Annotated in this window: 100 protein-coding genes (2 of these 100 cut by a window edge); 53 read left to right on the top strand and 47 right to left on the bottom strand. The window is 42.9% G+C overall.

Going from position 1 to position 115,343, the window contains the following annotated elements; genetic code table 11:
* On the bottom strand, positions 1 to 313 hold the 5' end (the start) of the coding sequence (gene menA, locus T499_RS0105175) for a 1,4-dihydroxy-2-naphthoate octaprenyltransferase (RefSeq protein ID WP_033149979.1). It extends 602 nt beyond the left edge of the window; 313 of the gene's 915 nt are visible here — the first part of the coding sequence; the start codon lies at positions 311 to 313; its stop codon lies beyond the left edge, outside the window.
* A gap of 69 nt (positions 314 to 382) precedes the next feature.
* Between menA and T499_RS0105170 the strand changes: the two genes are divergently transcribed.
* Positions 383 to 1,039 carry an HD domain-containing protein gene (locus tag T499_RS0105170; protein ID WP_033149978.1) on the top strand — a complete coding sequence of 219 codons (657 nt, stop codon included), beginning with the start codon at positions 383 to 385 and terminating at the stop codon, positions 1,037 to 1,039.
* On the opposite strand, the gene T499_RS14820 is transcribed toward T499_RS0105170, so the two are convergent.
* Genes T499_RS14820 through uxaC form a run of 3 tightly spaced genes read right to left on the bottom strand, consistent with a single transcriptional unit; the run spans position 1,014 to position 3,529 of the window.
* Positions 1,014 to 1,166 carry a hypothetical protein gene (locus tag T499_RS14820; protein ID WP_170857807.1) on the bottom strand — a complete coding sequence of 51 codons (153 nt, stop codon included), beginning with the start codon at positions 1,164 to 1,166 and terminating at the stop codon, positions 1,014 to 1,016. The two genes, T499_RS0105170 and T499_RS14820, sit on opposite strands and share 26 nt — an antisense overlap.
* Before the next feature lies 1 nt (position 1,167).
* Entirely contained in the window at positions 1,168 to 2,064 is an 897-nt protein-coding gene (locus tag T499_RS0105165; RefSeq protein WP_033149977.1) for an RluA family pseudouridine synthase, read from the bottom strand.
* A gap of 58 nt (positions 2,065 to 2,122) precedes the next feature.
* Positions 2,123 to 3,529, bottom strand: coding sequence for a glucuronate isomerase (gene uxaC, locus T499_RS0105160; protein WP_013065670.1), 1,407 nt, complete (start codon positions 3,527 to 3,529; stop codon positions 2,123 to 2,125).
* Positions 3,530 to 3,628: 99 nt separating this feature from the next.
* Between uxaC and T499_RS0105155 the strand changes: the two genes are divergently transcribed.
* Positions 3,629 to 4,666, top strand: a complete 1,038-nt coding sequence (locus T499_RS0105155; protein ID WP_033149976.1) for an asparaginase — start codon at positions 3,629 to 3,631, stop codon at positions 4,664 to 4,666.
* Between the two features lie 14 nt (positions 4,667 to 4,680).
* Here T499_RS0105155 and nrdG read toward each other — a convergent pair whose 3' ends face one another.
* Positions 4,681 to 5,148 carry an anaerobic ribonucleoside-triphosphate reductase activating protein gene (gene nrdG / locus T499_RS0105150; RefSeq protein WP_013064511.1) on the bottom strand — a complete coding sequence of 156 codons (468 nt, stop codon included), beginning with the start codon at positions 5,146 to 5,148 and terminating at the stop codon, positions 4,681 to 4,683.
* Complete coding sequence (gene nrdD, locus T499_RS0105145) at positions 5,142 to 7,247, bottom strand: anaerobic ribonucleoside-triphosphate reductase (protein ID WP_013063280.1); 2,106 nt, start codon at positions 7,245 to 7,247, stop codon at positions 5,142 to 5,144. Before nrdD ends, nrdG begins: the two co-directional genes overlap by 7 nt.
* 567 nt (positions 7,248 to 7,814) lie before the next feature.
* Between nrdD and rbr the strand changes: the two genes are divergently transcribed.
* Complete coding sequence (gene rbr / locus T499_RS0105140; RefSeq protein WP_013063889.1) at positions 7,815 to 8,357, top strand: rubrerythrin; 543 nt, start codon at positions 7,815 to 7,817, stop codon at positions 8,355 to 8,357.
* A gap of 82 nt (positions 8,358 to 8,439) precedes the next feature.
* On the opposite strand, the gene T499_RS0105135 is transcribed toward rbr, so the two are convergent.
* Complete coding sequence (locus T499_RS0105135) at positions 8,440 to 9,501, bottom strand: UDP-N-acetyl glucosamine 2-epimerase (RefSeq protein WP_033149975.1); 1,062 nt, start codon at positions 9,499 to 9,501, stop codon at positions 8,440 to 8,442.
* 348 nt (positions 9,502 to 9,849) lie between these two features.
* Between T499_RS0105135 and T499_RS0105130 the strand changes: the two genes are divergently transcribed.
* Positions 9,850 to 10,449: a riboflavin synthase gene (locus tag T499_RS0105130; RefSeq protein WP_033149974.1), complete on the top strand. Its 600-nt coding sequence runs from the start codon at positions 9,850 to 9,852 to the stop codon at positions 10,447 to 10,449.
* Positions 10,450 to 10,456: 7 nt separating this feature from the next.
* Here T499_RS0105130 and T499_RS0105125 read toward each other — a convergent pair whose 3' ends face one another.
* Both T499_RS0105125 and T499_RS0105120 read right to left on the bottom strand, forming a co-directional pair.
* Positions 10,457 to 11,098, bottom strand: a complete 642-nt coding sequence (locus T499_RS0105125) for an HAD family hydrolase (RefSeq protein ID WP_033149973.1) — start codon at positions 11,096 to 11,098, stop codon at positions 10,457 to 10,459.
* Between the two features lie 27 nt (positions 11,099 to 11,125).
* Positions 11,126 to 13,735 carry a 4-alpha-glucanotransferase gene (locus tag T499_RS0105120; RefSeq protein WP_033149972.1) on the bottom strand — a complete coding sequence of 870 codons (2,610 nt, stop codon included), beginning with the start codon at positions 13,733 to 13,735 and terminating at the stop codon, positions 11,126 to 11,128.
* A gap of 98 nt (positions 13,736 to 13,833) precedes the next feature.
* Here T499_RS0105120 and mltG point away from each other — a divergent pair, with 98 nt between their 5' ends.
* The 7 genes from mltG (at position 13,834) to T499_RS0105085 (ending at position 22,165) form a co-directional block, all read left to right on the top strand.
* Complete coding sequence (gene mltG / locus T499_RS0105115) at positions 13,834 to 14,859, top strand: endolytic transglycosylase MltG (RefSeq protein ID WP_033150232.1); 1,026 nt, start codon at positions 13,834 to 13,836, stop codon at positions 14,857 to 14,859.
* A gap of 98 nt (positions 14,860 to 14,957) precedes the next feature.
* A complete protein-coding gene (locus T499_RS0105110; RefSeq protein WP_033150231.1) occupies positions 14,958 to 16,685 on the top strand; it encodes a glutamine--tRNA ligase/YqeY domain fusion protein in 1,728 nt (575 codons plus the stop codon).
* An 11-nt stretch (positions 16,686 to 16,696) separates the two neighbouring features.
* Positions 16,697 to 18,115 carry a tetratricopeptide repeat protein gene (locus tag T499_RS0105105; RefSeq protein WP_157054516.1) on the top strand — a complete coding sequence of 473 codons (1,419 nt, stop codon included), beginning with the start codon at positions 16,697 to 16,699 and terminating at the stop codon, positions 18,113 to 18,115.
* Position 18,116: 1 nt separating this feature from the next.
* The gene (locus tag T499_RS0105100; RefSeq protein WP_033149970.1) at positions 18,117 to 18,755 is read left to right on the top strand and encodes a DedA family protein; all 639 of its coding nucleotides are present in this window, start codon (positions 18,117 to 18,119) and stop codon (positions 18,753 to 18,755) included.
* A gap of 80 nt (positions 18,756 to 18,835) precedes the next feature.
* Positions 18,836 to 19,903, top strand: coding sequence for a mannose-1-phosphate guanylyltransferase (locus T499_RS0105095; protein WP_033149969.1), 1,068 nt, complete (start codon positions 18,836 to 18,838; stop codon positions 19,901 to 19,903).
* 11 nt (positions 19,904 to 19,914) lie between these two features.
* Positions 19,915 to 21,006, top strand: a complete 1,092-nt coding sequence (gene gmd / locus T499_RS0105090; RefSeq protein WP_033149968.1) for a GDP-mannose 4,6-dehydratase — start codon at positions 19,915 to 19,917, stop codon at positions 21,004 to 21,006.
* On the top strand, positions 20,996 to 22,165 hold the full coding sequence (locus T499_RS0105085; RefSeq protein ID WP_033149967.1) for a GDP-L-fucose synthase family protein: 1,170 nt from the start codon (positions 20,996 to 20,998) through the stop codon (positions 22,163 to 22,165). Before gmd ends, T499_RS0105085 begins: the two co-directional genes overlap by 11 nt.
* A 39-nt stretch (positions 22,166 to 22,204) precedes the next feature.
* Here the strand turns inward: T499_RS0105085 and T499_RS0105080 are convergent, their stop codons facing one another.
* Entirely contained in the window at positions 22,205 to 23,695 is a 1,491-nt protein-coding gene (locus tag T499_RS0105080) for a xylulokinase (RefSeq protein WP_033149966.1), read from the bottom strand.
* Positions 23,696 to 23,880: 185 nt separating this feature from the next.
* Here T499_RS0105080 and T499_RS0105075 point away from each other — a divergent pair, with 185 nt between their 5' ends.
* The 16 genes from T499_RS0105075 to T499_RS14435 all read left to right on the top strand — a co-directional run bounded on the left by T499_RS0105075 (position 23,881) and on the right by T499_RS14435 (position 41,542).
* A complete protein-coding gene (locus T499_RS0105075; RefSeq protein WP_013063705.1) occupies positions 23,881 to 24,246 on the top strand; it encodes a response regulator transcription factor in 366 nt (121 codons plus the stop codon).
* Positions 24,247 to 24,255: 9 nt separating this feature from the next.
* A complete protein-coding gene (locus T499_RS0105070; protein ID WP_033149965.1) occupies positions 24,256 to 25,455 on the top strand; it encodes a sugar transferase in 1,200 nt (399 codons plus the stop codon).
* Positions 25,456 to 25,471: 16 nt separating this feature from the next.
* On the top strand, positions 25,472 to 26,479 hold the full coding sequence (locus T499_RS14100; RefSeq protein ID WP_052173429.1) for a TolC family protein: 1,008 nt from the start codon (positions 25,472 to 25,474) through the stop codon (positions 26,477 to 26,479).
* 165 nt (positions 26,480 to 26,644) lie between these two features.
* Positions 26,645 to 28,675, top strand: coding sequence for a GumC domain-containing protein (locus T499_RS0105060; protein WP_232221050.1), 2,031 nt, complete (start codon positions 26,645 to 26,647; stop codon positions 28,673 to 28,675).
* Between the two features lie 3 nt (positions 28,676 to 28,678).
* Entirely contained in the window at positions 28,679 to 30,220 is a 1,542-nt protein-coding gene (locus T499_RS0105055; protein ID WP_084162902.1) for an O-antigen ligase family protein, read from the top strand.
* On the top strand, positions 30,204 to 31,094 hold the full coding sequence (locus T499_RS0105050; RefSeq protein ID WP_033149962.1) for a glycosyltransferase family 2 protein: 891 nt from the start codon (positions 30,204 to 30,206) through the stop codon (positions 31,092 to 31,094). Before T499_RS0105055 ends, T499_RS0105050 begins: the two co-directional genes overlap by 17 nt.
* Before the next feature lie 6 nt (positions 31,095 to 31,100).
* Positions 31,101 to 32,252, top strand: a complete 1,152-nt coding sequence (locus T499_RS0105045) for a glycosyltransferase family 2 protein (protein ID WP_033149961.1) — start codon at positions 31,101 to 31,103, stop codon at positions 32,250 to 32,252.
* 14 nt (positions 32,253 to 32,266) lie between these two features.
* Positions 32,267 to 33,439: a glycosyltransferase family 2 protein gene (locus T499_RS0105040; protein WP_033149960.1), complete on the top strand. Its 1,173-nt coding sequence runs from the start codon at positions 32,267 to 32,269 to the stop codon at positions 33,437 to 33,439.
* Positions 33,440 to 33,443: 4 nt separating this feature from the next.
* On the top strand, positions 33,444 to 34,271 hold the full coding sequence (locus tag T499_RS0105035; RefSeq protein ID WP_033149959.1) for a DUF4422 domain-containing protein: 828 nt from the start codon (positions 33,444 to 33,446) through the stop codon (positions 34,269 to 34,271).
* 47 nt (positions 34,272 to 34,318) lie between these two features.
* Complete coding sequence (locus T499_RS0105030) at positions 34,319 to 35,170, top strand: ABC transporter permease (RefSeq protein WP_033149958.1); 852 nt, start codon at positions 34,319 to 34,321, stop codon at positions 35,168 to 35,170.
* A gap of 9 nt (positions 35,171 to 35,179) precedes the next feature.
* Positions 35,180 to 36,172 carry an acyltransferase family protein gene (locus tag T499_RS15135; RefSeq protein WP_033149957.1) on the top strand — a complete coding sequence of 331 codons (993 nt, stop codon included), beginning with the start codon at positions 35,180 to 35,182 and terminating at the stop codon, positions 36,170 to 36,172.
* Complete coding sequence (locus T499_RS0105020) at positions 36,169 to 37,440, top strand: ABC transporter ATP-binding protein (RefSeq protein ID WP_033149956.1); 1,272 nt, start codon at positions 36,169 to 36,171, stop codon at positions 37,438 to 37,440. The genes T499_RS15135 and T499_RS0105020 overlap by 4 nt, the downstream gene beginning before the upstream one ends.
* Before the next feature lie 3 nt (positions 37,441 to 37,443).
* Positions 37,444 to 38,556: a DegT/DnrJ/EryC1/StrS family aminotransferase gene (locus T499_RS0105015; protein ID WP_033149955.1), complete on the top strand. Its 1,113-nt coding sequence runs from the start codon at positions 37,444 to 37,446 to the stop codon at positions 38,554 to 38,556.
* 18 nt (positions 38,557 to 38,574) lie between these two features.
* Positions 38,575 to 39,513: an ATP-grasp domain-containing protein gene (locus tag T499_RS0105010; protein ID WP_052173427.1), complete on the top strand. Its 939-nt coding sequence runs from the start codon at positions 38,575 to 38,577 to the stop codon at positions 39,511 to 39,513.
* A gap of 105 nt (positions 39,514 to 39,618) precedes the next feature.
* A complete protein-coding gene (locus T499_RS0105005; protein ID WP_052173425.1) occupies positions 39,619 to 40,581 on the top strand; it encodes a glycosyltransferase family 2 protein in 963 nt (320 codons plus the stop codon).
* Positions 40,565 to 41,542: an acyltransferase family protein gene (locus tag T499_RS14435; protein ID WP_084162901.1), complete on the top strand. Its 978-nt coding sequence runs from the start codon at positions 40,565 to 40,567 to the stop codon at positions 41,540 to 41,542. The genes T499_RS0105005 and T499_RS14435 overlap by 17 nt, the downstream gene beginning before the upstream one ends.
* On the opposite strand, the gene T499_RS0105000 is transcribed toward T499_RS14435, so the two are convergent.
* The 9 genes from T499_RS0105000 to T499_RS0104960 all read right to left on the bottom strand — a co-directional run bounded on the left by T499_RS0105000 (position 41,525) and on the right by T499_RS0104960 (position 53,251).
* Positions 41,525 to 42,451: a glycosyltransferase family 2 protein gene (locus tag T499_RS0105000; RefSeq protein WP_052173422.1), complete on the bottom strand. Its 927-nt coding sequence runs from the start codon at positions 42,449 to 42,451 to the stop codon at positions 41,525 to 41,527. The genes T499_RS14435 and T499_RS0105000 overlap by 18 nt on opposite strands.
* Complete coding sequence (locus T499_RS14095) at positions 42,433 to 43,401, bottom strand: glycosyltransferase family 2 protein (RefSeq protein ID WP_052173420.1); 969 nt, start codon at positions 43,399 to 43,401, stop codon at positions 42,433 to 42,435. The genes T499_RS0105000 and T499_RS14095 overlap by 19 nt, the downstream gene beginning before the upstream one ends.
* A 6-nt stretch (positions 43,402 to 43,407) precedes the next feature.
* Entirely contained in the window at positions 43,408 to 44,199 is a 792-nt protein-coding gene (locus T499_RS0104990) for a glycosyltransferase family 2 protein (protein ID WP_033149954.1), read from the bottom strand.
* 119 nt (positions 44,200 to 44,318) lie between these two features.
* A complete protein-coding gene (locus T499_RS0104985; protein WP_033149953.1) occupies positions 44,319 to 45,458 on the bottom strand; it encodes an AAA family ATPase in 1,140 nt (379 codons plus the stop codon).
* A 146-nt stretch (positions 45,459 to 45,604) separates the two neighbouring features.
* The gene (locus T499_RS0104980) at positions 45,605 to 47,494 is read right to left on the bottom strand and encodes a DUF4842 domain-containing protein (protein ID WP_084162900.1); all 1,890 of its coding nucleotides are present in this window, start codon (positions 47,492 to 47,494) and stop codon (positions 45,605 to 45,607) included.
* Positions 47,495 to 47,533: 39 nt separating this feature from the next.
* Entirely contained in the window at positions 47,534 to 49,588 is a 2,055-nt protein-coding gene (locus tag T499_RS0104975) for a DUF4842 domain-containing protein (RefSeq protein WP_198021242.1), read from the bottom strand.
* A 9-nt stretch (positions 49,589 to 49,597) separates the two neighbouring features.
* A complete protein-coding gene (locus tag T499_RS0104970) occupies positions 49,598 to 51,682 on the bottom strand; it encodes an LruC domain-containing protein (protein ID WP_198021241.1) in 2,085 nt (694 codons plus the stop codon).
* Positions 51,683 to 51,967: 285 nt separating this feature from the next.
* Entirely contained in the window at positions 51,968 to 52,399 is a 432-nt protein-coding gene (locus tag T499_RS0104965; RefSeq protein ID WP_033149949.1) for a DUF6078 family protein, read from the bottom strand.
* A 9-nt stretch (positions 52,400 to 52,408) separates the two neighbouring features.
* Positions 52,409 to 53,251 carry a hypothetical protein gene (locus T499_RS0104960; protein ID WP_033149948.1) on the bottom strand — a complete coding sequence of 281 codons (843 nt, stop codon included), beginning with the start codon at positions 53,249 to 53,251 and terminating at the stop codon, positions 52,409 to 52,411.
* 188 nt (positions 53,252 to 53,439) lie between these two features.
* Between T499_RS0104960 and T499_RS0104955 the strand changes: the two genes are divergently transcribed.
* Together T499_RS0104955 and nth are read left to right on the top strand one after the other, a co-directional pair.
* On the top strand, positions 53,440 to 54,318 hold the full coding sequence (locus T499_RS0104955; RefSeq protein ID WP_033149947.1) for a UbiA prenyltransferase family protein: 879 nt from the start codon (positions 53,440 to 53,442) through the stop codon (positions 54,316 to 54,318).
* A gap of 1 nt (position 54,319) precedes the next feature.
* Complete coding sequence (nth, locus tag T499_RS0104950; RefSeq protein WP_033149946.1) at positions 54,320 to 54,955, top strand: endonuclease III; 636 nt, start codon at positions 54,320 to 54,322, stop codon at positions 54,953 to 54,955.
* Here nth and T499_RS0104945 read toward each other — a convergent pair.
* The 8 genes from T499_RS0104945 to mazG form a co-directional block, all read right to left on the bottom strand.
* Positions 54,945 to 55,385 carry a hypothetical protein gene (locus T499_RS0104945; protein WP_033149945.1) on the bottom strand — a complete coding sequence of 147 codons (441 nt, stop codon included), beginning with the start codon at positions 55,383 to 55,385 and terminating at the stop codon, positions 54,945 to 54,947. The genes nth and T499_RS0104945 overlap by 11 nt on opposite strands.
* A 13-nt stretch (positions 55,386 to 55,398) precedes the next feature.
* Entirely contained in the window at positions 55,399 to 55,761 is a 363-nt protein-coding gene (locus tag T499_RS0104940) for a hypothetical protein (protein WP_033149944.1), read from the bottom strand.
* Positions 55,762 to 55,792: 31 nt separating this feature from the next.
* Positions 55,793 to 56,290 carry an RNA polymerase sigma factor gene (locus tag T499_RS0104935; protein WP_052173416.1) on the bottom strand — a complete coding sequence of 166 codons (498 nt, stop codon included), beginning with the start codon at positions 56,288 to 56,290 and terminating at the stop codon, positions 55,793 to 55,795.
* A complete protein-coding gene (locus T499_RS0104930; protein ID WP_157054513.1) occupies positions 56,260 to 57,687 on the bottom strand; it encodes a L,D-transpeptidase family protein in 1,428 nt (475 codons plus the stop codon). Before T499_RS0104930 ends, T499_RS0104935 begins: the two co-directional genes overlap by 31 nt.
* Before the next feature lie 11 nt (positions 57,688 to 57,698).
* Positions 57,699 to 57,869, bottom strand: coding sequence for a T9SS type A sorting domain-containing protein (locus T499_RS0104925; RefSeq protein WP_232221049.1), 171 nt, complete (start codon positions 57,867 to 57,869; stop codon positions 57,699 to 57,701).
* A 219-nt stretch (positions 57,870 to 58,088) separates the two neighbouring features.
* Positions 58,089 to 59,003: a ribonuclease Z gene (locus T499_RS0104920; RefSeq protein ID WP_033149941.1), complete on the bottom strand. Its 915-nt coding sequence runs from the start codon at positions 59,001 to 59,003 to the stop codon at positions 58,089 to 58,091.
* Between the two features lie 16 nt (positions 59,004 to 59,019).
* Positions 59,020 to 59,706, bottom strand: a complete 687-nt coding sequence (locus tag T499_RS0104915) for a lipocalin-like domain-containing protein (protein ID WP_084162897.1) — start codon at positions 59,704 to 59,706, stop codon at positions 59,020 to 59,022.
* Positions 59,703 to 60,575 carry a nucleoside triphosphate pyrophosphohydrolase gene (gene mazG, locus T499_RS0104910; protein ID WP_033149939.1) on the bottom strand — a complete coding sequence of 291 codons (873 nt, stop codon included), beginning with the start codon at positions 60,573 to 60,575 and terminating at the stop codon, positions 59,703 to 59,705. The genes T499_RS0104915 and mazG overlap by 4 nt, the downstream gene beginning before the upstream one ends.
* A gap of 90 nt (positions 60,576 to 60,665) precedes the next feature.
* Between mazG and T499_RS0104905 the strand changes: the two genes are divergently transcribed.
* Positions 60,666 to 63,392 (top strand): valine--tRNA ligase, encoded by a 2,727-nt coding sequence (locus T499_RS0104905; RefSeq protein ID WP_033149938.1) that lies wholly within the window; start codon positions 60,666 to 60,668, stop codon positions 63,390 to 63,392.
* Between the two features lie 30 nt (positions 63,393 to 63,422).
* Here T499_RS0104905 and T499_RS0104900 read toward each other — a convergent pair whose 3' ends face one another.
* The 4 genes from T499_RS0104900 to T499_RS0104885 are packed head-to-tail and all read right to left on the bottom strand — an operon-like array spanning position 63,423 to position 69,530.
* Complete coding sequence (locus T499_RS0104900; protein WP_033149937.1) at positions 63,423 to 65,396, bottom strand: protein-disulfide reductase DsbD family protein; 1,974 nt, start codon at positions 65,394 to 65,396, stop codon at positions 63,423 to 63,425.
* 15 nt (positions 65,397 to 65,411) lie between these two features.
* Positions 65,412 to 67,604 (bottom strand): glutamine synthetase III family protein, encoded by a 2,193-nt coding sequence (locus T499_RS0104895; protein ID WP_033149936.1) that lies wholly within the window; start codon positions 67,602 to 67,604, stop codon positions 65,412 to 65,414.
* Between the two features lie 42 nt (positions 67,605 to 67,646).
* Positions 67,647 to 68,531 carry a carbon-nitrogen hydrolase gene (locus T499_RS0104890; protein ID WP_033149935.1) on the bottom strand — a complete coding sequence of 295 codons (885 nt, stop codon included), beginning with the start codon at positions 68,529 to 68,531 and terminating at the stop codon, positions 67,647 to 67,649.
* A 9-nt stretch (positions 68,532 to 68,540) separates the two neighbouring features.
* On the bottom strand, positions 68,541 to 69,530 hold the full coding sequence (locus tag T499_RS0104885; protein WP_033149934.1) for an agmatine deiminase family protein: 990 nt from the start codon (positions 69,528 to 69,530) through the stop codon (positions 68,541 to 68,543).
* A gap of 84 nt (positions 69,531 to 69,614) precedes the next feature.
* On the opposite strand from T499_RS0104885, the gene T499_RS14090 reads away from it, so the two are divergent.
* Genes T499_RS14090 through T499_RS0104870 form a run of 3 tightly spaced genes read left to right on the top strand, consistent with a single transcriptional unit; the run spans position 69,615 to position 71,874 of the window.
* Positions 69,615 to 70,217: an ABC transporter ATP-binding protein gene (locus T499_RS14090; RefSeq protein WP_052173411.1), complete on the top strand. Its 603-nt coding sequence runs from the start codon at positions 69,615 to 69,617 to the stop codon at positions 70,215 to 70,217.
* On the top strand, positions 70,214 to 70,960 hold the full coding sequence (locus T499_RS0104875; RefSeq protein WP_084162896.1) for an ABC transporter permease: 747 nt from the start codon (positions 70,214 to 70,216) through the stop codon (positions 70,958 to 70,960). The genes T499_RS14090 and T499_RS0104875 overlap by 4 nt, the downstream gene beginning before the upstream one ends.
* Positions 70,957 to 71,874 carry a nucleotidyltransferase family protein gene (locus T499_RS0104870; protein WP_084162895.1) on the top strand — a complete coding sequence of 306 codons (918 nt, stop codon included), beginning with the start codon at positions 70,957 to 70,959 and terminating at the stop codon, positions 71,872 to 71,874. The genes T499_RS0104875 and T499_RS0104870 overlap by 4 nt, the downstream gene beginning before the upstream one ends.
* Here T499_RS0104870 and T499_RS0104865 read toward each other — a convergent pair.
* Complete coding sequence (locus T499_RS0104865) at positions 71,871 to 72,884, bottom strand: acyltransferase family protein (protein ID WP_157054512.1); 1,014 nt, start codon at positions 72,882 to 72,884, stop codon at positions 71,871 to 71,873. The two genes, T499_RS0104870 and T499_RS0104865, sit on opposite strands and share 4 nt — an antisense overlap.
* A gap of 71 nt (positions 72,885 to 72,955) precedes the next feature.
* Here T499_RS0104865 and T499_RS0104860 point away from each other — a divergent pair, with 71 nt between their 5' ends.
* Complete coding sequence (locus tag T499_RS0104860) at positions 72,956 to 73,978, top strand: acyltransferase family protein (RefSeq protein WP_033149930.1); 1,023 nt, start codon at positions 72,956 to 72,958, stop codon at positions 73,976 to 73,978.
* Here T499_RS0104860 and T499_RS0104855 read toward each other — a convergent pair.
* Genes T499_RS0104855 through T499_RS0104840 form a run of 4 tightly spaced genes read right to left on the bottom strand, consistent with a single transcriptional unit; the run spans position 73,929 to position 78,145 of the window.
* The gene (locus T499_RS0104855; RefSeq protein WP_033149929.1) at positions 73,929 to 75,056 is read right to left on the bottom strand and encodes a glycosyltransferase family 4 protein; all 1,128 of its coding nucleotides are present in this window, start codon (positions 75,054 to 75,056) and stop codon (positions 73,929 to 73,931) included. The two genes, T499_RS0104860 and T499_RS0104855, sit on opposite strands and share 50 nt — an antisense overlap.
* On the bottom strand, positions 75,053 to 75,910 hold the full coding sequence (locus T499_RS0104850; protein ID WP_033149928.1) for a glycosyltransferase family 2 protein: 858 nt from the start codon (positions 75,908 to 75,910) through the stop codon (positions 75,053 to 75,055). The genes T499_RS0104855 and T499_RS0104850 overlap by 4 nt, the downstream gene beginning before the upstream one ends.
* Before the next feature lie 52 nt (positions 75,911 to 75,962).
* Positions 75,963 to 76,991, bottom strand: coding sequence for a glycosyltransferase family 2 protein (locus tag T499_RS0104845; RefSeq protein ID WP_033149927.1), 1,029 nt, complete (start codon positions 76,989 to 76,991; stop codon positions 75,963 to 75,965).
* Positions 76,988 to 78,145 (bottom strand): glycosyltransferase family 4 protein, encoded by a 1,158-nt coding sequence (locus T499_RS0104840; RefSeq protein WP_033150223.1) that lies wholly within the window; start codon positions 78,143 to 78,145, stop codon positions 76,988 to 76,990. Before T499_RS0104840 ends, T499_RS0104845 begins: the two co-directional genes overlap by 4 nt.
* A gap of 142 nt (positions 78,146 to 78,287) precedes the next feature.
* On the opposite strand from T499_RS0104840, the gene T499_RS0104835 reads away from it, so the two are divergent.
* From T499_RS0104835 to T499_RS15130, 5 genes are read left to right on the top strand one after another with little or no spacing between them, the layout of a single operon-like run.
* A complete protein-coding gene (locus tag T499_RS0104835; RefSeq protein WP_033149926.1) occupies positions 78,288 to 79,133 on the top strand; it encodes a BCCT family transporter in 846 nt (281 codons plus the stop codon).
* Positions 79,134 to 79,189: 56 nt separating this feature from the next.
* Positions 79,190 to 79,993: a LicD family protein gene (locus T499_RS0104830; protein WP_052173409.1), complete on the top strand. Its 804-nt coding sequence runs from the start codon at positions 79,190 to 79,192 to the stop codon at positions 79,991 to 79,993.
* A 12-nt stretch (positions 79,994 to 80,005) separates the two neighbouring features.
* The gene (locus T499_RS0104825; RefSeq protein ID WP_084162894.1) at positions 80,006 to 80,941 is read left to right on the top strand and encodes a glycosyltransferase; all 936 of its coding nucleotides are present in this window, start codon (positions 80,006 to 80,008) and stop codon (positions 80,939 to 80,941) included.
* Positions 80,938 to 82,014, top strand: coding sequence for a glycosyltransferase family 2 protein (locus tag T499_RS14085; RefSeq protein WP_052173406.1), 1,077 nt, complete (start codon positions 80,938 to 80,940; stop codon positions 82,012 to 82,014). Before T499_RS0104825 ends, T499_RS14085 begins: the two co-directional genes overlap by 4 nt.
* Before the next feature lie 2 nt (positions 82,015 to 82,016).
* Positions 82,017 to 84,305, top strand: coding sequence for a glycosyltransferase (locus T499_RS15130; RefSeq protein WP_084162893.1), 2,289 nt, complete (start codon positions 82,017 to 82,019; stop codon positions 84,303 to 84,305).
* On the opposite strand, the gene T499_RS14080 is transcribed toward T499_RS15130, so the two are convergent.
* Both T499_RS14080 and glf read right to left on the bottom strand, forming a co-directional pair.
* On the bottom strand, positions 84,244 to 85,392 hold the full coding sequence (locus T499_RS14080) for a glycosyltransferase (RefSeq protein ID WP_052173404.1): 1,149 nt from the start codon (positions 85,390 to 85,392) through the stop codon (positions 84,244 to 84,246). The two genes, T499_RS15130 and T499_RS14080, sit on opposite strands and share 62 nt — an antisense overlap.
* A gap of 43 nt (positions 85,393 to 85,435) precedes the next feature.
* Positions 85,436 to 86,572: a UDP-galactopyranose mutase gene (gene glf, locus T499_RS0104805; protein ID WP_033149925.1), complete on the bottom strand. Its 1,137-nt coding sequence runs from the start codon at positions 86,570 to 86,572 to the stop codon at positions 85,436 to 85,438.
* 96 nt (positions 86,573 to 86,668) lie between these two features.
* Here glf and T499_RS0104800 point away from each other — a divergent pair, with 96 nt between their 5' ends.
* From T499_RS0104800 to T499_RS0104785, 4 genes are all read left to right on the top strand, one after another.
* Positions 86,669 to 87,841, top strand: a complete 1,173-nt coding sequence (locus T499_RS0104800) for a glycosyltransferase (RefSeq protein WP_033149924.1) — start codon at positions 86,669 to 86,671, stop codon at positions 87,839 to 87,841.
* A 90-nt stretch (positions 87,842 to 87,931) separates the two neighbouring features.
* Positions 87,932 to 89,125 (top strand): glycosyltransferase, encoded by a 1,194-nt coding sequence (locus tag T499_RS0104795; protein ID WP_033149923.1) that lies wholly within the window; start codon positions 87,932 to 87,934, stop codon positions 89,123 to 89,125.
* On the top strand, positions 89,100 to 89,690 hold the full coding sequence (locus tag T499_RS0104790; protein WP_033149922.1) for an acyltransferase: 591 nt from the start codon (positions 89,100 to 89,102) through the stop codon (positions 89,688 to 89,690). Before T499_RS0104795 ends, T499_RS0104790 begins: the two co-directional genes overlap by 26 nt.
* Positions 89,687 to 90,829 carry a glycosyltransferase family 4 protein gene (locus T499_RS0104785; RefSeq protein ID WP_033149921.1) on the top strand — a complete coding sequence of 381 codons (1,143 nt, stop codon included), beginning with the start codon at positions 89,687 to 89,689 and terminating at the stop codon, positions 90,827 to 90,829. Before T499_RS0104790 ends, T499_RS0104785 begins: the two co-directional genes overlap by 4 nt.
* On the opposite strand, the gene T499_RS0104780 is transcribed toward T499_RS0104785, so the two are convergent.
* From T499_RS0104780 to aspS, 3 genes are all read right to left on the bottom strand, one after another.
* The gene (locus T499_RS0104780) at positions 90,796 to 91,077 is read right to left on the bottom strand and encodes a hypothetical protein (protein ID WP_052173400.1); all 282 of its coding nucleotides are present in this window, start codon (positions 91,075 to 91,077) and stop codon (positions 90,796 to 90,798) included. The genes T499_RS0104785 and T499_RS0104780 overlap by 34 nt on opposite strands.
* A 65-nt stretch (positions 91,078 to 91,142) precedes the next feature.
* Positions 91,143 to 91,451, bottom strand: coding sequence for a winged helix-turn-helix domain-containing protein (locus T499_RS0104775; protein ID WP_033149920.1), 309 nt, complete (start codon positions 91,449 to 91,451; stop codon positions 91,143 to 91,145).
* Between the two features lie 168 nt (positions 91,452 to 91,619).
* Entirely contained in the window at positions 91,620 to 93,401 is a 1,782-nt protein-coding gene (aspS, locus tag T499_RS0104770) for an aspartate--tRNA ligase (protein ID WP_033149919.1), read from the bottom strand.
* Positions 93,402 to 93,541: 140 nt separating this feature from the next.
* Here aspS and T499_RS0104765 point away from each other — a divergent pair, with 140 nt between their 5' ends.
* Positions 93,542 to 93,928 carry a DUF1573 domain-containing protein gene (locus tag T499_RS0104765; protein ID WP_013064564.1) on the top strand — a complete coding sequence of 129 codons (387 nt, stop codon included), beginning with the start codon at positions 93,542 to 93,544 and terminating at the stop codon, positions 93,926 to 93,928.
* On the opposite strand, the gene T499_RS0104760 is transcribed toward T499_RS0104765, so the two are convergent.
* Positions 93,925 to 95,103: a DUF3078 domain-containing protein gene (locus T499_RS0104760; protein ID WP_033149918.1), complete on the bottom strand. Its 1,179-nt coding sequence runs from the start codon at positions 95,101 to 95,103 to the stop codon at positions 93,925 to 93,927. The genes T499_RS0104765 and T499_RS0104760 overlap by 4 nt on opposite strands.
* 109 nt (positions 95,104 to 95,212) lie before the next feature.
* On the opposite strand from T499_RS0104760, the gene yidC reads away from it, so the two are divergent.
* The 5 genes from yidC (at position 95,213) to T499_RS0104735 (ending at position 103,801) form a co-directional block, all read left to right on the top strand.
* Positions 95,213 to 97,102 (top strand): membrane protein insertase YidC, encoded by a 1,890-nt coding sequence (gene yidC, locus T499_RS0104755; RefSeq protein ID WP_033149917.1) that lies wholly within the window; start codon positions 95,213 to 95,215, stop codon positions 97,100 to 97,102.
* A 5-nt stretch (positions 97,103 to 97,107) separates the two neighbouring features.
* Positions 97,108 to 99,276: a dipeptidyl-peptidase Dpp5 gene (locus T499_RS0104750; RefSeq protein ID WP_013065720.1), complete on the top strand. Its 2,169-nt coding sequence runs from the start codon at positions 97,108 to 97,110 to the stop codon at positions 99,274 to 99,276.
* A gap of 105 nt (positions 99,277 to 99,381) precedes the next feature.
* Positions 99,382 to 101,004, top strand: a complete 1,623-nt coding sequence (locus T499_RS0104745; protein WP_028907624.1) for an MFS transporter — start codon at positions 99,382 to 99,384, stop codon at positions 101,002 to 101,004.
* 2 nt (positions 101,005 to 101,006) lie between these two features.
* Complete coding sequence (locus tag T499_RS0104740) at positions 101,007 to 102,470, top strand: DUF1846 domain-containing protein (protein ID WP_033149916.1); 1,464 nt, start codon at positions 101,007 to 101,009, stop codon at positions 102,468 to 102,470.
* Positions 102,446 to 103,801: an MFS transporter gene (locus T499_RS0104735; RefSeq protein ID WP_033149915.1), complete on the top strand. Its 1,356-nt coding sequence runs from the start codon at positions 102,446 to 102,448 to the stop codon at positions 103,799 to 103,801. Before T499_RS0104740 ends, T499_RS0104735 begins: the two co-directional genes overlap by 25 nt.
* On the opposite strand, the gene T499_RS0104730 is transcribed toward T499_RS0104735, so the two are convergent.
* From T499_RS0104730 to T499_RS0104710, 5 genes are read right to left on the bottom strand one after another with little or no spacing between them, the layout of a single operon-like run.
* Positions 103,791 to 104,726: an endonuclease/exonuclease/phosphatase family protein gene (locus T499_RS0104730; protein ID WP_033149914.1), complete on the bottom strand. Its 936-nt coding sequence runs from the start codon at positions 104,724 to 104,726 to the stop codon at positions 103,791 to 103,793. The two genes, T499_RS0104735 and T499_RS0104730, sit on opposite strands and share 11 nt — an antisense overlap.
* Positions 104,723 to 106,120: a Na+/H+ antiporter NhaC family protein gene (locus T499_RS0104725; protein ID WP_033149913.1), complete on the bottom strand. Its 1,398-nt coding sequence runs from the start codon at positions 106,118 to 106,120 to the stop codon at positions 104,723 to 104,725. Before T499_RS0104725 ends, T499_RS0104730 begins: the two co-directional genes overlap by 4 nt.
* A complete protein-coding gene (locus T499_RS0104720; protein ID WP_033149912.1) occupies positions 106,121 to 107,653 on the bottom strand; it encodes a peptide MFS transporter in 1,533 nt (510 codons plus the stop codon).
* A 10-nt stretch (positions 107,654 to 107,663) separates the two neighbouring features.
* Complete coding sequence (locus T499_RS0104715) at positions 107,664 to 108,473, bottom strand: porin family protein (protein ID WP_028907630.1); 810 nt, start codon at positions 108,471 to 108,473, stop codon at positions 107,664 to 107,666.
* An 18-nt stretch (positions 108,474 to 108,491) separates the two neighbouring features.
* Positions 108,492 to 109,844 (bottom strand): PBP1 and LysM peptidoglycan-binding domain-containing protein, encoded by a 1,353-nt coding sequence (locus T499_RS0104710; RefSeq protein ID WP_033149910.1) that lies wholly within the window; start codon positions 109,842 to 109,844, stop codon positions 108,492 to 108,494.
* 139 nt (positions 109,845 to 109,983) lie between these two features.
* Between T499_RS0104710 and T499_RS0104705 the strand changes: the two genes are divergently transcribed.
* The 4 genes from T499_RS0104705 to T499_RS0104690 all read left to right on the top strand — a co-directional run.
* Entirely contained in the window at positions 109,984 to 110,385 is a 402-nt protein-coding gene (locus T499_RS0104705; RefSeq protein ID WP_369793355.1) for a gliding motility-associated C-terminal domain-containing protein, read from the top strand.
* Positions 110,369 to 113,209 (top strand): excinuclease ABC subunit UvrA, encoded by a 2,841-nt coding sequence (gene uvrA, locus T499_RS0104700; RefSeq protein ID WP_033149908.1) that lies wholly within the window; start codon positions 110,369 to 110,371, stop codon positions 113,207 to 113,209. The genes T499_RS0104705 and uvrA overlap by 17 nt, the downstream gene beginning before the upstream one ends.
* Positions 113,210 to 113,576: 367 nt before the next feature.
* Complete coding sequence (gene trpB / locus T499_RS0104695; RefSeq protein ID WP_033149907.1) at positions 113,577 to 114,782, top strand: tryptophan synthase subunit beta; 1,206 nt, start codon at positions 113,577 to 113,579, stop codon at positions 114,780 to 114,782.
* A 16-nt stretch (positions 114,783 to 114,798) separates the two neighbouring features.
* Positions 114,799 to 115,343, top strand: the start of a protein-coding gene (locus T499_RS0104690) for an anthranilate synthase component I family protein (protein WP_033149906.1). The gene runs 847 nt beyond the window's last position; only the first 545 of its 1,392 coding nucleotides appear in the window; it begins with the start codon at positions 114,799 to 114,801; the stop codon falls past the right edge of the window.

Here is a 115,343-nt window from a genome sequence, read left to right as displayed (position 1 = left end):
TCGAATCGAGTTTTACCCAGCCTTGGGCACAGGCTCTACGCGGACCTAAGCGTGTTTCAGCATCGTCGGTACCATTCACAAAATCAAAAAAATCGTTGATAAAGTTGGCATCAATCTGCATGGCAAAGGCGAACAGCAAGCACAGCAATGCCGCTACCCAGCTAAACGTTCCTTCACCATACTGCGCTGCGTCAGAATATGCCAAAGCCATACCTATCATCACAGGAACCGCAGCTCCTGATAATGTTTTTGGACGGGCGGCCAACAACCATGCTTTAGCCGAATCCGTCACTATTTTTTGTTCTTCTGCCATAATTTTCTTAAAATTTCTTGCAAAAGTAACTACTTTTTTGTAAATTTGCAAAGAAAATCAAAACTTTTTATGACAAGCAATACCCCGAGTCTGGATTTAGTGGAGTTTATCGAGACACAGATTCTCCCAAAATACGCTGAGTTTGACCGTGCACATAACATGGAGCACGTCACAAGAGTTATACGCAATTCTCTCGAGCTGGTTAGGGCTACGGGAGCTGACGTCAACATGGTTTATACCATTGCTGCCTACCACGATCTGGGCATGTGCGGCCATCGCGCCGATCACCATATGCGTGGCGGTAAGATTCTGGCAGCCGATGCCCGCCTGAAAAAATGGTTCTCGATCGAACAGATCAAGATTATGAAAGAGGCAGTGGAGGATCATCGTGCATCAGCCAGTCGCAGTCCCCGTTCTATATACGGCAAGATTGTGGCCGAAGCTGATAGAGACATCGATGCCGACCGTATTATTCGTCGCTGCATCCAGTTCGGCTTGGCTAACTATCCCGAGAAATCAGTTGAGGAGCATTGGGCCCGCTTCAAAGAGCACATGGCCAGCAAGTACTCAAAAGACGGTTACATAAAACTATGGATTCCCAATTCGCCGAACGCTAAACGACTCAACGAATTGAGAACCATTATCGAACAGCCACAACAACTTCGTGAGGCTTTCGACCGAATTTTCCCTGAAGAGACAGCTATCTCAGATACAGAAAGTAAATAGCTGCAAGAGCTACAACCATCGCTATCAGAATGGCCGACTTGATGAGACAAGAAGCAACTTTCTTAATCACCAAGAAGGCTACCACGATGGCTACCAGCACAAATATGTAATAACTTACGTTTCCCATTTTACTTAAACAGTTTTTTGAATGCAGTTGGAACAGGTGTTTCGAACTCCATAGGCTCACCGGTTACTGGGTGATGGAAGCACAGCAGCCAGGCATGCAGACAAAGGCGGTGGATAGGATCATCGCCATTACCGTACTTGGTGTCGCCACAAACAGGGTGTCCCATATCGGCTGAATGCACACGAATCTGATTCTTACGACCTGTTTCGAGCTTAAACTCTACCAAAGAGTGATCGGTAGTGCGGTCTAACACATGATAATGCGTAACGGCATATTTACCACCATTATCGGTTGGCGACGAATAAGTTACATACGCCTTATTATCCTTCAGCCAGTTGGCAATAGTACCCTCATCGTTCTCCATTTCGCCTGAACAAACAGCTACATATCGGCGATCGTACACGATATCATGCCAGTTATGCTCCAGAATCTGTTCGGTTTCTATATCCTTGGCATAAACCATCAGTCCACTGGTATCACGATCCAGTCGGTGTACCACATGTGCCGTACATTTCTGACGCGATTTCTTGAAATAATCATCCAGCACTGTTTTTACGTTCAGTGATGAGTGACCAGCCGCCATCGAGAGAATGCCCTCAGCCTTCTCAATCACAATCAGCCATTTATCCTCGTAAACGATTTTCACGTAACGACTCTTGAACGACTGCTGATTGCGTTTGGTTTTGCTAACAGCCACCTTCATACCTGGCTCCAACTGAAAATCAAACTGACTCACAGTCTTGCCATTTACTTTGATACCTCTACCCTGCAGAGTCGCCTTTATCTTTGAACGACTTTGCTGAACATTAGCCAACAACCATTCCAACAATGGCATCGACTCGTTGACCACCAGGTGCTCATAGTCACCCTCTCGGTTATAGCCTGCGTTATATCTCATATTGGGTGCAAAGATACAAAAAAAACCGCAGATTCGAAAACCTGCGGTCTTTTTTTTATTAGTAGAATTTAAAGTAGCGTCGGGCGTTGTTATAACTGATGTCCTCAACCATGCGACTGAGAATCTCCATATCGCAGGGCAGAAGGCCCTTCTCAACGTCGTTTCCGAGCATATTACACAGAATGCGACGGAAATACTCATGACGTGGATAGCTCAGGAACGAGCGGCTATCAGTAAGCATACCAACAAAGCGACTCAGCAAGCCAAGTACCGAAAGAGCGTTCATCTGACGAACCATACCGTCCATCTGGTCGTTGAACCACCAACCAGAACCGAACTGAATCTTGCCAGGCTCGCCACCCTGGAAATTACCCAGCATAGTAGCAATCACCTCGTTGGCACAAGGATTAAGAGTATATAAGATGGTACGTGTCAACTTGTCTTTCATATTCAGCTTATTCAGGAACGTTGACATAGCCTTAGCGGTATTGAACTCGCCAATAGAATCGAAACCTGTATCAGGGCCGAGCTGATTAAACATCTTAGTATTGTTGTCGCGGATAGCGCCATAGTGGAACTGCTGAGTCCAGTCGGCATCGGCATCCATCTCAGCCATTACTGTCAGGAAGCAGTTCTTGAACTGACGAACTTCGAGCTTAGAAAGCGACTGTCCACGCATAGCCTTCTCGAAGATGGTTTCGATTTCAGAATCGGTGTATTCCTCGTCGTAGAACTCCTCGATACCATGGTCAGAAAGCTTACAACCATTCTCGGCAAAGAAATCGTGGCGCTTCTGCAGAGCATCAACCATATCTGCAAACTTCACGATGTTCACATCGCTAACCTCACCCAGCTGTTCTACATACTTAGAGAACTCAGCCTTCTCAATGTTCATAGCCTTGTCAGGACGCCATGCAGGAATCATCATAGGATCGTCCTTAGCCTTGGTCTTGGCGTACTCAATGTGGTTATGCAAATCATCAACAGGATCATCGGTAGTACATACACACTCCACGTTGTAATGCTTCATCAGGCCACGAGCAGAGAACTCTGGCTGCTGAAGTTTCTCATTACACTCATCAAAAATCTCGCGTGCTGTCTTTGGCGAGAGCTGCTTCGTAATACCAAAAGCAGTCTTCAACTCCAGATGAGTCCAATGATAAAGAGGGTTACGGAATGTATAAGGAACGGTCTCAGCCCACTTCTCGAATTTCTCCCAATCAGAGGTATCCTTACCGGTGCAATACTTCTCGTCGATACCATTGGTACGCATAGCACGCCACTTATAGTGGTCGCCACCCAACCATAACTCAGTAATACTCTTAAACTTGTGGTCTTTGGCCACCATCTCAGGAATCAAATGACAATGATAGTCGATAATGGGCATCTTAGCCGCATGATTGTGATACAAGTCCTGAGCCACCTGGGTCTCCAGAACAAAGTTCTCATCATTGAATTGCTTCATAAAACTGTTTATTTATAGGTCCTTCTTAAAATTTTACTGCAAAGATAATTAAAATCTCGGAGAAAAGCACTATCTTTGCAGAAAAATAAAACGTAAACGATGACGTACCGCAGTAAAGTCCTTCTCATATACACCGGAGGCACCATTGGCATGAACCGGAACCCTCGCACTGGGGCTCTGGAGCCGTTTGATTTTGAACACCTATTATATAATGTACCCGAACTGAAGCAGTTTGATATCACCATCGAAACATACCAGTTCGATCCACCTATTGATTCGAGTGACATGTCGCCTGCCATGTGGACAGATCTGTCGCATTGTATCGCCGACCACTACAATCAGTACGATGGATTTGTAGTACTACATGGCACCGACACGATGGCCTTTACCGCCTCAGCCCTGTCGTATATGCTTGAGAACCTCACCAAACCCGTGATTTTCACTGGTTCGCAGTTACCTATCGGACAGCTGAGAACAGATGGTAAGGAAAATCTTATCACAGCCATAGAGATTGCTGCAGCCAAAGATAGAGAAGGACATGCTTTGGTACCCGAGGTGGGCATTTATTTCGGTGGTCATCTGCTTCGTGGTAATCGTACTACCAAACAGAGCGCCGAGGAGTTTAATGCCTTCGAATCATTCAACTACCCCCATCTGGTTGAAGCTGGTGTAAACATCACCTATTACCACGATCGCATGCTGAAGCCTGATTGGAGCAAGCCGATGGCTCCCCACTTTCGCATGGACAACAATGTAATTATCTTCTCGCTCTTCCCAGGCATCCGCGAGGATCTGATCCGTCACATTATTCATACCCCCAATCTGAAAGCCATTGTGATGCGTACCTTTGGTAGTGGCAACGCGCCCCAACGCCCATGGTTGCTGAATGCTTTACGTGAGGGAACCCGCAACGGTAAGGTAATCGTGAACATCAGTCAATGTATGCAGGGTGCCGTTGAGATGGGCCGCTACGACAACGGATACCATCTGCAAGAGGCTGGTGTTATCAGTGGTCGCGATTCTACCGTTGAAGCTGCAGTTACCAAACTGATGTTCCTGCAGGCACACTACCCCGACGATCCAGAAACGGTTCGCAAATACATGCAACAAAGTATAAGAGGAGAGATATCGTTTTAGTGATATCTCTCCTCTTATTTTTTCCAGAACCACGAGGTCACATCCTCCATCTCGCCGTCTTCTTTGATCTTATACAACCTTTGATTCGTCTTCGGATCCTTCAAAGGACCTAAGTGCTTGATAAACGGTCCTATCTTGATATAGTCGAAATCGCGCTTGTTGATAGCCGATGATATGACCGTTTTACCACTATACCAAGCTACTTTGAACTCAGGGTGTACCTCTCGGATATATAATGCCAGCTGGTTAACGGCCTTGGGTTCGGCATCACCACCCATAAACGAGATACAGGTAATATCAGTACCGAACTTCTCTACAAACGCATCAATAGCTTCAGTATCAAGGGGCAATCCAATATCTTCCCAAAGGTAATAGCTATGACACCCAGGACAGCGACACGGGCAATTACTAATGTTAATTGCCAGTGTCACTTCGTCGGGTATCTCTTGAAAAACTATGCCGGTATTTACGTATTTTAGCATAATTGTTTCTGTCCTGCATAGTAGCGACGTGAAGCCTCTTCCTGACGAGCCTGTGAGAAGTTGCTAACACGCTTCAAGTAGCCGATAATACGGGTCATGTAGTCAACATTCTTAGAATGACAATGCGGGCACTCCTTCAGATAGCGCTTGTCGATATGACCACAATCATTACATACAGTATTAGGAATATTGAATGTAAAGTAGTTACATCCTTCCTTAGCAGCCACCTTCAGCAGGTGCAGATACTGCTCTTTCGACAGATGCTCGTCGAGATTCATATGCAGAGCCGAACCACCAGTAAGATGTTCAATATAAGGTGCACCATGCAGCTTGAACTTATCGATAATGGTCAGCGAGTCATCCTCTACTACATAGAAGTAGCTGTTATAGCAATCGCGTGGCACAAAGTAACCATCCTCACGATCCCATTTAGCATGCTTTACACCTACGTTCTCTGCAGGAATCATCTCACAGTTGAACATCACCTCCTTAGAGCGGTACTGCTTATTGTACTTCTCAATCAGTCCAAGAATACCCTGAACAAAGTGCAGATACTCGTCGTTAGGAGTAATCTTCAGACCCATGAATTCAGCAGCCTCAACCAAACCATTGATACCGATTGTGAGGTACTGACGGGCAATATTGATATAACCAGCATCGAACAGTGGTAACATACCCTGCTGCTGCAGATCCTTCAAATTCTCGTTGTAAGCCAACTGTACTTTATGGCACAGATCAATCACACCACTCAGATACTCCAGATAATCCAACTTGTGGTTGACGGCATACTGGATACAACGGTTCAGGTTGATAGTGAGCACACTCTTAGAACCAGTACTTACACCGCCTGCACCAAGCGTATAGCTGAAACCATTATCAGTAATCTCGTTACGCAAACGGCAGCAACTCGACAATGAGTCGGCATTATCGCTCATATAGGTAAAGAACGAGTGTCCCTCAGCATACATTTCGGCTGTAAACTCGCCCCACTCCTTATCCTTGCAGTTACCATTCTCATCTACCAAAAGAGCCATAGTCTCAACAGGGAAAGTCAGCAAAGTCTTGGTACGCTCATGGTTAAACCACTTCATGAAGCGCTTCTGCAACCATGAAAGTCCCTCCCAATCGGGCTTAGAGCCATCGGGGAAGTAAAACTCACCAAAGATACTCTCGAAATAGTAACGATCGTAGTAGGCAATATTCCAGAATACTGCCTGATAGTTACGAGCACCTGTTGGCTGGTTCAAGGTATAAACAATCTGCTCAAAGTAATCAGTTATAATCTTATCAATGGTACGCTTCTTCAAACTCAGGTCAGCCTGGTCCTGTGAGCGCTTATAGTAATCCAGTCCGTATTCCTTACCAAGGAAATAGTTCATATACATCAGAAACTCAGGTGTAGCACAGGCACCACTCAGCATTGAACTTACCATAAACACCATATTCACAAAGCCACCAGCAAACGACTTCATGTTGGTAGGAGCAGTAGAGTTACCACCAATAGCCACAGTACCACCAATCAACCAAGGATACATGGTGATAGAAGCACAATAGTTGGCCAACGAAGTCTCGTCGTTCTTATATATAAAGTGGTGTGTCAGCTTGTCGATATATTCATCGGCCAACTGCTTACCATACATTTTCTTAATACGATCAGTGAGGAGTCGACGGTTCAGACGGATAAAGTTCGACTTTGGCAGCTCACCAATCAGTGTAGCAATATTCTTATGCTCTACATTGGCATTTGCATCGTACTTTGATCCTGTAGCAGCATTCACCGATTCGCAGTATTCTGAAAGGAACACCATTTTCTCGAGTGTCTCACGATCCTCAGAGTGCAACTGACGATAGAGAATAAACGATTTGGCAACCTTATAATAGCCTTCACGCATAAGTGCTTCTTCCACCTGGTTCTGAATATCCTCCACAGTAATGTTGTCATGCATGTCAAGGTGATTCAAGATTTTAGATACGATGGCTAGGTCAGCAGGTTCCTGAACGCTCTCGAAAGCCTTTACGATAGCATTCATAATTTTGTCGAGTGAGAACAAATCCTTCGATCCGTCTCGCTTGGTGATGGTAAAGTTTTTAATTTCCATGTTATTGTCTCTGTTTTTATTTATGTTTTGTTATTTAATTCTCTCCCAAAGTTTTCTTTTTTGGAAACTTTTTTGTTTTTGAATTCGGAAAAGTTTTCCAAAAAGTAAAACCGAATACGGTTGCAAAGATACAAAATATGCCAGAAAAAGCATTCTCGACAAGCTAAAAATTTCTCTAAAATAAAGTTAATATTGAAATAATACGCTACAATAACAATGTATAACATACTGATTCATAGACACTTCTGCATTTTCACGACAGCATCGTCTTTTAAATTAAAGCTTTCACAACAGAAAATCTCCAATTTGCAGTCAGTATTCTTTTTGGAACACCACCACATACACCAAGATTTTCTTTTTGGAAAACTTTTCGTTTTTAAAAATCAGAAAAGTTTCCCGTTTTAACATTTTACAACAATCCATTTTTCTTCCCACGCGTACCTTATTATATATAATAGAGAATACTAAAATAACACAAAAAGAAAGCCTAAAACTTGCAGATATCAATTTATTATTGTATCTTTGCCAAAAATATCATTTAAACAATTAAATTAAACAAGTACAATTATGAAGGATCTTAAAGGAACAAAAACCGAGAAGAATCTGCAGGAAGCATTTGCAGGTGAGTCGATGGCACGCAACAAGTACAGTTACTGGGCATCAAAGGCCAAGAAGGACGGCTTTGTACAGATAGCCGCCATTTTCGAGGAGACTGCTAACAACGAGAAGGAGCACGCCAAGATGTGGTTCAAGCTTTTGGAAGGTGGTGCAATCAAGAGCACACCAGAGAATCTGGAAGCAGCTGCTGCAGGCGAGAACTACGAGTGGACCGACATGTATGCACGTATGGCCCAGGAAGCACGCGAGGAAGGATTCAACGAGATTGCCGCCAAATTCGAACTCGTAGCCAAAGTAGAGGCTGAGCACGAGGCACGCTACCGCAAACTGCTCGACAACGTTAAGAAGGAGCGTGTATTCTCTAAGGACAATGATGTTATCTGGCAGTGCAGCAACTGCGGTCACATTGTTATCGGCAAGAAGGCTCCACAGGTATGTCCTGTCTGCGATCATCCACAGGCTTACTTCCAGGTAAAAGCAGAGAACTATTAAAGAATTTATTTCTAAGTACTTTGCAACAAAAAAGTACTTAGATTGCAATCGCTCTCTAAGTACTTTTCAAAAACAAGCCTGTTTAGGCAAGTATAATCTGAACAATGCGCTCTGCTGTTCGACCATCCCAACGGTCAGGCAGGGCGCATTTCTTCCATTCGCCGCTCACCATTTTCTTAACAGCTTCACTTAGTTTGTCTGCATCCTCACCAACCAGCACATTCGAACCTACATTCACCGTTTCCTGATGCTCGGTATAATTATTCAGAGTGATACAAGGTACACTATTAAAGGTAGCCTCTTCCGACACATTGCCCGAATCGGTAATAATACCAAGTGCATGAGCAGTTAACCAACCAAACTCCAAATAGCTCAAAGGATCAACAATATCAATAGCCAAGCCCATGCGCTCAACCACCTTACGGGCTTCGCCGCGCAAAGGTGCGACAATTCGCATGCCATTAGCCGAAGCCACCATAGCCTTGAGCATCTTCTCCAAATTATCAATATCAGCAATCAGCGCTTTACGGTTCAGTGTAAATACCAGATACTGTTTCTCTTCAAGTGATGGGATCGAAGCTGGCTTCTTCATACGGTCGTAGTTATATCGCAAAGTATCCATCAGGATATTACCCACCATATAGGTCTGCGAACTCTCCGACTGCTCACGAGTAGCAATGCCCGTACTCTTCACACCAGCCGTGAACAGATAGTCAGACAAGGCATCTATCACCAAACGGTTGATTTCCTTAGGCATATTGATATTAAACGAGCGTGTACCAGCTACCAGATGCGCCAAGCGAATACCACGTTTCTTGGTAACTATGGCAGCAGCCATAGTCGAGGCCAGATCATCCACCACGATCACCACATCAATCTGATGCGCATCGAGGAAAGCATCAAAACGGGCCATGACCTGACTGGTAATCTCGTTCAGACTCGTTGAATCTACACCTAAGTAATATTGTGGACGTGGCATCTGCAAATCATCAAACAGCGATGCCTCAAGCGTTGGATCATTCTCACTACCTGCATAAACCAACAAACATGTTGCTTCAGAATTTTTATTGATGGCTCTTACCAAAGGTGACACCTTAACGAAATTTGGGCGAGCACCCGCTATGATACATACAGTCTTTCCCATTTCTTTCTATTTTTGAGTGCAAAGATATAGAAAAAGTTTCTATTTACCAAGAAAAATGGCAAAAGGTTTGGATAAGTCCCAAAATAGTTGTATCTTTGCAGCAGAAACAGTGGGTCGTGCCTGATAGATCGGGATACTCTACATTAACAAAACAAATCGGGATCGTTTCCCTTGCCAATGGCGGGCCACGATTATCCTCCACGAGGAGAGCAGCAATGCCGGTGGATTACAACAGCAGGGAGCCCCCACATCGTGTGAAACAGGAGTTTTCACCAAATCATCGGCACGTACCCTTTCTTTTTTATATTAAACATTAAAGTTTAAACATTAAACATTATATATTTTGTTATGTTTTCTGGAATCATCGAAGAATTTGCTACCGTAACAGCTATCCGCAAGGATCGCGAAAATATCGATTTTACATTAAAGTGTTCGTTTGTCGACGAGTTAAAGATCGACCAGAGTGTTGCACATAATGGCGTTTGCTTGACTGTTGTTGCCATTGAGAATGGCACCTACACGGTTACTGCCATGAAGGAAACACTCGACCGCACCAATCTGGGCTTGCTCAAAGTTGGTGATAAAGTAAACGTTGAGCGCTCTATGCTGATGAACGGCCGATTAGATGGTCATATCGTTCAGGGTCATGTAGATGAGACTGCACGCTGCATTGCTGTTGAGGATGCTGACGGTTCAACCTATTTCACATTCGAATATCCAGAGAACCATGAGATGGCATTGAAAGGCTATTTCACTGTCGACAAAGGCAGTGTTACCGTTAATGGCGTAAGCCTCACGGTTTGCAATCCAACAGCTAACACCTTCCAAGTAGCCATCATCCCCTACACTTTCGAGCACACTAACTTCTGCGACATCCGTGTAGGTTCGGTAGTCAACATCGAGTTTGACATTCTTGGCAAATATATCGCCAGACTGCAGCAGATTTAATCCACCTTTACAATAACAATTCTGATGGAGCGGAGATGAATGTCTTCGCTCCATGTTGTATCAGAAAGTCACGATCACGAAATCCCCACAACACGGATATACAAGGTAGCCCAGAGTTCGCTGCTGTTTGAACATCCACATCACTATCACCAACATAAACAGCCCTGTCTTTTTCAACACCAAGCTCTCGCAAAGCAGCAAATACCGTATCTGGAGCAGGCTTCTTACGGATTCCCTCTGCTTCATGCTCACCTATAGCCACTTCGATGGTATCCGGGAAGAAATGACGACACAATTCCACGGTAGCTGCCATCATCTTATTGCTGACAACAGCCAGTCGGCAACCACGAGCTTTCAAATCAGCCAATACCTCAGGAATACCGGGATATGGTTGTGTTGTATCAAGCGAATGATGCATATAATGTTCGCGGAAAGTTGCAAACGTTGCCTCAAAATCAGGGTTTTCTGCTCCATGAGGAATAGCCCGCTCCATCAATTTCCGTACACCATTACCAACGAACCTACGAACATCATCAACCGAATGTTCTGGCATGCCATGTGTGCGGAGGGCATAGTTACACGAAGCCGCTAAATCTGTTATTGTATCAAGTAAAGTTCCGTCAAGATCAAATATATAAGTGTTATACATTGAAGATTAAACATTAAAGATTAAACATTAGCGCTTTGAACGCTGAATCATGGTTTTCACCTTATTATTATATTTATCTGCCTTCAGCAAATCCTCGATGGTAATATGCATACGATATTTCCAACGGTTATAAGGATCGCTGGGCACATTGATGCGCTCGTCACGAACATTCTTTGAGCGCAGTTCGCCATCCATAGCCAACCAGTCCTGCAACGACAACATACAGAGCATAGACGGACAATAAAGATGACGCCCGATAATCTCCTCAGCCAAATGGGCCGGTAACTGTTCGGGGGCTCGACCTTGTTTCTGTAACATCGACACATAGAAACGCTGGGTACGCTCAGGACTTTCGCTCCACCAAAGGCGCAAGGGCGACATATCGTGCGTTGAAATTGTAGCAACAGAACGGTATGGATTGCCATCAAGATGAGCAAACTCATAACCACTCTGTTTGGGCATCGACTGGATTTCGAGCGACAGGATACGCAACTGATCGAGTACCGGCGCCACACAATCTGGCAACATGCCCAGATCCTCGCCACAGCATAGCATACGGGTAGAGCCAAACACATCGATCAACTTACGGATAGCCTCAGCCCCCCAGAAAAAGTTATGACGCTGATAGTAATAATTATTGTAAAGTCGCATAAATGCGTCTTTTTCTTCAGCATTCAACGCCTCAAACACGGGCTCCCCTATCACACCGATTCGCGGATGATACATACCAGACTGTTTTGGATCCTCCAGGAAGAGCACACTACTAACCAGGCGATAAAGTCCATCCCGAATCCATAAACTATTTTCATCTGTCCGCCCCTCAAAAGCCTGTTGCACTTTTTTCTGCGTGTTGTAATCTGATTTCAAATCATACAAACCGTAACTCTTGGGCATCAGAAAATGTTCGCGAACATACGGTGCATGCATACCAAACAGCTTATCTAACACCCTATCGTTAATAAAAGGTCTGGTAAACAAGTCCTTACGGAAAGGCAAACCAAAGTATTCTATCTCACCCACTGTCATTGGCAACGAAGGCGAGAAATGCCCCAGCAATCCAAAGACAGCATCGCCTGGTATCTCCCATATCCGGAAGAAACCCAGGATATGGTCGATTCGGATAGCATCGAAATACTGTTCCATCCACTTTAAACGTCTACGGAACCACTCTACAACACCAGTACCCCAATTGTAAGTTGGGAATCCCCAATTCTGTCCGTTGGGCGAGAACATATCTGGTGGTGCACCTGTTTGTGCATCAAGATGGAAATAATCCGGATGGATAGCCGTTTCCACACTATCACCATTTATGCCGATAGGCACATCGCCTTTCAGGAAGATGCCCTTTGAACGAGCATAGTCAGCTGCGGCTTTCAACTGCAAGTGAAGATGGTATTGCGTAAAGTAAATCAAGCCCACAGACGAATCCAACCACTTGGCGTAAGGCACCAACCAATCCTGGTTCTGAGCAAACCAAGCTTTAAACTCCTTGGACTCAAGAGTCTGTTGACCTTTCTCATCAAACAGTTCCTGAACATAAGCCCGCTTCACTCGATCCACCGCCTCATAATCACTATAGCCGAGTGCGTTAAGTTCCTGGCGTTGACGATGATACGTATTCATCTTGGTTTTATTTTTCAGCACTCCAATAGCCTCTACATCCAGATAATGAGGATGCAAAGCAAAAGCCGAAACAATATTATATGGATACGAATCATTCCAGTTTTTCGAGCACGTAGTATCGTTAACCGGCAGTAATTGGATGGCCTTCATACCCGTTGTCGCACACCAATCAACCAATCGGTACAGATCACCAAAATCGCCCACACCATACGATTGTTTACTACGAAGCGAGAATACCGGTATCACCACGCCTGCAGCTCGCCAGGTATGCTCTTTTACTCTCAGGTTCTCACCATAAGCCACCAATACTGTACCATCAGGCACCATCGTCTGGTCAGCAGGCAGCAAACCCACAGTTGTGCGATTATCACCTTCCTCCCAAGCCACGAGTGCATGGGAAGTGTCATCAATAATCACATATTTATATTCTATAGGCAGCAGCACAGCATCCACATTCACCGACAGCAGCCACTCGAATCTGCCAATTGGCTCCATACGCAGATAGCGAGAAACGTTCCAACTGCCTAAAGCTGGATGGTCGCCAATAATAGCAACCGACTGTCCTTTTTGTAACTGAGGTGCCGACACCCTGAACAGGATTGTTTTACGATACAAAGGCACACGAAGCGGCTCAACCTGTTGGTCAACAGATAGTCCCATCGTTGTATGATAAGCCATGCTATAAAGATGATACTGCAGAGGCACATCGCGCCACAAATCAGCCATCACATAGTCTTTTGCCGAATCAAAATAATAGGTTCGAGGAATAGCATGCCACTCTTTTCTAAGCACATTACCATCAGTATCCTCTACCTGATAATAATAAGAAAACGAGGCTATCGGATGTTTTCGCGATTCAAGCACGGTGGTTTCCAACTGCCACTCCATGCCGTCAGAGGTAGTCATCATCAACCGTTCCGTCTTTTTGGTCTGGTCGATGCTGAGATAGGTCAGCACCACATAGAGATTTTGTCCCCATTGAGTGCCATATTGTATAGAAAACTTAAGTTTCATAAGCTATATTTTAGGGCAAAGATACAAAAAAATGATAAATTAGCGATAATAGTGGAGAGATTTTTGTAACTTTGCAGCGTTTTTTCAAGGATATGAAGATGAATTGGATAAAAAAGTCAAGCTATCTGGTTCCTATTATTGTATGCGCATTAGGAATCTTAGGCATCGCATATTACTATTTTGTGGGGAGTTTTTCTAAACTCAGCGCCACCGAATACGTGTATATTGACGACAACGACAATCTTGATTCAGTATGCGTCAAATTGGAGCCGATTGCATCCGATCATGGCCTTTCAGCTTTTAGAATGCTCGCTCGCCATGGTGGATATATGGAGCATATTCGTAGCGGTAGATACGCCATTACCCCCGACCAGAGTACGATAAAAGTATTCCGCAATCTGAAGAATGGACATCAGGAGCCTGTAAAACTCACCATTCCCGAAAGTCGTACCATGGACAGACTGGCCGGCTATCTGTCACGCAAACTGATGATGGACAGCGTTGCCGTAGCCATCCTGCTCAGCGATTCGTCGTTCTGTGCGCAGCAGGGTTACGACACTGCCACTATCGCCTGCTTGTTCGTCCCCAACACCTACGAGGTATATTGGAATATCTCTATAGAGAATCTGATGAAGCGCATGCAGAAGGAGAACGAGAATTTTTGGAATGTACAGCGTACGTTGAAGGCCGAGGCTCTGAAGCTGAGCAAAAATGAGGTTTGCACATTGGCCAGCATCATCGACGAGGAGACTGCCAACAATGCCGAGAAGCCAATGATTGCAGGTATGTATCTGAACCGACTGAAAGCAGACATGCCACTTCAGGCTGACCCTACCATCAAGTTTGCCTTGAAAGATTTCGCCATCAAGCGTATTTACCACAACATGCTGCAATTCGACAGTCCTTATAACACCTATAAGAATACCGGTCTGCCTCCCGGCCCCATCAAGATTGCATCGGTGGCAGGTATCGACGCTGTACTGAATCGCACAGCCCACGACTATCTGTACATGTGCGCCAAGGAGGACTTCTCTGGCACACATAATTTTGCCAGAACCTATCAGGAACACCTGAAGAATGCAGCAAAATATTCAAAGGCTTTAAATGAAAGAGGCATTAAATAAATCGAGAATTAACAATTGAGAATTTAGAGATATAAGATATGGAAGAGATTATTAAGAACGAAAGCGAAAGGCTACGGGTAGGCGAGTGTAGCGAGGGAATGGAGAAAAAGTCTGTCAGCTTCATTGAACAGAAAGTTATCAATGACCTGGCAGAGGGTAAGAACGGTGGCAGAATGCAGACCCGTTTCCCACCAGAGCCAAACGGCTACCTGCATATCGGACACGCCAAAGCCATTGCCATCGACTTCGGACTGGCCAAGAAATACGGCGGTCAGTGCAACCTGCGCTTCGACGACACCAACCCCATTAAAGAAGATACTGAATACATTGAGAGCATCGAGAACGATATTAAGTGGCTCGGTTTCAAGTGGGCTAACGTCTACTATGCCAGCGACTACTTCCAGGAGCTCTGGGACTTTGCTGTATGGCTCATCCAGCAGGGACGCGCATACGTTGATGAGCAGAGTGCCGAGGTGATTGCCCAGCAGAAGGGAACCACCACAAGCCCAGGTACAAACAGTCCCTATCGCGACCGCCCCATTGAGGAGAACCTGAAGTTGTTCGAGTTCATGAACAGCGGCAAGTGCGAGCCAGGCACACTGGTTCTGCGCGCCAAGATCGACATGGCTCATCCCAACATGTTGTTCCGCGATCCCCTTATCTATCGTGTACTCAATATTCCTCATATCCGTACAGGCAATAAGTGGAATGCATACCCTATGTACGATTTCACTCACGGCCAGAGCGACTACCTCGAGGGTGTAACCCACTCTTGGTGTACACTCGAGTTTGTAGAGCATCGACCCCTTTACGATCTGTTCGTTACATGGATGAAGGAGTGGAAGGGCGAGACCGACAACATCGAGGACAACCGTCCACGTCAGACCGAGTTCAATAAGCTGAACCTCAACTACACACTGATGTCAAAGCGTAATCTGCTGGCATTGGTACAGAATAACATGGTAAGCGGTTGGGACGACCCCCGTATGCCAACTATCTGCGGATTCCGTCGCCGTGGTTACAGCCCTGAGAGTATCATCAAGTTCATCGATAAGATTGGCTACACCAAGATTGATGCCCTTAACGACATGGCCCTCCTGGAGAGTGCAGTTCGCGACGATCTGAACAGCCGTGCTATCCGTGTCAGCGCTGTGCTCGATCCTGTTAAGGTGGTTATCACCAACTACCCAGAGGACCAGATTGAACAGCTCACCGCTATCAACAACCCAGAGAACGAGGCCGATGGCACTCACACTGTTGAGTTTACCCGCGAACTTTGGATTGAGCGCGATGACTTTATGAAGGAAGCCGAGAAGAAGTTTATGCGATTGGCCCCTGGCAAGGAGGTTCGTCTGAAGAACGCCTACATTATTAAATGTAACGAGGATCACCCCTGCGATGAGGACGAGAATGGAAACGTAACTACTATTTACTGTACCTACGATCCAGATTCACGCAGCGGTATGCCTGGTTCTAACCGCAAGATTAAGGGTAAGACCCTCCACTGGGTAAGTTGCAAGCACGCTGTCGAGGCCGAGGTTCGTCTTTACGACCGTCTGTGGAAGGTAGAGAATCCTCGCGATGACATGGCTGCCATCCGTGAAGCCAAGAACTGCGATGCTGTTACAGCGATGAAGGAGATTATCAACCCCGACTCACTGCACATCATCAAGAAGTGCTATATTGAGCCATACGCTGCCGATATGAAGCCACTCACCTATCTGCAGTTCCAGCGTATTGGTTACTTCACACCTGATACAGATTCAACAGCTGAGAAGCCAATCTTCAACAAGACTGTTGGACTCAAGGACACTTGGAAAAAGTAATTTAAGAAGAAGTGCCAGAAGATTTAGATTATTTCGAAAGCGAGGATTTTAAGGAAATCCTACGGCAATACGAGGAGTCAGTCAAGTCGGGCGAACGCATCTATATGGATGCCGACGACTTGACTGACATTGCCGATTATTACCACTACAACAACCGACTAGCCGAGGCCGAGGATGCCATTTCCTTAGCTATAGAATACAATCCTGAAGCCGTTGGTCCGATGCTCTACAGAGCCCGCGAAGCTTTGGAGAAGAAAGACTTCAAGACAGCCGAGCAATATGCCGATAAAGTAGAACCTTTAGATAGTATCGAGGGCATCTACCTACGTGCCGAGATACTTATCACGAAAGGAGAGTTGGACAGTGCCGACGAATTGCTGTCAGGATACATCAAAGACTTACCTGAGGATGAATATGCCGACTTTGTGAAAGGCGTTGTAGGTCTGTATCTTGATTACGACCAGTTTGCCAAGGCCTTCGAATGGATAGCCCGCACTACCAACAACGATTCGGTAGGATTCAAGGAACTGATGGCTCGCACGCTGTTCGGATTGGGCAAATACAAAGACAGCGAGCGACTCTTCAACGAGTTACTCGACAAAGACCCCTACTCTGCCAATTATTGGAATGCATTGGCAGGTGTACAGTATATGAAAGAGGACTATTCGGGTGCTCTTACCAGTAGCGAATATGCCATTGCCATCGATCCCAACGACGCCAATGGTCTGCTGTCGAAAGCCAATACCCTGTACGCAATGGGTAACCACAACGAAGCTCTCAAATTCTTCCAGAAATATTCCGAGAAGGTACCCGATGACGAGTTCGGTTATTTGCATCAGGCCATTTGTCTGATCAACAAAGGCTTGTTTAAGGACGGACTTGAAAAGTTGAAAAAAGCAGTCAGCGTTTCCGCCATCGACTCTATTCACCTACCAGAGATCTATCAGGAGATGGCCTTTACCTATAACACCTTAGGACAGATGGAAAAAGCCCTATGGTGCATAGACATGACCGAAAAATTGGATTGCGACCATTTCCACATGGGTGTTATCAAGGGACATATTCTCTTAGCCAACCAGAAAGAGACAGAGGCAGAAGCTGCATTCGCAAAGGTATTACAAGATTCGGGTAACAATCCCAAAGTAAGACTCAGAATCATCATCTCTTATCACGACAACAAGTTTTTACATTTTGCCTACAATGCCTATTTGGATTTCTTCAAGACTGTTGGCGAGGACTATAAGGAAGGCTATGCCTATCTGGCCTTATGTTGCAACGAGCTGATGAAGAATGATGAATTCTTATACTACCTGAAGAAAGCCTGTGATTGCAATCCGGAGGAAGCCAGAGCCATATTAGGCGAGTTCTTCCCTGCTCATATGGATCCAAAAGATTATTACCAGTACGCATTAGAACATACAGACGATTAATATGAATTTTATTACAAACATTCTCAACACGCTCGGTTGGTATCCAACCATTTTCTTTCTGATGTTATTAGAAAGCACAGTAGTGCCGGTACCGTCAGAGTTTGTAGTAACGCCTGCTGCTTACCATGCAGCCAGCGGCTCATTAAATGTATTCTTAGTCATCCTATTTGCCACACTGGGTGCCGACATAGGTGCCAGCATCAACTACTTTGTAGCCTTGTACGTTGGTCGTCCTGTCATCTACAAGTTTGCCAACAGCAAATGGGGTAAGATGTGTCTGCTTAATCAGGAGAAAGTTGAAAAAAGCGAGAAATACTTTGACGACCATGGAATTGCAGCCACACTCACCGGTCGTTTTGTCCCCGTCATCCGCCACCTGATTTCCATCCCTGCCGGCTTGGCACGTATGCATTACGGCAAATTCCTGCTGTTTACTACCATTGGTGCTGGAGGCTGGCATAGTGTACTGGCTCTTCTTGGCTGGTATCTGCATGCCATTGTACCCGAGAATCAGTTGAACGACAAAATTAGCGAATACGCCGAATATATCAAGTTCGCCATTCTGGGTCTGATTGTAGTAGCTGTCGTTTATTTCGTCATCAAACGAAAACTTAATCATAAACAAGAAAAGTCAGCGTAATAAGCATTTTTTTGCTTTTTTATGCTTTCTTTTCTATTATTTTTCGTATTTTTGCGCAATATTATCAGCAAACAACGATTATGGCAAGAACAAACAACCATTTGGTCATCATGGCAGGCGGCGTTGGTAGCCGTTTTTGGCCCATGAGTACTACCGAGAACCCTAAGCAGTTCATCGACGTTCTCGGCGTTGGCAAAACATTACTACAGTTAACGGTAGAAAGATTCGGCAATCTGGTTAAGCCCGAGAACATCTGGGTAGTAACCAACCAGAGTTATCAGGAAATTGTAAAGAAACAGTTGCCTGATATGCCAGCAGGAAACATTCTATGCGAACCTTGTCGCAGAAACACAGCACCATGTATTGCTTACGTTAGTTGGCGCATCAAGTCGAAAGACCCAAAAGCTAACATCATTGTAACACCAAGCGATCACATTGTGACAGATAAGGCTGAATTTCAGCGTGTCATCAAGGAGTGCATGCAGTTTACCAGCGAGACCGACGCTATCGTTACCCTAGGCATGAAGCCCAACCGCCCAGAAACAGGCTATGGCTACATCCAGGCCGACCTGAGTACCAGCTCGCTCCGAAACAAAGAGATTTTCAGAGTCGACTCTTTCCGCGAGAAACCCAATCTCGAAACGGCTCAGGAATATATCAAGAAGAACTATTATTTCTGGAATGCAGGTATCTTCATCTGGAATGTAAATACCATTGTAAATGCTTTCCGCATCTATCAGCCCTCAATGGCCAAGATATTCGAGTCGCTGTTACCTATTTATGGTACCGACAAGGAACAGGAAGAAATCAACCGTCTGTTCCCCGAATGCGAAAATATTTCTGTCGACTATGCCATCATGGAAAAGGCCGAAGAGATTTTCGTTTGTCCATCCGACTTCGGTTGGAGCGATCTGGGCACCTGGGGCTCACTTCACGAGCAAAGCAAGAAAGACCTCTATGGCAATGCCAGCATCGGTCCCGATGTAAACCTGATAGAGAGTCACAACTGCATTGTTCACACCATGCAAGAAAAGAAAGTAGTTATTCAGGGCCTCGATGGTTATATCGTAGCCGAAAACAACGACACACTGCTCATCTGCAAACTGTCGGAGGAACAGCGTATCAAACAATTCTCAGGAAATAATTAACATAAACTATAATGGAAAAAAAAGTTGCTCTAATCACCGGTATTACCGGTCAGGACGGCTCATATCTGGCCGAGTTCCTTATTGAAAAAGGTTATGAGGTTCACGGTCTCATGCGTCGTTCATCTTCATTCAACACAGCCCGTATCGAACATCTTTATCTCGACGAGTGGGTTCGTGATATGAAAAAGGCTCGCCTTGTTAATCTCCACTGGGCAGATATGACCGATTCATCATCTCTGATCCGTGTCATCTCAAAGATTCGCCCAACCGAGATCTATAACCTCGCAGCCCAGAGTCATGTGAAGGTATCTTTTGACGTTCCCGAATACACAGCCGATACCGATGCTAACGGTGTGCTCCGCTTGCTGGAAGCCGTACGCATTGCAGGTTTGGCTGATACCTGCCGCATTTACCAGGCCTCTACATCAGAGCTCTACGGTAAGGTACAGGAAGTTCCACAGAGCGAGACTACCCCATTCTATCCCCGCTCTCCATATGCCGTAGCTAAGCTATATGGTTTCTGGATTATGAAGAACTATCGCGAATCATATAATATGTTCTGCTGCAATGGTATCCTCTTTAACCATGAGAGTGAGCGCCGTGGTGAGACTTTCGTTACCCGTAAGATCACATTGGCAGCCGCTCGTATAGCTCAGGGTTATCAGGACAAGCTTTATCTGGGTAACCTTAACTCACTGCGCGACTGGGGATATGCCAAGGATTACATCGAGTGCATGTGGCTCATCCTGCAGCAACCCGAGCCAGACGACTTCGTAATTGCCACTGGCGAATATCATACCGTTCGTGAGTTCGCAACCCTCGCCTTCAAGGAGGTTGGCATCGAGCTCGAATGGAGTGGCGACGGTGTTGACGAGAAGGGTTACGACAAGGCAACTGGCAAAGCACTGGTTGAAGTCGATCCTAAGTACTTCCGTCCTGCCGAGGTTGATCAGCTGTTAGGTAATCCTGCCAAGGCTAAGGCCAAGTTAGGCTGGAACCCACAGAAGACCTCGTTCGAGGATCTGGTAAAGATCATGGTTCAGCACGATATGAAGTTCGTTAAGAAACTCTTCTTAAAAGCTCACATGGACGATGCTCAGTAAAGAAAGTAAAATATATGTAGCGGGACACCACGGACTTGTGGGTTCCGCTATTTGGAATAATCTGCTTCAGCGAGGCTATACCAATCTGGTGGGCCGCACTCACAAAGAGCTCGACCTTACCGACCAGGTAGCCGTTAAGCAGTTCTTTGATGAAGAACACCCTGACGCCGTTGTGCTGGCAGCAGCTTTTGTAGGTGGCATCATGGCCAACTCACTGTATCGCGCCGACTTCATCATGATGAACATGAAGATTCAGTGCAATGTCATTAGCGAAGCCTATGCTCACGGTGTCAAAAAGCTGCTCTTCTTAGGCTCTACTTGCATTTATCCAAAGAACGCACCACAACCAATGAAGGAGGATTGCCTGCTCACTTCACCATTGGAATATACCAACGAGGAGTATGCTATCGCCAAGATTGCAGGCTTGAAGATGTGTGAATCCTACAATCTGCAGTATGGCACCAACTATATCGCAGTAATGCCTACCAACCTTTATGGTCCTAACGACAACTTCCATCTGGAAAACAGTCATGTGATGCCAGCCATGATGCGTAAGGTTTACCTAGCCAAGCTTATCCACGATAATGCATGGGATAAGATTGCCATCGACCTGAACAAGCGTCCGGTTGAAGGTGTCAACGGCGATGCTTCTCAGCAAGAAATCTTGACAGTTTTGGCCAAGTATGGTATTGAGAACAACAAGGTTACACTCTGGGGTACAGGCACACCACTTCGCGAGTTCCTTTGGAGTGAGGATATGGCTGATGCATCAGTTCACGTACTGCTCAATGTAAACTTCAGTGACATTATCGGCATCGAGAAGTATTCTTCAGTTCACTATGGTGCCTCTACCGATGGTGCTGTCGATCGCAACCATTCTGCAGGTCGCGGTGGAGCTATCCCCAAGTTAGGCGAAATCCGCAATTGCCATATCAATGTGGGTACAGGTAAAGAGCTAACTATCCGCGAGCTTTCCGAATTGGTTGTAAAAGCTGTTGGTTTCGAAGGAACTGTAGAGTTCGACACAACCAAGCCCGATGGCACTATGCGTAAATTGATTGACGTTTCAAAACTTCATTCTCTCGGTTGGACACACAAGGTAGAGATTGAAGATGGTGTAAAGAAACTTTTCGAATGGTATCGTTCAAGTTTAGATTAAAATAATTAACCCTCGCCAATCGGCGAGGGTTATTATTTATTACATATTCTTTTTCAAGGTTTCTTTCCAAGCCTCGTAAGCTGCACGGTAAGCAGCACGGTTCTGAGCATCTGGCTCAATCACCTCCAACTTATCCAGCGAAGCAAAAGCCTCAGAAGCATTAGCATAGATGCCAGCACCTAAGCCAGCACCCTTGGCAGCACCTACCGAGCCATCTGTATCATACAGTTCGATGGTTGCACCGCTCACACCAGCCAATGTATTACGGAACAATGGACTCAAGAACATGTTAGCCTTACCAGCGTGAATCTTCTTAATATCCATACCCATCTGCTGCATAATCTCCATACCATAGCAGAATGAGAATACGATACCCTCCTGAGCAGCACGAACCAAGTGAGCCTTGTTATGCTTATTAAAGTTCAAACCGTTGATTGAGCAACCAATCTCCTTGTTCTCCAATACACGCTCAGCACCATTTCCGAATGGAATCACTGTCACGCCCTCGCTACCAATGGGCACGCTGGCAGCCAGATCGTTCATCTCGGCATAACCAATCTCAGGTGTGATATTACGATGAGTCCAAGCATTCAAAATACCAGTACCATTAATACAAAGCAGCACACCCAGACGAGTCTGGTCTGCGGTATGATTCACATGTGCAAAAGTATTTACACGGCTCTGTGGATCGTAGTTCACATCACCAAGTACACCATAAACCACACCCGATGTACCTGCAGTTGCAGCAATCTCACCAGGATTCAATACATTCAGAGAGAGCGCATTGTTTGGCTGGTCACCACCTCTATAGGTGATAGGAGTACCAGCTTTCAGTCCCATTTCTGTAGCAGCTTCAGCACTTACTACGCTCTGCTCAGCAAAGGTTGGAACGATATCTGCAATCAGTGAATGATCGAATCCATAGTAATCCATCAGGAAATCAGCCACCTGATTATTCTTGAAATCCCAGAACATACCCTCTGACAGACCGCTGACAGTGGTATTAGCCACACCACTCAGTCGCATAGCGATATAATCACCAGGCAGCATTACCTTATATATTTTACTATAGAGTTCTGGTTCATTTTCTTTTACCCAAGCCAACTTGGCAGCGGTAAAGTTTCCTGGTGAATTCAACAGATGACTCAAGCACTTGTCAGCACCGAGATCCTTGAAAGCCTTCTCACCATAAGGTACAGCACGTGAATCGCACCAGATGATTGCAGGACGCAATGCCTTCAGATCCTTATCTACACAAACCAAACCGTGCATCTGATACGAGATACCCACAGCCTTAATCTCCTCAGCTGTAGCACCACTCTCTTTCATAATCTTCTGCAGACTCAATTTGGCATTATTCCACCACATCTGTGGATCCTGCTCTGCCCATCCAGCCTTTACAGCCATAATAGGAGCCTCCTTTTCAGGATAAAAAGCTGTTGCCACACACTTGCCGCTATCGGCGTTAACCAACGATGCCTTCACTGACGAGCTACCGACATCAAAACCTAATAGATATCTATTTGCCATAACAATTTAATAATGAATCTTTATTTATAGTACGTTTCAAATGCAAATTTCCCTAAATAATTTAATAAAAACGACTTTTTTCCATAAAAAAATGATTTTTTTACGTATTTTTGAGTTCAATTTAATTTTTTTGTTTACCTTTGCACATAGAATGATTAAAAATTGCGTATTAATATAATTCATATATGAAGAAGAAAATACTAATACTTGACGACAAAGAGACCATTGCAAAGGTTCTCTCTATTTATCTGATGAGCGACTACGATGTACAGTGGTTGCCCGATGGTTTGCAGGGTGTAAAGTGGCTGCAGGCAGGCAACACCCCCGACCTCATCATCTCAGATATTCGTATGCCAGGAATGCGTGGCGATGACTTTTTGGAGTGGATCAAGCAGAACGAACTGTTCAAGCAGATTCCTGTCATCATGCTTTCTAGCGAAGACTCCACCAGTGAGCGTATCCGCCTACTAGAGATTGGTGCCGAGGACTATATCGTCAAGCCCTTCAACCCCATGGAGTTAAAAATACGAGTAAAAAAGATTATTCCCTAAATAAATAATATGATAGGTGTTGTATATCTTGGCAGCAATCCCAAGACCGAGGAACGATTAAGGTACATCCCCGGTCGATTGGTGCAGTACACAAGAAATTACAAGGATGCGGCATCAGCGTGTTCAACGCATGTCCGTAACGAGCATTTTATTGTGTTTTACGAACAGGGCGAGCAAGACGCAGATATTAACGCCATCAACTATTTAAAGAAAAAGAATAAGCACATCTATATTATTCTGCTCACCAAGGAGCTTACTGCAGAGAACCGTTCGGTTTACCAGAAGAGTGGTATCAACGATACCCTTGATTGTAACGCTTCTATTACAGAACTTAATAAGAAGATTCAGTTTATTTCCGACCGTGAGAATATGCTGTTCGATGATCAGCAGCCTAAATACAGGATGTTACGTTTCAAGATTCCTCTTTGGAAGAGAGTCTTCGATGTACTATTCGCTATCATCGCACTCATTCTTACCTCTCCCATCTTCATACTCACGGCTATCGCCATCCGTTTGGAGAGTAAAGGTCCGGTTATCTTCAAGTCAAAACGTGTAGGTGCCAACTATACCATCTTTAACTTCTTGAAGTTCCGCTCTATGTATCAGGATGCCGAAGAGCGTCTGAAGGAGGTTGCCAAGGAAGCTGGCAACCAATATGCAGAAATGAGCAAAAAGGCTGAAATAACGCCTATGCCAATGCCCGATTTCGGCATGGGTGGCAACATGATGATTAGCGATGATACCGACATGATGATTGCCGACGATGAGGTAATGCTGGTAGGCGACGACTTCGTGATTTCCGAGACCGACTATAGCAAGGAGAAAAAAGAGGAAATTGATAACGCATTCGTTAAAATTGAGAACGATCCCCGCGTTACCAAGGTGGGCAAGTTCATCCGTAAATTCAGCATCGACGAGCTGCCTCAGCTTTTCAATATCCTCAAGGGAGATATGTCAGTGGTTGGCAACCGTCCTCTCCCACTCTATGAAGCCGAGAAGCTCACCATCGATACTAGTATCGACCGTTTCATGGCCCCAGCAGGTCTCACCGGTCTTTGGCAGGTTGAGGAGCGCGGAAAGGGTGGCATGATGTCAGCCGAGGAGCGCAAGCAACTCGACATCAAGTACGGCCAGACATATAATTTCTGGTTGGATATGAAGATCCTGTTCCGTACTTTCTTTGCCTTCGTACAGAAGGAAAATGTATAACTAAATCCCTATTAAAATGAACAGATTCAGACGATTGATATTCATTTTTGCAGCAGCTATAACCAGCACTACAGCCCTCGCTCAATTCAACGAGAGCGGTATCAGTGCAGGTTTCTTCGATTCCAGCAACGAAAAAGACATCAACTTTTCTGAATTCCGTTTGCCTCCATTGGCTGTTTTGTTTGAGAACGCAAAATCAAGCCCACAGATATTAACGCTTGAAAAGGCACGACAGTTAGCAGAAGCAGAAGTTGCTAAACAAAAAAGGCATATTTTTTCTTACGTTACTGGTCATGCAAGCTATAGCTACGGTATGGCAGATATGTGGGGTAATAGTTCATCTGCATATACTCAAACCCTTTATCAATATCAAGGCACTCAACAAGCTTATTGGAATCTCGGTATAAATCTTGCGATTCCCGTTGAAGACATTTTGGATTTAACAGCAGCTGTAAAACGCAAGAGACTTGAAGCAGAACAAGCTAATATTCAAAAAGACATAGCCTATGACCAACTAAAGCTCCAAATTGCCACACTATTTGTCAAAATCACGAACAATTTAGTATCCCTTAAGACATTAGGTGAAGCAGCAGCTGCCTATCAAGGAGCCGGTGCATTAAACAAGGAAGATTTTGAAAATGGAAACATGGACATCGCAGCATATGCAAACACCAAGATGCATGAAAGTGGACAAGTTTCAGGTTATCAAAGCTTGCAAACAGAAATAACAACTGACATTATTACTTTGGAGATTCTGACACATACTCCTATTATAACCAATGCAACAACAGAAATTACACTTGACAAAAGTATTGTCAAATCTGCCAAAGAAATTGCAAAAGAGAATAAAGCTACGGAAAAGCGAATCAAGAAATTAGAAAGAGAAGATAAAGAAAAAGAGATAAGATTGGAAAAGAAATTAGCCAAGGCAGAAGCCCAAGCTGCAAAAGCCGATTTAAAAGCCGCCAAAGCCGAGGCAAAAGCAGCAAAAGCGGCAGCCAAGGCTGCAAAAAAAGCCAAATAAATAAACATATTTGCGACTATGGATCTATTTAGATATATTGTAAGATTTCTATTCAAAATAAGATGGTATCTCATCATCCTACCAATGATAGCATTGGTAGTGGCCTGGTTTTCCACGCGAAACTTGGAACGTGTATTCGATACAAACACAACCATATATACCGGTATGATTACCGGATATAATCTTGAAGGAGGATCAGGAACCGCTGGAGGTAATTCACAAACAAACATTACTAACCTCATTCTTTTAATTACAACCGATGCTACAATTCATGAGGTTTCTTTGCGTTTATTTGCACGCTGCATGATGTACGGAAATCCCAATAAAGACAATAACTATATCTCTGCAGAACATTTCCGTGCTTTATATAATAGTGTACCAACTGAAGTAAAAGCCCTTATCAATCATAATAGCGAAAATGCGACTTATGCCAACCTCAAGGCTTATGAACGCCCATCAGCAGATAACTATGTATTTGGTTTAACTAATTATCACCAATATTTCGGCATCAATAGTATTGTTAGCCGCATTAAAGTGGTTCAACTGCAAAGAAGTGATATCATCGACATTGGCTATTCTTGCAATGATGCTGGTATTGCATATAACACCTTAGACATATTGAATGAAGTATTTGCTCGCCAATATGCAATATTACGCTATGGAGAAACTAATAATGTTATCAAATTCTTTGAAAGAGAGGTTGCCAGATTATATAGAATTTTGTCAAATGCGGAAGACGATCTTATTCGCTATAATATTGAAAAAAGGATTATTAACTACCAAGAACAGACCAGTCAATTGACGGCACTTGACGCAAGCCAGAAAGCATCAGATAACAACTTAATTATTGATAAAACCACCACTCGTGCTCTGATGAACTATTTAGAGCGTCAGTTGGGCGATCGAGCAAAAATCATTAAAGCAAACAGAGACTTCACTGACCAGGTCACTGATATTTCTCGTATTCAATCACGTATATCAAATTTAAAACTGATGAATAGCGAAGGAGGTGGCAACGAAGTCGAGTCCCAGATTGAGCTTGCAAAAGCCGAAAAGATGCTTCAAAATGCGTCCAATAATGTCAGAAGTTTAGTAAAAGACATCGAGTCTGGCAATTACAACACCGAATCTGGTGTTAAAGCAAGTGATATGGTAAATAAATGGCTAGATCAGGTTCTGCTATTAGAAAAAGCCAAGGCCCAAGAATCAGCCCAAGACATTATGCGCGAAAAGTTAGATAATGAGATTCTGTATTACGCACCTATCGGCGCAACATTATCAAGAAAAGATCGTCATATTAGTTTCATTGAAGGCAACTACATGGAAATGCTTAGAGCGCTCAACTCGGCCAGACTTCGTCAAAAAAACCTTCAGATGTCGACAGCCACATTGCGTGTGCTCAATCCTCCCATGTTTCCCATGAATGCTCAGCCTACTAACAGAATGATGACATTGTTAGGAGCATTTGTGTTATCATTCATCTTTGTCGCATTATATTTCTTCATCATAGAGTTGTTGGATCGTACGCTTCGCGATCGTATGCGTTCTGAACGCATTACTCAGATTCCTGTTATGGGTTGCTTCCCCAAAGAAAGCAATTTGCGTTATCGTCGCTTCAACAAAACGATTGCAGATATGGCTCTTCGCCAACTCAGTAAGGCACTTCTTCCCCACTTCGAAGAAGGCAAGCAGAATGTACTTAACCTGATTTCTACCGATGCTGCCAATGGTAAGAGTTATATTGCTCAGGAATTAGAGAATTATTGGATTTCAATTGGCCTTCAGGTACGACGAATAACATATGATGAAGATTACCTGGCTGAAGATAGCCGTTTCATCATGGCTAAAGATATCAAAGATATCTGTCCTGATTTATTGCCAAATGAGATTGCCATTGTCGAATATCCAAACTTAGACGACAACTCCATTCCTCCCGCATTACTCAACATGGGAACTATCAACCTGATGGTTACTCGTGCCAATCGCACGTGGAAAGATGTAGACCAAAAAGCATTAAAGGAATTAAACGAAAGATTGGAGAACAAGAATTCTCTGTTTATGTACTTAACAGAATGCCAGCGTTATGCTGTTGAAGAGTTTGTAGGCCAGTTACCACCATACACATCATTCAACAACTTCATCTATCGTATGTCACAGATGGGTCTGACCGCAGTTGAAAATAGTCATGCAAAATAATAAATGGTAAATAAAGTTTATTCAAATAGACTATCCGAATATGCCCATGAAAACGGAGGAAGAGTAATCATTCTCTTTCTCCTATTTTTGCTTGTAATATACGAATTTCTCCATAGCGGATATACCATTTTTACCATCATTTGTTTATCACCTTTACTGATTTTCGCTGCATATACTTCTTTCAAATGGAAAATGAGTGCGTTTTGGGCATTAATAATTATCAATTACATACTCCAGATGAAAGACAGCCCACTACCTGGCGGAGTTCCAATGTCATTATGGGATGAGATCTTAGAATTGATGCTAATTTTATTAGCAATCTTAGATATAAGAAAAGAAACTCACTTTGGAAGATGTCTAAATCTAATGATGATGGGGGTTCTTTCATGGCTTGGATTTTGCATTTTACAATTATTCAACAACACCTGTGACCTTGGTATGGATGTAGCAGCATGGTTTACAAGTTTTCGTCTTATAGCCCTTCAACTTTTATGGATTCTGATTGTATTCTGTATTTATATTACGACTCCCAAAAGACTTCTCAACTATCTCAGACTTTGGGCAATATTAGCTCTTTTCTCAGCATTTTGGACATGGAAACAAAAAATAATTGGATTTACCGATACAGAGTATGCTTGGCTATATTATGGCCCAGGACAAACAACGCACCTCTTAAACGCGCGAACGCTCGTAAGGTATTTCTCAACTTTTAGTGATGCTGCTAACTACGGATGTAATGCAGCAGCTTCTTCTGTTACATTTTTCATCATAGCCATTACAAGTAAAATTAAGTGGGAAAAAATATTCTTTCTAATAGTGGGAGGGGCTGTCATCTGGGGGATGTTCCAATCAGGAACACGTACCGCAATATTTTCTTTAGGAGCAGGATTATTTGCTTATGTAATTTTATCAAAATCTATTAAAATAGCTATTCCATTCGGTATTTTTCTTGCATTTTGTATGATAATCCTTGTATTTACAAATATAGGAAACGGAAATCAACAAATAAGAAGAATGAGATCTGCCTTTGATAAGAAAGATGCATCAGCAAGCGTTAGAGATATAAACCAAGAGGCCATAAAAAAATATTTAAGTGATGCACCATGGGGATTAGGCATAAGTTCAACTCAAGCAAACATCCCTGTCAATAATAAATATCGAAAGGTATCAGATATTCCACCCGACTCAGAATATGTCTACATATGGGTTCATACAGGAATTATTGGAATAACATTCTTTTTAATATGCATGCTCATTATGTGGTTGGGAGCATGTTGGATTGTTATGTTTAAACTCCGAAGCCCTTCATTAATTGGCATAGGAGGCGCCTTATGTTGTGCTTTTCTTTCTATTCAACTAAGTGCATATGCTAACCAAGTATTATTCCAGTACCCCAACGGATTAACTTTTTTTGGAGGACTTGCAATTGTTCACATTTTACCATATATAGAGCCTGCATGGATTGAATACGAGCAACAACGCCTAAAGGAGCAAGAAGAAAAGAAAAGATTAAAAATAGAGAAGAAACTTGCAAAACGAGTGTAAATTGTCCATCATCACCATCAATTACAATGGTCTGAAAGATACCTGCGAATTGATTGAGTCCATCCCCTTCAATAGCAATATGGAGGTGATAGTGGTTGATAATGCCTCAAAAGAAGATGAAGCAAGCACAATTTCAGAGAAGTATCCGCATGTCAAAGTCATACGAAGCAACCTAAACTTAGGTTTTGCCGGTGGCAACAACTTAGGTATTAAGGAAGCTCAGGGGAAGTATATACTACTTATTAATAACGATACCTATATCAAAGAGTTCAAGATAGATCCGCTCATTGAGCGACTTGAATCATCAGACAAGATAGCTATTGCATGTCCCAAGCTTCGTTTTGCATGGGGAAACAACCCTATACAATTTGCAGGCTACACCCCATTGTCCCCAATAACAGTCAGGAATCAAGCCATTGGCTTTGGCGAAGAAGATAATGGCCAATACGATACAGCGCACCCTACTCCATATGCTCATGGAGCAGCCATGCTGATAAAACGTGAGGCCATAAGCAAGGTTGGACTTATGCCAGAGTGTTTCTTCCTCTATTACGAAGAACTCGATTGGTCAATGATGTTTACCCGAGCTGGCTATGAGATATGGTACGACCCTGCTTGCACTGTATACCACAAAGAAAGCCAAGCAACAGGCCAAAACAGCCCCCTCCGCACCTATTACATCACCCGTAACAGGTTGCTCCTCGTCAAGCGTAATTATAAAGGTATCAACAAATACCTATCATATATATACCTTATAGGTATCGTCGCCCCTCGCGACATAATCAAATATACCCTCCAAGGCAGATTAAACCTAGTCAAAGCTGTCTATAGAGGAATAAAAACTTTCAACTCTCAACTCTCAACTGTCAACTGAAGAATTATGGATTTCTGGATTATACTATATATCATCGATTGGATACTATTTATCCCTGTTGCAGGAACAGTACTCTATCTCGGAGTCTTTTCTGTAGCCTCTCTTTTCACTCGAAACACTGTTCAAAATAAAGCTAAAATCCAAAACCGCATTGCTGTTATCATTCCATCACATAAACAAGACAACGTCATTGAACAAGCAGTTGTTTCCATCTTAAGCCAGGATTACCCACAGCGTCTATTCGACGTGGTTGTTGTATCCGACCATCAAACAGAAATAACAAATATGCGATTGGCTCAATACCCAATCACATTATTGACTCCCGATTTTGCTGAAAGTACCAAAGCAAAATCCCTTCAATACGCAATTCTCAAATTACCGGAATTTAAAATTTACGATATTGCCCTTGTATTGGATGCAGATAACATTGTTGAACAAGACTTCCTCACCAAAGTAAACGATGCGTTTGAAACGGCAGCCACAAAGGCCATCCAAATGCATCGTATCTCTCGAAATAGAGATACAGCAGCTGCACGCATGGGCTCCATCTTTGAGGAAATCAACAACAACATCTTCCGTAAAGGCCATATCAACTTAGGAATTTCTGCAGCATTGGCTGGATCAGGAACGGCATACGACTTTACCTGGTTCAAGGCCAATGTGATGAAGGCCAAAACAGCTGGCGAAGACAAAGAGCTGGAAGCACTTTTATTGAAACAAGGTTATTTTATCGATTACTTCGATAATATCTTATTATATGGTGAGAAGAAGAGAACCACCAGCAAGATGAACGAGCAACATAGCCGATGGACTTTGCAACAGTTCCAGAACCTGCTTAAAAATATTCGATATTTACCTGGAGCACTCCTACGTAAGCAATATGATTGGGCCGATAAGCTTATTCAATGGATGTTGATGCCTCGTACTAGCATGATAGGCATCATGATGTTTATGAGCATCCTACTCCCGTTTATCTATTTATCAATGGCAGTCAAATGGTGGGTTGTCAGCTCTGCTGTTCTTTTCTTTTTTGCTTTAGCAACACCAGATTATCTGGTGGATGAGATGTGGGACCGCACATTCTTACGTTCTCCATTTGTAACATTATGGGGAATCATCAGTACTAATTTTTTTAATAAGAAAAAGAAAACCAACTAAATAAACAATAAATTATGATTTGGCAGATATTACACATTATCGACGTTACCCTCTGGGTTATTATCTTAGGTTCAGTTGCCTATGTAGCATTTTTTGCAATTATCTCGTTATTTTATGAGAAAGAAGATCGCGTTGCTATTCATGCTGCAGCACTAACCAATAGGATGACAAAATTCCTTATACTCTATCCGGCCTATAATGAGGATCGCGTCATCATCAATGCTGTGGAGCATTTCTTAGAGCAGGATTATCCAGATGACTTATACACTGTAGCAGTTATTTCTGACCATATGAAGCCAGAGACTAATGAGTATTTAAGCACACTCCCCATTAAGCTTCTTACCCCGACATTCGAGAAAAGTTCAAAAGCCAAGGCTATGCAGTATGCAATTGATGAGATTCAAGAAACATTCGACAATGTAGTTGTACTTGATGCCGATAATGTAGTACGTCCAGAATTTCTGTCACAACTAAACGTCTTATGTTCTGTTTATGACGCTATCCAGTGCCATCGCTGTGCCAAGAATGCAAATAACGATGTTGCTGTACTTGATGGCGCAAGCGAGGAGATTAACAACACCATCTTCCGAAAGGCCCATAACCGTCTGGGGTTGTCTTCTGCTTTAATTGGATCTGGTATGTGCTTTAATTACGAACTATTTAGAAAGAACGTTTTCCAGCTTTCAACAGCAGGTGAGGACCGTGAGATGGAGGCCTTGCTACTCCATCAGGAAGTATTTATCAAATATGCCCCAGAGATTCACGTGTTCGATGAAAAGGTTAGCAACCAGGACAACTTCCAAAAGCAGCGCATGCGCTGGATGACTGCTCAGGTTCAGAGCCTCATGAGTAACCTGCCAAAGATTCCAGGTGCTTTAATACATGGTAAAATCAACTTTGTTGACAAGACTATCCAACAGGCTTTAATACCACGTTCAATTCTGATTGTTCTATTAACTGGTATATCCATATTTGTAACGCTAACCATCCCAGAATGGTGCGAAAAATGGTGGATTACATTGGCGATATTAGGTCTGTCTTTATTTGTAGCCATCCCCAAGGAAATCCGTTTCCGTTCATTCTCTAAGGTATTTACAATTCCTGGGCTGGTACTACGCATGCTCAAAAACATCCTCCATATGGATAGGAAAAATACAGACTTTATACATACCGAACATACAACATAAAGAAATGAGTAACATAATGATTTTTATCTGTGCCCATAAGGAAGTACAATTACCACAACATCCTTATTTCCTCCCTGTTCAAGCGGGAGCGGCTTTACATGAACCTATAACTGGTTTTCAACCAGATAACGAAGGAGATAACATTTCAGATAAGAATCCACATTTTTGTGAACTCACATGCCACTATTGGGCATGGAAAAATCTAAAGGACGTAGATATTGTTGGGCTCAATCATTATCGCCGCTACTTTGATTTCGCAAGGAAGTGGCCTCAATTCTCTCCTGACAAGCATTTCATTCAGACAGAAGATTTTCTCAAACGTCCATATCAATTCCCTGATTTAGAAAAGCTTCTATCAAAATACGACATTATTCTTCCTGTTGCTCGTCACTGGCGAGTTAGCAATACCCAACAGTATGCAGACTATCATATTGCAAAAGACTGGGAAATGCTTCGTCAGATTATCAAAGAACGTTCTCCTCAATACGTACCCGCTTTTGAAAGGACAATGGATCACTGCAACAAATCTGTTGGTTACAACATGTTTATCACACATTGGAAGCACTTCGACGCATATTCAGAATGGTTATTCGATATCCTTTTCGAGGTAGAGAAACGCGTCCCACCTATAGACGATCCCATCCAGAGTCGCATATATGGCTATATGAGCGAAAGACTTATTAATGTCTTTTGCGAATACTATCATCTTAAAATCAAACACATACCACTAATTATGTCATTGGATGAATATGATAATGATCAAAACATTAGCGACATCAGAGCAACATTTCGCAGAATTAAGAACGATTATATATATAAAATACACAGATAATTTGGTAATCTCAATTAATTTTCCTATTTTTGCAAAAAATAAGCATTATGGCAAAAGACTGGGATATCATTATAACTAATAACAGTAATCTATTCAAGATTGATTTAGGTGAAGTATGGCGTTACCGCGACCTCTTGACAATGTATGTTAAGCGCGATATCGTGACGTTTTATAAACAGACCATATTGGGACCTTTATGGTTTGTAATTCAACCCCTATTCACCACCATCATGTTTATGTTTGTATTTGGTGGGATTGCGGGTATCTCTACAGATGGGATTCCTCAAGCAGTTTTCTACCTAGCAGGCCTTGTTTGTTGGAATTATTTCCAGGATTGTCTAAGCAAATGCTCTGATACATTCAATGCCAATCAGGCCATTTTTGGAAAGGTATATTTCCCCAGATTGGTAGTTCCCCTCTCTATTGTCATATCCAATCTTATCAAAATGGGTATACAATTTGTACTGTTTCTGGTTGTTTACATCTATTATTTTGCGTCAGGCATTGTCTTCCATATAAATGCAGCCATACTATTAGTACCATTGCTCATTATCATGTTAGGAGGCCTCGGGCTCGGTTTCGGTATGATTATATCATCTATGACTACCAAATACCGTGATTTGAGATTTCTCATTACTTTCGGTGTTCAGCTATGGATGTATGCAACTCCTGTCATCTATCCTCTTTCTGTAATGAAAGAGACATACCCCCAATATATATGGGTATTGGTAGTAAACCCATTGACAGCTATCTTAGAGAGTTTTAAATACGCATTTACAGGAGTTGGCGAATTCAACTGGTATTATTTAAACTATAGTTTTATATTCACTATTGTGATTCTCTTACTAGGCATAGTCATCTTCAACAGAGTACAACGAAACTTTATGGATGTAATATAGTATAATGACATGAAAGCACCACAAGATTATGTAAAAGTCTGCCAAGACCGAGTATTTGGCAAAGAAAATAGGTTCTACCTTATGGGAGTTGCTATTTTCTGGATCTTTTTTTACCATTTCTATTGCTGGTTCAAAGGAAACCTACCATGGTGGATTTATTTTTTTAGCGAAGGACAAACCGGTGTTGATATATTCTTATTCCTCAGTGCATACGGTCTTGAAGCATCATTAAGAAAAAACAGAATCATGTGCTTTTATAAAAACAGAATAAAACGGTTATTTCCTGTTTATTTTTTATTCCTTGCAGTCGTTTTTTGCTTTTATCCAAACACGCCATTATACTCGATACTAATACAATGTTTGGGTCAACTAACAGGTTTTTCACTTATACAAGTCAATTCGTTTTTCTCAACCAATTTTGAATTCGACTGGTTTACACCTGCATTAATTGTATTTTACATATCATTTCCTCTTTTATCTATCACTTTGAATAAGATATCAAAGGAATCTGAAATAATTGAATTTTTTTCACTAATTGCCGTAATCATTTTGAGCCTATTATCATTAAGAGAGATTCAACTACCAATAAAATCACTTATATATCGTTTACCCATAATTATGTTGGGGATTTTTACATATATCCACCTATCTGATCAGAAATATAACAGACTAATCTCTATTTACCTTCTGGCTTTTATTGGAGGTTTATTTAGTAACCAACATTGGTTTTTATCATCTACCTCAATACCTATTGCATTTTTGGCTTTGTCCTTAACTGACGTTGTTCGTCCCTTATATCATTTTTTTAGTCTTCTTGGACGTCACTCGTACGAGATATACTTAGCGCACATTTTCCCTGTAACAAACTTTTTTATGCTCAATATATTTAACAACATCTATATACATATATTAATTACTATAATCTGGACAATTATAGTTGCTACCATTTTCAGCTATGTTCAAAAAATCTATTATAAAACAATAAATAAAATACGAAAATGAAAAATACGGTTATAGAATTTAATCATGTTGGAAAACAATATATACTCGGGACAATTGGTACTGGTACACTCAGCCAGGATCTTAACAGATTATGGGCCCATATTAGAGGTAAGGAAGACCCATATCTTAAAATTGGTGAAATGAACGACCGAACAAAAAAAGGAAATAGCAGATTTGTATGGGCGCTAAATGACATCAATTTCAGAGTAGAACAAGGAGATGTGGTTGGTATTATTGGTAAAAATGGGGCTGGCAAATCCACACTTTTAAAAATTCTCTCCCGTGTTACCTCACCCACAACAGGAGATATCAAAATCAAAGGTCGAATTGCCTCTTTACTCGAGGTTGGTACAGGCTTCCATCCCGAAATGACAGGCCGTGAGAATATTTTTATGAATGGTTCTATCATGGGTATGACCAAAACAGAAATCAAGAGCAAATTCGACGAAATTGTTGATTTTGCTGGCGTAGCCAAATACGTAGACACTCCTGTAAAGCGCTATTCCTCAGGTATGATGGTTCGTCTAGGCTTTGCTATAGCAGCGCATTTGGAACCCGAGATTTTAGTTGTAGACGAGGTATTAGCTGTTGGTGATGCTGAGTTCCAGAAGAAAGCCATTGGCAAAATGCAAGACGTTAGTAAAGGCGAAGGACGTACAGTTCTTTTCGTAAGTCATAACATGGCTGCGGTGAAGAGTCTTTGCACTAAAGGAATTGTATTACAGGCAGGAAGAGTTGCATTTAACGACAATATTGACAAGTGTTTGAATTATTATCTTTCTTATGAAAACGATTCTGAAGATGGCTTCATTCTTGATAATATTAAATATAAGAAAGCAACTATTGAATTAAAAAAAATTACAATAAATGAATCTGAATATCGATATAGTAATATTAAAGGAAACCAGGACACTTTGTCTATTCACATAGAAGGAGCTACTAAAGAAGATATAAAAACTGATGTCATGTTGATTCTTAAGAATAAAGAAGGAACCCCCTTGGCTTCCTTTGCGGAAGGGCATTATAAAGGTCAACTTCAATGTATACCAAGTGGGAATTTCGTGATTGACAAACATATAAGATTGCCCCATTTTCTGACCAAGGGAAAAATATACTGCGATCTAATGATGCATCATCCAATGGTAGAATGGCAACTACAAATACCAAATTGTTGCATATTAGAATGCGATGGATACCAAGAAGGATTTGGTAGCGCAATTAATCAAAAACAATGGGGCTTAATGGGATTAGAAAGTAAAAATGAATGAATTATGAGAAAAGACATTATCACAGTGACATCCCCTCTTTTACCTAATCTAGAGAGTTTCAAGGACTTGTTAGAAGAGATTTGGGAAAGCAAATGGATTACGAACAATGGCTCATTCCATAAGCAATTAGAATTGGCACTATCTAAATATCTTAAGGTTCCATATGTAAGCCTATTCACGAATGGAACTCTACCGTTAATAACGGCATTGCAAGCATTAAGAATTACAGGTGAAGTCATAACAACTCCATTTAGTTTTGTTGCAACTACACATTCACTTTGGTGGAATGGTATAAAACCTGTTTTTGTTGATATTGATCCCCATAATGGATGTATTGACCCAAATAAGATAGAAGCAGCAATTACGCCCAGAACAACGGCAATTATGCCAGTTCATGTATACGGCACTCCATGCGACACCAAGGCAATTCAAAATATTGCCGACAAATATGGTCTTAAAGTTATATATGATGCAGCACATGCCTTTGGAGTTGAATTCAATGGAGAAAGTATTCTTAATGCCGGAGATTTATCTACGCTTAGTTTTCATGCCACAAAAGTTTTCAACACCATAGAAGGTGGAGCTATGATTATGCACGATGAAAAGACAAAACAAAGAATTGACTACCTTAAGAACTTTGGATTTGCAAATGAAATAGAAGTTGTAGCTCCGGGCATAAATTCCAAAATGGACGAAGTTAGAAGCGCATTTGGTTTATTGAATTTAAAAGAAGTTGATGATAGTATAAACAAACGCCAGATCGTTGCAACAAAATATCGTGAAGCACTACGTAATACGAAAGGAATCACCTACTGGAATGATATTCAAGGTGTGAGACATAATTACTCTTATTTTCCAATTTTCGTTGACACAGAAGAATATGGAATGAGTCGTGACGATTTGTATACTAAAATGAAAAGAAACAACATATATGGAAGAAGGTATTTCTATCCATTAATAAGTACATTTTCTACATATCGAGGATTACCTAGCGCAACAAAGGAGAATCTCCCCATTGCAACAAAACTTGCTAACGAAGTCATATGTCTGCCCATACATCATTTACTCGGGCAAGAAGATATAAACAGAGTCATAGATTGTATCGTTAATAAATAATTTATAACCCGAAGATATATGAACATATTAGTTACCGCCATTGGTTCGATGTCTGCAGAATGTGTGCTTTCGAAGCTAAAAGAAATGCAACATTTTGTTGTCGGAATTGATATATATCCTAAGAAGTGGCATTATGAAACAAGTATCTGCGACATTTTTTCACAAGCACCTTTTGCAAAAAACGAAAAGGATTATATCAGTTTTCTTTTAAAAACATGCCTAAAGTATAACATTGAATACATAATTCCACTTACAGACCTCGAAATTGACATCATTAACAAGAATCGCACAATTTTTGAAGAAAAAAGAATCATATTATGTATGCAACGTCCAGAAGTTCTTAACATTGTAAGGAACAAATTCCGCCTACATTCTTTTTTTCTTAATGATCCATTAATTCCATCATTAAAAACCCACCTACTAAGCGAAAATGATACCCAATTCACATTCCCTGCAATTGTAAAACCATATAACGGCAGAAGTAGCGAGGGTTTAATGTTGATAAAAAACGAACTACAAATATCATCTATCGAACACCCAGAAAACTACATCATTCAAGAGTATAAAGATGGTTATATTTATACAGTTGATTATTGTCGTTCCTCCATTTCTCAAAAAGACGTTGCTATTCCAAGACGTGAACTTTTAAGGACAAAAAATGGAGCAGGATTAACAATAGAAATAGTTTCAGACAAGAAATTAGAACAAATCGCTTCACGTATAGGAAATGAATTGAACATTAATGGATGTGTAAATATGGAGTTTATCTATAATAATAAAAAATATTATCTTATTGACATAAACCCACGATTTTCTGCCGGCATTGCCTTCTCTGTTATATCAGGTTATGATATGATTAAAAATCATCTAAATTGCTTTATCGATAAAGACATTGATTCAAAACCCCAAATAAAGAAAGGTATTATCATCAAAAAATACACTGAGGTTACAATTTGAATAAACTATCTCGTGTTTTCAAGAAACCAGACAGGACTCCACTTACATTTCTGAGTTTTTCACAATAGTTGCATCATATATATTATATTTGTATCTAAAGGAAATATGTATAACAATAACGAACATAATAAGCACCTAGTTAGTATCGTCTGTGATGTATTTAATCACGAAGACTATCTTAGGGACTGTCTTGAAGGACTTGTAAAGCAAAGAACCAACTTTGATTATATTATACTCATTCATGACGATGCCTCAACTGATAGTTCACCCAAAATCATTAACGAATATGTAAATAAGTATCCACACTTATTCATGCCTCTATTTCAGAAAGAGAACCAACATTCCAAAGGAATTGGGATATGGAAAACATATCAGTTTCCAAGAATTCATACAAAATATGTCGCATTTTGTGAAGGAGATGACTATTGGACTGACTCGATGAAACTACAAAAAGAAGTAGACTTTCTGGAATCTCACCCCGAATGTACAGCCGTATATGGCAATATAATTGTAAGGGACGAAACACTCACACCTATACAAGAAAAACGATCTTCAGAACCAGCTAGGTATGTTTCCAAAGAAGAGGTATTAGGAGGAATGTTATTCCCAATTGGATCTGTATGTGTAAGACATATAGTCATTGACAATTGGAGCGATTCTATTCAAGCAAATGGAGACATGTTATTATCATATATATCAACATCAATAGGAAAAGCCTACATCATGGATGATTGTATGTCTGTATACAGACGCACAGGCAAAGGCATAAGTACATCAAGAGACCACGTAAAACAATTAATTGCTGAGCTCAAAGAATGGTATCTATTTCACAAACAATTATGTTTTCCCGTTCCGTACACATTGATTCTATTTCAATCTAAATCGATTGCAAGATTTATAAGCAAAGAAGGATTAAAAAAATTCCCAATAAAAAAAATTATTAAATACATTAGAACATCATATTTACCTTTGTATATATATTACATGAGTACACTATTATATAAACATATTAAAAATACATTGAAATTAAAATTTCAAACCGTTCGATACAATGGAAAAAAGAATTAATTGGATAGATTGGGCAAAGACCATATGCATGTTCCTTGTTATCCTTGGCCATACTCATGTAGATAATTCCGGACTATTTGTGAAAAAGATTATTTACACATTTCATATGCCACTTTTTTTCTTTCTTTCCGGGCTTCTATGCAAAAAAATAATATCAAAGGAATCCGTCACAAAAGATTGTAAATTAATTTTAGTCCCATACATTTTCTATGGAACTATTAGCATTTTCATTCCATATCCAATTGCACCACAGATGATTTTGTCTTACCTGCATAAAATGACAATTGGATCAGATTCATCAATCGGAGCGATATGGTTCCTTCCTGCCTTATTTATATGTAAGCAAATAGGAACTGTAATCATCTGTATATCACATAGACATACTAAATTATTATTCTCACTTGTAATTATCTCATTTATACCAACGTATTATGTTAAATATGTGGATTTTCCTTTCTTTTTAAGTTCTGCACTATGCGGTTTACCCTATTATCTAATTGGGTTTATTTTTATGAAATACTTGTATATATTTCACTATTTAAATAATAGAATATTACTCTTATTGAGTACAATATTATCCATAGTAACAATACTATTATCATACACCCATGGTTTTGTCGCATTAGCCGGACATTCTTACGGAGATAACATTTATTTATACTATATAAACGCCATAACAGGAATACTTGCTGTAACATGCATATGCATGCAAATTGGGAATAAACATACGCGATTTACATATGTCTCAGCATATGGCAACATCGCAACAATATGGTCTCATGGAGTTATTCTATCATTTCTTCATTATTATTTATTCCGTATAATAAACATAAGCATCACCGATTATTCCATCTACACAGCCATAGTTTTTTCAACAATTACATCTATTTGCAGCTTCTATATAATTATTTTTCTAGATAAAAAATGTCCAACCCCTTTCGGGTTAAGAGGAGCCCTTTAATTTAAATTTAGAAACAATTGTTTTTTTCAACATTATCATAAAACGGTACTTACTATAGTTGTAAGATTTATATAAATCAATAATCATTTCTGAAATAGAATCCCTAATTAAAGCACGTTCAAAGAACACCTTTGAAATTGTATCGTCAACATAATCAGAAGATACAATCGGAAAATTTTCTTTTAGACACATAAAATGTCCTGGATTGTTCATAGTACATCGAACCAAAGCTTTTTTATTATATGTGAGTCCATCTCTCTGAATTCTATAAACAGACATTTTTTCGTGCATTCCGCGTATTTTCCCCACCATAGCACACGACAAAATTACAAAAATATCATAATTCTGGATTAGTTCAGAATGTTTTAGATCTGCATAAAATTTCATTGCTTCTCTTCTACAAAGAACTGAAGCAGTAGGGATTGTCCAATTAACAAAGATATCAGTTGGAGAATAATCTTTGTCTAGAATATTCTCACAATTTATCCACGCATTCGCATTCGTCTCATATTGTTTCTCAGCACTATGGAAACACATGGAATAATCAGAATTTCCATCCAGGAACTCCACTTGTTTTTGTAATTTATGAGGGTCTGTCCAATAATCATCCCCCTCACAGAAAGCAATATACCTACCTCTACAATAATTCTTATTCATAATATCAATTATGTGTTTCAAGCCCCCATTCTTCCATTGATTTTCGCTCTCAACAACAGGCTTTATTATATTTGGGAACTTACTCGCATACTCAAGCACAATTTCTGTTGTACCATCTGTGGAAGCATCATCATGCACGATAACTTCAAATGGGAAATTCGTCTTTTGGGAAACGAATCCATTCAATGCATCTTTAATATAGTCTCTTTGATTATATGTAAGACACCAAACAATCACAACCGGCTGTTCCATATTATTCTATATATTTTAAGAAGAAAAAACAATTTTTTTTCTGCCAACCAAAACTTTATTTTCTCTTTTTTCCCGTAATTTAAAAATCTCCATAATGTATTAACATTTGGGAAGACTTCTCTATATGCCCGAGAATCCCACGTCTGTTTTACCAGAAAGTTACTCTTGATATTAAACTTTCGAAGATTCAGTTTATTTTTTACCTCCTCATCTAAAACTTTCTTATCTTCTAAGAATTTTTCAACCTCCTTTACAATCTCTATATGATCATATAAACTTCTTCGCCTTTGGTAAGACAATTTAAGTTGATTTCCATGAACATAATGATAGAAGGCTTTATTTAATGCGACGAACGATCTTGCATAATAGAACAATTTGATAGTTATTGCATAATCTTCTCCAATGTCTATCCCAGAAGTAATAGAAAAACACTTAAATAATTGTTTCCTAATCAACAATTTCCACAGAACAGGACTTACATCATAATTAATACATCTAACCATATTCTCATAACATGTGTCCGCATAATTTTCATGATGATATAATGAGTTATCATTTCCCAACTCATCTATATAATCACATCCTATTATATCAACCAGTCCACCTTTCGTCGCATCAACCATTTTTTCTATCGCATCATTATCTATCCAATCATCCGCATCTACAAAATATATATAATCTCCTTTGGCATTTTCAATACAGTCTTTCCTTGACTTTGCAACTCCCTCATTCTCCTTATGAGTTATAATAGTATATCTATCTGAATCAATACCATATTTTTTAATAGCCCTTTTCAATATTTCAAGACTCATATCGGGAGAATTATCATTCACAAAAACATAATACAGATTTGAATACGTTTGAGTAAAAACCGTATCAAGCATCTTTTCCAGAAAATTCTCAACCTTATAAATTGGAATTAGAACAGAGACTTTTATACTATCGTTCATAATAAATCATCTAATGAATTTGACCAATAGAGTACCTATAGTATACAGAACCTTATCAAGCAAAAAATGACGACGTAGTACTGGAGTTAATGTCTGAGTTAAACATTCTGATTTTTTCATTGTCTCACAGTCTGCTAAGACACGAGGCGGAAACAATTCATGTAATACGCGTTCTTTTTCTTCCCACATCAATTCTGGATTAGTTGAACTAACCCCTCCCATATCAAATATTGTCACATAGTCGTCGACATATCTAAGTGAACAATTGTTTAAAATAATTGCTTGAACGAAAAACTTCCAATCAGAAACAATTCTGAGATTCTCGTCATAAGGAAAAAACTTAAGTAATTGCGTTCTTATAAAGGAGCCTTGATGAGGTACTGTTGCCGAATATAAATAATATAGCGAAATTTCTCTCATCGGAGGTTCAAATAGCATTTTTTTATTTTCTGAGACAACCTTACCGACAATAATGTCTTCTAAAAAGTCCAATTTACTAAAACAATATAAAACATCACCGTCATAAAAGCAATCACCAGAGTTAATAAAAACACAATAGTCACCATGAGCTTGAGCGACTCCCTTATTCATTGCATGGAAAATGCCATTATCTTGTTCCGACACCCAATAATCCACAGAAGAAGAATATTCCTTTATTACCTCTACACTGCCATCTGTAGAACCACCATCAATAATAATAAATTCATAATCATCATAGGTTTGTCCTACAATACTATCTATTGTCTGACGCAAGCCATCTTTATTGTTATAGTTTATCGTAATAACAGAATATCTCATCTTTCATTTTTTTACAAAAATACAATTTTTTTCTTATAATACAAACTAAATACGAAAAAAAATATGAAAAACATATTAATATGCCAAAAACGCCTTAGTCAAACAAGAAAATCCTCATATTAATAGACCTTGGCCAACCATTCCATAAAGAAGTAATCATAAACACGATATGTATTGTCAATTTGCGTTATAAGATCGTTCTTTAACAACAATTTCACTGCCGACTGGACAGAACTAGCAGAATTGAGATTATATTTCTTAATAAACTTCGAAGATGTAATATTACAAGCAATACCCTCTTTTGCAATTGCTTGAAGAACAGTTTTTTGCTTGGGAGGGAGTTTTGAAAGCAAATCCTTATAGCTTGCCTCCTGCAACATGACAATATTATGTTGAGCTTCCACAATAATTTCTTCACGACAAGTATCTTTATCATTTGTCAATGAAAATAATTCATTCATCATCATTTGAACGAACCATGTATAGCCATCATACAAGTTCCAGACCTTTTCAATTACAGATTGTTCTATATGTTTATCTCGCTTTTCGAAGAGCCTCATGGCAAAATCCGAATATACATTCAGAGGAATTGGTTCCAAGCCCATACTAATTGCACTCTGATAGAATGGTTTTGATGGCGAGTTAAACATATTGCTCATCACATGACGTTTACTACCAGAGAATATAAATTGAGCTTTTGTGCATTTCTGAATCTTAGTTCTAAGTAAAGCTTCAACATTTTTTTCTGCATACTCTCCTATCTGCTGAAATTCGTCAATAGCAACTATACAAGGTTTATCAGCCTCTTCAATATAGGCAAATATTTCATCAAGCGTTGTTTGTGGAGCCTGGACATCGCCCAGTCCTAAATCGAAACTGGGGGCCCCCGTCATCGCATCAAGTTTAAAGCCCATTCTAAAAGAAGATATTGTTTGAAAGAACTTTTCCTTCCATTTAGTTGGCTGTGGTTTAAGCTGCTCATATAAATCTTTACCAAGCGTATATACAAGTTCTGCCAGTGATGTAGTAGCATATATATCGACAAAGAATACATGATAGTTTTCCTTTATATCTTCTTGACAAAAGAAATGCTGTATCAAACCAGACTTACCTATACGACGAGGCGAGATCAAAGCGACATTTCTCCCGTTATGTATTTGTTTGCGAAGAAACTCCGTCTCCTCCACTCGATCGCAGAAATACTCATCTGACAGGTATTTTCCAACTACAAAAGGGTTGTTTACATATACTTCATTCATACCAATTCAAAATTTTATTGCAAATATAATAATTATAATCGTAATAAAATCAAATTAGGCTAATTATTTAGCATTATTTGGCATAAAAATCGTGTGAAGCACATAGATCATACTCCACACGATTCATATCAAATTCCTTAATTGTATTATTCAAATACTTTTCCTGATTCCGGTTTTGTATACCAGTTAGTAGAGAGAACTGGTTTGGCGCCCCAATTATTAAACTCCTTATATGCGGTGTTAATACAAGTCTTCTCTGTAGGATACTTAAACTCAAAAGGAATCATGATACCATGAGGAGACTGTCCCTTGGTCGACATTTTTATTGTTAATCCAGTCGTCTTATCATATAAATACGGCTGATTTTCTGCATCCAGGAAACTAAATGACTCACTCACAGTCTTTTGAGCGGTGATTACTGGGAGTTTCTCTGCGCCACTTTCTGTGTTAACAAACTGCTTAGGAGCCTTTCCGAATAGAGAATGGATTTCAATATCGTCTGTAATTACACCTGCATTAACATTCTTAACAAACAGTTCATCGTATGCACCACAAGCAACTAAACTATATTCAATTGTAGTTTTATTGATACGTTTTGCCTTGATAACAACATCGTTCAAATCGTAATCACCTTTCTGGGTATCCTCAAAACAGAATGTATAGGTATTATATTCAAACTCGTGAGCTGTATAAATTGGTTCAACACTTCCCTCTACCTCCAAAAGGATATCATTAAAGTCAGTGTCAGTACCAGATTCCCAGCACATTAAGACTCGGTCATTAACCCTTAGCCAAGTGGCACGAGGACTATTAAGAGGCAACTTAAATTTGTTGACAGTAGTTTTAAAATTAGTCTCACTATAACCATTAATATCCACATTCAAGCGACCATCAAAATAGAGTTCACCTTGTTTTCTTGGCTTACCATCTTCCTTAAAATCAGTTTTTGCACGAACCATGAAACCAATCTTATAGCCTTTGGGGAATTTAAACGTACCTTCTGTTCCAATAGTAGGTGTTTTGCTATCACCAAAATAAAGAACACAATATGAATAGCGTTTTTCCAGAACATCATCCTCAGATTCACCAAAATGGATATTAAATGGAATTAGCTTATATTTGGGCAGACTCTTCAGAAATGCAACTTGTTCATCTGCCGTACTTGGCATATCAGCAGGGTCAAAATAATAATAGTAGAAGTCAGAATTATATACCTCATTTCCCCAAGCTGGTGCACTATCACGCTTATAGATAGGCGAGATAATAATCGGCGCATCCTCACCAGTCGTTATACGATATGCATTATCATCAGTATAACCTGCAGCCATAACCTGAGTCAAGTTATTCAAATCCTTACTATTGGGCAGATATGCGAAAACCAAGTCTCGAACCAAAGCATTATATTCTGGAGAGTATGGGTCTGCAGCAATCTTCATACGGTCATAATCGGCATCAGAAAGCATATAAAGCCTCTCGTCAGGAATCCAGCCACGTTTAGCTGCAAACGAAGTATCAATCTTACTAATGGCGAAAGTACCATTAGGAGCCGAAACGGTGCGGGTTACTGCTCTAGTTTTAGCAGTTACCTGATCAAACGTAACACTATTTCCTTCTACCTTTTTATAATAGCAACCTTTTTCGGTATAGAACGCTACATATAATCCTTCGTTCTTTTTGGGGACATCATAATTCAAAGAAATAGAAGACTGATTATTGGTCTCGGCCTCATTCAATTTCGTCATGGAATTGAAAGCCTCGCCATCCTCATCAGTTTGTGCCACCAAAGCCATCACGGCAACTTTAGTCACCGCAGAAGTAACATTAATAGTTACAGTGCCACTTTCTGTAGAAATCCAATCCTGATTATCAGGAATTGTAAAGCCCAAAATCTCTTCTGCATGATTCTTTATTTCCTCATCAGTTACACCCTGTCCTTGCTCTGGATCAGGATTCGGCTCAGGCTCCATACCTTCAAAACCTTTTACGCAGCCAGATAACACTAACCCAAGAACTGCTAACGACAATAACTTTTTCATACTTTTACTATACTTATTCGTTTTTATATTTATTAAAATTTACTTTTCAAAAACCTTACCAGTAACAGGATTCGTGTACCAATCGGTAGATATTACTGGATTAGCGCCCCAGTTATTAAAATCGGTATAGGCATCCTTTATACAGGTCTTCTCTGTAGGATACTGGAAATCGCAAGGAATCATGATACCATGGGGATCTTCGCCCTGTTGCGCCATCTTTACCTCATAACCCTGTGTCTTATTATAGATATAAACCTGCTTAGAGAAATCGGTAAAGCTGAACGATGGATCGACTGTGATTATCTCCGAAACGGGCTCATAGTTTTTGGTCTGGGTATTGATGAATGTCGAGAGATTATCAACCCCAAACAAATTATGGATCTCGGTTGTCGTATTCAACGTCTGTCCATTGATATTACGCAGATAGAGCTCATCGTAAGCACCGCAGGCAACAACAGAGTACTCAACCTGAGTGATATTCAAACGCTTTGCCCTAATTACCACGTCGTTCATATCATAGTCGCCTAGGTCACGATCCTCGAAACAGAAAGTATATACATTGTTTTTAATCTCCTGGGCTGCATCAACCTCTTTCAGGCCACCATTAATTTCACAGATCATATCTACGAAATTCACATCACACCCTTCTTCAAACATAATGTACGCCTTTTGGTTGGCACCAAATATTGCAGCACGAGGGTCACCCAACTCCATACCTTTATCTACTGCCTGGTGAAAAAACGGGTACTGATTAATCTGTTTGTTCAAACGGCCATCAGCATAAACCTCGCCATCCTCAGCTCCTTCATAAGTCTTCTTAGAATAATTTGTTCCACCTGCATAGATATCATTATCTGCTGTGTAGGAGTCTAGGTAATTCGTTCTACTCTTTCTCAGCATAAAACCTACATAATATCCTTCAGGAATAATGAAGTCCTTTACTGTAATAACATCGCTAGTATCATCACTTGACACATCACCAAAATACGGCAACAAATATTCATGTACCTTAAAGTAATCACCTTTACCGCTCTCTGTACCGCTTTCCGTCTTAGCCAACTTGCAATCAATACATTTAAACTTAGGAAGGTTCTTAAGGAATTTTACCTGTTCATCTTCCGAAAGACCAGTCAACTTGCTTGGATTAAAATAATAATAATACAAATTATCGTAAATATAATCCTTATTAAATATCTGAACTGGCGATATTGTGATTGCACCCTTTCCATCGGCAACCAAGTAATTATTAGTCAGCTGATATACTGGAGAATTACGAATGGTCTCCAAGTTAACGTCTTTATAATGTTGATCACGTCCATTCATACCACCAACAGCCTTCAAGACAGTCGCCAGACCTTCTTTTTCTGCATCTGTTATTGATACTTTACGATAAATTGTCTGTTTTGCTACTTTCCAAGTACTGTTACCTCCTTCGTTACTAAGCATCCAAAGGCGCTCATTATCCCAATTGCTACCTTCCCAAGGATCAATAGTAGCAGAAGCGCCATCCTTACCGGCCTTTAGAGCACGGATAGCGTTAAACGAAAGATGTGAGTTCTTATACTTTATCTTCAAGCCATTTACATCAGGAAGGTCAGGAAGAGTATAAGCTGCTCTTGTGCGAGCCTGCGCAACTTTCTGGAAATTAACCTGAGCATCACCAGCCTTAAAACCTGCAACATAGTACACACCCTTACTATCCACACATGCAGCCACCAATTCTGTATACTCTGCAGGGCAGTCGTATGTCAGCGATACAGATTGTCCTTTTCTGGTAGTAGCCTCGTTCAGCACACGGGCATCCTCATTAAAATATGGCGTCTCAGTTAGTATTTGAACCTTAGCAACGTCATTTAATGGAGCGTCTGCAGTAATAGTAACAGTATACTTAGTAGTAGAACTCCAATCCTGATTGGGACTGAAGGTTGTTCCAAAAACTTTTGCAACATTGGCATCAATCTCTTCTTGAGTTGCCTTGTTATTTGTAGGGGTCGGCTCTGGAGTCGGCGTTGGCTCTGGCTCCATACCTTCTATACCCTTCACGCAGCTGGATAGAATTAATCCTAAAACTGCAATTGATAATAATTTCTTCATATGCATAAATTATTTGATATACCAATCTCGATTCTTTTCACCATTTGATGTCGACCATTCCAAGAAGCCAGGGAAGAACTCATCAATGCGTTTGCTCTCATTTTCACGCTTCAGGATAGTGTTTTCAAATACACTGATATTAACACCATGCAGATAGAATGCAAACGGATAATTACCCTCGCGAACGAAGTACAATCCCTTACTTGGATCAGAGCTGTCATCGTCTGTACCAAAATAACTGGTATTCATCTTAGCTGTAGGAGCCTCCATTGGGATATGTACTTCCCAATTCTTATCTCCCTCAGAGCGATAGATAAAAGGTTTTATCGATGCCATATCAGCAGACGAGTTTAATGGATTACCATACGTAAGTTCCAAGATATATGTTGCTCCAAGTTCACCCTTGAAGTCTGCAGTCAGATAATACACGTTACCCTCCTTGGTAAACGAAGTCTCCTCGGCCACCGTTTCGCCTTTGGCAATCTTCTTCATTACAATCGACTGAGGAGTTGTCTTCGTATTCAAGGTAAGAGCCAAACCACTTGTCAACTCAACGTAATTCTGATAAGTGGTAAGATAGAATGTTTCCTTAATGATTTTTCCACTCTCATTAAACTCTTTCTCATGCTTCGCGTTTACCAAAGCATCGTTAAGGTCATAGTCACCAGCCTTTGGCCACAGATCCTCGAAAGCATATACACCAGTGGTCGAAGATTTTCTGTTTTCTATCTCTGGCAACGCTGCAAATACATTCACAGGTTTAAGAGCAAAAATCAGGTCGTCAAAATCCTGATCATCGAGAGCATCCTCAAACGAAACGATTGTGAATTTCTGACCATCAGAGGTTATATAGCTGAACTTGGCACCACGACTCTCACAATCAGGATTTGGGTAAGTACCTGTATCGGCAGAGAATGACAATCCGTCAGTTGTAGCACACCATGTATTATACTTCCTGTTGTAATATGACTTACCATCATTATACATAATTGAGTAGTTATTGCCTTGCTTACCCCATCCCTGGGTCCTCAAGATGAAACCAATTCGCGTACCCTTTGGGAACACTTTAGTTGCACCAGTCTTATCATTGTTGGCGATATTAGGATAATACATTAACTGAACCGCATCACCTCGATTAACGCCAATATTTCCGTTATAATCTGCTTTCTTCTCTTTAGCTCTTGGCCAATGACCATCCTGAGTATTGGGGAATACCATAATGACATTAATGTCCATAGGTTTAGTTGGCTTATTACCATCTGTATAATAATAGTAACCCAATGAAGAATTCCAACATGTACCACTACCAAGAACTGTAAATGAAACCTCAGAATCCTGCTCAAGTAACAGATCTGGGGCTGAACAATACTCTTTGTTCATCGCACTTCCAGATGTAAATGCCTTACCTACAACAGAATAAAGGTCTTGCATCTCCTCGTCGCTGAAAAACAGTTTCTTATCAGCAGTAGATTTATCGATTAGGTAGTCTGGGTATCCAGAAGCCGAGTTCCAGGTACCAAGCCAACTTTTCCATTCTTGATAGATTCTCGTTTTGCCATCAGTCTTTAGTCCCATCTTAAGCGATGCAATATCATCTGTCGATTCGCCAGCTCCTGGAGCACGGGTTGCAGCACGACTTGTGGCGGCACTTGTATTTTCGGCAACTACAGATGCTGCCCCATTCTGCACATCAGCCTCCATCAAATGCATTCCGGTAAAGAAGTTACCAGTTGCGATATAAAGATGCTGGGCATAAGTGGGCAGTTCCACGGTTGCACTATATTTGCCGTTTACTTCTGTATAATCTTCGAAAATAGGACTAACACTCTCGTTCCATTGCTCATCCGGTGCATCTTCCACTGTTATGAACGGATTCTGTGTATAAACACCAAAGAAAACCGGACCATAAGTTTTTATTGCAGAATAGTCAACATTGAGCTTAACCTTCTGAACAGTTGAGAAATCAAACGAATTTGGAGTTTTTGCTGCAGGGGTAGGTTCAGTAGTTGGCTCAGGCTCCATACCATCAAAGCCCTTTACACAACTGGTTAGTAGCAACGCTCCCATAACAGTTAATGTCATCAACTTTTTCATATTTTCTTTCATTTAATCGACTAAATTGTTTATATTTTCGGCAAATATACAAAAAGTTCTCCTAAACAAAAAGAAAAAGCCTACAAATCAGTCTAACTTAACTTTTATTAAGTTAATTACAAAGATTCATTGCGCAATTTCGTTCTATAAGCAGATGCAAGAAGAATTGAATACACTAAGTACGGGTTATTGCGCACTGCAGTGCGCAAGGCGACATACTGTAGTACGGATTGTCCGCACTACATGCTGAAACAAGCCGTACTAATCGTTAAAACTATCTCTTTGTTAGTCGTTCCAATTATAAAGCTGCTCATAGGCATCGAAGCCGAGGTGCTGCATGCCGATTTCCTTCAGAACATTCTTTATGATCATTATATCCTTGGGCGAACAAAGCCTCTCCCCTCGCCTACGTTCGAAATATCCCGTACGACCGAATTTACATTGAAGTCTGCATGAGAACGTCTTATATTGCCTTGGCAACATCTCTTCCTGCATCTTTGCAAATCCACGAGCAAATGTCTGAGGCTCGTCTGAACGGTAGAATTCGCACTTTTCCGATGGTTCCGTAAATAAGGGATTCACTATTTGCACTATCTTGTATTTCTTGGTTAGCACATTCGTGGCCATTTGACGAAGACAGTGAGCGGCCATCGGACAGTCAGACTTGATACAAAGTGTATAATAGTCTGGTACTTCTTTACTACTGATTGTATTCATATTTGTTGATTATTTAAATACTTGCGGTTTACATATCGGCACCTCCATACGCCGTATTTTTAGTTCATGAGCCTCAGTTATATTTCGCTGCATAAACTTTACAGAGAAATAGTTCATAACCCATTTCAATATGGCATCACTTTCCCAGTTCTCAATACCAACTCGTCGGGCTATGTGATGCGTTACTTTTTCGTCTAGATAGAAAAGCAAATCCTCCTTGGCGACATATTCTGGCACCCTGTACTTTCTAGCATAGGCTTGGGTAAATTCACCGAAATAACGATTATAATAGGCTTCGTTTAAAAATAACGTCATAAATCCTTTATGTATGCGTTTAAGAGCCTCATCGCTTGCTTCTACATGAAACTTAGGCACGTTACCTGCCAATAACATATGCATATTGATACCATGACGATGTTGACGCTGATTCTCAGAGATCTTGTCGCGATCGTTATCGTTGGCCAATGCATTGGCCTTACAATCGAATATCTCGTATGGTATAGCCGGCTCTTCAATCTCCTGGCTTGACAAAGCCACAAAACGGTCGCCCACCAAGGGCGACATAAACGCATCCATCTGATGCGTTTCTCTGTTACGAACGATACGAAAAGCTTCAGCTTTCTCTATCAGTTCTATTAGTTCCGAATCTTGCTTGAACCCGAGCGCCTTACGCAGTTTATTAAAGTGTGTACGAGTATAGGCCAACGTTACATCATCCATATACTCATAAGCCCCATCGAAAAGATATTTAATCTTTCCGATTTCCGACCACGAAAGTTTGTGAGCGCGCCAATGTCGATTATAGCTGCGGGCGCTCGTAGCAGCTATAGCTATGTCCGTTTTACGTTTCATTGTTAAGTTTCTATTTATAGATTAGGCCCTATTTATAGTATAGGGCCTATCGTATAGGCCTTTAAAGAAAAGTTCGGTATTTTCCGAAGTTGATTATCTGGCTACAAATATACACATTTTCTATGAAACCACCAAATAATCTTCCACATTTTTTGGATAATTCAAAGAAAAAAACTACCTTTGCAGCAATGATACATTATATACGACTTATACGCCCGTTGCAGTGGCTCAAAAACGTGTTTGTATTTGCGCCGATTTTCTTCAGCACCAACCTGCTGAAGCCGGAATTCTTTTGGCCAACATTGGTGGTGTTTGCTTCGTTCTGTTTGATTTCAAGCTCTATCTATTGCTTTAATGATCTGAAGGATGTGGAGGCCGATCGTCAGCATCCAAAGAAATGTCATCGTCCCATTGCTTCAGGCAAAGTGTCGGTGATGGGAGGTTATGTAATGATGTTACTGTGCACCATTGGGGCATTGGCCATCCTGCCATTGGCACAGAGTGAAAATACGCCATACCTATACGCTATCATCATAGGCTACTGGCTGATGAATATCGGCTACTGTTTAAAGTTGAAGCAGTTTGCCATCCTCGACGTATCGATTATAGCCATAGGTTTTGTGATGCGTGTATTAGTTGGAGGTATCGCAACGGATATCTACATTTCGCACTGGCTGGTGATGATGACTTTCCTTGTCACACTGTTCCTGGCCTTTACAAAACGTAATGACGATTATCGCATCTACGAGCAGACTGGCACGAAGCCTCGCGTATCGATAACCGGCTACAACAAGACCTTTATCAATGAGGCTACAGCTATTATTGCCTCTGTTACTTTGGTGTGCTATATTATGTACACCATGTCGCCAGAGGTGATTCATCGACTCGGCACCCGCTATGTGTATCTCACATCAGGCTGGGTATTGGCAGGCTTACTACGCTATCTGCAGAATATGATTGTGTTCGGACTGAGTGGCAGTCCTACTAAATCGTTGGTGAAAGACCATTTCGTACAGTTCTGCATTTTGGGCTGGATAGCCTCGTTCTTTGTAATTATCTATCTGTAAGATGAAAAAGAAAGAAAGATACGACCTGATTCTGGAGCATTTCCGCGAGAAAATGCCATTAGTAACTACCGAGTTAGATTTCGGTAGTACCTTCCAACTGTTAGTAGCTGTGGTGCTGAGTGCGCAGTGTACGGATAAACGCATCAATCAGGTAACACCCGATTTGTTTGCCCACTACCCTGACGCTCAGTCGATGGCAAAAGCTGAAGAAGAGGATATCTTTGAATGGATCAGAAGCGTATCATATCCCAATGCCAAGGCTAAACACTTGGTAGAGATGGCCAGGGTGCTGATGGAGAAGTTTAATGGTGAGGTGCCAAGTACACTCGACGAGCTCCTAACATTACCTGGCGTCGGTCGTAAAACAGCGAATGTGATTCAGAGTGTAGCTTTTGGCAAAGCCACCTTAGCCGTTGACACACATGTATTCCGTGTGGCACATCGACTCGGTTTGGTAAGTAAGAGCGATAACACCCCTTATAAAGTAGAAATGGCACTTACGAAGTATATTCCCGAAGAGGACATACCTAACGCGCACCACTGGCTACTGTTGCATGGACGCTATGTTTGCACAGCAAGAAAGCCCCACTGTGAGAAATGCGAAATTAGCAAGTATTGTGCTAAGATTATTTCTTAGTTTCACGATTACGCTGCTGCCCGAACTTACGGAAAGCTCGACGATGGAACTTATCCTCGGCAATAATCGTACCTATGACTTTTGAAGCAGGAAGTACACGCAGGAACTTATTATGATAGGTTTGTGCAATCTGCTTCAACTCAATCTCCAATTGGTCGCGACGCTGTACAGCACGCTTGCACGAAGCCTCATCATGAGGCAGCTTAAAGAGTTCATGCATCTTATTATAAACTACACGCTGCTTCTGCTGCATCTCACGATACAACGGAAAGAACTTAGCGGCCTCTTCGTTAGTAAGACCAGCCTCGGTAGTGATATACTGCTCTAAGTCAGCCTGAAACTTCTCAGGCGAAAACTTCTGCTGTTCCTCGGCTGAAGCACCAAGCGCAACCACAAACATCAATACTTCGAATACAAGTAGTTTTTTCATCTTTCAAATACTTTTAATTTTCAGCTAAGTAAGCATAGATTTCGTGATTATCGAGCATCATGTAGTCAACAGCCTCATCCATATATTCGCTACTGGCATCCTGTTGCTGAGGCTGAACTGCGGTCTGAGCCTGTATGCTATCAGACGAAACGGCATCATTTGCCTGCCACATCCAGACAGCACCTGCTACCAACAAAGCACACACGCTGGCTGCCGCATAGAATATGGGGCGCATAAATACAGACTTGGCACGACGCTTTGGCTGCTCGGGCAGATTCTGCATCACCTGGGCAGTCAGGTTATCAAAATAACCTTCTGGAACACGGAATGGATTCCGCTTTCCAACCTTTTCCTGTATGTACATTTCTTCGTTCATCGTATATATGACGTATTGATATTCAAATAGTTTAATCGCGCGACTTAAAAAATTCTGTAATCTTTTTCACCGCAATATGATAGGACGCTTTCAATGCTCCCTCCGACGTATCGAGCAGCTGACTGATGTCGCTGTATTTCATCTCCTCAAAGTATCGCAACTGGAATACCGTACGCTGCACATCGGGCAACTGTGCCACAGCCTGTTGCAGCATCGCCTCGGTCTCACTGCCATCAAAATAATCATCGGCCAACAGTGAATTTGCAACCGACATATCATCAGAGGTAGCAGAGCCCAGGTGTTTATTGCGACGCAGAAAGTCGAGACTCTCGTTGATAGCTATGCGCGACAGCCAGGTAGAGATCTTCGACTCGCCATGAAAATTATCAAAGCCATTCCATGCTTTCAGAAACGTATTCTGAAGCACGTCGTTGGCATCGTCGTGGGTAAGCACGATGCGACGTATCTGCCAGTATAGCTGCTCGCTATATTCGCGTACTATCGACTCGAACTCCCTTCGCTTATCCATTTTAATTCTTTACTGATAACCTTATCAAATCCATACAAGTCGGGCCAGTAATCGATGGCACCAGTCTTAGGATTCGGGAAGGTGGTATAATATAATATGTATAGAGGCACGTGAGGCTTTACAGCATGATAGGATATCAGTCGATACGGATGCGGGGCATCAGCATGTTTGTGCAGCCACTCACGACCACGATCGGTTACAGGCGGAATATCCATCGAGATGCGAAGACTCTCGAGTGTCCATTCATCCACATCAGATAACAGAAAACTGGCCAGTTCAAACGGTTTCTGCACACGGACACAACCATGCGACAGGGTGCGGCGATCTCGCTGGAAAGCACTACGGTTATTGGTATCGTGAAGATAAATCGAGAAGTCGTTAGGGAAACGGAACACGATACGGCCCAAAGAGTTGCCTACTCCACCCTTCTGACTAATACGCAATTTACCAGAAAGTAACGCATTAGCACCAACACTGGCAACATTCAGAGTATCACCCGATTCCTTATCGATAACAGAATAACGGTTACGGGCAAAGTAAGCCGAATCGCCAGCATGATGCACCACTTCAGTCTTTACGATATTCTGTGGAATCACCCACTCAGGGTTTACCTGCATATAGCTGATGGCACTATGCAATAAAGGCGTTTTGGTTGGCACCGCACCACAACAGATACGCATATCAAGAACGCTATCAACACCTATCGCCCACAACTGCTGAGCAGGGATGTTTACCAATATCTGACGTTTTATATCCTTAGGATGCTCTATCTGCCAACGGCAACGCTCCATGTTTACCGCCAACTGATGGCGTTTATCCGCATCAGTCGTCTTATCCATCTCACGCAGCAGTGCCTTATAGATATAAGTATCAGGTGCTGAAGAAACAAGAAAAGTCAAACGATCGCTCTCCATCATTTTCTTAGCCGCTACAGTTGTATCAGGCAAAGCTGGATCATAATCAAACACACGAGCAAAAATACCAGGATTACCCACCTTAGGATCCATGCGATTAAACACGCGAGGTTTCATAAAACCATACCGTTGACCAGTTGCATAGCGAATATATGCCTTGGACAGATGGGCATTCAAACGAGGCAACACCTCATTGATACTCACACCAACAGAATCGAATAATAGCTGATGAACAATCTCTAAATCCTTGGCAATCTCGGGAATAAAAAAGGCAGCCGTATCCAAGCCATTACGTGGCACCTCACGACGCAGATAAGCCAAAACGGAATCTGCATCTGCCGACACCCCCATTCTATCAAACCAAGCACCGGTAACCGCACTGTCTAACTGATTAACATATTCACCAAAAGCGGAACGTTCAGCCTCAGATAGTTCTTGGCTTCCATGACCGAAGCAGGAAACCAGCACCAAACAGATACTCAACAAACCGAAACTTAACGGATGGATACCTTGCGTACTACTTTTCCTACCTTTAATATGTAACACCCTTTAGAAAGATTTAGTTCCAAACGCTGAACGGGGGCATCAATCTCATATTCTGCCACCAACCGACCTGTAAGCGACACCACCTGAAGCGTTTTGCCTTGAGCACCACTTACAGTCACAATGTGCCCTTCGACCGCTATCGATGGTTCATCGAATTGCGCCGAAAAAGCCGGATCCATCAGCATTCCAGTAGCCAAAACCGGGGCTGCCAGAAGGAACAATATGGTTGATATGAGTAGAATTCTCCGCATAAGCAATCTATCTATAATCGGGGCAAAGATAGACAAATCTTCCGAAATGAACAAATTTTCGGCTAAAAAAGTAGCTTTTAAAGCTGTTTATACATCGAAAACATCCATTTCGTTAGTCAAAAAACTATTCTCGAATACCTCTTTGGCCTGATTCAACAATACCGTTTCGTCCTCATATCGCGAGCTATAATGACCCAACAACAACTTGCCAGCACCAGCATCGCGAGCCACCATCGCCGCCTGACGGGCTGTAGAGTGACAATACTTCTCGGCCTGTGGCAGATGGTCATCACCATAGGTACTCTCATGATAAAGGGTGCTCACCCCTTTCACCTGTTGCCATAGTTCAGGAATATAGCGGGTATCAGACAGATAGGCATAGCTACGAACAGGATCGGCAGGCGTTACTAATCGCTCGTTGGGAATCACATCGCCATCAGGCGTGGTCCAATCAGCGCCACATTTAATATTGTTGACCTGCGAATTGGGAATCTGATAGGCATCCATCATATCACGACGGATATGGGGTTGCAATGGTTTTTCGCTAATCAGATAACCACAACAAGGCATACGATGGATCAACGGGATACTCTCAACCGTAATGCTACGATCTTCGTACACCACCTGACGTAACGTGGTATCTACAGGATAGAATACCACCTCGTAACCCAAGTCGTGGGTATAGAACTTCAGTTGTCTGTCAAGTTCTTCTCCAAGCTCCTTGGGAGCATGAACATGCAGTTTGGCAGTACGCCCTAACAAACCGAATGTAGAAATCATGCCGATAAGGCCGAAACAGTGATCGCCATGCAGATGGGTAATAAACACATGACTGAGCTTATTAAAACGTACCCTGCACTTTCGCAACTGCATCTGGGTACCTTCGGCACAATCAAGCATCAAAACCTTCTCTCGCACCTCGACCACCTGCGACGACGCATTATGACGAAGTGTAGGCAACGCACTACCACAACCTAATATATGAACTTTAAATGGTTCCAAAACGCAGTAATTATGTTTACAATTTCATATACTCGTCCTGATGTTCCTCCAGCTTCAAGCCATGAAGGTCGGGCTGTACTTTTTCTCTCCAACGGCTATACTCCATGGTTTCCTCCTCGTCCTGGGGTTTGCCAATGGTTTTATAAATAAGCGTATCGCCCGTAAGCTTCAAAATTTCAAAATAGTTAGTTTCTTCCGACTCGCCACCACCTTCTCGAATAGAGGTAATTTCCAGTTTGCCATTGAAGATACGCCAAGTACGATAAGTAATGTTGGTCATCTCAATCGATTCGGCCACGCCACCCTCTTTGATACGGATACCAATTTCATCGCTACCATCCAAAGGATCGGGCATCACCCAATCACCCAGCAAAAGGTTGATATTAATCACCTCGGTAGCCTCAGTCTGTTTCTTGTTCGTCATCAGCGCCAAGCGATCACCTACTCTGAAAGAGCCTAACAACTTATGTTCCTCTCGAGCACGAGTAATATCAACTGTCAGTGTGTCACCTGTGTCGGTTATCAGTTTCAACAACGAAGTCGATGGAATTGCTCCACAAAGACCATAGAGTGTGTGGTCGCGAATTAAATCGTTCACATCGACAGTATCTTCTTCACGCTCAGCTTGAAAACGACCGCTGCCTCCACAACTCAACAACATCACCGCGGCAATAGCCACACTCAGAAAAACTAACTTTTTCATATCTCATTTCTTTTTGCTTCATTCCATAAGGCATCCATCTCGCCTAAGGTCATATCCTTGAGCGGTTTGCCAATTTTGATACTATGTGCCTCGATATAGTTAAACCGGTTGATAAACTTACGGTTTGTCTTCTCAAGGGCATTATCTGGATTCAGTTTATACAAACGTGCTGCATTGATCACACTGAACAGGAAATCACCCAACTCTTCAGTTGATTTTTCCTTGTCTTCCTTATTCAGTTCGACTTCCAATTCGGCCAGTTCTTCATGCACTTTTTTCCATACATCCTGACGGTCTTCCCAATCAAAACCCACATTACGCGCCTTATCCTGGATACGATAAGCCTTGATGAGTGATGGCAGGGCATCAGGTACACCAGAGAGAACCGATTTATTTCCATCTTTTTCTTTCAGTTTTATCTGCTCCCAGTTTTCGAGAACCTGGGTGACACTAGTTATACTAGCCTGACAAGTACGACTTGACTGACTAGATTTCCCTTCCTCGCTAGGAACATACGGCAGCGGTTTGGGATTCTCTGCCTCAATCTGTGAAGGATGATAAACATGCGGATGGCGGGTTATCATCTTACGAGTAAGGGCGTTACAAACATCTGCCATATCAAACTGCTGTTTCTCCTCGGCTATCTTGGCATAGAAACAGATGTGCAACAACACATCACCTAATTCTTTACAAATATCGGGGATATCATTTTTGATGAGTGCATCGCAGAGCTCGTAAGTTTCCTCGATGGTATTGGGGCGAAGACTTTCGTTTGTTTGCTTTTTGTCCCATGGACAATTTGCTCTTAACGCGTTTAAAACGTCAAGAAAACGACCGAAAGCCTGCATTTTTTCTTCTTTTGTATGCATAAAACTATCTTTTTCCGTGCAAAAGTACTAATATTAATTGGAAATTTAGTAATTTTGCAGCGATTTTTGCAAAATATTAAAATATTATATATGGAATTAGCTAGCAAATACGACCCAAAAGAGGTCGAATCGAAATGGTATCAGTACTGGCTGGACAACAAGCTCTTTGCCAGTAAGCCTGACGGACGTCAACCTTACACAATCGTTATTCCGCCACCCAATGTAACGGGTGTGCTGCACATGGGACACATGCTGAACAACACCATCCAGGATATTCTGGTGCGTCGTGCTCGCATGGAGGGAAAGAATGCTTGTTGGGTACCAGGTACCGACCATGCTTCTATCGCTACCGAGGCTAAGGTGGTTAAGAAACTCGCCGGCGAGGGTATCAAGAAGCGTGATCTGACCCGTGAGCAGTTCCTGAAGCACGCATGGGATTGGACCGATGAGCACGGTGGCATCATCCTGAAGCAGTTACGCCGTCTGGGTGCCAGCTGCGACTGGGACCGTACCGCATTCACTATGGATGAGACACGCAGCAAGAGCGTCATCAAAGTATTTGTAGATCTCTATAACAAAGGCCTCATCTACCGCGGTCTCCGCATGGTAAACTGGGACCCCAAGGCTTTGACAGCACTTTCAACCGAAGAGGTGATTTATAAAGAGGAAAAGAGTCACCTGTTCCACCTGAAATATTATGTGGATGGCTTGAACACCCTCGAAAACGAGGAGGCCTTAAAGGCTGAAGGCAACATCATTCACAAGGACGAGAAGGGCTACTATGCCGTAGTTGCTACTACACGTCCTGAGACCATCATGGGTGATACTGCTATGTGTATCAACCCCAAGGATGCCAAGAACCAGTGGCTGAAAGGTCGCAAGGTAATTGTGCCTCTGGTAGGTCGTGTGATCCCCGTGATTGAGGACCGTTATGTAGATATCGAGTTTGGTACCGGTTGTTTGAAGGTAACCCCTGCACACGATACCAATGACTATATGCTGGGAAAGACTCACAATCTGGAGACCATCGACATCTTTAATCCAGATGGCACCATTTCTGAGCAGAGCCCACTCTATGTAGGTATGGACCGCATGGATTGCCGTAAGCAGATCTCGAAGGACCTGCAGGAGGCTGGATTAATGGAGCGCATTGAGGACTATATTAATAAGGTAGGTTACTCAGAGCGTAACCCTGATACTGCTATCGAGCCACGTCTCTCACTGCAGTGGTTCCTGAAGATGCAGCACTTTGCAGATATTGCTCTGCCACCAGTAATGAACGATGAGCTGAAGTTCTATCCCGCCAAGTACAAGAACACCTATAAGAACTGGTTGGAGAATATCCAGGACTGGTGTATCTCTCGTCAGTTGTGGTGGGGACATCGTATTCCTGCTTACTACTACGACGAAGAGAAGTTTGTTGTAGCCGAGACAGCCGAGGAGGCCCTGGAGCTGGCTCGCAAGGAAAGTGGTAATGCCAACATGCAGATGAGTGATTTGAAACAGGACGAGGATGCTCTCGATACCTGGTTCTCATCATGGCTATGGCCAATCTCATTGTTTGATGGTATCAACAACCCTGGCAACGAGGAGATTAAGTACTACTACCCCACTAGCGACTTGGTAACTGGTCCAGATATCATCTTCTTCTGGGTAGCTCGTATGATTATGGCCGGCGAGGAGTACATGGGTACCTTCCCATTCAAGAACGTTTACTTCACAGGTATCGTTCGTGACAAGTTGGGCCGCAAGATGTCTAAGTCACTCGGTAACTCACCCGATCCTATCGAACTGATTGAGAAATTCGGTGCCGATGGTGTACGTATGGGTATGATGCTCTCTGCACCTGCCGGCAACGATATTCTGTTCGACGAGGCACTGTGCGAGCAGGGACGTAACTTCAACAACAAGATTTGGAACGCCTTCCGCTTGGTTAAGGGGTGGAAGGTTGCAGATGAAACATTAAACATTAAAGATGAAACATTAAAGGCTAATGAGATAGCAACTAAATGGTTCGAGGCAAAACTGAAGCAGACCAATGCTGAAGTTGAAGATCTGTTTAAGAAGTACCGTATCAGCGAGGCCCTGATGGCTGTTTATAAGCTGTTCTGGGATGAGTTCTCAAGCTGGTACCTGGAGATGGTTAAGCCTGCCTATATCAATGGTGAGCCCCAGCCTATCGACAAGGCTACTTACGATAAGACCCTCGAGTTCTTCGAGATTCTGTTGAAGATGCTGCACCCATTCATGCCATTCATTACTGAGGAGCTGTGGCAGCACCTGTACGATCGCAAGGAAGGCGAGAGCATCATGAAAGTTAGTCTGAAACTCGACGCTCCTACTAAGGCTGACGAAGAACTGGCTGCTCAGATTGAGAACGTGAAGCAGATTGTATCAGGCGTTCGTATGGTTCGTAACCAGAAGAATATTGCTCCAAAAGAGCAGCTCGACCTGCAGGTTGTTGGTAAGAACGACTATGCTGCGTTTGATGCAGTAACCATCAAGATGGCTAACCTGAAGAGCATCAACGTAGTTACCGAAAAGGATGCCACCGCATCTGCCTTCATGGTAGGTACCGACGAGTTTGCCGTTCCTGTTGGTGACATGATTGATGTTGAGGCCGAGATTGCTAAGATGGAGGCTCAGTTGCAGCACCTCGAAGGTTTCTTGGCAGGTGTCAAGAAGAAACTCTCGAACGAGCGTTTTGTAGCCAATGCTCCTGAGGCAGTAGTTGCACTTGAGCGCAAAAAGCAGAGTGATTCTGAAGAGAAAATTGCAGCGCTGAAAGAAAGCATTGCTGCTTTGAAGAATAAATAAAAAGAATCCCCGCCGATTGGCGGGGATTTATTATTTCAGGCCTTTATTCAAGAATTCAATATAACCTTGAATATCCTCATCGTAAGAACGGCTGCCCGCTAGCGGGTGGCCTTCTTCGTTTAATAGCACATAGAATGGTTGGGCGTTAGCACCGAACTTCACACGCTGCAGATAGCTCCACTTATCACCCACAGTACGCAAGGTACGCTTCTGGCCATTCTCCTCCACCTCGATAGGTGTAGCGAGTGGTGTCTTGTCGTCTACGTAAAGCGATATCAAGATATACTTATTATTCAGGATATCAGCCACCTGAGGATCGCTCCATACAGCAGCCTCCATCTTACGACAGTTTACACAACCAAATCCAGTAAAGTCGATAATCACAGGTTTGTGCTCAGCTTTGGCTGCAGCCATGCCCAGTTCATAATCCTTGTATTTGGCCTCAGTCACAGTCTTCTGCAGATTAAAGTCCTGTGTACTCATAGGCGGTGCAAAAGCGGAAATGGCTTTCAAAGGCGCTCCCCACAAACCAGGAATCATATAAATAGTGAAAGCTAACGAAGACATAGCCAAGAAGAACTGTGGTACATTGGTACGATGCTTATCATCGTCGTGCGGGAACTTGAGCCAGCCCAACAAGTATGCGCCAAGCAGACCGAAGATAACAATCCACAACGACAGAAACACCTCACGATCGAGAATATGCCAACCGTAGGCCAAATCAGCCACACTCAGGAACTTGAGTGCAAAAGCCAACTCGATAAAGCCCAAGGTTACCTTGATGGCATTCATCCAACCACCTGACTTAGGAGCCGACTTCAACAAAGAGGGGAACATGGCAAAGAGTGTAAATGGAATGGCCAATGCAATGGCGAATCCCAACATACCGATAGTTGGAGCCACAATGCTTCCCTGCGTAGATACAGCCACTAACAGGAATCCGATAATAGGACCGGTACATGAGAAAGACACCAAAGCCAAGGTGAACGCCATCAGGAAGATGCTGAGCAATCCTGTAGTACTCTCGGATTTCTCATCAATCTTTGTTGACCACGACGCAGGCAAGGTGATTTCGAAAGCACCTAAGAATGAAGCGGCGAAGACAACCAACAACAGACAGAAGAAGATATTGAATACCGCATTAGTAGCCAAAGCGTTGAGTGCGCTGGCACCAAACAGCAGAGTAACAGCCAAACCTAACAGCACATAGATAACCACAATGCTGGCACCATAAGTAGCGGCCTCGCGGATGGCTTTAGAGCGATCTTTATTACGCTTGAGGAAGAAAGATACCGTCATTGGAATGATAGGCCACACACAAGGTGTGAACAAAGCAATGAAACCACCCAGCAATCCCTCAATAAAAATCAACCACAGAGCCATATTCTCGGTAGGAGCCGCATTGCCATTGAAAGCCTGCAATTCAGAAACAACTGGTGTCCACAAATCATTTGCAACAACCGCTGTATCGACAACTGCAGTATCTACTGGTACTTCAACTTTGGCAGTATCCCCATCGGGCGATTCTTTCAATTCTGAAGACTCCTCAATGGGACTTTTACCACTCTGTTTGAATACAACCTCGGATGGTGGCAGACAAGCCTGATCGTTGCAGGCACCATACTCAATATAGCAATCGATATCGTATTGGGGCTTGGTAAACTTAATCTTCTGCACAAAGGTCACGGCCTGCTCAAAGTAGCGTACCTCCATTTCAAAGAGTTTATCAAACTGCTTGATTTCCTTGCCATGAGCCTGCAGTTTTCCTACAGGTTCGGCACCATCCATCTTGACCTTATGGAACGAAGCCGAAATAGGGCCATCGTTACCCAAGCCAGTAGAATAGACATGCCAGCCTGCATCAATCGTCGCCTTGAATACCAGTTCAGCCTCACCATTCTTCAAATCCTTCATCTGAGTGGTGAAGTGTACTGGATCCATCATCTGGGCCTTGGCTGCTACAAAAGCAACCAAGAGCATCCATATAGTTAAGAGTTTCTTCATTTTTGTGCGATTTATTTATCTGATAAACAACAACTCACGGTACTTGGGTAATGACCACAGACCGTCCTCAACAATCATCTCAAGATGGTCGATCTCATAACGGATGGCATCCATTTTAGGACAAACGGTATCATGATAGCTCATGGCACGCTCATGGATATTGTAGATACGATTAGCCACACGACGAGCCTCTGTGAGATCATCAACAAACTGCTCGATACGCTCGGTACGCTCAGCAATCTCCTTAATCAACTTCATGTTACGAGCAGAGAGGCGCTCGGCCTCGGCCTTATCGAACACGTCCTTCATACCCTGCACATTCTTAATGAGCTGACTCTGATAGTGTGTGCTCACAGGGATGATATGGTTCATCGACAGGTCGCCCATCACACGGGCCTCAATCTGTACGGTCTTCACGTAGGTCTCCCACTTCACCTCGTTACGAGCCTCTAACTCCTTACGATTCATCACCTTTACCGACTCGAACATCTTCACGCTGTCCTTATCCAGATAGTGCTCAATAATCTTTGGTGTTGACTTCTCGACATCCAGACCACGCTTGGCAGCCTCAGCCACCCACTCGTCGCTATAACCATTACCATCAAAACGGATTGGCTTACAGGTCTTGATATCCTCACGCAGAATATCTACAATAGCCGAAAGTTTGCTCTCACCCTTGGCAATACGCTTGTCCACACGATGCTTGAAGTTCTGCAAAGCCTCAGCCACAGCCGAGTTCAGTGCAATCATAGCCGAAGCACAGTTAGCTGACGAACCTGGAGCACGGAACTCGAAGCGATTACCAGTAAAGGCAAATGGCGATGTGCGGTTACGGTCGGTATTATCGATAATCAGATCAGGAATCTGTGGAATATCGATCTCCATGCCCTGCTTACCCTTAATAGTAAAGAGATCGTCCTTATCAGAAAGCTCAATATGATCGAGCAACTCAGTGAGCTGCTTACCCAGGAATGAACTGATAATAGCAGGAGGTGCCTCGTTACCACCCAAACGATGTGCATTGGTGGCACTGACGATCGAAGCCTTCAGTAGTCCGTTGTGCTTATATACACCCATCAAGGTTTCAACAATGAAAGTTACAAAACGCAGATTCTCCTCAGGTGTCTTACCTGGCGCATGTAGCAGCACGCCACTATCGGTAGAAAGACTCCAGTTGTTGTGCTTACCACTACCATTGATGCCATCGAATGGTTTTTCGTGCAGCAACACACGGAAGCCATGCTTACGGGCTACCTTCTTCATCAGCGACATCAGCAGCATGTTATGGTCGACAGCCAAGTTACACTCCTCGAAGATTGGTGCCAACTCAAACTGGTTAGGTGCTACCTCGTTATGACGGGTCTTACAAGGAATAGCCAACTCGAGTGCCTGGATTTCCAAATCCTTCATGAAAGCCTGAACACGATCAGGGATGGTTCCAAAATAGTGGTCGTCCATCTGCTGGTTCTTGGCACTCTCATGTCCCATCAGGGTACGACCAGTCAGCATCAGGTCGGGACGGGCCGAATACAAGCCCTCGTCAACCAGGAAGTACTCCTGCTCCCAACCTAAGTTTACCTGCACCTTAGCCACATTATCGTAGAAATACTGACAAACATCGGTAGCAGCCTTGTTAACAGCATGCAGCGAACGGAGCAATGGTGCTTTATAATCGAGCGCCTCACCAGTATAAGCAATAAAAATAGTAGGGATACAGAGTGTATCATCGATAATGAACACTGGCGATGTAGGATCCCAGGCAGAATAACCACGCGCCTCGAAAGTGTTACGGATACCGCCATTAGGGAAGCTTGACGCATCAGGTTCCTGCTGAACCAGCAGTTTGCCACTGAAGTTCTCTACCATACCGCCCTTACCATCGTGCTCCACAAAAGCATCGTGCTTCTCGGCAGTACCCTCGGTTAATGGCTGGAACCAGTGGGTATAATGGGTTGCTCCCATTTCCTGTGCCCATTTCTTCATACCTTCGGCTACTTCGTCGGCAATCGAACGGTCCAAACGGGCGCCATTATCTATGACATCAATCAGTTTATTGTACACCGTAATGGGCAGATACTTATACATCTTCTCGCGGGTGAACACATACTTACCGAAATACTCTGAGGGACGCTCTGCAGGCGTTTTAACCTCTACAGCTTTTTTCTTAAAAGCCTCTTCTACAACCTGGAATCTAAGTTGATTTGACATAGTCTTATATAATTTATCTTTTTACCTTTTACAATCCTACCTTTAATCGATGAAACGCTTCGTGATGTCACCATAGGCATCGATACGGCGATCACGCAAGAAGGGCCACCAACGACGCACCTGCTCAGAACGGTCCATATCCATCTCTACGATGATACTCTCCTCGTCATCAGTTGACGCCTCGTAGATAATCTCCCCCTGAGGGCCGGCTACAAACGAGGTTCCCCAGAACTGGATACCACCAGTCTGCCCTGAAGGATCGGGTTCAAAACCTACGCGATTAACAGCAACCACTGGCAAGCCGTTAGCCACAGCATGACCACGCATCACCGTCTGCCAAGCCATACGCTGACGCTGCTGCTCTTCGGGGGTATCATTATCGGCATAGCCAATAGCAGTAGGATAGATGAGCATCTCGGCACCCTGCATCGCCATCAGACGGGCAGCTTCAGGATACCACTGATCCCAACATACCAACACACCTAATTTACCCACCGAGGTCTGGATAGGATGGAATCCTAAGTCACCAGGTGTGAAGTAGAACTTCTCGTAATAAGCAGGATCATCGGGAATATGCATCTTACGATACTTACCCACAATCTCGCCATTACTCTCGATGACTACGGCTGTGTTATGATATAAACCTGGTGCGCGTTTTTCGAATAACGAAGCAACGATAACCACGCCACATTTCTTTGCCAGCTCGCAGTACAACTTAGTAGATGGACCAGGAATTGTCTCAGCTAGATCGAACAGATCCACATCTTCCGTCTGACAGAAGTAAAGCGTATTATGCAACTCCTGCAGTACAATGAGTTGTGCACCACGTTTTGCCAAATCTGTGATTCCCTCACCCAATCTCAGGATATTGTCCTTGGTGTCAGCAGTATTATGCTGCTGCAAAAAACCCACTTTTAACTCCTTCATATTTTATCTTCACTTTTCACTATTCACTACTGCTGGGTATTGCATGGTGCAGCAATGGAGTGAGCCATGCTGCTTAATGATACTTCTACAATCTATACCTACAACCTCCCTACCCTCGTGAGCCTCACCAATCAATTTCAGAGCCTCAGCATCAAGATCGGGCTGGTTATATGTGGGCACTAATACAGCGCCATTCATGATTAAATAATTAGCATAGGTAGCTGGCAGACGCTCACCTTCGTCAAAGATAACTCGTGGCATGGGTAACTTCACCAACTTATAGGGCTTACCTTCCATAGTACGGAAGGTCTTGAGCTGATCTTCCATCTTCTTCAAATCTTCGTAGTGCTCATCAGTCTCATCATCGCACCCTATATATAATAAGGTGTCGTTAGGAGCGATACGGACCAAAGTATCGATATGTCCATCAGTATCATCACCTACCAGATGCCCATAGTCGATCCATACCACACGTTCAGCACAAAGGTCGCGCTTCAGTCGTGCCTCGATCTCAGCTTTCGTCATCGGCTGATTACGATGAGGAGCCAACAAACAGCAAGAGGTGGTAAAGACGGTACCCTGACCATCACTCTCAATCGAGCCCCCTTCGAGCACGAAGTCCAGACAATCCACATATTCGCCTTTAACCTTACCTTCATCATAGATACGACGATTAATGGCATTATCTAACTCAGACTCAAACTTTTCGCCCCAGCCATTAAAGCAGAAATCCAACAAGCGAGCATCACCTTGATCATCAACCAATGTAATGAAACCATGATCGCGAGCCCAAGTGTCGTTGGAGGGTTCGCCTACAACCAAAAGGGTTTCACGTTTTGATATTTCGCGAGCCATTTCTTCGTAAGTCTCAGTGATTTCATCGAGCATGGGTGCCCAGTCTGTTTTTGCATGCGGCCAAGTTAGCTGCACCATTGATTGTGGCTCCCATTCAGCAGGTAGTCGCCACTGTTTTGTTGCGTTATTTTTTTCTATGCTCATAATTTTGGCGCAAAGTTACAAAAAAATGAGTAATAACTGATGGCATGATGAGATTTTTTTGTATTTTTGCACAAACAATTTAATATGTTAGAGGTTAAAGACGCGACAATAGCCGTTTCGGGAAAGGTTTTGGTAAAGAACCTGTCCTTTATAGCGGACGATGGAAAAATCACTTGCATCACGGGCCCAGAAGGTTCGGGCAAGACTACTTTTCTGCGTACCCTAATGGGATTCCTACCTGTAACCGAAGGTTTTGTGAGTGTGGATGGAGAATTGTTGACTGTACAATCAGCGCCTGCATTCCGAAAGATGATGTGCTATCTGCCTCAGAACATTCACCTGTTGCGTAACCAACTTTACCAACCGCAGCCGCCACAAGTAGAAGCAGACGAATATGGTGTATGGAATGGCATATTACCATCGGCGGCAGAAATACCAGAGACAGAGCCATTGTTGCCCGAAGAGGTACTACGTTTGGCTGAGGCAACTATAGCAGAGGCAACCAACAAACCGATTCTGGTGGCAGACGAACCGGCCTCGCACCTCTCACCAGAGTTAACGCCCCAAATGCTACAGTTATTACAACAGCAAGCAGCACAAGGCAAGTGTGTTTTGATAGCCAGTCGTAACCCGCAACTTATAGCATACGCCCATCATGTAATTGATTTAAACCAGTTTCAAATATGACTACAACATTGATACTACATACCATTTTAGCACTTTTGCTATTAATTTTACCTTTTGGAGCACTTTATTTGTTAGACCGCCCCACCATAAAACCACTCGCCGTGGCATTAACGAAAGGATTTGTGCAGTTACTCATCTTTTCGCTGATTGCATGGGGCGTATATAAGGTAGATAACACCTGGATATCCATTGGATGGCTATTAGTGATGGCTGTATGGGCAGGATTCTTGGTTATCAACAAATGCAAGCTGACCATCCAAAGTTATCTTTTCCCAACAAGTGCAGGACTATTTGTTGGCGTGCTATTGATTGGACTATGGCTTTTGGTAGCAGTTCTACCTATTGATCATATATCTGCCCGTTGGTTTATACCTGTCATGGCGGTACTATTGGGACATTCGGCAGCTATGCTGGTAAGAGGTCTCGGTAATTTTGTAACGATGCTGCAGCGTAACCGTGGCCAATATGATTTTATGTTAGGTAATGGTGCTTCGCAGTGGCAAGCTCTGGTACCTTTTATGCGCACCAGTCTGTTAGCCATTCTGTCGCCAACTATCGCCAACCTTTCTGCATTAGCATTAGCCTCTCTCCCACTATTGTTCTGTGGTATGCTTCTAGGTGGTTTTGCCCCTATCAATGCTTTTGCCATAATGGTTTATGCCGTACTGGGATGTATTGCATCATCGGTATCGGCATTAGGAATTACATTGGTTATCATTAAGTACATCCATCGATTATCATGATAAGGAAACTATTTTTCGAATTAATGCAGGTTTCTGTGGGCCAGTTGGATTGTGTAAGTCGATTTCCTGAGCCCGATGAGTGGAAGAAATTGTTCGAACTAGCCAAGCACCACACGGTTGCTGGTATCTGTTATCATGGTATCACAAAACTATTCGACTATGGTTTGGTGGCTCCTCAGGAGTTATCACTCAACTGGATGGCTGAGGCAGAGGATATCAAAGAACAGAATCGCGGCAGGAGTCGCAGACTAGTTACACTACAAGACGAGCTACACTCGCACCATCTACGTTCATCGGTGGTTACGGGCCCTGGATTGGTTCGTTTCTACGACCGTGAGCTACAACCACTTCGCTATACCAAGGGGATTGATCTCTATGTATTCGGCTATAAGAATCAGGTTGACCTGAACCAATGGGCCGACATCAATGTACGCATTCATACAGAACTGCATGCAGGCAAATCATCTCAACGTAACACCCGACTCGAAAAATGGATGTTGCAGAATAACGACCTGATGTTTCGCCAAGCAGGCGAACTGACTGTTCCCTCGCATGCCATGACGATTGTTCTTCAGATTGTTCATCTGTATAACTTATTTTTGGAGAAGCGTTTACAGATGCGCAACCTCATGGACCTGTTCTATGTACTCCGTTTTGGTGATGGCAGAAGTAAACAGTTCCAATTCTCACAAAATACTATTGATGGTGAGATTAAAGAATTAGGATTGACTCGTTTTTCACAAGGTATTATGTGGTTGATGAAAGATATATTTAATCTTGATACTAACCACATGCCAGTAGAACCACTAGAAGAAGAAGGCCAGTATATCCTGAGCGAAATGATGGGCGACGGTTTTACCTTCCATAACTGGTGGCACAAACTTTGGTATTACACCTGGCACAATCTGACTTAGGCCGTTTTATCGTACTTTACCCCAAACAGATAATGTCCCAAGAAAGGACTGAGACGAATAACATAGCTTGCAGCCAATGTTAGCGCCAGCACAACGAGTGATACAGCAAGTATCACCCCAAACTCAACGAAACGGCTATTATACGCAGCCAATTGTGGCGCATAAGCCATCAAAAAGCGTGGCAAGAAAAAGAAATGCAATAAATAGATATCAAGCGTTCGAGTTCCGACATATTGCAAGAGCTTAGAAACATGCCATTTCTTAAGCCATGAAGCAGACAATCGGAAGAAGGTAAACACCATGATCATACCAGTAATTCCCCCAACATAAAATCTAAACATCTCGAACAGCAAATGATCATGATGTGACGTAGAAGCAATCAAGAAAAACGCAACAGTTATCGCCCCTATCACAACAGGTTTGCTAGTCCATCGGATAAAGGCATCAAAGTTACGTCTTATCCGTGTTCCCAAATAGAAGAATATAAAAAAGCGCCAGGTGATAACGCTCAAGAATCCAAGAAAGTCCATAACCATCAACAGCCATTCATCTGCCGACGTTCGAATACTATAATAATAACGTGAATAGATAAAAGAAGCCAAGGTTAGTGCTATAGCAAATATAAGAGTCAACCTCCTACTAGCCCTAACCATCAGCATATAGAGAATAAAAAACTCAAATAATGCAAAAGTAAACCAATATCCGCCTTTAACCGCCCCCAACTGATGAAAGAACTCAGGTGGTGGTGCCAAAATCAGCAGGAATATAAAAGTAGGCAACAGTTGAACCATGGCTTTATGTTTAGCAACCTCCTTTAATGGTCTTTGGGCCACTGACTCAAACAGCCAACCACTAATCATAAAAAAACAAGGCAATCGAAATAGGATAAACACCGCATTATAGCCCATCCTAGAATCGCCCAAACAGAAATGACACACATGTGCAAACACTACGAGAATCATCGTAAATCCTCGCATCGCATCAATGTATTCAATCCTTTGTTTTGCCATTTCGCCCACAAAAATACAGAAAAATATTGGAACTATTGCGTATTCCAGCTTTTTTCTGTACTTTTGCAACTATGAAAGAGCGAATTAACTGGATAGACTGGGCAAAAGCCTTTTGTATGACGGTAGTGGTATTCTGCCACCTACCCCAACAAGAAGATACCTTTCATCTACAGTTTTTGGCCTCAGTCATCCTATCCACGTTTTTCTTTGTATCCGGCTATCTGAAGAAGAGGGACTTAACAGTCAAAGAGTCTTCCAAGAAATACGGCTATGCACTCTTGATTCCTTATATTATATATAATGTAATATATTACCCCTATTGGTTCGTCAAATTCTACATAGAGCATGGCGGCATAACCTGGGGGGATGCTGTAAAACCCATTATCGGCACCATATTCGGCCAGCTAAACAGTAGTTTCTCCTGCGAGCTCAATGGTGTTACCTGGTTTCTGATTGCCCTATTTATCATGCATATCCTAACAGACGTGCTCAATAAGAGCAAACATGGAAAAGTTATCATGCTGATACTTTCCATCATCACCATGATACTCTATGGAGCCAATAAATACTATCATTATGCCCCCTATATCACCTATCATGGTTTGATCCGTTGCCTCTGTTTCTTCTTTATGGGTAACCTTTTTCAACAGAAAGGTTGGCTCCAAACTCTAAATCTACGAAAAGATGTAGCAATCGGCGCCACTACCCTATTATTCTGCCTCATCTTATTTTATTGGCACATCCATGAAAACAGATTCGTACTCCACATTATTTTATATTATGTGGCAAACTTCGTATCTGTATATGCATTCATCTACCTATCCAAATCACTCAACAGCATCAAAAGCAAACTGATAACACTGATTTCCATTGGAACCATGCTTATCTTTGGCCTACACCGAATGATGATTGGCGTTATTGATTTCGGGATAGAGAAACTTCTCCATCACCCTAACATCATCTACGATTGGAGCGAATGTCTTATCATAGCACTAATGATTGAAATCGTGCTTTTACCCATCATCATCTACAGAAGTAAATGGCCTATTCTTTTCGGCAAAGGCTCTCGAAAAGTTCCTTCCATTTCGGCATAATAACATCTGCCCGATAACGCTGTGATGATTTAATGGCAGCCTGTCCCATTCGTACACGAAGTTCCTTATCTTCGATCAATTGACAAACCCGATCAGCAAACGCCTGAACATCACGATTCTTGATTAAGAAACCGTCCACCCCATCTGTAATAATATCAGCTGGACCATACGGACAATCGAAAGAAACAACAGGCAATCCACAACTCATCGCCTCAGGAAGCACCAAACCAAAAGGCTCATACACAGAAGTTAATAAGAGCATGGAACTTTTCTTGTAGCAATTTAATATTCCACATGTCGGTTCATGGACAACAACATTAGCATCCAATCTGCTTATATATTGAGTTTGAGATTCCCGTTTTTCTCCATAGCCGCCATATATATGAAGCACCCAATCCGGATAACGCGAATGGACAATTATCCAAATATGTAACAAACTATCGATATCTTTTTGAGCACAAAATCGCCCTACAAAAATAACAGATTTAGAGTTATAATCGGAATAGCTATTTTCAACATTAATGTTTACGATATTGGGAATGACAAATATACTGCGATTAATGTCACGCCAATCATTAGCATCACCATCAGTTAAAGCAACAATACAATCCGCCAATCGAACATTTCTGTTATTATAGAAAGCCCGAAGCTTCGTATACCAGTCAGCATTAATAAAACGGTGAGCGAAACGAGATGTATGCGACTCGAATACTAAAGGGACATGCCCCTTTACTTTTACGATTGTTCCAATGTATTCTGATCGTACACAAACAATAATATCTGGTTTAATCTGATCAACGACATCTCTTAATCTTCGGGCATACAAACGTTCAAGTTCCATTTTTTTTTGTAGTCGTTGAAAACCATGATACTGGTATTCCTGATGAAACTGAATATTTAAATCTCGATGAACAACTTTTGGATTCAGTGGATATGGAATCGGATGATTGCCTTGATTAGAAGTAACAATATACAACTCATAACCATAACGTGCAGCAAGTTCATTTACCTTATCTACAACGATACGTTCTAACCCGCCCCATATAGCTAGTGCATCATTGATATAAATAATCTTCATGAATGTTTATTTACTAGATTATCCTCACTATCCTCATAGTGATCTTTCTTATAGAATATTCGAGACAATCCTTTTCCTTGTATCTTAACATGCTGAACAAAGCTCTGCCAAAGAGACTGAGAACCAATGGTACCATATCCTGTAACAGGCCGCGCTTGACGATGATAAAGGAATGCAATCTTTCCAAAAGGCTTGAGTGACAGTGCCAAAGAACCGTCTTCACCCCGACGGATATCCGTACGAATCTTTACACGACTGGCATATTCGGCATTAAAAGCAAATACCATTCCGCGAACACAAAGCTCTGGACGCTTAAAATGCTGAACAAAAAGGAACATATCACGAATCATCTCAAAAAGAAACAATCCAAACCGAGAATGGTTTTCATCAGGAAAGAAACTCCAAAAGGAACTAACACAAGAAACGTTCGGCTGCGTTAATTTAGCCATCATCAAATCAACATACCGTCGAGGATAGAATGTATCTGCATCAATACAGAAATGATACTTTCCCTTAGCATGATCTAAACCACATTGTCTTGCAAAACCCGGACTCTGCTTCGTTTCATTATAATACGGAAGTCCTAATCGTTGATACACTTCTTCCGTCCTATCCTTAGAGTTATTATTTACACCTAATATCTCAATAGGATATTTGGTTTGGAGTTCACTTAGAGACCATAAACAAGCAGCCAATCTGCGTTCCTCATTGTATGCAATCACAACAACCGAAGCCAAAGGTTCTTGACTCTGTTTCTGAGCAAGATTAGCTTTAATCTCATCCAAAACAGAGTTAGGAATCTCTTCCATTGTTTTTCCGTATATCGACAGATATTTATCGTACCAATTTTCCATGACTATAGGTTTTGTGTGCGAAGATACAAACTTTTCTACAAATCTCCAAATTTCAGATTAACTTTTTATATTTTCCAAGACACCATATCGTAGCAACACACAGTTTTGCAGGAAGTTTACTTAACATATACATAAACATATTCTTGATACGAGCTTGCGAAAAATAGCATATCTGATTCCACGTTGCCGGATGCGCCATCAACGCTTTAATCTCGTTATTACTCACAAATGGCAATATGCTTTCACGACGTTTCAAGATATTACAAGCAATATAAAAATCTGTCATTACTAAATTGAAACAACGATTGGGGAAATACCCCTTATTAATATATGCGGACGAGTTTTTCTTTAGATAAGAAATGGATTTAACATTTTGCATTACCTCGTCCTTTGAAATATTATCACGATGCTGATAATGAGATAGTGAGTTTTCTCTACATCTGTAATAATAAGTTATATCTGGCAATAATACTGCACGCGATATATATGTCACTAAATCAAAGGTGAACACAAAATCCTCCCAATAGTCAGTATCAATAAAACGAAGATTATTATCACGAAGCAGCTTCGTCTTGACAAGAAAATTACAAGAAGAAGCTTGAACACCAGCGTACTTCCGATAAGCGAAACTAGCCAGTTCACCCATCTTCAACAATTGCAGCGATGGATATTGATAAACCGTTTTACTTCCAGAAGTTTCAATCTTCTCATAAGAACCGAATACTACCTCAGCAGCATAACAACGTGCGCTCTGCATCAACAATTCAATGGCATTCTCAGTAATTGTATCATCAGAATCCATAAAGTACAAATACTCGCCAAGAGCCTCATCAATGATTTGATTTCTTGATGCAGATACACCCATATTGGTTTGATGCTTTACTATACGAACATCGTTTTCTCGTTCATGATTACAAACAATTTGCTTAACGACATCCATAGTACCATCAGTACAGCCATCATCAACTAACAGAATCTCAATAGAAGGATATGATTGCGACAATGCAGACATCAATGATGCCTGAATACAATCAACAGAATTGTAGATTGGAATTCCTATTGTAACATCATATTTCTTCATTGTCCTTTCAACTCGTCAAATAAGTGTTTCCACTGCAATCCAATCTTATCCATCTCGTATTGAGATGCCGCTTTCTGGGCATTTTCTCCCATCCTATATTGCAGTTCTTGATTCTTCATCAACAACATTACTTTTTCAGCCATAAGATTAACATCAAATGCAGGAATAAGAAAACCATTCTCACCATCCGTAATAATTGAACGAGGTCCATTTTCACAATCAAATGCAATTACCGGTATCCCACAGGCCATAGCCTCAATAATAACAAGCCCAAAACCTTCGAATCGTGAAGGGAGAACAAAAATAGAACTTGAAAGATATTCCGTCTTCACATCAGATACAGGCCCATAAAGATGACAACGATGCGGATCTATGCCTAATTCATCCATGAGCTTTTGATAAGACTCCTTATTACCACTTCCATAAATATCTAAAGTCCAATCTGGCATATTCTTTTCAACAACAGCCCATGCCTGTAACAACAAATCATTCCCCTTATCATAAGCATAACGGCCTATAGACACGACACGTTTTGCAGTCAGATTACTCTTACCGTCTACTCGGAATGGAAGAGCATCGGGTATCTTCACTACATTACAGAGTTCTGGCCAATCACTAAGAGCATTATCCGTCAAAACAACCATTTTATCCAGATGATTAAGATGCTCCAAAAGATTATTCTTCCAAATACGAGCAAATATCTTTTTTACCCAATTAGAGTCTTTCTCATCAATGTTACGATAATTAGCACGATTTACATGCAACTCGCCTATCTTAATACTTCCATCATGGATTTTAGTAATAAAATTAATCTCGCGTCGTAATGTCGTAATAACGAAATCAGGGTGCATTCGTATCAAATCAGCCTTTAATCTCCTTTTGTATTCATACTGTTTACACAGATAGACAAACACTTTCTTCCAAAAAGGCAATCGCCACAACTCCTCAAAGTATAATTCATAATTTATAACTTCGACTCTGTCAGAAAGCGGAAAGAAGCAATCTCTTCCCCTACCCTCAGTTACAATAATAGTCACACCATAGCCTAACTGCTCAGCAAAGTAGTTTGACTTTACAGCCACCACCCTCTCCACACCACCAGCCGAATAAATGGCTGGCGTGCAAAAAACAATATTGCAACTACTTCTTATCATAACTTCTTTTGGGGTACAAAGGTACAAAATCTCCATTATACACAAATTTTATTTGCAAAATTTATATATTTATCAAGAAAAAAAAACATAAAATTTGGATGTTTCAACAAGATTTACTAACTTTGCGCCAAATATTAAGAAAATGAAACGTTATATTCTACTATTTTTGGCTTCAGTATTATTTGCCATCATATCAATTGCCCAAAACAAAAGCAATTTCCATATGGAATTACTTGCTCAAACCAAATATCTTTGGCGAGGAATTGAATATGGAACTTCACCTGTCATATTTCCTACTCTCAGTTATAGCAATAACGGAATTTACATATATGGAATGGGAGGATATGCTACAGATGGTAGTCACCAAGAAGTGGACTTGGGAATTAGTTACAATTTTAAGGATATTTCACTTTCAATAAATGACTACTACTACCCAACTCCTGTTGGAGAAAACGACAAATATTTTAACCTAAAAGGCAAAGAAACAGGGCATTGGTTTGAAAGTTGCATACAATATTCACCTTCAAAAATTCCCGTTTGGAGCTTGCTTTCTACCTATTTTGCAGGGGCGGACAAAAAAACGGAATCAAAAAGTCAGGCATGGTCTAGTTATGCTGAGATTGGAGGGCATTACGACTTTGATAACAATAATGTTCTTTCACTTGGAATACTTAACGCAGGTGGAAATTACTATGACGCAATTATAAGCATTATCAACACTCTTCCTTTTCCATATTTCGCCAAGATTCTCTTAGTCATTACGATGATTATGTTCTATGCGACCTCATTTGACACTTTGACACTTATTGCGCCTAACTATTCATATAAGCATATCGAATCCAACGAAGAGCCTCATAAAATAATTAGAACATTATGGGCGCTTATTTTTATACTCCTTCCGATAGGACTTCTCTTTTCAAATAATTCCATGTATGGATTGCAGTCTATATCAATAATAGCAGCATCTCCTATTGGAATTATCATCTGATTAATTGTTTATTCTTTTTTCAAAGATGCTAATAACTTTTTAAAACATGATATAGAATGAGTATCGATCCATTATTAGCCAGTCAGCTTAAAGACAAATATAATGCAGAAGGTACTGTATTAAGACGAGCCCAACTAAAAATGCTCGAAATGCTAATTTTTATTGACACCATATGCAAGAAAAACAACCTCACATATTGGTTAGATGGCGGAACACTATTAGGAGCTGTACGGCATGGCGGTTTCATTCCATGGGATGATGACACAGACATATGTATGCCAGCAAAAGACGCAGAAAAATTCAAACATATCATGCTTACTGAATACTCAAACACCGATTTTGCACTTCAATGCAAAGAAACTGATAACGGTTATTTCGGTGCGTGGTACATATTAAGAGACAAAAATTCTGAATACATTCAGAACAGCAAGCTACATAACAAAAGACAATATAGAGGATTACAAGTTGACATCTTTATCGTTGAGGATCAGGTAAACGATGTCTTTTGGAATTTTTCTCTTCTTTACCAAAAGGTTATAGACAAATTGCTAAACACCTCTAACAGTTTGTTCTTTTCTACTATTTTTGTCAAACCTCTCTATCATGTATTTCATTCGTTTTTGATTCCTTTATTTAGAATCACCAGCAAAAGGAATGTTTTTTACAAAATGCCATACGGATCAGTCTGGAAATTCAAGTTAAACAAAGAATCTATATATCCACTGTCGCAATGCACATTTGAAAAATATGATTTTTGTATTCCGGGTAATTATGACCAATATCTTAAAACCGAGTTCGGTAATTGGCAAAATATTCCACAAAACATATGGAATCACCAAGCAACTATCGTATTAAAATAAAAAAGAAGACATATGAATAAAAATAGTCCTTTAGTAAGTGTCATCATTCCGAACTTCAATCATGCAAGATTTTTAAATAGGAGAATTGAGAGCATTCTAATGCAAACATACTCCAATTTTGAAATCATTATCCTTGATGACTGCTCGTCTGATAACAGTATCGAGATTATCAACCAATACAAAGATCATCCCAAAGTATCCCATATACATATAAACGAAACTAATAGTGGTTCTACATTCAAGCAATGGGAGAAGGGATTTGAATTAGCAAAAGGAGATCTTATATGGATTGCAGAAAGTGATGATTCATGTGAGTCCCAACTACTTGAATCTTTAGTTAATGAATTTATAAACGATAATCAATGCGTATTAGCCTTTTGCAAATCTATCAAAATAGACTCTAACGACAATACAATTGGAGAAGCTGGAATGAGAAAAGATATACATACAAGCGGAAAATCCTTTTTCAATCACTATCTATATAGATACTGCTATATCAACAACGCCAGCTCTGCAGTTTTTAAGAAAGAAATACTTCATTACGTTGATCAAAGATATAAGAACTATAAAGGAAGTGGAGACTGGATTTTATGGATAGAAATATCTAGGCTTGGTAATGTTGCCTATGTTAATAAGCCACTAAACTATTTTCGAATTCATGGTGCAAATACAACAACAATTCAACTGCATAGCGGGAAAAATGAAGCAGAAGCCATTGAGGTATATCAGTTCATGAAAGAGAAAGCTTATATTGGCTATTTCAAGGAGCTAAGAACACGAATTGCACACATCTACTCTATAAAATATGGAAAACTAAGGAATGTATTAAATAACGATACAAAGCAACAATTATTAAAAGGATGGAGAACTAATTTCACAATATACCTTATTACAGCCTTAGTTTATCTATTTCAAGACTTCTCTGGAATAAAACTAATAAAACGATGATACAGATGAACAATTATACTCAACAAGAAACAATTGCAATAACTATAGGTTTACCTGTATATAACGTCGAAATGTTTATACAAAGGAGTATTCTTTCTGTATTGAATCAAAGTGCAGAATTGAATATTGAGATACTTGCGATTGATGATTGTGGCACAGATAACTCTATTGATATTATCAAAGAATATCAATCCTCACATCCCAAAGGAAAAGAAATAAGAATAATCAAACAACCTCACAATATGGGTTGTTGGGCTGCAAGAAACAGAATATTGGAAGAAGCTCAAGGTGAATACATTTTCCTATTAGATTCAGATGACTATATATCTGAAGACTGCATCGAAAAACTTTATCTCGAAGCAAAAAAACATCATGCAGAAGTAGTATATGGTTCTGTAAGGCCCGTAAACGACAAGGGGGAACCTATCGATATCGGACAGAGTTATTTAGAGCAACCATATATTGTTTTTCACGCTCAAAATGGACTTGCTCAATTTGCTAACAATAGACTACACCCAACATTTAGGGATTATATATGGAACGCTCTAATAAGAAAAGACTTTATTGAAAAACATCATTTAAGATTCAAAAAAGCTCTTTTCTGTGATGACATGATGTTTAGCGCAGATATGACTCCATTAATTATAGATGCAGTTCTTATTCCTGATATTACATATTATTATGTAATAAGAGACAATTCGCTTTCAAGCTACCAACATCGACAAGTCATAAAACTTGAAGAAATCAAAGAGTCGTTCAGAGTATACTCCTATTTAAAAGATAAATGCACAGAGCTCAAAGATAAAGAATACTTTGAAGCACGTTGTACAAAAGGAATGATACTGATGTTTTATGCTGTATGTGGTGCATTAAAGAATCGAAAACGAATAAGGCCTTACTTGACAAACCAAATTATAAAAGAAGCAATAAAGCATCCCCTTCAACTTAAAGAGATCACGAAATTCAAAAGATATCGTTTTATAAACTTAGGTTTTTATATTATTGGATGCCTTCCTGCATTCATCTCTGTTCTTTTGCTTAAACACTTTGGAAGAAAGAAGAACTATATATAATTATGAACATTTTATTCCTCATATTCCACGGTTTCGACCCTAATAATGGTATCAGCAAAAAGATATCATACCAATTAAATGCTTTCAAGGCTAACGGTCATAAAGCCCATCTCTGCTATATGGACGAGACTATCTCGAAACGCCGTATTGTTGACGATCAGGTAATTATCGACTATGGCAATAGAACAAAAGGAAAAATCTTAAAACGAACAGAATTCAATTCTATTGTCAACTATGTAATTGACAACAATATAAATTTTGTTTACATCAGATCAAACCACAACGCCAATCCTTTCACCATTCAAATGGTGAAACGACTGAAAAAAGCTGGCATGAAAGTGGTCATGGAAATTCCTACTTACCCTTATGACCAAGAGTATTTCAACAAATCCATGCGCAGGCAATTAATTCAGGACAAACTTTTCAGGAATAAGTTTGCCAAACATTTGGACGGCATCGTTACATTTACAGAGGAAGACTTTATCTTCGGACAAAAGACCATTAGAATATCAAATGGAATAGACTTCGACTCTGTCAGATTAAAAAGAACGAGTAATCATCCAGACAACGAACTACATCTTATTGGTGTAGCAGAGATTCATCGTTGGCACGGTTTTGACAGGGTTATACAAGGATTAGCAGACTACTACTCTTCTCCCAAGGAACTAAAAGTATATTTTCATATAGTCGGGTATTTTTTTTCGTCTGTAGAAAAAGAGGAGATTACACATACTATTTCTGACAATCATCTTGAGCCATACATTATTCTGCACGGAAAGAAACATGGAGAAGAACTTGATGAGATATTTGACAAATGTGACTTTGGTATAGGTAGCCTTGGAAGACATCGCGTTGGAATAGACGATATTAAAACTCTTAAAAATAGAGAATATGCTGCGCGCGGCATTCCTTTTGTATATTCTGAAACAGATTCAGACTTTGACAAGCAGCCATATGTATTAAAAATGCCTGCTGATGAAAGTGCTATCAACATAGAAACCATCATCAGTTTTTATCACCACATGCCAATTACGGCTAAACAAATTAGAGAATCAATTGAACATCTCTCATGGAAGAATCAGATGAGGCGAGTTCTTGAAGAAGTATATCCATCAAACAGAGACTCTAACAAAATACGGCTTGCATACTGCATCCCATCTTTAGATCATTCAGGTGGAATGGAGAGAGTATTGACTACCAAAGCAAATTATTTGGCGGAAAAAATGAATTACGATGTTAACATCATCGTAACTGATGACAAAGGGACTAAGCCATACTTTCCTCTATCTGAGAAGATTAGAATAATTCAGTTAGATGTAAACATTGACAATTTATGGCAGTATCCCTTATGGAAGCGATTGTACCTTTACTACATAAAAATGAAGGATTACAAACGTAAACTTGATATATGCCTCTGCAGTTTGAAGCCAGATATCACAATTTCGCTACTAAGACGTGAAATCAACTTCCTTAGCAAGATAAAAGATGGAAGTGCCAAAATTGGAGAAATACACTTTGGAAGATATAAATACAGAGAAGCAAACTTTGGATTTCTCCCCAATTATGCCAATAAATATATTACAAATAGATGGATGGCACAATTGGACAAGAAAGTTAAGCTGTTAGACCGCTTTGTGGTACTAACTCATGAAGATGCCACATATTGGAAAGGACTTGCCAATCTCATGGTTATTCCTAATCCTATTACCATCAATAATAATCAACACTCTGACTGCACAGCCAAAAAGGCCATTGCAGTAGGTCGATATACTTACCAAAAAGGATTTGACTTATTATTATCAGCCTGGAAAGAAGTACACAAGAAACACACAGATTGGCAGCTCACCATATATGGAAGTGGAAACAAAGAAGCTTACATTAACAAAGTCAAAGAATTAGGAATTGAAAACGCTGTTAATTGCGAAGGACCTGTTAATAACATAACAGAAAAATATCTGGAGAGTTCCATTTTTATTCTCAGTTCAAGATTTGAAGGATTACCTTTAGTTCTGATGGAAGCCATGGCAACAGGATTAGCTCCAGTAGCATTTGCATGCCCATGTGGCCCAAAAGACATCATTAATGATGGTAAGAACGGTCTTCTATGTAATAATGGTAATACCGAAGAATTAGCCCTAAAGATATGCAGTCTAATAGAAAATGATAGAATGAGAATTGAAATAGGACGAAAAGCTGCAAATAGTATAAATAATTATTCGCTTGACAACATTATGCATCAATGGGATGACCTTTTCCAAGAGATTTATAAAACTCATGCCAAAGGGGCATAATAGTCTCAGGAAGATATTTCATGGATTCTTGACGGGCATTTGTCAGCAAGCAGTGTCGTTTATTCTCGTTTTCTATCATCGCACAAATGGCTTCAGCCATCTTCTCGATATGCTTTGACGGCACAATAATACCAGTAATACCATCATGTATGATGGATCGGGGGCCATATTTACAATCAAAAGAAATGACAGGGAGTCCAAATGCCATTGCTTCGATTAAGACCAAACCAAAAGATTCAAAACGTGAAGACATAACATATATATCGCTTTTGTCATATTCAGAATAGACATCATTTGCTGGCTGATGCAAAAATACATTCCGCATTGAACCAGCAACAATCATACTATTTAGCAATTCAAAATCTCCTCTATCGCCATCACGACTTCCATATATATGCAGTGACCAATCAGGATGTTTCTCTTGGACATACTTCCAGGAATCTAACAACATATCAAAACCTTTCTGATATGCATAACGACCAACACTGATAACGCGATGATTAATCTGTTTTTTATCAGAAAAATCTGAAGGACAGTTTGGTAGCATATTCGGGATACATACCACTTTATCTGTCCCCCAATCAATCTTTTCATTCTCTGTCATGACAATTATTCTATCAAACCGAAGAATCGTTTGAACAAATCTTTCTTTGATTTTCCTCTCTTTCGAACGTTTATCTATAGATTGAATCCTTTCCAAATCACCAAAATAGGCAGAAAGTCCGCAATGACACTCCACAATCTTAACGGCTTCAATACCGCTATCGAGCACCGCCTGCAAATCTGCCAGATAAACATCTATAGAGGTAATTACATCTGGTGCAATGCGCTTTAAGCAATTTTGGATAGTTCTTTTATAAAACAATTTACTACAAAATCGATCCACATATTGAAACAAACCATGATATGAACAACGCTCAATATATCTCGTTGCCAGATCAATATAATGGACTTTATCGGATATGGGGAAAGAGAAGGGGGCACCGTATTGATTATAAGTAATCAAATAAACTTCATACATTCCACTTTCTGCCAACAGACTTAACCGCTGGGATAATACACGTTCGACTCCGTTAGTCGACTTCATGTTATTGCACAGAAAAGCTAATTTCATCAAAGCTTTATCCTCCTTATAGTTGTCCGAATAATCCCATCACCTTCTCCATAATTGGAGCCATGTCGTAATATTTGTATTCGGCTAAGTGACCGCCCAGAATCAGATTGGGATTTTGATCAGCCAGGTCCTTATATCGCAGATAGAGCGACATGTTCTTATCGTCGTTTACACTATAATAAGGCTCCATGCCGTCCTGCCACTCTGTGGAATATTCACGAGAAATAACAGTCTTAGGACATTTATATACATCATCACCAAACATTTCAAAATGCTTGTGTTCGATGATACGAGTATAAGGCACTTCGGCATCGGTAAAATTCATCACCGCATTACCTTGGTAATTGGGGGTATCAAGGATTTCTTCCTCAAAACGAACTGTACGATATTCAAGTTTTCCGAAGCGATAACCAAAATACTCATCGAGTTTGCCGGTATACAACACTTTATCGGCAATTTGCTCCCAATGCTGGCGATTATCAAAGAAATCTGTATTCAACTTAATATCTACGCCTTCGAGCAGACCATCTATCAACTTATTAAAACCACCGATAGGTATCCCCTGGAAACGATCGTTGAAATAGTTATTATCGTGAACGAAACGTACTGGCAGGCGCTTGATAATAAAGGCAGGCAGTTCGCTGCATTTGCGGCCCCACTGTTTCTCGGTATAACCTTTAATCAGTATCTCGTAGATATCCTTACCTATCAGTAGTTGGGCCTGTTCCTCCAGATTTCTAGGTTCCGTAGCACCATCGGCTTTCATCTTTTCAAGAGCTTCCTGACGCTGTTCTTCAATCTTAGCCTGAGCCTCAGCAGGTGTTAGCACACCCCACATCTGATAGAAGGTATTCATATTAAATGGCAGGTTATACTGTTTACCCTTATAGTTGGCAATGGGCGAATTGGTATAACGATTGAACTCAACGATGGAATTTGCAAAATCCCATACTTTTTTATTGGATGTATGAAATATATGTGCACCATACTTATGGACATTGATTCCCTCGATATTCTCGCAATAGATATTACCACCTAAATGGTTACGTTTATCAATCACCAGACAACGCTTACCTTGGCGATGCGCCATACAAGCAAAAGTTGCGCCGTATATACCTGCTCCTACTATCAGATAATCGTATTCATTCGTCATATGCAAATAGATTTTTGTGCAAATATAGGATAAAATTTGGAATAATCCAAAATATTTTGTACTTTTGTCAACGTAATAAGGCTTTTTTGTAGATATATGAAAAAAATCTGCTTTGTTGTTGATAGCATTTTCAGTATTGGCGGGGTGCAAAGAGTAACAGCCGTGATTGCCAAGGAATTGGCAAAGGACTATGATGTAAGCATTGTGACCTTTGACAAACCAGAGCAACAGGACACATCACTCTACCATCTTAACGAGGCAAACATCCACTACAGATTTTTCGCATATCCACATGTAGGAAAATTAAAAACTTATATCTGCAAAGCTTATAGCGGATTGTATCTAAAGTTACAACCAACAGCCCAATGGTGTTCGGATTTATATGCCCATAGTTCGTACCCTTCGGAATTAAGACATGCACTTTTATCTGAGCTACGCCAGGGAGCATATGATGTAATTATTGGTGTACATGCGCCTTTAGCAGCCCGTTTAGCCACACTTAAGAACGATTTGCCAAACACAAAACTGATAGGTTGGTTGCACAATTCGTTTGAAGCCTTATTTGGAGAGGATTCACATTATTATATTGGTTCCAAAAGACGAAGACATTATATCTATCAATTCAGGAAGTTGGATGACTTGGCGGTGCTCTGTAAAGATGATGCCAACAGATTTAATGAATGCGACAAACATTTTACACCTACCGTTATCTATAACCCATTAACATTGAAACAAGGTGAGGCAGCGACAGGTGAAAGCAAAAAGTTTCTGACCATCGGTCGTTTTACGCCGCTGCATAAGGGAATAGACATCCTGATAAAGGCTTTCAACCTGTTTGCAAAGAAAAACAACGAATGGCACTTAGATATCGTTGGTGAAGGCGATGAAGAAAGGACATTCAAAGATCTGATAATAAAATATCAATTAGAAGACCGAATAACCATCCATCCTTTTACTAACCAGATACAAGAGTACTATAGCCATGCCCAGACATATGTGCTCAGTTCGAGATGGGAAGGCATGCCTTTGGTTTTGGTAGAAGCGATGGCACACGGGCTGCCAATCATTTCGTCGGATTTACCCGTAAGCAAAGAGATTATGGGCGATTTCGGCATGTACTTTAAGAATGGCGACATAGAGGATTTGGCACAGCGAATGGAAGAGGCTACCCACATAGACTGGCAGGCAAAATCGAAAGAAGCCATAGCTGTTGCGCAACAATTTGATATTAAAAATATCATTACGCAGTGGAAGCAACTGATAGAATGAACAATTTTTCGGAGAAATAAAGCATAAAATTTGGAATAATCCAAAAATATTTGTACTTTTGTCAACGATAATTTGGCTGATTATACATGTATGAAGAGAATATGTTTTATAACAGATAGTATTTTTAAGTCGGGCGGCATGCAGAGAGTGACTGCCGTAATTGCCGAGGAGCTATCAAAACAATATGATGTGACCATCGTAAGTTTTGAAGAACCGGAGCAAGAAGACTTATCGATGTATGGGTTGAAAGACTATCCCGTGAAGATTGTGTTTACCCATTTTCGTAAAACCGAAAAATGGAAAAGCATGTTATACAACGCATACAGCTATCTGTATAAAAACGCTCTGCCAAAAACAGCCATCACCTCTGATTTATATGCGCACAGCTCTTTTCCCAGAGAGATGCGAGAAGCTGTTGTAAAAATACTAAAAGAAGGCCAATTCGACACGATTATTGCAGTAAACTCATATCTCTCCATGCGACTGGCAACCATCAAGAGAGACTTAGGTGGTGTAAAAGCTATCGGCTGGATATACAACTCGTTTAACGCTTTCCTGAGAGAGGCATCGCCTTACTTAGGTACTGAGCTAAAATACCACTATGGTAGACAGTTACAGAAGCTGGACGAGACCGTGCTGCTGTACCTGCAGGATTCGGAGATGTACTATCATGCCTACGGATTCTCACCTTTTGTAATTCCAAATCCACAGACACTCAAACCAGGCGCTCCATCAATAGGAAAGAATAAACGATTCTTAGCAGTAGGAAGATTAACCCCAAAACATAAGGGATTCGACCTGCTGATAAAAGCCTTCGACAAGTTTGCTCAGCGCAATTCCGACTGGTATCTGGATATTGTAGGAGATGGACCAGAGAAAGAGGCACTGAACAAGATGATTGAGAATCGCTATCTGACGAAAAGAATAAAGATACATCCCTTTACCGAGAACATCCAGATGTTCTATTCGCAGGCCAGCATCTATGTATCGAGTTCGAGATGGAAAGACTTCGGACTGGTATTGGTACAGGCAATGGCACACGGACTGCCAGTGATTTCGTCGGACCTACCATCGAGCAAAGAGATACTGGGCGATTTCGGCATGTACTTTAAGAATGGTGATGTGGATGATCTGGCCAAACGGCTGGAGGAAGCCACTTACATGGATTGGCAGTTAAAATCGAACGAGGCAATTATGATATCGCAACGTTTCAATGCGAACGTGATTGCTGAGCAATGGAAGACGCTGATAGAAAGTGATGGACAACGAAACCGTAAGAGCTAATTTAAAAAATAGTCCCAAGCTTAAAAAGCTGATTGATTGGGTGATTATGAACCAGGTGCAGACAAGACCACGCTGGTTTGTAAGATTATTGGCTCCATTATACCAGCACCGAGGTAAACACTCGGTGATTCACCGTTCGGCCAGAATGGACACTCCACCCTACCGAAAATTCTCACTTGGCAATTATTCGGTGGTGGAATCGTTTGCCTGCATCAACAATGCTGTGGGCGATGTGCTGATTGGCGATTACACCAGAATAGGTCTACACAATACGATTATCGGTCCGGTAAAGATTGGTCACCATGTAAACTTAGCGCAAGGCATTACCGTAACAGCATTGAACCACAATTTTGACGACACCAACAAACGGATAGACGAGCAAGGTGTAAGCACCAATGCCGTAACCATCGAGGATGACGTATGGATTGGAGCGAACGCCGTGATATTGCCAGGCGTTACCATTGGTAACCATTGCGTAGTAGCAGCAGGTGCAGTAGTAACCAAGGATGTACCACCCCACTCGCTTGTAGCAGGGGTACCAGCAAAAGTCATCAAGCAGATATGAGAATAGGTATCGAAGCACAAAGAGTGTTCCGCCGTAACAAGCACGGTATGGACTACGTGGTTCTGCAAGAGATTAAAGAGCTACAGCAGATAGACACGCTGAACGAATACTTTGTGTTTGTGGCACCAGGTATTGACCGATGCCTGAAGGATACCAAAAACGTACATATCATCGTTATCGGCGAAAGTTTCTACCCTGTTTGGGAACAGATAACCCTGCCAAGGGCTGTAAAGAAATACAATCTTGACATTCTGCACTGCACCAGTAATACAGCACCGATATTCTGCGACGTTCCATTGATACTGACGCTGCACGATATTATCTTCCTAGAACCAAGAGATAAGAACAACAAGTCTATCTACCAGAACCTAGGATGGCTGTACCGACGTAAGGTGGTGCCTAAGATTCTGCAGAAATGTCGTCGCATCATCACAGTGTCGAACTTCGAGAAACAAAATATCATTAACAAACTGCACATCCCCGAAGAGCGGATGGCGATGATTTATAATGGCTATAACGACTGGTTCAAGCCTTTAAGGGATGTGGCTGATATCTACCAATCGTATATCGAAAAGCCCGGCTATTTCTTCTTCCTAGGTAACACCGACCCCAAGAAGAATACAGAGCGTACACTGATTGCTTATTCGAAATACCTGAAGGAATCGACCGTAAGACGTAAGTTGCTGATGGCAGATTTAGACCAAAGCTACCTGAATGGCATTATTGAACGAAACAACATTGAGAACATCAGACCGAATATCGTGATGCCAGGTTATATCGTAAACAGCGATCTGCCATACATCTATAACAGCGCCTTTGCCTTTCTGTACACCTCGCTCAGAGAGAGCTTTGGTATTCCACTCCTTGAGGCGATGGCCTGCGGCACACCCGTGATTACTTCGAACACCTCGTCGATGCCAGAGATTGGTGGCAGCGAGGCTATCCTCATCAACCCAGAGAATCCTGATGAGATTGCCGCACAGATGTTACGTCTGGAATACGACGAAGCCTACTATGAGACACAAAAAGTAGTTGGACTAAAAAGAGCAGGTTTGTTCTCGTGGCGCAAAACTGCCGAACAACTGCTGAAACTATACGAAACGGTTTACAAAGAATTACCGAATTCCAACATCAGCTGACGCGCATCGGGATTGTTCTGGGTATTTAAACGGTAATACCCGCGACGACCTGTTGACTCGATAAGCGACTGAGGCGACTTGGAATTCTTAAGCAGATACTGTTGCACATAAGCACGTATTTCATTGAGATCGGGTGTGTAGAAAAAACTCAAATTCATATTATACACATGCTTGGACACCTGCATAACGCTGATGCCCTTATCACCCACACTTGTAAGTATACTTAATATCTGCTGATCGTATGTCATTATATTCGCTTAAAAAAGGCCGGTAAAAGCGATTACCGACCTTTTTCTATCATTCGTTAAAAGGCTTAAGCCAATGTAACTTTTTCACCATCATTAGCGAGCTTGCCCTCCTTGAAGAGCCAACCCAAACCGAGAAGAGTCTCCTCCTCAGAAATCTTTGCAGCCTTAGCAATCTCCTTTACAGTGAGAGCCTTACCTGCTGCTGCAAGTGCCTGATATACATCACCTGCCTTGAAACCTACATTCTCAGCGTTGATTGCGAGAACTGCCTTTGCAGCTGCCTTAGGAGCTGCGGCCTTCTTTACGGTTGTTTTTTTAGCTGGGGCTGCCTTTATCTCGGTAGCCTTCTTAGCTGTTGCTTTCTTTTCTGCCATAGTTCTAAAAAATTAATACTCTATTTGAAGTGTTATACTTCTGTTAATTTTCGAATGCAAAAATACCGCTTTTATTCCGTACAACTCGCTGATTTTTAGGCTTTTTTAGCAGAATGTAAATTATTCTTGATGTAGGTCAACCGACGAACGAAGCAAGCGCAGTGAACTTTATTCACTGCCTTGCAAGGAGGAGGTAGAACGCAGTTCAACCTTAAGCTGAAGTTCGTCAAGTTGTTTCTGATCCAACTCACCTGGGGCATCGAGCATCACGTCGCGACCGCTGTTATTCTTGGGGAATGCGATACAATCACGAATGCTATCGAGACCAGCCATGAGGCTGACGAAACGATCGAGACCGAAAGCCAGACCTGCATGAGGGGGTGCTCCGTACTTAAAGGCATTGATGAGGAATCCGAACTGAGCCATAGCGCGCTCGGGAGTGAAGCCCAGAATCTGGAACATCTTTTCCTGCAACTTGCCATCGTGGATACGCAGTGAACCACCACCAACTTCGACACCATTGCAAACAAAGTCGTAAGCAACGGCACGAACCTTAGCAGGATCGGTATCCAACAGAGGAATATCGTCGGGATTAGGCATTGTGAATGGGTGGTGAGTAGCCATCAGGCGCTGTTCCTCATCGCTCCACTCAAAGAGTGGGAAGTCGACAATCCACAAGCACACGAACTTATCCTTATCGCGCAGTCCGAGACGGTCGCCCATCTCCAGACGGAGTGTGCAGAGCTGTACACGAGTCTTATTGGCATTATCGCCGCTAAGAATCAGTACCAGGTCGCCATCCTTGGCACCACATGCCTCCTTAACCTGAGCCCAAACCTCAGGAGTATAGAACTTATCGATAGACGACTTAACAGTACCATCCTCGTTGAACTTAACATATACCAAGCCCTTAGCACCTACCTGAGGACGCTTTACAAACTCGGTGAGCTCATCGAGCTGCTTACGAGAATAGTTTGCGCAGCCTGGAACGCAGATACCACCGATATAAGTTGCCTCATTGAATACAGGGAAAGTACCTGTACCCTTAAGCTGATCCATGAGCTCAACAAACTCCATGCCGAAACGCAAATCGGGCTTATCGCTACCGAAGCGACGCATAGCCTCGTGCCATGTCATACGCTGGAGTGCAGGCAGTTCGATACCACGAACCTCCTTGAACAGATGACGAGCGAGATCCTCGAAAATCTGGAGCACATCCTCCTGATCAACGAACGACATCTCACAGTCGATCTGAGTAAACTCAGGCTGACGATCAGCACGCAGGTCCTCATCACGGAAACACTTGGCAATCTGGAAGTAACGGTCGAAACCTGATACCATCAGCAACTGCTTCAGGGTCTGTGGTGACTGTGGCAGGGCATAGAACTGACCTGGATTCATACGTGAAGGAACCACGAAGTCGCGAGCACCCTCAGGTGTAGAACCAATCAGGATTGGTGTCTCAACCTCGATAAAGTTCTGAGCATCGAGGAAGTTACGAATCAGGATGGTCATGCGGTGACGCAGTTCGAGATTCTTACGAACAGCAGCACGGCGCAGATCAAGATAGCGATACTTCATACGGATATCATCACCACCGTCGGTGTTATCCTCGATGGTAAATGGAGGTGTGAGACTCTCGCTCAGCACGTTCAGTTCCTTTACCAGAATCTCAATATCACCAGTTGGCATCTTGGGATTCTTACTCTGGCGCTCGCTTACCTCGCCCTTAATCTGAATACAAAATTCACGACCAAGTTTGTTGGCACGCTCGCACAGTTCAGCATCGTCAGCCTCGTTGAAAACAAGCTGAGTCAAGCCATAACGATCGCGAAGATCAACGAAGGTCATACCACCCATCTTACGACTTCGCTGTACCCATCCGGCCAGTGTTACAACACTACCGGCATCCTGGAGCCTAAGCTCTCCACAAGTCTTACTTCTGTACATATTTAATTGCTATTTATTCATTTAAGGTGCAAAATTACATAAAAAATTGATAATAGACAAACATATTTCTTAATTCTTCGTGATTAATTCATATTTTTATAGTAACTTTGCACTGATTTAATCATTTAAACGACAAAAAGATGAAAAAGATTGCATTTATAGCATTGATGCTGATTTGCGGATTGACAGCCGCATTGGCACAGAAACCTGCAGAAATCAAGTTCGATAAACTGACACATGATTTCGGAAGTTTCTCTGAGAAAAGTCCTGTTGTTACTTACACCTTCACCTATACCAACGTAGGCGAGCAGCCATTGGTTATCAATCAGGCTGTGGCCAGCTGTGGCTGCACCGTACCCGAGTACACCAAGGCTCCTATCAAGCCAGGCGAGAAAGGCGAAATTAAGGTAACCTATAACGGCGCAGGCAAGTTCCCCGGCCATTTCAAGAAGTCGATCACTATCCGCACCAATGGTGTAGTTGAGATGACCCGCCTCTATATTGAGGGAGAAATGACGGAAAACTAAAAGCCGTAAGAGAATCCGATAGAGCTATACTCTTTGAACTGGAGGTAACCCAGGTCGTCGTCCTTCGTACCTGTATCGTCGAAACGAGGGAAGAGGAACAGGTTAGCTGATATATATTTTGATACACGCAGAGCGAAAGTGTTTTCCCACTCAATCTCTGTACGCTTATACGATGTGAATGCATAGAGGCGCGACTTCCATGTGATCACATCGTTTATTTTCCATGTCACATCAGCAGTGAGCTGCGAACCGAAATCAACCAGCGAATGACGACCTTCCTTCAAGCCATAGCTGGTGGCAAGGTCTAAACGATCAACATAACGGTAGTTGATAGCCAATGGCGACAGGTTGACGGTACCCGACCATTTCTTATCCTTGGTAGCCAGTTTGTAATCCATACCAAGACCGAAGTTGAGGTTGAATGGCGACATAAAATCGGAATAGACATTACGATCGTTTGACTTCAAACCCTGTGTAAACTGGCTATAAGCCAGAACCTGCAAGGTATAATACCAGTTCTTGGCAGCCTGCAGACCGACCTTACTGGTGAGACGAATCAGGTCCTCATTCGACTTGAACTTATGAATCGAGTCAGTACGTGAACGCAGGAAACCTAGTTTCATCTCCAACTTATTATCCCACTTCCATTTGTTGCGGTTATCGTAGTTGGCCTCTAAGGTCAGCGAACCCACCATCGAGTAGTTACTTTCACCACCCTTATACCAGTTACCACTTACATAGTTCTGCATAAACTGCAGATAGCCATCACCTTTCTTTGTCCAGAAATCGGGTTTCTGAACCAGAATGGTAGTAGGCACATCGTCGGGGGTATCGATAACAGGACTTTCAACCTTTTCAACCAGCTTTACCTGGTTCTTAATGGGCTGATCCACATCCTTACGAATATTACCGGTTTGCTGAAGTTCCGACTCGGTGGTATTCACCAGATCTGGACGGTTCAGATAAATATGCAACAAGGCTTCGTCGATAGCATCAGCCACAGGGTCCTGACCAGCCGAATCGGGCTGGATTGAAAGTGATTTGTTAGCCACATTATGGTAGAAAGTGACTGGTGCAAACAAACGAAAATAGCGTCCGTCTAATGTATCTTTTGGTTGAGCAGCAGAGGCGCTAAGCGCCCAAAATGCTGCGAATAATAATGCAACTTTTCTCATATCTGGTGCAAAGATACAATTTTTTGCCTATAGTATGCATTCTTTTCGCATTTTTTTCGTAATTTTGCACCTTGATTTACGCGTACATTAATAAAAAAGCAAAATAGAAATGAATAAAGACACTATTATCGGCTTCGTCCTCATTGCGCTGGTGCTTATCGGCTTCAGCTGGTACAACCAGCCTTCGCAGGAGGAAATGGAAGCTGCGAGAAAACAAGACAGCATTGCTACAGTGATGCAACAGGATGCCGCCAAGAAGCAGAAAGCCGAAGCGGCAGCACGTAAAGCACAGGCTGCAGCAGCTGCTCAGGGTGACACAACAGCACTGTTCTATGCCGCACAGAACGGCAAGAACCAGCCCGTTGTTCTGAAGAACGACAAGGTTGAGCTGACCTTCAACACAAAAGGTGGTACACTTGCTAAAGCAGTGATTAAGAATTTTGAGAATCTGAACGACCAGATGGGTGTAACCCTGTTCGACGAGAACACCCAGCAGATGAACTTTATGTTGGCTGGTAAATCGGAGAACATCATCACCAAGGACTTGTTCTTCACGCCATCAAACGTTACCGATTCTACCCTCACCATGACTGCTCAGGCTGGCAATGGTGGTAGCATCGAATTCAACTACGTCCTGGGTAAAGACTACATGCTGCACTTCAACATGAAGGCCAATGGCCTGCAGGGCATGTTTGCTCCTAACTATCAGGAGATGAGCATTGAGTGGACCGACCTGGCACGTCAGCAGGAGAAGGGTTTCACTTTTGAGAACCGTTACACTTCGGTTACCTATAAGGAGAAGAATGGTGGTACCGACTATCTGAGCGAGACATCTGAAAAGATTGACGAGAATATTGATGAGGCTTTGGACTGGGTGGCTTTCAAGAACCAGTTCTTCTCAGCTGCTCTGATTGCTAAGGATGAGTTTGCAGCCAATTCACTGCTTACCAGCATTCCTCAGCAGAAGGGTTCGGGCTATCTGAAGCAGTTTAACGCAAAACTGAAGACTGCCTTCGATCCCACAGGTGCTAAGGCAACTGAGTTCGAAATGTATATCGGTCCTAACGACTTCCGTTTGATTAAGGACGTGGAGCAGCAGAGCGCATTCGGTAAGGACCTCGACCTGGAGCAGTTAGTAAACCTGGGTTGGTGGCTGGTACGCTGGATTAACCGCTGGTTTACCATTTACGTATTCGACTGGCTCACCTCATGGGGCTTCTCAATGGGCATCGTGCTCATTCTGATTACCCTGTTGCTGAAGGTCATCACCTTCCCAATGGTGAAAAAGAGCTACATGTCATCTGCCAAGATGCGTGTGCTGAAGCCAAAACTCGACGAGGCTACCAAGCAGTATGATAAACCCGAGGATCAGATGAAGAAACAGCAGGCCATGATGCAGCTTTATTCACAGTATGGCGTATCACCTCTGGGAGGCTGTCTGCCAATGCTCATCCAGTTCCCAATCTGGATGGCTATGTTCTTCTTCGTACCTAACGCTATCCAGTTGCGTCGCGAGTCGTTCCTGTGGATCAGCGACCTTTCTACTTACGATCCAATCATCGAATGGGGCACTCAAATCTGGGGTATCGGCGATCACTTGTCGCTTACCTGTATCCTGTTCTGTGTAGCCAACGTGCTTTATAGCTATATGACTATGCGCCAGCAGCGCGACCAGATGGTTGGTCAGCAGGCTGAGCAGATGAAGATGATGCAGTGGATGATGTACTTGATGCCAGTCATGTTCTTCTTCATGTTCAACGATTACTCATCAGGTTTGAACTTCTACTACTTTATCTCACTGTTCTTCTCGGCTGCCATCATGTGGACACTCCGCAAGACTACCAACGACGAGAAACTGCTCGCCATTCTGGAGGCCAAATACAAGGAGAACAAGAACAATCCTCAGAAGAAGACTTCTGGTCTGGCAGCCCGTCTGGAGGCTATGCAGAAGCAGGCAGAGGAACTGCAGAAACAGCGTATGAACCAACAAAAAAGATAAACTTTATGAAGAAATTTAGAATTCCAGTTTTACTATTGGGAATGATGCTTTTAGCTAATCCCGTTAAAGCAGCAGAAAACGTGAAGATAGGGAAACAGAACATCAAGCTTGCCAGCAACCTGATGACACCCGAGGCACTTTGGGCCATGGGTCGTGTAGGTGCTGCCGAGGCTTCGGCCGATGGTAAGCAGATTGTTTACCAGATTGGCTACTACAGCGTAAAGGCTAATAAGAGTCAGCAGAAGATTGCCATCATCAACGCTGATGGTACAGGCAACACCACTCTGACCACAGGAAGCAAGAGCGAGACTGATCCTACCTGGTATAACGGAAAGATTGCTTTCCTAACCGGTGGACAGCTGTGGACTATGAACCCCGACGGTTCTGACCGCAAGCAGATTTCGAACACCTCGAAACCTATCGAGGGTTTCAAGTTCTCGCCTGATGGCAAGAAGGTGATTCTGCTCCACTCACTCGAGTTCAACGAGATTATCAAGAAGAATCCCGACGATCTGCCAAAGGCTACTGGCCGCTTGGTAACCGATCTGATGTATCGCCACTGGGATCACTATGTAGAGAGCATCCAGCACCCCTTTGTTGCTGATGTAACAGAGGATGGCATCAAGGATGGTATCGACATTCTGGAGGGCGAGCCCTACGAGTGCCCCATGGAGCCATTCGGTGGTATCGAGCAGTTAGACTGGGCACCCGACTCTAAGTCGATTGCCTATACCTGTCGTAAGAAGACCGGTCTGGAGTATTCTATCTCAACCGACTCAGATATCTATTTATATATAATAGGTACGCGCGAGACCAAGAACCTTTGCAAACCTGCCGATTACAAGGCACCAAAGGTTAATCCTACCAAGACCCTGAAGTATCAGAGTGTGAATGCCAAGGAGAACCTGAAGAATAACGTAGGTTACGATCAGAATCCTAAGTTCTCGCCTGATGGCAAGTATATTGCCTGGACTTCGATGGAGCGCGATGGTTATGAGGCTGATCGCCTGCGCCTATGTGTTTACAACCTGGCTACTGGTGAGAAGAAATATGTAACCGAGAGCTTTGATTCAAGTGTTGAGGACTTTGTTTGGAGCGATTCTAAGGACGCGATGATTTACTTTATCGGTGTTTGGCACGCTACCATCAACCTCTACGCCGTAAACTGGAAGGGTGAACTAAAGCAGTTGACCAACACTTGGGACGACTTTGGACAGATTCACCTGATGAACAATGGAAAGCAGCTGCTGATGGAGCGTCATAACTACACATCACCTGCCGATCTGTATATTGTTACTCCAAACTTCAAGAAGCCTGAGAAGACACAGACCAAGCAGCTTACTTTCGAAAACAAGCACATCCTTGATCAGCTGGCTAAGCCAACCGTACAGCAGCGTTGGGTAAAGACCAGCGATGGCAAGCAGATGCTGGTTTGGGTAATTCTGCCACCAAACTTCGACGAGAATAAGAAGTACCCCACCCTGCTGTTCTGCGAGGGCGGTCCTCAGAGTCCTGTATCACAGTTCTGGAGCTACCGTTGGAACTTTATGATTATGGCATCACAGGGTTATGTAGTGGTAGCACCAAACCGTCGCGGTCTGCCCGGATTCGGTCAGGAGTGGCTCGAGGAGATCTCTGGCGACTGGACTGGTCAGTGCATGAAGGACTATCTGGCAGCTATCGACGACGCTGCCAACAATCTGCCATACGTAGATAAGGACAAACTGGGTGCCGTAGGTGCATCGTTCGGTGGATTCTCGGTTTACTATCTGGCAGGTCATCACGATAAGCGTTTCAAGGCCTTCATCTCTCACGATGGTGCCTTTAACCTGGAGGCCATGTACACTGAGACCGAGGAGAACTGGTTCTCTAACTTCGAGTACGACGATGCCTACTGGAACAAGGATCGTACCGCTAATGCCGACAAGACATACAAGAACTCACCTCATCAGTTTGTTGACAAGTGGGATACACCTATCCTTGTGATTCACGGCGAGATGGACTACCGTATCAACGCCACTCAGGGTATGTCGGCCTTTAATGCTGCACGCATGAAGGGTATTCCAGCCGAGCTGCTCATCTTCCCCGATGAGAACCACTGGGTACTGAAACCACAGAACGGTGTACTGTGGCAGCGCACCTTCTTTAACTGGTTGGACCGCTGGTTGAAATAAGCAAGCAATATATTCCCACGTTGGGAACAATTCATTCCCAGTGTGGGAATAATATGTTCCCAACGTGGGAATAAATACGAAAAGTAATTAAATAGAAACAAAATAATGACTCAAGCAATTCAAAAGACCCTTCGCGACAGCGCTGGAATGCGCTGGACTGCGCTTTTACTGCTGGCACTGGCCATGTTCTGTGCCTACATCTTTATGGACATCCTCTCACCTATCAAGGACCTGATGCAGGAGACCCGTGGTTGGGACTCAACAGCATTCGGAACCATGCAGGGTTCAGAGGTATTCCTTAACGTGTTCGTGTTCTTCCTCATCTTCGCAGGTATCATCCTCGATAAGATGGGTGTTCGTTTCACTGCTGTGCTTTCGGCTGCTGTAATGGTGGTTGGTGCCTGCGTAAAATGGTATGCCGTAAGCGAGAGCTTCATGGGAACCGGACTCGAGACTTGGTTTAACAACCATCTTAATTATATCCCCGTATTCGACGAACTGGGTGTATCACCATTCTATGCTGGCATGCCTGCTTCGGCTAAGTTTGCTGCCTGCGGCTTCATGATCTTTGGTTGTGGCTGTGAGATGGCCGGTATCACCGTAAGTCGTGGTATTGTAAAATGGTTCAAGGGTCGTGAGATGGCTTTGGCTATGGGTTCAGAGATGGCACTCGCCCGTCTGGGTGTTGCCACCTGTATGATCTTCTCGCCTTTCTTTGCCCGTTTGGGTGGTGAGGTTTCAGTAAGCCGTTCAGTAGCCTTCGGTGTGGTACTGATGTGTATCGCACTCATCATGACCATCGTTTACTTCTTCATGGACCAGAAGCTGGATGCACAGACTGGCGAAGCTGAGGAGAAAGACGATCCATTTAAGATCAGCGACCTGGGTAAGATTCTTACCGATGCTGGTTTCTGGATTGTAGCTCTGCTTTGCGTGCTTTACTACTCAGCCATCTTCCCCTTCCAGAAGTATGCTGTAAACATGCTGCAGTGTAACCTGACTCTTACAGCCCCCGATGCTAACTCATTCTGGGCACAGCCCGATGTTACCATCGTTCAGTACATCATCATGCTGATTGTGGCTGCTGCAGGTTTCGCCTCAAACTTCCAGAAGAAAGCCAACCTGAAGTTCGGTCTGCTGGCTCTCTCAATCTTAGCACTCATTACCTACTGTTATATGGGCTTCATGCGTCAGTCAGCCGAGAGTATCTTTGCTGTATTCCCACTGCTGGCTGTACTCATCACACCTATCCTTGGTAGCTATCTCGATCACCACGGTAAGGCAGCCACCATGCTGGTACTGGGTTCAATCCTGCTGATTGCCTGTCACCTCACCTTCGCCTTCGTTCTGCCAATGTTCAAGGGCAATGCTGTTGGTGGTATCATCATCGCTTACACCACTATTCTGGTGCTGGGTGCTTCGTTCTCACTGGTACCTGCAAGCCTCTGGCCTTCAGTGCCCAAGCTGGTTGACGCTAAGGTAATCGGTTCGGCCTACGCTCTGATTTTCTGGATTCAGAACATCGGTTTGTGGTTGTTCCCACTGCTGATTGGTAAGGTACTCGACCAGACAAACCCTGGCGTAACCGATCCAACACAGTTCGATTACACTGCACCTCTGGTAATGCTGGCTTCGCTTGGTGTAGCAGCCCTCATCCTGGGCTTCGTGCTCAAGGTGGTAGATAAGAAGAAAGGTATTGGTCTTGAACTTCCAAACATCACAGAATAATTATGAAAATAGGTTTCGATAACGACAAGTATCTCAAGATTCAGTCTGAGCATATCAAGGAGCGCATCGCTCAGTTCGATGGCAAGCTCTACATGGAGTTAGGTGGCAAACTGTTCGACGACCACCATGCATCGCGTGTTCTGCCCGGTTTCAAACCCGACAGTAAGCTGCGCATGCTGGGCCAGCTGCGCGACAGCATCGAGATTGTCATCGTGGTTAGCGCCGAGGACATCGAGAAGAACAAGGTACGTGCCGACCTCGGCATTACCTACGACGAGGATGTACTGCGTTTGCGCGATGAGTTCATGGGCCGCAACTTCATGGTGGGCAGTGTGGTTATTACCCACTACAACGGTCAGCATGCTGCCGATCAGTTCCGTCATCGTCTGGAGCGCGAGGGCATCAAATCGTACATCCACTACCCCATCGACGGTTACCCACACAACGTGGAGCTGATTGCCAGCGACGAGGGTTTTGGAAAGAACGATTACGTAGAGACCTCACGTCCACTCGTTATCGTAACAGCTCCTGGTCCTGGTAGCGGTAAGATGGCTACCTGTCTGAGTCAGCTCTACAACGAGAACAAGCGTGGCATCCGTGCCGGATATGCAAAGTTCGAGACCTTCCCCGTATGGAACCTGCCTTTGAAGCATCCTGTAAACATCGCTTACGAGGCTGCAACTGCCGACCTGAACGATGTGAACATGATCGACCCCTTCCACCTGGAGGCATACAACAAGACTGCCGTGAACTACAATCGCGACATCGAAATCTTCCCCGTGCTTAATGCTCTCTTCGAGGGCATCTACGGTGAGAATCCTTACAAGTCGCCCACCGATATGGGTGTGAACATGATTGGTTTCTGCATCAGCGACGATGAGATTTGCTGCAAGGCTTCGAAGGATGAGATCATCCGCCGTTTCTACGATGCCACCAACAAGATGGCCGATGGTGCCGATAACGAGAGCGAGGTAAACAAGATACGTATGCTCTTTAATCAGGCCAAGATTACTACCGCCTTCCGTCCGGTTACAACAGCTGCCTACGAGAAGAAGATCGAGACAGGTCTGCAGGCTGCTGCTATCGAGCTTGAGGATGGTACTATCATCACCGCCAAGTCGTCGCCACTGTTAGGTTGCAGTGCCGCTCTGCTTATCAATGCCATGAAACATCTGGCAGAGATAAATCACGAGGAGAAGCTGATACCACAGAGTCTGATCGAGCCCGTACAGAAGACCAAGATTGAATACTTAGGTGGTAAGAACCCCCGCCTGCATACCGACGAGGTACTGGTAGCCCTGAGCGTACTCTCTAACGACGACGAGAAATGTCGCAAAGCCTTGGAGCAGCTGCCCAAGCTGCGCGGCTGTCAGGTACACACCACCGTTATGCTGAGCGAGGTTGACCGCAAGATCTTCAAGAAATTAGGTTGTGGATTGACATGCGACCCAGTAAAGAAAAAATAAACAACTCTCCTTTTGCGAGATGGATAGTGCTCATCATCGTGGCAACCGCCATGATGATGGGCTATTTCGTTAACGACGTTATGTCGCCACTCGAAACGCTCCTTGAACTGCCCAAGGAGCAGGGAGGCTTAGGTTGGACACCATCCGACTATGGTTTCTTCTCAGGCGCAGGCAGTTTTATCAATGTATTTCTGTTGATGCTCTTCTTCTCGGGATTGATTCTCGACAAGATGGGTATCCGTTTTACAGGCACGTTAGCTTGCTCGCTGATGGCCTTAGGCACACTGATAAAGTATTATGCCGTAACGGCCGAATTCGGTAACGAGCCCATAGCATTTCTCGATTATCAGCTGCCCGCCTCAGCCGTTTGGGCATCCTTGGGATTTGCTATATTCGGTGTAGGTTACGAGATGACAGGCATCAGCGTATCAAAAGCCATGGTACGATGGTTCACTGGTCATGAGTTAGCCTTGGCCATGGGCATCCAGTTAGCCATGGCCCGTTTGGGCACCGCTGCAGCCCTGAGTATCTCAGCCCCCATCGCCCGCCACTACACACTCTCCATGCCACTATTAATATCGCTGGCATTTTTAATCATCGGTCTGTTGGCATTCCTGGTATTCTGCGTAATGGACCGCAAGTTAGATGATAGTGGACAAACAACAGAGGATAACGCTGATAACACGCAGTATGAGGAGCAATTCCATTTCTCTGATATCCTCGTCACCCTTCGTAATCCCGGTTTCTGGCTCATTACACTGTTCTGCGTATTGTTCTATTCGGCTGTATCACCATTCCTCAAGTTTTCAACCAAACTGATGGTAATGAAATATGGTGTTGATCCCGATATCGCAGGATTTTTCTCATCGATTGCACCCTTCGGTACCATCCTGATGACACCATTATTCGGACTGATTTACGACCGCTATGGCAAAGGCGTAACCTTGGTGATTACAGGTGCACTTATGCTTACAGCCGTTCATTTCGGTTTCTCACTGCCTATTCACAGCAGCACCATCGCCATCGCTTTGATGGTCACACTCAGCATTGGCTACTCGTTGGCACCTGCCGCCTTATGGCCTTGCGTACCAAAGATTATCCCACTGAAGTGTTTAGGCACAGCCTACTCCATGATTTTCTTTATCCAGAACTTCGGACGTGCTGTGATTCCCATGTGTGTAGGACGAGCTAATGAAACTGATCCTACCTACACTACCTCGATGCTGATTTTTGGATTTACGGCATTAGGCGCAGCTTTAACAGCGATTGCCATACTGGTAATCGACAAGAAAAAGAACTACGGGTTGCAACTGCCGAATATTAAAAAATAAGTCGTACAACTAATGGCAGGTGATCGCTGAAACCACCCTGGTAACGAGGACCGATATACGTTCTTCGTGGTCGATACCCGCCATATCTGGCATCCTCTTCTAATAAGAACTTCGGTGCGTGAATAAAAGCGGTATCCACCTTATTATTAATAGAGGAACTGCCTAATATATGATCGATACTCTCCCACTCGCCTTTGTAACGATAGGTGCCACAAACACCATTGGCACCCTTAGCATGTTTGGTCAGGTTCACCAAACCATGTTGCTCGTATTGTAACAAACTCGGACTAAGCGCACCATCATTAAAGTCGCCCGCAACCATCAGTTTGGCATCAGGAGAGATGGCTCGGATAGAATCTATCGATTGGCAAAGTCGATCTGCCACAGCCAGTCTGAATGGGCGACTATGTTTCTCGCCACCAAACTTACTGGGCTGATGCACCACAAATACATGGAGTGTATCACCAGAAACAATTTCGCCACAGGCATACAATATATCTCGTGTAACACGCATGCCCTCGACAGGATTCACACGAATAGCATAACTACGGATTGGTGCAAACGAAGCTGGCGCATAAAGTAGCGCCACATCAATGCCGCGCTCATCGGGCGAAGAAGTCATCAGATACTGATAGCCGGCATTACGCAACAGCGAGCGACGCGTGAAATCACGCATCACCGAATCGTTTTCAACCTCACATAATGCCACTAAATCAGGGATACCATTGCCTTCATCCGAACACGAAAGCAGTTCCTGAGCCACCATATTCAGTTTATGCCAATAACGTTTCGACGTCCAATGTCTGTCCGATTCTGGAAGAAATTCAGTATCCTGCTTACCAGCATCGTGAATATAGTCGAACAAGTTTTCGCAGTTCAACTCTACAAATGTCAAGAAGCCCGATAACAGCAGACTGAGTATCATTTACGCTTGATTTTCCAGCCAAGACCTGCCACAAGGATACTCGTGATAGGCGACAGGATATTGAAGAAACAATAAGGCAGATAAGTGAGCGTAGCCACGCCAAGCACGGTGCTCTGGGTAAGTCCGCAAGTGTTCCAAGGCACCAGTACCGAGGTTACCGTTGCACCATCTTCGCAACTGCGACTCAGCAAACGGGCCTCGTAGCCACCTTTCTTATATACATCCTTAAACATCGAACTGGCCAGCATAATCGACAGGTACTGATCGGCCATCGCGATATTGCAGAACAGCGAGGTGCCAACCGTCGAAGCTACCAACGAAGCTGTACCACGCACCCAACGCAGCACCACCTTCATCAGGTCGGCCAGCTGTCCGGTTGCCGTCAGCGCGCCACCGAAAGTCTGTGCACAAATAATCAGCCAGATAGTCGGCATCATGCCCCCCATACCACTGGTCTGCACCAGATCGTTCAGCATCGGCACGCCCGTCTCAATATTCGTACTGCCGTAACATACCTGCATCATACCTTTGTAAGATGACAGGAAACCATCGTGACCCGAAATCTGTCGGATCAGGTCGGGCTGTACCAACAATCCTACCACGGCTGCCAACAGAATAGCCAGGAACAGTACCACCATCGATGGCCAACGGCGCGCAATCATCACACCCGTCAGTACAGGTACTATCAACAACCAAGGCGAAATCACAAACGTATGCTGCAAGCCCTCCATAAACTCCTGCACATTGCCATGACCCGATACGTTCATCATCAGTCCTGCAATCAGGAAGATAGAAAGCGATACCAAGAACGAAGGCACCGTGGTATAAAGCATATAACGGATATGCGTAAACAACGGCGTACCCGATACACTCGAAGCCAACACAGTAGTATCGCTCAATGGCGACAACTTATCACCAAAATAAGCACCTGTGATGATAGAACCGGCAATCCAGCCATCATCAAAACCATGTGCCTTACCGATACCCATCAGCGCTACACCGATGGTAGCAACGGTAGTCCACGACGAACCGATCATCAAACTCACCAATGCACACAGCACACTACTGCTCACCAAGAACACCTCGGGGCGGATAATCTGCATGCCGTAATAGATCATCGTAGGCACAATGCCCGATACCATCCAGGTTCCACCGATGGCACCAATCAACAAAAGGATAATGATAGCCGGTGTACAACTGGCTATCTTATCCGTTATCTCTTTTTCCAGATTCTCCCATTCCAGTCGTTTGGAGAAATGGCCTATTAACACACTAACTGCCGATGCCGCCAACAACGACACCTGACTGGCACCATCTAAAGTTGCGTTGCCAAAAACGGCAACGCAACATGTAATGAGTACTATCAGTACTATGAATGGGATAAATGAAATCATTTAGCAAACTTTTTCGAGACGCTTCATCATAGCGAACATGAATACTGCAGCTACCAAGCAAACGCCCAAGAACACACTCCAGCAGATCCAGAGGGGTACTGCACCCCACAGCAATCCACCTACTACAACAAGCTGATTACCGATGGCAGTAGCAACAAACCAGCCACCCATCATCATACCCTTGTACTTTGGAGGTGCAACCTTTGATACAAATGAGATACCCATTGGGCTGAGCAGCAGCTCACCGAATGTCAGCACCAGATAAACCATAATCAGCAGGTTTGGTGTAACATCAGCTACATGAACAGCAACAGGGTTACCATCAGCACCTACCTCGGTCTGAGGCATTGGCAGGCCGAATGATGAGAAGGCCATCAGTGCATAAGCGATAGCGGCCACAATCATACCATAAGCAATCTTACGGGGAGCAGATGGCTCCTTGCCCTTAGCTGCCAACGAACCGAAGATAGCCATCGATACTGGTGTGAGGGCTACTACATAGAAGGGGTTGAACTGCTGGAAGATAGGAGCTGATACAGTTACTGTACCCTCAGCATCATACTGAATAAACAGGAAAGCCAGTGCCAACACAATCACACCCAGTGAGATAGCCTTTGCTTTTGGAGTCTTCGACTGGAACAGTGAGAACGAAGCATACACAATGAATACGATGGCTACCAGGTTCCATACGTCGAAGCACATGGCCTGCAGGCCCTGAGCACTCTGAGCAGTAAACTCATCGGCAAAGTATGTGAGCGACAAACCGTTCTGGTGGAAGGCCATCCAGAAGAAGATTACCACAGCAAATACCAGGCACAGAGCCACAATACGCTGCTTGGTTTCCTCCTTAGTGAGCTCAGGCTCAGTGCTTGCAGCATCAGCCTTAGCAGCCTTCTTGGTTCCACCCTCAGTATGACGGAAGGTTGAACGGAACATGTAATAGATGGCTATCGAGAGTACCAGCGATGCGCATGCCACAGCAAACGAGAAGTGGTAAGCATCGTTAGATGAATAACCAAGCGCGGTCTCAGCATACTCCTTGATACGGATGGCAGCAGTAGGTGCAAACAGGGCACCGATGTTGATAGCCATGTAGAAGATAGAGAAACCAGCATCGCGCTTATCCTTATACTGCGGATCGTTATACAAGTCACCCACCATTACCTGCAGGTTACCCTTGAACAAACCAGTACCAAAACCAATCAGCAACAGGGCAGCCAGCATCACTACCAGCGCTACGGTATCGCCACCAAGGGGCACCGACAGCAACAGATAGCCGGCAAACATAATGATGATACCTGTGGTAACCATCTTTCCGAAACCGAACTTATCAGCCAGGATACCACCAATCAGGGGCAGGAAGTAAACCAGCATAAGGAACGAACTGTAGATTGTGCCTGCCATAGCTGGCGACAATCCGTAATTAGCTCTCAAGAAAAGAGCAAACACGGCAAGCATGGTGTAATAACCGAAGCGCTCGCCTGTGTTGGCCAGGGCCAACGCAAATAAACCTTTGGGTTGATTTTCGAACATAATTAATTATTTATTTGATTTTAGAATTCTTTGTTCTGATGATGTCAAACAGATAAGTACACTTAATCACGATGTTACCGAAGTTAGATCGCGAAAAATAGTCGCGTTTTGTGTTGCCATATATGTTACCTAATCCGTAGTAGTAGCGGCCTTCTATCATGAAATGTCCAAAGTGGCGATTGCTGAACTCAAGTCCTGCACCTACAGCAATACCATAATCAAACTTATTCTCGATGGCCATGGTATCCTGTGCCACCACATGCGATGCACGCAGGTCACCATACATGTAGTCGGGACCGAATTTTCCATCTTTGATAGCTGGGTTAAAGGCAGGATCGTGCACATCAAAGTTGCTCTCCACCTTATCGTTCAGATAGAATCCAATCTGAGGCCCCAGATGGATAAAGGCCTGCACGCCATTGCGCTCACGGCCCCAGCCCAGTCGGGCCAGCAGTGGTATCTGCACGTAAGTCATCTTACGTTTATACTCCAGATTCTGCGAAGGATCGGTATGCAGGGGCACGGGCTGATCGTTCATATCCCATATCTTTTCCTGCCAACCTATCTGTGCAAAGTTCAACTCAGCCGTTACAGCACAGATACTACTAAAATATTTCTCACAAGTGTAACGGGCCGTGATACCACCGGTAATGCCACCTAACATCGACTGTGGTACCTTCGACACAAATGATACATTACTCATTACATAACCGCCGTTTACACCAACAGCCAAGTCGTTACGATAGTCGCCTACCTGAGCAACAGCCGTTGCAATGAAAAAATGGAAAAATGAAAAAATTACAAATATACGCTTTATCATCCTTACATCCCTCATTCTTTAGAACTTAATCGTTTCCACGCGGCTATCGCGGGTGTAGTGAACAAACAATTGTGTATGGTTACGCAATCCGCCATTGCCATAACGCTCAAACTGCAATGGTGTCTGCACATAGTCGGGATTACTCTCTGCACCCAAGAACTTACGTCCCTCGCGGTGCAAGCCCATCAGGAAGAAGTAAGCATGATCGAAACCGGTAAGTGCAAAGCGAGGCAGATTGTTCTGCATATCGGTATGGAAATTCCAGCGGAACTTCTGCTGCAGTCGCTTGGTTGATGCCGACAGCGGATTATAGTAGAACACCGACGGTATGTAGGTATTAAACTTGTAGAAGTTCTCTAAGTGCGTACGGGTGTACATCAACCACTCGGTATAACCAAACATGGTAATAGTCAGATCAGGATCGGTTACCTTCAAACCATTCAGCTTTGAGAAAGCAACACCCAGTTCAGGCGAACGACCAGTATTCAGTATCACCACATTAGGCTTGGTACGACTGAATGCCTTTGAGAAATCGCTCTCGCCTGATTTCAGATTGGTAATGTTACATGTCATCTTCTGCTGCTCCAACTGGCGACGCAGGGCTGTGGTAAACTCACCCTTATTACTGGTAGAGTCGTTACAGTCAATAATCACCGTATGGTAGTTCTTGAATCCCTTCACAAAATGCTCGATAGTGGCCGAGTTCTGAGTAATATGACTCTGGTACACCTGATAGATGTACTTATTATCGGCCAACTGGGGCGCATTGATAGAGAATGGGATCAGCAGTTTAATCTTATGTTTCTCGACGAAAGCCGACAGGGCTGCCATCTGCTTAGAGTAGAGCGGACCGATAATCAGGTCGCACTTGGCAGCAGCCTCGTCATTCAGTATCTCATTGATATTACCGTCCTCAGCAGCATTCCAGGCATGGATATCAACCGAAACGCCACGCTGCTTCAAGCTGTCGCAAGCCATCAGCACACCACGGTAGTACTCTACCATGCGCTTGCCGTCGCCATTCACATTGTGCAGCGGCAGCATCACACCCAGTCGGATGGCACGCTTACGTACATCATCGGTAGCATCCATATCGGGCTCTTTGGCTACGGGGGTTGCTACCTGCAGGGTAGCAAACGGAATCTTCAGCACGGCGCCTTTCTTCAGTTCGTAGCCAGGCTCGTTCATCTCGGGGTTAGCCTTCATCAGCTGCTCGATGGTAAGATCATACATACGCGATATGCCGAAGATGGTTTCCTTCTTCTTCACCTTATGCAATCCGCGTATCTGTTCACCCTCTTGAGCCGAGGCCACACCAACTGTCAGACAGAGGGCAGCTAAGAATAAAAAATATCTTAAAACTCGCGTCATATTTTCAAAATTTAGTCATTTCGCGTACAAAAGTACTAAATAATTATCAAATATCCGCTCGGTTTTACCGCTTTTTTAAAAAAAGAATTGCCAATTATCAATTTTTTAGTATCTTTGCACTTTAAATGAGTAAAAAATGATGTTTCGACAGATAATTCCTACCGTTTTAGCCTTGTTTGCATCGCTTTCGGTCAGCGCACAGACCGACACGGCAGCTACCGACTCGCTCACCTCTACCGGTGACGAGAGTAAGCTCGTGATGCCAAACACCTTTACCCCGAACGGCGATGGGCATAACGATATTTTCAAAGCTAAGGAATATCGGAACCTGTCAGAATTTCACGCGTACATATTTAATAGGTGGGGACAGAAACTCTACGAGTGGACCGACCCTGCCGAGGGATGGGATGGCACCTATCATGGTAGCGAAGTTAAAACCGGTGTTTACTTTGTGCTGGTAAAAGCCCGTGGCACCGATGATGTGATATACAACATACGCAAAGACGTAAACTTACTAAGAGGAGATGAACAGAGAAGATGAAAAGATAAATGTGTACGGCGCACGCGTACACAACCTTAAGAATATTGATGTAGAGATTCCCCGCAACTCGCTCACGGTGATTACGGGATTGAGTGGCAGCGGCAAATCGTCGTTAGCCTTCGACACCATCTTTGCCGAGGGCCAGCGCCGCTATATCGAAACATTCTCGGCCTACGCCCGCAACTTCCTTGGCGGTATGGAGCGCCCCGATGTGGATAAGATTACCGGTCTGTCGCCAGTTATCAGCATCGAGCAGAAAACCACCAACAAGAACCCACGTTCAACAGTTGGTACTACCACCGAGATTTACGACTATCTGCGTCTGCTCTTTGCCCGAGCCGGTCGTGCCTATAGCTTTGCTACAGGCGAGGAGATGGTACGCTACACCGAAGAACGTGTGCTGGATATGATTACGCACGACTATGCCGGTCATAAAATCTACATCCTGGCACCACTCGTTCGCAGTCGTAAAGGTCATTACCGCGAACTGTTCGAGAGTATGCGCCGCAAAGGCTATCTGCATATCCGTGTAGATGGTCAGATGCTCGACATTGTACAGGGCATGAAAGTGGATCGCTACAAGAATCACGATATCGAGGTAGTGATTGACAAACTCAAAGTACCCGAAACGCCCGATGTGGAGCGCTTGCAGAAGACAGTCACCCTCGCCATGAAACAGGGCGACGGACTGATTATGATTCTTGATCAGGACACGGGCTCTGTCAAGCATTTCTCAAAGCGCCTGATGTGCCCCACCACAGGTATCAGCTACAGCGATCCGGCACCTAACAACTTCTCGTTCAACTCGCCCCAAGGCGCCTGTCCGCATTGTAAGGGTTTGGGCGTTATCAACGAGATCGATCTCGACAAGGTAATTCCCAACAAGCAAGCCACCATCCGTGAGGGCGGCATCGTGCCTCTTGGCAAATATAAAAACCAGATGATATTCTGGCAGGTAGAGGCAATCCTGAAGAAGTTCGAGTGTGATTTAAATACCCCTATCGCCGACATCCCCGACGATGCGATGACCGAACTACTCTATGGTTCGCTAGAGGATGTACGTATCGATAAGGATCTGGTACGCACATCGAGCGATTACTTTGTATCGTTCGATGGTATCATTAAATACCTGCGTGGTGTGATGGAGAACGACGACTCGTCGGCTGGACAGAAATGGGCCGACCAATTCCTGGCCGAAATTACCTGTCCTGAATGTCATGGTCAGCGACTGAATCGCGAGGCCCTCTCCTACACATTCGGTGGTCGCAATATCGCCGATTTGGCCAATATGGATCTGATTGATTTGCGTAAGTGGATCGACGAACTGGAAATAGGCAATAACTTATCGAAACAGGAATATACCATCGCCAAGGAGATTCTGAAGGAGATCAAAACCCGTTTGGATTTCCTGCTCGATGTAGGTCTCGACTATCTGTCGCTCAACCGCCAGTCGGCAACCCTGTCGGGTGGTGAGAGTCAGCGCATCCGACTGGCTACTCAGATTGGCTCGCAGCTCGTTAATGTGCTCTACATTCTCGACGAGCCATCTATCGGATTGCACCAGCGCGACAACGAACGACTCATCAACTCGCTCAAGGAACTACGCGATATCGGTAACACTGTGATTGTAGTAGAGCACGACGAGGATATGATGCGCAGTGCCGATTACATTGTGGATATCGGTCCACGTGCCGGTCGTAAAGGTGGCGAGGTAGTGTTCCAAGGCACTCCTGCCGAGCTATTGAAAACCAATACCCTCACAGCGCAATACCTCAACAAATCGCTCACCACTCACGTTGCACCGCTCACCCCGAGAAAGGGTTCTGGGCAGAGTCTGGTACTGCGCGGTTGTACAGGTAATAACCTCAAGCATATCGATGCCGAATTCCCATTGGGTAAGCTCATCGTCGTTACCGGTGTGAGCGGCTCAGGTAAGAGTACCCTCATCAACGAGACGTTGCAACCCATCCTGTCACACCATTTCTATCGCTCGCTCAAACGCCCCATGCCCTACGAGAGCATCGAGGGTCTCGACCTGATAGATAAGGTGGTGAGTGTGGATCAGAGTCCTATCGGTCGTACACCGCGCTCTAACCCAGCTACTTATACAGGTGTATTCTCCGATATCCGCTCGCTGTTTGTAAACCTGCCTGAGGCTAAGATTCGTGGTTACAAACCTGGTCGATTCTCGTTCAATGTCAAGGGTGGTCGTTGCGAAACCTGCGGCGGTAATGGATACAAGACCATCGAGATGAATTTCCTGCCCGACATCCAGGTGCCTTGCGAGGATTGTCATGGCAAACGTTATAACCGCGAAACCCTCGAGGTGCGCTATAAAGGTAAGTCGATTGCCGATGTGCTCGATATGACCATCAATCAGGCTGTGGAGTTCTTCGAGAACGTGCCCGACATCCTGCGAAAAATCAAGAGCATTCAGGATGTAGGTTTGGGTTATATCAAGTTAGGTCAGCCCTCTACCACCCTCTCTGGTGGCGAGAGTCAGCGCATAAAACTAGCCACCGAACTCTCAAAGCGCGACACGGGTAAAACCATGTATATTCTCGACGAGCCTACAACCGGTCTGCACTTCGAGGATATCCGTATTCTGATGCAGGTGCTGCAGCAGCTGGTTGATCGTGGTAACACAGTGATTATCATTGAGCACAACCTTGATGTAATCCGCCAAGCCGACTGGATTATCGACATCGGTCCCGAAGGCGGTCGTGGCGGCGGCGAAATTCTCTGTGCCGGTACTCCCCAGCAAGTAGCCAAAAGTAAGCGAGGCTACACACCTCGCTTTATCAAGGAGATATTAGACAAATAAGAATTGAAAAGCGGAAGGCAACTTCACCTCTACCCTAACACTAACCTTGTTCTACTATCAGGGTAAAGCATGGTTAGTATTAGGGTAAATTTGTAAGCAAATAGCAACTTTTGCTTACTTTTTTATTAAAAAGTTGGCAAAATGTTTGGCGGTTTGAAATTAAATATATACTTTTGCAGCCGAAATGTTATAAAGACAACATAGAATATGAACAGAATTCAGAACAACTATTGGTGGTGGCAGAGCTCGAGATTAAATAGTCGCGAGGTTTAATGCCGTATACCTATAGATATAGTATAAAAAGGCTCGTCGCGACAGCGACGGGCCTTTTTTTATTAAACATTGAAAATTGAAAATATAAATAGATATGGAGAATTATTTTGCTGACGAGAAAGGTTTTTACGGAGAGTTTGGCGGGGCGTATGTTCCCGAGATACTCTACAAGTGTGTGCACGACCTGCAGGAGGCTTACCTGCCCATCATTGAGAGTGAAGAGTTTAAGGCAGAATACCATGCCCTGCTGAAAGACTACGTTGGTCGCCCCAGTCCACTGTATTACGCTAAGCGTATGAGCGAGAAGTACGGCTGTCAGCTGTACCTGAAGCGCGAGGACCTGAACCATACTGGTGCCCACAAGATTAACAACACCATCGGACAGATTCTGCTGGCCAAGAAGATGGGTAAAACCCGTATTACTTGCGAGACAGGTGCCGGACAGCACGGTGTAGCCACCGCTACAGTATGTGCACTGATGAATATGAAGTGCGAAGTGTTTATGGGTGCAACAGATGTGGAGCGCCAGCACACCAACGTAGAACGCATGAAGATGCTGGGAGCCACCGTAAACCCAGTGCGCACAGGTAACATGACGCTGAGCGATGCCTGCAGCGCTGCCATCCGCGACTGGTGCTGTCACCCACGCGACACCTACTATCTGGTAGGTAGCACCATGGGCCCACACCCCTACCCCGACCTGGTAGCCAAGATGCAGGCTGTGATCAGCGAAGAAATAAAATGGCAGCTAGAGGCCCAGATTGGTCGCGACTATCCCGACTATCTCATCGCCTGCATCGGTGGCGGTAGCAACGCAGCCGGCACCATCTACCACTACGTAAACGAGGAGCGTACCAAGATAGTACTGGCTGAGGCTGGCGGACACGGTTGGCAGACCGACCATACTGCGGCTACCTTTCACAAAGGTACAACCGGTATTCTGCATGGCTCAAAAATGCTGGTGATGCAGGATGAGAACGGACAGATACAGGAGGCATTCACCATCTCGGCAGGTCTGGATTACCCAGGCGTAGGACCTATGCACTGCAACATGGCCAAGAAAGGTCGCAGTAAGGTGCTGAGCATCAACGACGATGAGGCTATCCGTGGCGGTTACGAGCTGACCCGCATGGAGGGTATCATCCCCGCCATCGAAAGTGCACATGCCATCGCAGCACTCTCGAAACTCACGTTCAAGAAGGACGATGTAGTAGTGCTGACGGTTTCAGGTCGCGGCGATAAGGACGTAGAGACCTATCTGAAGAATAAGGCTATGGCTGGTGAATACGGAAATTTTTGATTGAACATTGAACATTATGAGTACTTTCAATTATACAACTACAAGCAAAACCATTCTGGCGGATTTGTATACGCCAGTGGGGGTATATATGCGACTGAGAGATTTGTACCCACAGAGCGCGCTGATGGAGAGTTCTGACTATCACGAGAAGGACAACTCACGCTCGTTTATCGGTATCGAGCCCATGGCCAGCGTAGCTATCGGTCACGGCATGGCCACTATCACCTATCCTGATGGCACCACACTGCAGCACGAGGTAAACAAGGATTACCGCAGTGACAAGGCTATCCACGAACTGATAGATCGCATACACGTAGAGGGTGACGATGCCAAGCTTTGCGGACTGTTTGGCTATACCAGCTTTAATGCCGTACGCTATTTTGAGGATATCAACGTAAAGGACGAGACTCAGGCCAAGAACGATGCCCCCGACTTGCTTTATATATTATATAAGGTGGTGATTGTGTTCGACCACTTTAATAATACCATCAAGCTTGTTTCGCTGGAAGGCGAGACCAAGCTCGATGATGTAGTAAAGGCCATGAACAAGGCCAATGTAAA

Origin of the sequence: Prevotella sp. RM4, from assembly GCF_000701965.1 — a bacterium.
Lineage (GTDB): Bacteria > Bacteroidota > Bacteroidia > Bacteroidales > Bacteroidaceae > Prevotella > Prevotella ruminicola.
The sequence above is the reverse complement of the archived record's forward strand: the minus strand, read 5'-3'. Positions and strand labels throughout refer to the sequence as shown.

Coding starts and splice junctions, on each gene's coding strand:
- T499_RS0105120 (WP_033149972.1), bottom strand. CDS start 13,735: ATGAAACTTAAGTTTTCTATACAATATGGCACTCAATGGGGACAAAAT.
- T499_RS0104780 (WP_052173400.1), bottom strand. CDS start 91,077: ATGACATACGATCAGCAGATATTAAGTATACTTACAAGTGTGGGTGAT.
- T499_RS0104890 (WP_033149935.1), bottom strand. CDS start 68,531: ATGAAGGAGTTAAAAGTGGGTTTTTTGCAGCAGCATAATACTGCTGAC.
- T499_RS0104945 (WP_033149945.1), bottom strand. CDS start 55,385: ATGAAAAAACTACTTGTATTCGAAGTATTGATGTTTGTGGTTGCGCTT.
- T499_RS0105000 (WP_052173422.1), bottom strand. CDS start 42,451: ATGGAACAGCCGGTTGTGATTGTTTGGTGTCTTACATATAATCAAAGA.
- T499_RS0104955 (WP_033149947.1), top strand. CDS start 53,440: ATGATACATTATATACGACTTATACGCCCGTTGCAGTGGCTCAAAAAC.
- T499_RS0105155 (WP_033149976.1), top strand. CDS start 3,629: ATGACGTACCGCAGTAAAGTCCTTCTCATATACACCGGAGGCACCATT.
- T499_RS0104905 (WP_033149938.1), top strand. CDS start 60,666: ATGGAATTAGCTAGCAAATACGACCCAAAAGAGGTCGAATCGAAATGG.
- T499_RS0104860 (WP_033149930.1), top strand. CDS start 72,956: ATGAAAGAGCGAATTAACTGGATAGACTGGGCAAAAGCCTTTTGTATG.
- T499_RS0104705 (WP_369793355.1), top strand. CDS start 109,984: ATGTTTCGACAGATAATTCCTACCGTTTTAGCCTTGTTTGCATCGCTT.
- T499_RS0105075 (WP_013063705.1), top strand. CDS start 23,881: ATGAAGAAGAAAATACTAATACTTGACGACAAAGAGACCATTGCAAAG.
- T499_RS14090 (WP_052173411.1), top strand. CDS start 69,615: ATGTTAGAGGTTAAAGACGCGACAATAGCCGTTTCGGGAAAGGTTTTG.
- T499_RS0104915 (WP_084162897.1), bottom strand. CDS start 59,706: ATGAAAAAGTTAGTTTTTCTGAGTGTGGCTATTGCCGCGGTGATGTTG.
- T499_RS14080 (WP_052173404.1), bottom strand. CDS start 85,392: ATGAAGTCGACTAACGGAGTCGAACGTGTATTATCCCAGCGGTTAAGT.
- nth (WP_033149946.1), top strand. CDS start 54,320: ATGAAAAAGAAAGAAAGATACGACCTGATTCTGGAGCATTTCCGCGAG.
- T499_RS0105030 (WP_033149958.1), top strand. CDS start 34,319: ATGGCAAAAGACTGGGATATCATTATAACTAATAACAGTAATCTATTC.
- T499_RS0105060 (WP_232221050.1), top strand. CDS start 26,645: ATGATTACCGGATATAATCTTGAAGGAGGATCAGGAACCGCTGGAGGT.
- T499_RS0104840 (WP_033150223.1), bottom strand. CDS start 78,145: ATGATAAGAAGTAGTTGCAATATTGTTTTTTGCACGCCAGCCATTTAT.
- uvrA (WP_033149908.1), top strand. CDS start 110,369: ATGAACAGAGAAGATGAAAAGATAAATGTGTACGGCGCACGCGTACAC.
- T499_RS0104850 (WP_033149928.1), bottom strand. CDS start 75,910: ATGGAAAATTGGTACGATAAATATCTGTCGATATACGGAAAAACAATG.
- rbr (WP_013063889.1), top strand. CDS start 7,815: ATGAAGGATCTTAAAGGAACAAAAACCGAGAAGAATCTGCAGGAAGCA.
- T499_RS0105070 (WP_033149965.1), top strand. CDS start 24,256: ATGATAGGTGTTGTATATCTTGGCAGCAATCCCAAGACCGAGGAACGA.
- T499_RS14820 (WP_170857807.1), bottom strand. CDS start 1,166: ATGGGAAACGTAAGTTATTACATATTTGTGCTGGTAGCCATCGTGGTA.
- T499_RS14085 (WP_052173406.1), top strand. CDS start 80,938: ATGATACAGATGAACAATTATACTCAACAAGAAACAATTGCAATAACT.
- T499_RS0105040 (WP_033149960.1), top strand. CDS start 32,267: ATGATTTGGCAGATATTACACATTATCGACGTTACCCTCTGGGTTATT.
- T499_RS0105135 (WP_033149975.1), bottom strand. CDS start 9,501: ATGGGAAAGACTGTATGTATCATAGCGGGTGCTCGCCCAAATTTCGTT.
- T499_RS0104980 (WP_084162900.1), bottom strand. CDS start 47,494: ATGAAAAAGTTATTGTCGTTAGCAGTTCTTGGGTTAGTGTTATCTGGC.
- T499_RS0104940 (WP_033149944.1), bottom strand. CDS start 55,761: ATGAACGAAGAAATGTACATACAGGAAAAGGTTGGAAAGCGGAATCCA.
- T499_RS0104935 (WP_052173416.1), bottom strand. CDS start 56,290: ATGGATAAGCGAAGGGAGTTCGAGTCGATAGTACGCGAATATAGCGAG.
- T499_RS0105110 (WP_033150231.1), top strand. CDS start 14,958: ATGGAGAAAAAGTCTGTCAGCTTCATTGAACAGAAAGTTATCAATGAC.
- T499_RS0104720 (WP_033149912.1), bottom strand. CDS start 107,653: ATGTTCGAAAATCAACCCAAAGGTTTATTTGCGTTGGCCCTGGCCAAC.
- T499_RS0105085 (WP_033149967.1), top strand. CDS start 20,996: ATGCTCAGTAAAGAAAGTAAAATATATGTAGCGGGACACCACGGACTT.
- yidC (WP_033149917.1), top strand. CDS start 95,213: ATGAATAAAGACACTATTATCGGCTTCGTCCTCATTGCGCTGGTGCTT.
- T499_RS0105045 (WP_033149961.1), top strand. CDS start 31,101: ATGGATTTCTGGATTATACTATATATCATCGATTGGATACTATTTATC.
- T499_RS0104965 (WP_033149949.1), bottom strand. CDS start 52,399: ATGAATACAATCAGTAGTAAAGAAGTACCAGACTATTATACACTTTGT.
- T499_RS0105080 (WP_033149966.1), bottom strand. CDS start 23,695: ATGGCAAATAGATATCTATTAGGTTTTGATGTCGGTAGCTCGTCAGTG.
- T499_RS0104895 (WP_033149936.1), bottom strand. CDS start 67,604: ATGTCAAATCAACTTAGATTCCAGGTTGTAGAAGAGGCTTTTAAGAAA.
- T499_RS0104745 (WP_028907624.1), top strand. CDS start 99,382: ATGACTCAAGCAATTCAAAAGACCCTTCGCGACAGCGCTGGAATGCGC.
- T499_RS0105005 (WP_052173425.1), top strand. CDS start 39,619: ATGTATAACAATAACGAACATAATAAGCACCTAGTTAGTATCGTCTGT.
- T499_RS0105015 (WP_033149955.1), top strand. CDS start 37,444: ATGAGAAAAGACATTATCACAGTGACATCCCCTCTTTTACCTAATCTA.
- T499_RS0105055 (WP_084162902.1), top strand. CDS start 28,679: ATGGTAAATAAAGTTTATTCAAATAGACTATCCGAATATGCCCATGAA.
- T499_RS0104715 (WP_028907630.1), bottom strand. CDS start 108,473: ATGATAAAGCGTATATTTGTAATTTTTTCATTTTTCCATTTTTTCATT.
- T499_RS0104730 (WP_033149914.1), bottom strand. CDS start 104,726: ATGATACTCAGTCTGCTGTTATCGGGCTTCTTGACATTTGTAGAGTTG.
- T499_RS0104775 (WP_033149920.1), bottom strand. CDS start 91,451: ATGGCAGAAAAGAAAGCAACAGCTAAGAAGGCTACCGAGATAAAGGCA.
- T499_RS0104970 (WP_198021241.1), bottom strand. CDS start 51,682: ATGAAAAAGTTGATGACATTAACTGTTATGGGAGCGTTGCTACTAACC.
- T499_RS0105170 (WP_033149978.1), top strand. CDS start 383: ATGACAAGCAATACCCCGAGTCTGGATTTAGTGGAGTTTATCGAGACA.
- T499_RS0104830 (WP_052173409.1), top strand. CDS start 79,190: ATGAGTATCGATCCATTATTAGCCAGTCAGCTTAAAGACAAATATAAT.
- T499_RS0104750 (WP_013065720.1), top strand. CDS start 97,108: ATGAAGAAATTTAGAATTCCAGTTTTACTATTGGGAATGATGCTTTTA.
- T499_RS0105010 (WP_052173427.1), top strand. CDS start 38,575: ATGAACATATTAGTTACCGCCATTGGTTCGATGTCTGCAGAATGTGTG.
- T499_RS0104900 (WP_033149937.1), bottom strand. CDS start 65,396: ATGAAGAAACTCTTAACTATATGGATGCTCTTGGTTGCTTTTGTAGCA.
- T499_RS0104725 (WP_033149913.1), bottom strand. CDS start 106,120: ATGATTTCATTTATCCCATTCATAGTACTGATAGTACTCATTACATGT.
- T499_RS0104795 (WP_033149923.1), top strand. CDS start 87,932: ATGAAGAGAATATGTTTTATAACAGATAGTATTTTTAAGTCGGGCGGC.
- T499_RS15135 (WP_033149957.1), top strand. CDS start 35,180: ATGAAAGCACCACAAGATTATGTAAAAGTCTGCCAAGACCGAGTATTT.
- T499_RS0104785 (WP_033149921.1), top strand. CDS start 89,687: ATGAGAATAGGTATCGAAGCACAAAGAGTGTTCCGCCGTAACAAGCAC.
- T499_RS0105100 (WP_033149970.1), top strand. CDS start 18,117: ATGAATTTTATTACAAACATTCTCAACACGCTCGGTTGGTATCCAACC.
- aspS (WP_033149919.1), bottom strand. CDS start 93,401: ATGTACAGAAGTAAGACTTGTGGAGAGCTTAGGCTCCAGGATGCCGGT.
- T499_RS0104835 (WP_033149926.1), top strand. CDS start 78,288: ATGAAACGTTATATTCTACTATTTTTGGCTTCAGTATTATTTGCCATC.
- T499_RS0104760 (WP_033149918.1), bottom strand. CDS start 95,103: ATGAGAAAAGTTGCATTATTATTCGCAGCATTTTGGGCGCTTAGCGCC.
- T499_RS0104825 (WP_084162894.1), top strand. CDS start 80,006: ATGAATAAAAATAGTCCTTTAGTAAGTGTCATCATTCCGAACTTCAAT.
- T499_RS15130 (WP_084162893.1), top strand. CDS start 82,017: ATGAACATTTTATTCCTCATATTCCACGGTTTCGACCCTAATAATGGT.
- T499_RS0105095 (WP_033149969.1), top strand. CDS start 18,836: ATGGCAAGAACAAACAACCATTTGGTCATCATGGCAGGCGGCGTTGGT.
- mltG (WP_033150232.1), top strand. CDS start 13,834: ATGAATTGGATAAAAAAGTCAAGCTATCTGGTTCCTATTATTGTATGC.
- T499_RS0105020 (WP_033149956.1), top strand. CDS start 36,169: ATGAAAAATACGGTTATAGAATTTAATCATGTTGGAAAACAATATATA.
- T499_RS0104800 (WP_033149924.1), top strand. CDS start 86,669: ATGAAAAAAATCTGCTTTGTTGTTGATAGCATTTTCAGTATTGGCGGG.
- nrdD (WP_013063280.1), bottom strand. CDS start 7,247: ATGGAAATTAAAAACTTTACCATCACCAAGCGAGACGGATCGAAGGAT.
- T499_RS14435 (WP_084162901.1), top strand. CDS start 40,565: ATGGAAAAAAGAATTAATTGGATAGATTGGGCAAAGACCATATGCATG.
- T499_RS0105035 (WP_033149959.1), top strand. CDS start 33,444: ATGAGTAACATAATGATTTTTATCTGTGCCCATAAGGAAGTACAATTA.
- T499_RS0105125 (WP_033149973.1), bottom strand. CDS start 11,098: ATGTATAACACTTATATATTTGATCTTGACGGAACTTTACTTGATACA.
- T499_RS0104985 (WP_033149953.1), bottom strand. CDS start 45,458: ATGAATGAAGTATATGTAAACAACCCTTTTGTAGTTGGAAAATACCTG.
- T499_RS0105165 (WP_033149977.1), bottom strand. CDS start 2,064: ATGAGATATAACGCAGGCTATAACCGAGAGGGTGACTATGAGCACCTG.
- glf (WP_033149925.1), bottom strand. CDS start 86,572: ATGACGAATGAATACGATTATCTGATAGTAGGAGCAGGTATATACGGC.
- T499_RS0104790 (WP_033149922.1), top strand. CDS start 89,100: ATGGACAACGAAACCGTAAGAGCTAATTTAAAAAATAGTCCCAAGCTT.
- T499_RS0104765 (WP_013064564.1), top strand. CDS start 93,542: ATGAAAAAGATTGCATTTATAGCATTGATGCTGATTTGCGGATTGACA.
- gmd (WP_033149968.1), top strand. CDS start 19,915: ATGGAAAAAAAAGTTGCTCTAATCACCGGTATTACCGGTCAGGACGGC.
- T499_RS0104975 (WP_198021242.1), bottom strand. CDS start 49,588: ATGAAGAAATTATTATCAATTGCAGTTTTAGGATTAATTCTATCCAGC.
- T499_RS0104845 (WP_033149927.1), bottom strand. CDS start 76,991: ATGAAGAAATATGATGTTACAATAGGAATTCCAATCTACAATTCTGTT.
- trpB (WP_033149907.1), top strand. CDS start 113,577: ATGGAGAATTATTTTGCTGACGAGAAAGGTTTTTACGGAGAGTTTGGC.
- mazG (WP_033149939.1), bottom strand. CDS start 60,575: ATGCATACAAAAGAAGAAAAAATGCAGGCTTTCGGTCGTTTTCTTGAC.
- T499_RS0104885 (WP_033149934.1), bottom strand. CDS start 69,530: ATGAGCATAGAAAAAAATAACGCAACAAAACAGTGGCGACTACCTGCT.
- T499_RS0104710 (WP_033149910.1), bottom strand. CDS start 109,844: ATGACGCGAGTTTTAAGATATTTTTTATTCTTAGCTGCCCTCTGTCTG.
- T499_RS0104740 (WP_033149916.1), top strand. CDS start 101,007: ATGAAAATAGGTTTCGATAACGACAAGTATCTCAAGATTCAGTCTGAG.
- T499_RS0104875 (WP_084162896.1), top strand. CDS start 70,214: ATGACTACAACATTGATACTACATACCATTTTAGCACTTTTGCTATTA.
- T499_RS14100 (WP_052173429.1), top strand. CDS start 25,472: ATGAACAGATTCAGACGATTGATATTCATTTTTGCAGCAGCTATAACC.
- T499_RS0104870 (WP_084162895.1), top strand. CDS start 70,957: ATGATAAGGAAACTATTTTTCGAATTAATGCAGGTTTCTGTGGGCCAG.
- T499_RS0104855 (WP_033149929.1), bottom strand. CDS start 75,056: ATGAAGATTATTTATATCAATGATGCACTAGCTATATGGGGCGGGTTA.
- T499_RS14095 (WP_052173420.1), bottom strand. CDS start 43,401: ATGAACGATAGTATAAAAGTCTCTGTTCTAATTCCAATTTATAAGGTT.
- T499_RS0105130 (WP_033149974.1), top strand. CDS start 9,850: ATGTTTTCTGGAATCATCGAAGAATTTGCTACCGTAACAGCTATCCGC.
- T499_RS0104960 (WP_033149948.1), bottom strand. CDS start 53,251: ATGAAACGTAAAACGGACATAGCTATAGCTGCTACGAGCGCCCGCAGC.
- uxaC (WP_013065670.1), bottom strand. CDS start 3,529: ATGAAGCAATTCAATGATGAGAACTTTGTTCTGGAGACCCAGGTGGCT.
- T499_RS0104735 (WP_033149915.1), top strand. CDS start 102,446: ATGCGACCCAGTAAAGAAAAAATAAACAACTCTCCTTTTGCGAGATGG.
- T499_RS0104865 (WP_157054512.1), bottom strand. CDS start 72,884: ATGGCAAAACAAAGGATTGAATACATTGATGCGATGCGAGGATTTACG.
- T499_RS0104990 (WP_033149954.1), bottom strand. CDS start 44,199: ATGAGATATTCTGTTATTACGATAAACTATAACAATAAAGATGGCTTG.
- nrdG (WP_013064511.1), bottom strand. CDS start 5,148: ATGCTAAAATACGTAAATACCGGCATAGTTTTTCAAGAGATACCCGAC.